Here is a 112,725-nt window from a genome sequence, read left to right as displayed (position 1 = left end):
GCTGGTGATCTGCCAGAGCCGCGGCTCACCGCGTCGGTCCCGGATGCGGATGTCGTAGACGAAGGAATAGTGCACGTCGCCGGAGAGCACCACGTAGTTGCCCGGGGTGCGGCGGTGGCGAAAGATGTTGAGCATGGTCTTGGCCGCCCCGGGGTGGGCCATCCAGTTTTCCGCATCCACCATCAGCGGCTGGCCGAACCAGGTGAAGATGCGCTGCACCGCCTCGATCAGCTTCACGCCGAACATGGGCGCGGCCGAGACGATCACCGCCGAGGGATGGTCCAGCAGGTCCTGCTGCAATTCGCAGAGGGCCTCCCAGTCCATCAGCCCCGAGGGGTGCTCCAGGCGCCGCTCGCTGCGCCAGCGACGGGTCCGGGTGTCCAGCACGATCAGCGGCGGGCTGGTCTTGAGCACGTAGTGCCAGCCCTGGAAGCGCAGCAGGTCGTCGATGCAGGCGTTCTGCGTCGCACATTCCAGCTTGCCGTCGTCCCCCGCCGTGTCCAGCAGCCGAGCCGTGGCCGTCAGGGGTTCGGCCACGGCTTCGGGGGCGTTGCCCCAGGCCTGGCAGAGCAGATAGGCCAGCAGCGCATTGCCAAGGATGCGCTGGGAAAAGGGATGGCCGTAGGCGGTCTCCTCCCAGCGTGCGGAGAGATTCCAGTCGTCGGTGACGTCGTGGTCGTCGAAGATCATCAGCGTCGGCACCCCGGCCAGGGCCCGCGCCGCCTGGGGCAGGGTCGCGACGAAGCCCTCGATGCAGCGCGACTCGGCGGCGTAGCGCTCACCGTCCTTGGCATCGAGCGCCGGTGGCACGACCTCGATCAGCGTCCAGGGCGTCGGCGACCAGCAGAGCAGATAGAGCGCCAGCACCTCGCCCAGGGTCACCAGGTGGTTGTGGGCATTGGTGGAGGTGAAGATGGGTTTCTCCACCCCGCCGAAGAATTTCTCGCGCAGCGCCCGGTTGGACTTGAAGGCCGGCAGCAGGTCCTCGCGGTGATAGAGGTTGGCGGCATGGGCCATCAGCGCCTCGCTGTCCGCCACCACCGCCCCTTCGAGGTCTTCGCCATAGAGTCCGAGGCGGCGGATCAGCGCCTGCACCGCCAGCAGCATCGGCCCGGCGACGTCATCGGCATAGACCTGATCGCCCGTGAGCAGCAAGGCCGCGGGCCGCTCCTGGGGCGTCGTGCAGCCCTGCAGCAGGCGATCCACCGCAATCAGGCCATCGGCCGAGGCATGGTGGGGCTTGCGGCAGGAGCCATGCAGCAGATGATCGAAACGCGCGCGCAAGACGAAGCGCGGCAGTTCGCCCGCGGCGGATAGCAGGTGCGGCGCCCAGTCGCGGATACCGCCTGCAGCCAGCTGGACGTCGTATTGGATGAAGGCGTCTACCGGCAACTCGGTCGCTGGCCGGACTTCGATCAGCTGCAGATAGGCGTGCTCGCCCAAACGCAGGCAGCGGATCTCGTTGGTGACCTCGAGCTCGGTGTCCTCTTGCCACAGCCGCGGGACAGGCGCTTCGGCGATAGTGGTCACCAGCCAGAGCAGCAACCGGGAGGCCTCGGTGCGCCGCAGCAGCGGGCCGGCCAACACCGGGGGCAAGGTAGGGGTAGCGCTCATGGGGTCTCCTGTAGCCACGGAACTGACCACTATGCCGCGCCGCGATTCCGCCTGCAGCCGCCGCCTGGCTACAAAGTTTGAGCACGCGTCACAGTCGGCCTAGAATTCGCTCCCTTTTCTTCGCCTTCCGGGCCCGTCATGACCTTTGCCGACCTCGGCCTCATAGATCCGCTGTTGCAGGCGCTCAGCGCCCTGGAGCACAGCTCCCCTACCCCCATCCAGCGCCAGGCCATCCCGGTGGTGCTGGCCGGTCGCGACCTGCTGGCCGCCGCCCAGACCGGCACCGGCAAGACCGGCGCCTTCGGGCTGCCGCTCTTGCAGCGACTGGTGCAGGAAGGCCCGGCCGTGGCGCCCAACCATATCCGCGCCCTGATCCTCACCCCCACCCGCGAGCTGGCCGAGCAAGTCCATGCCAGTCTGCGCGACTATGCCCAGCACCTGCCCCTGCGCACGGCCGTGGCCTACGGTGGCGTGAGCATCAATCCGCAGATGATGAAGCTGCGCAAGGGCGTGGACGTGCTGGTGGCGACGCCGGGCCGGCTGCTCGACCTGTTCAGTCAGAACGCCGTGCGCTTCGACCAGGTGCAACTGCTGGTGCTGGACGAAGCAGATCGCATGCTCGACCTGGGCTTTTCCCGGCAACTGGGCGAGCTGTTCGTCATGCTGCCGCGCAAGCGCCAGACCCTGCTGTTCTCGGCGACCTTCTCCGACGCCGTGCGCCAGCTGGCCGCCCCCGTGCTGCGCGATCCCCAGACCCTCGACGTGAGTCCGCGCAACACCGCCGCCGTCACCGTCAAGCAGTGGGTGGTGCCGGTCGACAAGAAGCGCAAGACCGAACTCTTCCTGCACCTCTATCGCAGCGGTCGCCACGGCCAGGTGCTGGTGTTCGCCAAGACCCGCAAGGGTGTGGAGCAACTGGTGGAGGCGCTGCAGGCCGAGGGGCTGGCAGCGGAATCCATCCATGGCGACAAGCCCCAGCCCGCGCGGCTGCGTGCCCTCGCCCGCTTCAAGGCCGGCGAGGCCGACATCCTGGTGGCTACCGACGTGGCCGCCCGTGGCCTGGACATCCAGGACCTGCCGCTGGTGGTCAACCTGGACCTGCCCATCGTCGCCGAGGACTATGTCCACCGCATCGGCCGGACCGGGCGCGCCGGCAACCAGGGCCAGGCGGTGTCCCTGGTGTGCGCCGATGAAGTGGAGCAACTGGCGGCCATCGAGACCCTGATCGGCCAGATCCTCACGCGCCGCGACGAGCCGGACTTCATCCCCGACCATCGCGTGCCCCAGACCAGCCCCGGCGGCCTGGTCATGAAGAAACCCAAGAAGCCGAAGAAACCCAAGGTGGGCGGTCCGGTATCCGACAAGCCCCTGGGCCGCTGGGTGGAAGACGGCAAGCCCAAGGTCAAGTCGGTGCGCAAGGCGCCCGGCTTCGGCAAGGCCCGCAAGAAGCCGTAAGGCAGCGAGCCCCGTAGCCTGGAAAACCGCGTAGCGTTTTCCAGGGAAGGCCTGACACCGGCGCCTTAGGTCTACGTGGACAAGGCTGCGCCGTCATCCACCCTACGACTGCGACGCACTCCGTAGCCTGGAAAACCGCGCAGCGCTTTCCAGGGAAGGCCTGACCCCGGCGGCGCCTTAGGTCTACGTGGACAAGGCTGCGCCGTTATCCACCCTACGACTGCGACGCACCCCGTAGCCTGGAAAACCGCGCAGCGTTTTCCAGGGAAGGCTTGACCCCGGCGCCTTAGGTCTACGTAAACAAGGCTGCGCCATTGTCCACCCTATGACTGCGACGCACCCCGTAGCCTGGAAAACCGCGCAGCGTTTTCCAGGGAAGGAGCTGCTCTGGGCGTCATGCGTGTGCGTGGACAAGGCTGCGCCGTTGTCCACCCTACGACTGCGACGCACCCCGTAGCCCGGAAAACCGCGCAGCGTTTTCCAGGGAAGGCCTGAACCCGGCGCCTTAGGTCTACGTGGACAAGGCTGCGCCGTTGTCCACCCTACGACTGCGACGCACCCCGTAGCATGGAAAACCGCGCAGCGTTTTCCGGGAAAGGAGCTGCTCTGGGCGCCATGCGTGTGCGTGGACAAGGCTGCGCCGTTGTCCACCCTACGACTGCGACGCACCCCGTAGCCTGGAAAACCGCACAGCGTCTTTCGGGGATCGGAGAGGGGAACAGGTGAGATCGGGTGGCTGACGCAGAACCGTCATCCACCCGATCGTAGACCTATTCCGCCAGGCGCCAGGTGGTGCCGCCCTTGCCGTCTTCCAGCACCACGCCCAGGGCGGTGAGCTGGTCGCGGATGCGGTCGGATTCCGCCCAGTTCTTCTCGGCACGAGCAGCAAGGCGCGCCTGGATCAGCGCCTCGACCTCGGCCGCATCCACCCGGCCCGCCGCATCGGCGCGCAGGAAGGCTTCCGGCTCCAACTGCAGCACGCCCAGCACCTCACCCAGTTCGCGCAGACGTCCGGCCAGGCCAGCCGCCGCGGCGGGATCGCTCTCGCGCAGGCGATTGATCTCGCGGGCCAGCTCGAACAGCACGCCACAGGCACCGGCGGTGTTGAAGTCGTCGTCCATGCACTGGGCGAAGCGCTCGGCGTAGCCCTCGCCGCCTTGCGCAGGAGCCTGCGGCAGCCCCTTGAGCGAGTGGTAAAAACGCTCCAGGGCGCCCTTGGCTTCGCGCAGGTTGTCTTCCGAATAGTTGATCGGACTGCGGTAGTGGCTGGCGATCAGCAGGTAACGCACCACCTCGGGGTGATACTTCTCCAGCACCTCGCGCAGGGTGAAGAAGTTGCCCAGGGACTTGGACATCTTCTCGCCGTTGATGGTGATCATCCCGCAGTGCAGCCAGGCATTGGCGTAGGTCTTGCCGGTGGCCGCCTCGCTCTGGGCGATCTCGTTCTCGTGGTGCGGGAATTCCAGGTCGTTGCCGCCGCCGTGGATGTCGAAGGTCTCCCCCAGGCAGCAGGTGGACATCACCGAGCACTCGATGTGCCAACCCGGACGCCCGGCGCCCCAGGGCGACGGCCAGCTCGGCTCGCCCGGCTTGGCAGCCTTCCACAGCACGAAGTCCAGCGGATCTTCCTTGGCCTCGCCCGGCTCGATGCGGGCGCCGATGCGCAGGTCCTCGACACGCCGCCGCGACAGCTTGCCGTAGCCGGCGAACCGATTGACCCGGTAGTAGACGTCGCCGTTGCCCGCGGCATAGGCGTAGCCCTTGTCGATCAGGGTCTGGATCATGGCGTGCATGCCATCGATATGATCGGTGGCGCGCGGCTCCTGGTCGGGCTTGCGGATGTTCAGCCGCGCCTCGTCCTCGTGCATCGCCTCGATCATCCGCGCCACCAGGTCGGTGAAGGGCTCACCGTTGGCGTTGGCGCGGTTGATGATCTTGTCGTCGATGTCGGTGATGTTGCGCACGTAGGTCAGGTCGTAGCCGCTATGGCGCAGCCAGCGGGTGATGACGTCGAAGGCCACCATGCTGCGGCCATGGCCCAGGTGGCAGTAGTCATAGACGGTCATGCCGCAGACGTACATGCGCACCTGCCCCGGCACCAGCGGCGTGAAGGCTTCCTTGGTCTTGGTCAGGGTGTTGTAGAGGTGCAGCGCCATCATTGCCCCCAGGAATCGCGCAGGGTCACGGTGCGGTTGAACACCGGCTTGCCGGGCGCCGAATCCTTGAGATCGACGCAGAAGTAGCCTTCGCGCTCGAACTGGAAACGGTCTTCCGGCTGGGCCTGGGCCAGCGACGGCTCGGCGCGGCAGCCCTTGAGCACCACCAGGGACTCGGGGTTGATGTTGTCGAGGAAGCTGCCGCCCTCCTCGCTCTTCTCCGGCTGGGCCGAACGGAACAGCCGATCGTAGAGGCGTACCTCGCATTCCACGCTGCCTTCGGCCGGCACCCAGTGGATCACGCCCTTGACCTTGCGGCCTTCGGGGTTCTTGCCCAGGGTGTCCGGATCGTAGCTGCAGCGCAGTTCGACGACGTTGCCGTCGGCGTCCTTGATGGCTTCGTCGGCGCGGATCACGTAGCTGCCGCGCAGGCGCACCTCGCCACCCGGCTCCAGGCGCTTGTAGCCCTTGGGCGGATTCTCTTCGTAGTCGCCCTGGTCGATGTACAACTCGCGGGTGAAGGGCAGCTGGCGCACGCCCAGGTCCTGCTTGGGATGCCGTGCCAGTTCCAGATTTTCCACCTGGCCCTCGGGGTAGTTGGTGATCACCACCTTGAGGGGCTTGAGCACGCACATGGCGCGCGGGGCATTCTGGTCCAGGTCCTCGCGGATGGCGAATTCCAGCATGGCCACGTCGACCACGCCGTTGGAGCGGGTCACGCCGATCATCTCGCAGAAATTGCGGATGGCGGCTGGGGTGTAGCCGCGACGGCGATAGCCCGACAGGGTCGACATGCGCGGATCGTCCCAGCCCTGCACGTGGCCCTCGTCCACCAGCTGCTTGAGCTTGCGCTTGCTGGTGACGGTGTAGTTCAGGTTGAGGCGGGCGAATTCGTACTGGCGCGGCTGCGCCGGCACCGGCAGCTTGGCCAGGAACCATTCGTACAGCGGACGATGGTCTTCGAATTCCAGGGTGCAGATGGAGTGGGTCACGCCCTCCAGGGCATCGGACTGGCCATGGGTGAAGTCATAGCTTGGATAGATGCACCAGGCATCGCCGGTCTGGTGGTGATGGGCATGGCGGATGCGATAGAGGATGGGATCGCGCAGGTTCATGTTGGGCGAGGCCATGTCGATCTTGGCGCGCAGCACCTTTTCGCCGTCCTTGAATTCGCCGGCCTTCATGCGGGCGAAGAGGTCCAGGTTCTCGGCCACCGAACGGTCGCGGAAGGGGCTGTTGCGACCCGGCTCGGTGAGGCTGCCGCGGTATTCGCGGGCCTGCTCGGGGGTGAGGTCGCAGACATAGGCCAGGCCCTGCTCGATCAGGTTCACGGCCCAGGCGTAGAGCTGGTCGAAATAGCTGGAGGCGTAGCGCACCTCGCCGGCCCAGTCGAAGCCCAGCCAGTGCACATCGCTCTTGATGGCGTCGATGTATTCCTGGTCTTCCTTGGCCGGGTTGGTGTCGTCGAAACGCAGATGGCAGTCGCCGCCGAATTCCTTGGCCAGGCCGAAGTTCACGCAGATCGACTTGGCGTGGCCGATGTGCAGGTAGCCGTTGGGCTCCGGGGGGAAACGGGTGACGATCTTGGCCTGCTTGCCGGCGTCCAGGTCAGCCTGGACGATCTGCCGCAGGAAATGCGCGGGGGCGGCTTTGGCGGCGGTGGACGAGTCGGAAGTCGGCTTGCTCATGGGATCCTTAACTGGGCAGACGCACGGCCAGGGTAGGCCGGGCAAAGGTAAACCCGTATCATAGCCCAACCCGTCAAGTCCCGGCGAAACCCTTGAGGCCCTCGCCGGGTCTGGATGCTGTCCCCCTTAGCTACGGATTCGCTGCCATGATCAAGCTGCACACCAACCACGGCGTCATCACCCTGGAACTCTTCGAGGACAAGGCGCCCGAAACCGCGGCCAATTTCAAGGAATACGTCAAGAGCGGTCACTACGACGGCACCATCTTCCACCGTGTGATCAGCAACTTCATGGTCCAGGGCGGTGGTTTCGAGCCGGGCATGAAGCAGAAGCCGACCCGCGCCCCGATCAAGAACGAAGCCAACAATGGCGTCTCCAACGCGATCGGTACCGTCGCCATGGCCCGCACCATGGACCCGCACTCCGCCTCGGCGCAGTTCTTCATCAACGTGTCCGACAACACCTTCCTCAACCACACCGCGCCCACCAGCCAGGGCTGGGGCTATGCGGTGTTCGGCAAGGTCGTCGAGGGCATGGACGTGGTCAACGCCATCAAGGGCGTCGCCACCACCAGCAAGGCCGGTCACCAGGACGTGCCGAGCGAAGACGTGATCATCGAGAAGGCCGAGATCGTCGAGTGATCCTACTGGTCTCCGACCTGCATCTCGAACCGCAACGCCCGGACCTGGTCCGGGCGTTTTTGCATCTCCTCGAAACCCGTGCCCGCGGTGCCGAGGCCCTGTACATCCTTGGCGATCTGTTCGAAGCCTGGATCGGTGACGACGCCATGGGCGCCTTCGAGCAGGAGATCGCCAGCGCCCTGCGCCAGCTGGCCGACAGCGGCACGGCCATCCACCTGATGCATGGCAATCGCGACTTTCTCATCGGCAAGACCTTTTGCCGCCAGGCCGGTTGCCGCCTGCTGCCGGATCGCCATATCGCCGACTTCCACGGCCGTCGCGTGCTGCTGATGCATGGCGACACCCTCTGCACCCGCGACGAGGGCTACCAGAAGCTGCGCCGCATCCTGCGCAATCCCCTCACCCTCTTCGTCCTGCGCCACCTGCCGCTGGCCAGCCGCCAAAAGCTGGCGCGCAAGCTGCGCAGCGAGAGTCGCCAGCAGACCCGCGCCAAGGCCATGGACATCACCGATGTCACCGAGGCCGAAGTCGAGCGGGAAATGCGCGCCGCCCGGGTGACGACACTGATCCATGGCCATACCCACAGACCCGCTCGCCATGAGCTGCTGCTCGATGGCCAGCCGGCCGAACGTATCGTGCTGGGCGATTGGGACCGTCGCGGCTGGGTGCTGGAGGCCAGCGCAGCGGGCCTGAGCCAGGTCGATTTCGCCCTCGACGAACGGTAATGACGCAGCCAGGGGGGCCTGGCTTGCCTGCCGCAAGTCCCTGACCGGCAAGGCAATCCTGCTCGGCTACCCGGTCTCGGCCGCTCGGGCTGCGACCGATCGTCACATGGCGACTACAGAAATCCGCGCAGGCGACCGATGACGAGGGTGTAAGGAGATGTAACCCTTTTCCGCGGAGACGCCCATGCAACTCGACACCCTCTTTGCCCAGCTGCACAACCTGCCCAACGTCCCCGAAGTGGCGCAGGTCCTGATCCGGCAATTCGACGATCCCAACACCAGCATCGAAACCCTGTCGCGCACCGTGTCGCGCGACCCGGTCATCGCCGCCAAGGTGCTGCGCCTGGCCAACTCGGCGCGCTTCCGCGGCGCCCGCGAATCTACCAGCATCGAAGACGCAGCCCTGCGCCTGGGCTTCAACACCCTGCGCACCCTGGTCCTGGCTTCGGCCTTCGCCGGCGGCTTCAAGGCCGCACCCGGCTTCGATCTGCAGGCCTTCTGGTACAACAGCTTCCTGGTCGCCAGCCTGTGCAAGCCGCTGGCCAAGCAGGCCGGCCTGGACCAGGAAACCGCCTTCACCTGCGGCATGCTGCATGACATCGGCGAGTTGCTGATCCAGAGCGGTGCGCCCGAACTGGCCCCCAGCCTGGCCGGTCGTGCCACCGCCAGCAGCCATCGCGCCGCCGACGAGACCCTGCAACTGGGCTTCGGCTATCCGGAGGTGGGCGCCGAGCTGGCACGTCGCTGGCAGCTGCCCCAGGTGCTGCGCGACGCCATCGGCTATCAGGCCCGCCCGCTGCAGGCGCCGGAAGGCAATGGCTATGCGCTGATCGTGGCCCAGGCGGTTGCCGTGGCCGAGGTGCTGCACGAGAATGCCGGCGACAGCAAGGTGCAGGACCTGAGCGGTCCGCTGTTCGCCAGCATCGACCTGGAACAGCTGACGGCCGTGCTGCCCAACGCCCGGGATACCGCCGCGACCTTCGCCCAGGCCGCCTGATCCCCGGAGGGCCTGGCCAAATCGCAGGCAAGAAAAAACCCCTGGAGCTGGGCTCTCAGGGGTTCTCTCAGATCTGGCGGTGAGGGAGGGATTCGAACCCTCGATAAGATTTCTCCTATACACACTTTCCAGGCGTGCTCCTTCAACCGCTCGGACACCTCACCAGATTTGCTCAGTGGCTGCATCTGCATCACCGAGGCGCGCAACTATAGGCAAAGGCGATTTCGATGGCAAGCTTTTTCTTCAATCGATTCATACATTTGCATTCAAGACCTGAAAGGGGCTCCACCCTGCCCCGTTCACGGGATGACCGGTTGGTCGCTCTCCCGTTGCCTTGAGCCCCTGTTACCTCCGACCAACGGTAGCGTCGCACGCATTTTCCTAATCGCCTGAAAGCAAAGGGAAAATCCCCTGGTACGACATTTCTGATAACCGCCTGGCCGGTTATCGCCACAAAACTGAAATTTATGTTCTATAGCTACTGGATAGTGCTCAAGCCTGCGGGTATCAGTAACTGCATGCCGCTGTTGCGCAAGCGCTTCCCGCTGAAGACGTAAAGGCTCTAAACAGCTAACAATAAAGGCCCCGAGTCATGTTCAAGAATCCCGTCCCCAAGTGGCGCCAGGCGAGTTTCGTGGTCATCGTCACCACCGTCGTGCTGGTCATCCCCAACCTCTCGCGGTTCTTTGGCTGATCCCTAGCGCCAATAGTCCGCGGGTGCTGCCGGCAAGGCTGCCAGCAGATCACGCAGCCCCTCCCCCCAGCCCTTGCGCAGGGCCTGGAAGTAGGGATCCTGTTCGTCGATTCGATGACTGCTGACCTGCGCCAGTCGATCGCGCGGATAGACCACCAGATCCAGCGGTAGCCCCACCGACAGGTTGCTGCGAATGGTGGCGTCGTAGGACAGCAGCGCGCAGCGCAGGGCTTCCTCCAGCGGCGTCGCGAAGGTCAGCGCCCGATCCAGGATGGGTTTGCCGTATTTGCTCTCGCCGATCTGGAAGTAAGGCGTGTCCTCGGTGGCGCTGATGAAGTTGCCATGGGGATAGAGATTGAACAGCTCCGGCTCCGCACCACGGATCTGCCCACCCAGCAGAAAGGAACAGCTCAGGTCCAGGCCGTGACCGCTGGGCGCATCCTCGGCATCGCGCTGCAGGACCTCGCGCAGGGTCTGCCCCAGCAGCCGGGCGGCGTCGTACAGGGTGGGTACGCCGTGCAGATTGTCCTGCTCGCTGTCCAGGCGCTGTCGCAGCAGACTCATGACCGCCTGGGAGGTGGCCAGATTGCCTGCCGACTGGATGACGATCAGGCGCTCGCCGGGGATGCGGAACAGGTGCAGCTTGCGAAAGGTGGCGATGTTGTCGACCCCGGCATTGGTGCGGGAATCGGCGACGAATACCAGGCCATCTTGCAGTTTCATGGCGACGCAATAGGTCATGCGAACCTCGGCTGATCGAACGGTCGACGCGACAGCGCCCGACAGCAAAAGAAAAGACGGCCCTTGGCCGCCTTTTCGTCTGCTGCGGGCAGCAGCGATTATTGCTGTTGCTGCGCCTGCTGCAAGGGCTCGACCAGCACCTTGGCCTCCATGTGCTCCACCCCGCCGCCGCGGCGCATGCCGCGTACCGGACAGGCATCCAGGTAGTCGAGGCCGATGGCCAGGCGCAGGTGCCGCTCCGGCCGGGCCAGGCGATTGGTGACGTCGTAGCTGTACCAGGCGCCGTCATGCCAGGCTTCCGCCCAGGCGTGGCTGGAGAGGTGCGCGCTGTCGTCGGTGCACAGATAGCCGGACACATAGCGCGCCGGGATGCCCAGGCTGCGGGCGCAGGCCAGGAAGGCATGGGCATGGTCCTGGCAGACCCCGGCGCCCTTGGCGAAGGCCTGGGCGGCATTGCCGTCCACTTCCGTGGAACCGGGCAGATAGGTCATGCGCTCATGTAGCCGCTCCATCAGCTGGATCAGGGTGGCGCGATCGCGGCGACCATCGCAGACCTCGCGGGCGAAGGCCGTCAGCGCCTCGTCGGCCTCGGTCAGCCGGGTCTGGCGCAGGAAGGGAAAGGCCGAGGCCTGGCAGGGCTCGGCCTCGAAGGCCTCGTCGATCTCCACCTGACCGCTGGCGGTGATGGTGATGGCGTCGTGCGGCGTATCCAGGGTCAGCACATGCAGGATGTTGCCGAAGGGATCGCGCTGCGCCCGCGCCGGCCGTGGCAGCGCCAGCCCCCAACCAAGGATCCGCTGACGGGCGTCGTCCTGGGGCGTGAGCCGCAGGTACTGGATGCTGGCGCGTACCTGGTCGGCGTAGCGATACAGGGTTTCGTGATGGATCGCGAGTCTCATACGGTCTCCAGGTAAGCGGTGTTGATGGCGCTGCCGAGCTGGCGGACATGGACGATGAAGTCGCCGATCCAGGCATGGAGTCCTTCTTCGAGCACCTCATCGATGCTGGTGTAGCGCAGCCTGGCTTCCAGACCGGCCGCCAGGCGCTTGGCCTCGCGGCCGTTCTCGCCGGGCAGACTGGCCAGCACCCGGTGCAGTTCGATCACGCAGGCCAGCAGCGAGCGCGGCAGGTCTTCCTGCAACAGCAGCAGCTCGGCGCCATTGCGCACGTTGAGGGCATCGCGATAGAGCTCGGTGTAGGCCTCGAAGGCACTCAGGGCGCGTAACAGGGCGCTCCACTGATAGAAGCCGCGGGCGGAGGCGTCGCTGATGGCTTCCGCCTCCTCTTCCCCCAGGACCTGGTAGCGGGCGTCGAGCATGCGCAGGGTGTTGTCGGCGCGCTCGACGAAGGTGCCCAGGCGGATGAAGCGATAGGCATCGTTTCTCATAATGGTGCCGACGGTGGCGCCGCGGAACAGGTGGGAACGCTCCTTGACCCATTCGCAGAATCGGCTGATGCCGAAGCGGATCAGGCCGGTGACGGCGATCTCGCGCATCTCCAGCCAGGTGGAGTTGACGTTCTCCCACATGTCCGCGGTGATGCGTCCACGCACCGCGTGGGCATTGCTGCGCGCGGCCTGCAGGCAGCAATAGATGCTGCCGGGGTTGCGCTCGTCCAAGGCAAAGAAGTGCAGCAGGCGCTCGGGGTGCAGGGCGCCGTGCTTTTCCCGGTAGTCATCCAGGGTGCCGGTGATGAGCAGCGGCATGGCCAGCTCGTCCAGGCCTCCGCCCTGCCCGCTCTGCGGCATCATCGACAGCGAATAGCTGACGTCCAGCATCCGCGCGAGATTCTCGGCGCGCTCCAGGTTGCGGGACATCCAGTACAGATCGGCAGCGGTACGACTCAACATGGTGGGGTCGCCTTTCAAAGGTCCTTGCGAGGCCGCCGGGGCGGCCACTGTTCTGTGGCGATCTAGTCCTGCACCACCCAGGTGTCCTTGGTGCCGCCGCCCTGGGAGGAATTCACCACCAGCGAGCCTTCGCGCAGGGCGACCCGGGTCAGGCCACCGGGCACCAGGCGCGTCTTGCGCCCGGACAGCACGAAGGGCCGCAGGTCGATGTGCCGCGGCGCGATGCCGTTCTCGACGAAGGTCGGGCAGGTGGACAGCGACAGGGTCGGCTGGGCGATGTAGGCGCTGGGATTGGCCTTGAGTCGGGCGCGGAAGGCTTCGATCTCCATGCTGCTGGCGGTGGGACCGACCAGCATGCCGTAGCCGCCGGAGCCATGGACCTCCTTGACCACCAGCTCGGGCAGGTTGGCCAGCACGTGGGACAGTTCGTCCGGCTTGCGGCACTGCCAGGTGGGCACGTTGTAGAGGATCGGCTCTTCGCTGAGATAGAAGCGGATCATCTCCGGGACATAGGGATAGATCGACTTGTCGTCGGCCACCCCGGTGCCGATGGCATTGGCCAGGATGACGTTGCCGGCGCGATAGGCCGCCAGCAGGCCGGGCACGCCAAGCAGGGAATCCGGATTGAAGGCCAGGGGATCGAGGAAGGCGTCGTCGAGGCGGCGATAGATGACGTCGACCTTCTGGAAGCCCGAGGTGGTGCGCATGAACACCTGTTCGTCGCGCACCAGCAGATCGGCGCCCTCCACCAGCTCCACGCCCATCTCGCGGGCCAGGAAGGCGTGCTCGAAGTAGGCGCTGTTGAAGCGACCCGGGGTGAGGACCGCCACCGTGGGGTTGTTGACCGGGGTGGAACTGCGCAGGGTGTCGAGCAGCAGATTCGGATAGTGGTCGATGGGCGCGATGCGCTCCAAGGTGAACAGCTCGGGAAACAGCCGCATCATCATCTTGCGGTTCTCGAGCATGTAGGACACCCCGCTGGGGGTGCGCAGGTTGTCTTCCAGCACGTAGTAGGCACCATCGCCATCACGCACCAGGTCGACCCCGGCGATATGGGCATAGATGCCATTGGGCAGGTCCAGCCCCTGCATCGCCAGCTGGTACTGATCGTTGGCCAGCACCTGCTCGGCGGGGATGACCCCGGCCTTGATGATGCGCTGGTCGTGATAGAGGTCGTGGAGAAAGAGATTCAGTGCCTGGACGCGCTGGATGCAGCCGCGCTCGATGATCTGCCATTCGCTGGCGGGTATGGCCCGCGGCAGGGCATCGAAGGGAATCAGGCGCTCGGTGCCCTGCTCGTCGCCATAGAGGGTGAAGGTGATACCGGCGCGATGGAACAGCAGATCGGCTTCGCGCCGCCGCTGGGCCAGGAGTTCCGGGGGTGTCTCGCTCAGCCATTGCGCATAGCGACCATAGTGCGGTCGGCATTGCGCCTGGACGTCATACATCTCGTTATACAGTTGGCGGCTCATGCCGATCTCCTTGTCACCCACGGTGCAGCTTCGCAAGCCGCGTGCCAGCGCAGGAGGCTTGTAGATCAAGCTCTTGCGCGGCATCGGGTCGCGCGGTGCACCAAAGCCAGGCACGTAAGCGTGCGCATGCACCGCAACGTTTCCGTCATGAGCCTAAGACGGTGCGGCCGGCGGAAAGTGCGATGATTGAGCGGCGGAGTGATTTCAGAGGGTGAGACGGGCATCCCTGGCGGGATGCCGCCTCGGCGCGGCTTGGATCAGGCAGAGCTGCGGCTGACTTCCTGGGTCACGCCCCAGCCGTCGAGCTGGCCGCCCAGAGGCACCACCACCGCTTCCAGATCGCTTTCGAAATCGTCGATGGTGGCGTGGGTGGCGAACATCACCTTGCTGACCTGCAGATGCCAACCACCCTCTTCGTGCGGCATCACCTGGGTATTGAGGGACTCGCCGTGAAACTGGTCCGCAGCGATGCGGGCCTTGCCTTCATCGGCGAAGATGGCGAAGAAGTCGATTGGATGGAAGCGGGCGAAATCGAAGCCGCCCTCCTTCATCCGCTGCAGCAGGTTCAAGCTCACATCATCGGCAAACGACAAGGACATAGGACAACCCTCCTCTGGTTCGGATGATCTTCTCGCCGAAGCGTCGCTACCGACGTCCGGCGAGTCGCGGCTGAGAACTCGAACGGTGCCGCGACCGCCAGGGCTTACGCCTTGCCGATGGCCTCCAGCACGTATCGAGGTAGAGCAAAGGCAGCAGCATGCAGCTCCGGGGTGTAGTAACGGGTCTGGATGCCTGTATCACTGTAGCGCTGCGCCAGGGTTTCGGCATCTTGCCGACGCAAGGTCACGTCCTTGCTGCCCCAGGCGAGGGTCATGACGCCCCCTATGTAGGTAGGCACCGCTGACAGATAAAAGTGCCAGTCGGCGAACAGCCCGGACATCCGGCCGGCGGTGGTCCTGACCTCGTCCAGTTGCAGGAAGGGGGTACCGTTCTGGGCCACCATCACGCCGCCCTCGTTCAGGCAGCGATGGCAGGCCTGGTAGAAGTTCTCCGAGAACAGTACCTCGGCCGGGCCGATGGGATCGGTCGAGTCGGAGATGATGACGTCGTAGCGCTCGGTGGTGTTGGCGACGAAATTCATGCCGTCGTCGATCACCAGGTTCAGCCGCGGATCCTCGAAGGCGCCCGCGGAATGGCCGGGGAAGTGCTCCTTGCACATCTCCACCACCGAGCCGTCGATCTCGACCATGGTGATGTGCTCGACGCCCTGGTGCTTGGCCACTTCGCGCAGGATGCCGCCGTCACCGCCGCCGATGATGAGCACCCGCTTGGGCGCCGGATGGGCCAGCAGGGGCACGTGGGTGAGCATCTCGTGATAGATGAATTCGTCGGCCTCGGTGGTCTGGATGACGCCATCCAGGGCCATGACCTTGCCCAGTACGGCGTTCTGGAAGATCACCAGGTGCTGATGCTCGGTGCGCACCTCGTGCAGCATGCGCTCGACGGTGAAGCGCTGGCCATAGCCGTCGTAGAGGGTTTCCAGGTAGTCGCTCATGTCGATCTCCGCAGGTGGCAGGCCGAGACGAACAATGCCCGGCCAAAAGCCGGGCATTGTAAGAGCTGGATGTGACAGGCTCCAGTGTTGTGCTGGCTAACCCTTGTGGGTGGGCGCGGTGGCCGAGCGATTGCCGCGCGGGCCGGCGGCCGCCCAGGCGATCAGGCCGATCACCGGCAGCACGATGATGAGCACGGTCCAGCCGATCTTGGCGTTGTTGGTGCTGTCGCTGCGGATGACGTTGACGATGGCCCAGATGTCGAGCAGGAAGACAATGAAGCCCAGTACACCGCCGATGGTGGAATTGATCATGTCGCGACTCCCGTTGCGAGGACACAGGTCTCGTCAATTGGGACTGGCAAGGGCGGCGTCGAGTTCGGCCGGCTCGCTTGGCAGCGACGCCGGCCGTGGGTTTCAGGCAAAGGCCGCGAGATCGATGTCGGCGAAGGACACCACGCACGGATGATCGCCGAGCCGGCCACCGGCACGCACCAGGCCGCAGGTCGGCAGACCCGCCTGGCGCGCAGCATCCAGCTCTTCCACCACGTCGGAGAGAAACAGCAGGTCCGCCGGCTCGTGGGTGGTGGCCGAGGCGATGCGCGCATAGGACGCGGCGTCGCGCTTGCCGCCGGTCAGGGTATCGAAATACCCGGAAAACAAAGGGGTGAGATCGCCGTGCTCCGAGCAGCCGAAGATCAGCTTCTGCGCCTGTATCGATCCCGAGGAATAGACGTACAGCGGCAGCCCGGCCGCGTGCCACTGGCGCAACGCCTGGACCGCGTCGGGATAGACGTGCCCCTTGAGGGTGCCGGCGCGATAGCCCTGCTCCCACACCTGCCCCTGCAGGGCCTTGAGCGGGGTGGCCTTGCGGTCGGTGGCGATCCATTCCAGGAGGATGGCGATCACCCGCTCCACGTCGGCATCCAGCTCGCCGGCTTCGGCGCGCACGGCGTCGAGTTGCTCGGCCACCGCCGGCTCTCCGGCATGGGTGCGCACATGAGCCGGCAGGTGCTCGCGGGCATAGGGAAAGAGTACGTCGAAGACGAAGCTGACGGCGCTGGTGGTGCCTTCGATATCGGTCAGGATGGCCTTGATCGTCACGCCTCGACCTCCAGGCGCGGGAAGCGCTGGGCGATGTCGACGCCGGTGAAGTGGGCCACCCAGCCGTCGGGATTGTCGAACAGGCGGATGGCGACAAAGGACGGCGACTCGCTCATGTCGAACCAGTGCGGCGTACCGGCCGGCACCGAGATGAGGTCGTCCTTCTCGCAGAGCACGGCGTAGACCTGGTCGTCGATGTGCAGGGTGAAGAGCCCCTGGCCGGCGACGAAGAAGCGCACCTCGTCCTCGTTGTGCCGGTGCTCTTCGAGGAACTTGGCGCGCAGCGCCTCCTTCTGCGGATGCTCGGGATGCATGCTGATGACGTCGACGGTCTGATAGCCGCGCTCCTGGATGAGGCGATCGATCTCCGGCCGGTAGGCGGCGATCACCTCTTCCTGGCTGGCGCCGGGTGCCACCGGGGCGGTGGCCTGCCAGCGCTCGAAACGCACCCCGACCTCGGCCAGGGTGGCGGCGATGTGCTCGCCATCGCTGATCACCTTCAGCGGCTGGCGCGGTTCGGCATCGTGGTAGACGGTCAGTCGGCTCATGGACGCAGGCTCCGGGTCTTGAGTTCGCATTCGAAGAGGAATTCGAAGGCTTCCACGTGGCGCAGGGCATCGGCCATGCGCGGGCCCCAAGTATAGAGGCCGTGTCCGCGGATCAGGTACCCCACGCAGTCGGGATGCACGTCCAGCCAGGTCTGCACCTTGTCGGCCAGGCGCGGGATGTCCTGGTCGTTGTCGAACACCGGGATCTCCACCCGCACCTCGTGGGTGGTGACGCCGTGCAGCGCCTTCTGCAGCTCGTAGCCGTCCAGCAGCAGGCGATCCCCTTCGAGCTGGCGCGAGAGCACCGTCGAGTTCACCGAATGGGTGTGCAGCACGGCGCCGATCTCCGGCTGCCAGCGATAGAGCTGGGTATGCAGCGCGGTTTCCGCGGACGGCTTTTTGGCCTCTAGCGGCGTGCCATCCAGATCGGTGGCGAGTATATCGTCCAGCTCCAGCTGGCCCTTGTGCTTGCCGGACACGGTCAGCAACAGGCGACTGTCGGACAGCCGCACCGAATAGTTGCTGCTGGTGGCCGGCGACCAGCCGCGGCCATAGAGGAAGCGACCGGCGTCGATGATTTCCCGGGCCAGTTGCTCACGCTGCTGGATCATGGAGGGTTCTCCTAACGGACAAGAGGATGAGGAAGGCCCCCGCCAGCGCCGCCAGGGAGGCGCCGGCAAAGGCGGCAAGGGCACCGGACACCTGCCAGGCATAGCCAGCATACAGCGCGCCGAGCGCCCCGCCAGCCCCAGACAGGGCGGCGTAGAGCGACTGGGCCTGGCCCTGGCGGCGGCGGTCGAAATGGGACTGGACGAACTGGATGGCGGCGGCATGGAAGCAGCCGAAGGTGGCCGCATGCAGCAACTGGGCGAACAGCAGCACCGCCAGGTGATCGGCCAGGGCGCCCAGCAGCAGCCAGCGCCCGGCGGCGATGAGAAAGGCGGCCACCAGCAGGGTGTTGAGCGCCAGCCGCGCCAGCAGCTGCGGCATCACCAGGAAGATCAGCACCTCGGCGACCACCCCCAGCGACCAGAGCTGGCCGATGACGCCGCGGCCATAGCCGAGGTCTTCCAGGTGCAGGGTGAAGACCGTGTAGTAGGGACCGTGGGACAGCTGCATCAGCGCCGCGGCGAGGAAGAAGGCCAGCACCCGCGGCTGGCGCAGGGTGGTCAGGAAGGGCTCGGCCGGCGCCTCGGGGCGCTGGCCCGGATCGACCTTGACCCCCGGCACCGCCAGCGAGGCGAGCAGGATGATCGCCATCACCAGCAGCAGGTAGGCCGGGTAGAGATCCAGACTGACGTATTCGAAGGCCCAGCCGAGTCCCGCCACCGCGGCGATGAAGCCGATGGAGCCCCAGAGGCGGATGCGCCCATAGCGCTGTGGCTGGTCGCGCAGATGGGCCAGGGTGATGGCTTCGAACTGGGGCAGCACCGCATGCCAGAAGAAGGCATGCCCGGCCATGATCAGCGCCAGCCAGGCGAAGCCCTGACCCAGGTAGATGCCGGAAAAGCACAGCAGGGTGCAGGCGGCGCCCAGGCGGACGATGCTCAGCCGGCGGCCGGTGCGATCGGCCAGCCAGCCCCAGAGATTGGGCGCCAGCACCCGCATCAGCATGGGGATGGCCACCAGCTGGCCGATGGCGGTGCCGGAAAAGCCCAGGTGGTGGAAGTACAGCCCCAGGTAGGGCGCCGTGGCCCCCAGCAGCGCGAAGTAGGCGAAATAGAAGCCCGACAGCCGCCAATAGGGAACCGGCATGGTCTGCCCGATCGTCAGAGCTGGGGCAGGACGGGCGTGGCGACCCGCACCTCGGCGTTCTGGGCGCGGTGACGCAAGAGGTGATCCATCAGCACCAGGGCCATCATCGCCTCGGCGATGGGCGTGGCGCGGATGCCCACGCAGGGATCGTGGCGACCCTTGGTGATGATATCCACCGGTTGGCCGTGGACATCGATGGAGCGCCCCGGGGTGGTGATGCTGGAGGTGGCCTTCAGCGCCAGGTGGGCGACGATGGGCTGGCCGGAGGAGATGCCGCCGAGCACGCCACCGGCGTTGTTGGACAGGAAGCCTTCCGGGGTCAGTTCGTCCCGGTGCTCGGTGCCGCGCTGGGCGACGCTGGCGAAGCCGGCGCCGATCTCGACGCCCTTCACCGCATTGACGCTCATCAGCGCATAGGCCAGTTCGGCGTCGAGGCGATCGAAGATCGGCTCGCCCAGCCCCGGCGGCACGCCGTCGGCGACCACGGTGATGCGCGCACCCACCGAGTCCTGGTCGCGACGCAGCTGGTCCATGTAGGCCTCCAGCTCCGGCACCCGGTCCGGATCGGGGCTGAAGAAGGCGTTCTCTTCCACGCTGTCCCAGGTCTTGAAGGGGATCTCGATGGGGCCCAGCTGGCTCATGTAGCCGCGCACCCGGATGCCCTGGGTGGCCAGGTACTTCTTGGCGATGGCGCCGGCCGCCACGCGCATGGCGGTCTCCCGCGCCGAGCTGCGACCGCCGCCGCGGTAGTCGCGCAGGCCGTACTTGTGGTGATAGGCGTAGTCGGCATGGGCCGGGCGGAACAGGTCCTTGATCGCCGAGTAGTCCTTGGACTTCTGGTCGGTGTTGCGGATCAGCAGGCCGATGGCGGTACCGGTGGTGACGCCCTCGAAGACCCCGGAAAGGATCTCCACCTCGTCCGCTTCCTGGCGCTGGGTGGTGTGGCGACTGGTACCGGGCTTGCGCCGATCCAGGTCGCGCTGCAGGTCGGCGAGGTCCAGGGGCAGTCCGGGTGGGCAACCGTCGACGATGGCGACCAGCGCCGGGCCATGGCTTTCGCCGGCGGTGGTGACGGTAAACAGCGTGCCGAGGGTATTGCCGGACATGCGAGGGCTCCGCGCTACGGGTGAAAGGTATAGATTCAAATTGGGAATGGGCGATTTTACACGCGCCGTGGTCTTTTACACGGATTGTGTGCGGGATAGGCCCCCACACCCCAGCTCTCCGGTGCCCTTCCCGCCATGCGTCTGCTGTTCTCCCTGCTGCTGTGCCTCGCCCTGCCCGCCCTCGCCACGGCAGCCGATCCCGTGCTCTATCGTCCCCTCCAGCTCGACAGCGGCAGCGGCGTGCTCAAGGGCAGTCTGATCCTGCCGCGCAGCGACAGGCCGCAACCGGTGGTGCTCTTCGTTTCCGGCTCGGGCCCCATCGATCGCAACGGCAACGGCCCCGGCGCGCGCAATGCCGCCCTGCAGCGGCTGGCCGAGGCCCTGGGCCGGCAGCGGATCGCCAGCGTGCGTTTCGACAAGCGCGGCGTGGCCGAGAGTCGCAGCGCCGAGCCGGACGAGAGTCGCCTCAGCGTGGAGCGCTATGTCGACGACCTGGTCGGCTGGATCCGGCTGCTGCGCGCCGATCCGCGCTTTTCCGCGGTGATCCTGCTCGGTCACAGCGAAGGCGCCCTGATCGCCAGTCTGGCCGCCGACCAGGTGCCGGTCGCCGGGGTGGTGACCCTGGCCGGCAGTGGTCGCCCCATCGACGTGGTGCTGCGCGAGCAGTTGGCGGGCAAGCTGTCGCCGGCCGGCCTGGCCAGCGCCCAGTGGATCATCGACCAGTTGCTGCGCGGCACCCCGGTGCCCGAGGTGCCGAAGGAGTTGCTGGTGCTGTTCCGCCCCAGCGTTCAGCCCTATCTGATCTCGCTGTTCCGCCAGGATCCGGCCAGGGCCTTTGCCGGCATCCACGCGCCGGCGCTGATCGTCCAGGGCACCCATGACATCCAGGTGGAGGTCGACGATGCCCGCGCCCTGCAGCGCGCCAAACCGGATGCGGAATTGGCCATCATTGCCGGCATGAATCACATGCTGCGCATCACCCCGGCGGACTTCCAGGCGCAACTGCCCAGCTACGACAATCCCAACCTGCCGCTGGCCCGCGCGCTGGTCGAGCGCGTGACCGCCTTCGTCGCGCGCTCAGGTTCCCCGCGCGCCGGCCGATAAGCCAGCAAAGGCGCCCAGGCGGCGCACCCGCTGGAGCCCGTCCGTGGAAACCCCCGATCACGCATCACCGGCCGTCGAAGCCGCACCCAACGAACCCCATCCCTGGGCCAGCCTGCCGCCGGAGCGCTTTCAGCTGCTGCGGCTGATGCCCCAGCCGGCGGATCGCCGGGTCGGCGCACGCCCGCTGCGCTTCGTGCAACTCGGCCTGGTCGAGCGCCATGGCGACGAGGAGAGCCTGCTGCGGCTGACGGTGCAGATTCCCGGTCAGCTGCTGCACCGCGAGGTGAACGTGCTGGAGGTCTGGGTCGACCATCGCCAGGGCGAAATCCGCCTCGGCCCCGAGCGGGGTCTGCAGATCGAGCCGGAAGAACGCGGCCTGGGACGCTTCCTGCTGGCGCGGGCGGCCGCCTGGGCACGCCTGCGCTGGAGCCACTACCGGGTGCAGGACCTGCCCCTGGCACGCCGCGACGCCCTCGACGAAGACAGCCGCAAGCGCCGCGACCACGTGCTCGGCGCCCAGGGCTTCACCGTCGAGACAGCGGCGGACGACGAGCGCCAGCAGCTCTGCCGGGCCGCCCGGGTCAGCCAGCTGCGCGAGGACTGGAATGCCGACAAGGTACAGTTGTTGTCGCTGCTGGACGGCGCCACCCTGCTGGAGCAGTGCGATCGGGTGATCGACGAGCGCGATGCCAGTCTGCGCCAGCTGGAGGACCGCATCGCCCTCTATCGCCGCGATGACATCTCGCTGCGCTTCGCCATCGGCTGCCTGGCGGTGTTCTGCCTGTTCCAGGCCGCGCTGCTGATCTGGATGGCGCTGCGCTGAGCGGTCGGGTGCCGCGCCAGGCGCCCTTGCCGACGACCTGTCGGCAGCGCCCAGGCGCCACCCCTCGCCCGAGGCTTGCTCCCCCGCCGGACCCTGCTAACGTAGCCACCCGTTCGCATCCATCCGCCCGGAGTGTCCGCTGTTCATGGTCTCGCCTCTCCTGTTTCGCCCGCGCGCGCCCCTGCGTCTCGCTACCCTCGGCCTGCTGACCGCCCTCGCCGGCTGCCAGTACCTCGGCGAAGAGCAGCCGACCCGCAGCCAGCCGCAACTCAAGGGCAGCCTGCCGCTGCGCGGCCTGGCGCAGACCGCCTCGGTGCGCCGCAATGCCGACGGCCAGCCGCTGATCGAGACCACCACCTTTCACGATGCCCTCTTCGCCCTCGGCTACGTCCATGCCAGCGAGCGCCTGGCGCAGATGGTCGAGCTGCGCCTGCTGGCCCAGGGTCGGCTGGCCGAGGCCTACGGCGAAAGCCGCCTGGACAGCGACAGGTTCATGCGCGCCGTGGACCTGCGCAAGGCCGCCCAGGTGGCCTACGGCAACGCCTCGCCACGGATGAAGACGTTCTTCGAGGTCTATGCCCGGGGGGTCAACGCCTACCTCTATCGCGCCGGCGAGCAGGTCCAGCTGGATGGCCACGACTACCGCGCCGAATACTGGAAAGCCGAAGACAGCGCCCTGCTCTTCGAACTGCTCAACTTCGCCCAGGCGGTGGACCTGCGCAAGGAAACCGCGGCGCTGGCCCTGGCCGCCCAGGTCGGTCCCGAGCGCCTGGCCTGGCTCCTGCCCACCTACCCGGACGAACCCCTGCCGGACGAGGAGATCGCCAAGCTGCGCGGCCTGAATCTGCACGGCCAGCTGCCAGGGCTCGAGGCCCTGCTGCAGGTCCAGCGGCAACTGGCGGAGCAGCCGCCCTTCGGCGGCCCCACCGGTACCGCCTGGGCGGCAACCCCGGGGCATACCCGCAGCGGCCGCAGCCTGCTCGCGGTGGACAAGGTCAGCGCCGTCGGCCAGTCGCCCTTTACCCTGGTGACCCTGAGGGCGCCGCGCTTCGAGGCCGTGGGTACCACCCTGCCCGGCCTGCCGCTGCTGCTCGACGGCTACAACGGCAAACTGGCCTGGGGCGCCGCGACCCTGATGGGCGACAGCCAGGACCTCTACCTCGAACGCCTGCAACGCCGGGGCGGTCGCCTGCAGGTGCAGAGCGGCGGTCAGTGGCAGCCGGCCGGCGAGCGGGTGGAGACCTTTTTCGTCCGCGGTGAAAAGCCGCGGCGCGAGACCCTCTATACCAGTCCGCGCGGTCCGCTGCTGAATCTGGCCCTGGCGCCGGATGCCAATGGCTACGGCCTGGCCCTGCGCAGTAGCCGCCTGGAAGCCGACAAGAGCCTGGACGCCCTCTTCGACCTCTCCCGCGCCAAGGACGTGGAGCGCGCCTTCGAACTGGCTCGCGACCTGCGCGCCAGCGACTGGAACCTGGTGTTCGCCGATGCCGAGCACATCGGCTGGCAGGTGACCGGGCGCTATCCCAATCGCCGCAGCGGCCTGGGTCTGCTGCCCTCGCCCGGCTGGGACGAGCGCTACGCCTGGGATGGCTACGCCGATCCCATGCTGCACCCCTATGACCAGGATCCGGCCCAGGGCTGGCTGGGCGCCGCCAACCAGCGCGTGGTACCGCGTGGCTACGGCATGCAGCTGTCCAGCAACTGGTCGGGCCCGGAGCGCCAGGAGCGCCTGGCGCAACTGGCCGGACGTTCGGCGCGCCTCGATAGCCGCGACGCCATGGCCCTGCAGCAGGACCAGACCACCACCCTGGCCGCCAAGCTCAAGACCCAGCTCAACGCTCCCGGCTTCGCCGCGCCGCTGCGTCAGGCCATCGCCGGCCTGTCGGCGGGCCAGCGCCAGCAGGCGGAAGAGGCCCTGCGCCGTCTGCAGGGCTTCGACGGCCGCCTGGCTGCCGGCTCCGGGGATGCGGCGCTCTACGAAGTCTTCCTCCAGACCCTCGCCGAACAGACCTTCGCCGACGAACTGGGCGGTACCAGGAGTCCGGCCTGGCAGGCCTTCACCACCCTCAGCGATACCGGCTACAACGCCATCGTCGATCACCTCCTGGCGCGCGACGACAGCCCCTACTGGGATGACGTCAGCACCGGTACCCATGAAGACAAGCCGGCGATCTTCGCCCGCGCCCTGGCCGGGGCCATCGCGACCTGCGAAGCCCGGCTGGGCAGCGATCGCGCCAGCTGGCAGTGGGGCCGCCTGCACCGCCAGGACGGTAACGCCAGCGGTGGCGACGGCTCGACCCTGGATCTGACCGCCAGCCACTGGGGCGGTAACGATCAGGTCTGGCTGGCGCCAGCGCTGCGTCTGGTGGTGGACTTCGGCCTGGCCGAACCCGTGCAGGCGAGCCAGGCCGGCACCCCGGGCAAGGGCTGGACCCGCGGGCAATACCAGAGCCTGCCGCTACAGCCGCAGAATCTGGAGCGCGTCTATGGGCGCGACCGCCTATTGCTGATCCCGCAGAAGTAGTCCTCCTCTGGCAACCCGCGACTTGGCGCGGGTTTTGCCCCGCTTCTGACAGACCTCAGCCGGCGTCGCCCCTTTCCGCCGCGCCGCGGACCGCTGCAGAGGCGCTATCCGGCGGGTGCGTGGGCAAGGAAAGCGCCCGGTGATGGTGCCGTGCCTGTCACCATAATGGTGCAGGCTCTAGTCGAGACGCCCATAGCGGTGCACAGAGAGGCACCCTGCGTCTGTCAGCCGCCGGAGACGCCATGCCTGCCCAGCCTTCCCCCCACGCCGCGCCTCTCTGGGTCGCGGGTTCGGACGCTCCGGAAAAGCCGGAGCTCAATCTGGGCTTCCTGCCCCTGAGCGATGCCGCCTCGCTGATCGTGGCAGCGACCCAGGGCTTTGGCGAACCCCATGGCCTGACGCTCAATCTGCACCGCCAACCCTCCTGGTCGGCGCTGCGCGACAACCTGCTCAACGGCCAGCTCGATGCCGCGCACTGCCTCTACGGCCTGGTCTATGGCGCCCATCTCGGCTTGGGCGGCGCTGCCGCCACGCCGATGGCGGTGCTCATGAGCCTGGCGCAAAACGGTCAGAGCCTCAATCTGGCACGCAGCCTGACCCGGGAAGGCGTCCGGGACACAGCGTCCCTGGTCGAGCGGATCCGCCATCCAGACGCCAGACCGCTGACCCTGGCGCACACCTTTCCCACCGGCACCCATATCTTCTGGCTCTACTACTGGCTGGCCGCCCAGGGCATCCATCCCCTGCAGGACGTGCGTACCGCCCTGGTGCCGCCACCGCAGATGCCCGAGCACCTGGCCGCCGGCCGGGTCGACGGCTTCTGCGTCGGCGAGCCCTGGGGCGCCGCCGCCGTGGCCCGTGGCCAGGGCTTCACCCTGACCACCACCCAGGCGATCTGGCCGGACCACCCGGAAAAGGTGCTGGCGTGCACCGGCCACTTCGCCGAACGCTATCCCAACACCGCCCGGGCGCTGATCCGCACCCTGCTCGACGCCAGTCGCTTCATCGAGGAGAGTCGCGAGAATCGCCTGGGCACCGCCCAGCTGATCAGCGGCGCCGACTATGTGGACACCGACCCGGCGCTGCTCGCCCAGCGCTTTCTCGGCCACTACGAGGACGGCCTCGATGGCCACTGGGAAGACCAGCACCCCCTGGCCTTCCATCGCCAGGGCGCGGTCAATCCACCCTATCTCTCCGATGGCCTCTGGTTTCTCACCCAGTTCCGCCGCTGGGGCCTGTTGCGCGAGGATCCGGACTACCTGGCCATCGCCGAGGCCGTGCAATGCACCGAGCTGTACCGGCAGGCCGCCACCGACCTGGGGCTGGTGGTGCCACCGACCCGGCGCAGCAGCACCCTGTTCGACGGTCGCACCTGGGACGGCAGCGACCCGGCCGGATACGCCCGCAGCTTCGCCATCCACGCGCTCAGCGATCACTAGGGAGAACGACCTTGCGCATCTTGCTCATCGACGACACCCCCAAGCAGGTCGGCCGTCTCAAGGCCGCGCTGATCGAAGCCGGTTTCGAGGTCATCGAGGAATCCGGTCTAACCATCGACCTGCCCGCGCGCATCGAGGCCCTGCGCCCGGACGTCATCCTGTTCGATACCCAGTCGCCCGGTCGCGACGTCATGGAGCAGGTCTGCCTGGTCACCCGCGACCGGCCACGCCCCATCGTCATGTTCACCGACGAGCACGATCCGGCGGTGATGCGCCGGGCCATCCAGTCCGGGGTCAGCGCCTACATCGTCGAGGGCATCCAGACCAGTCGCCTGCAGGCGATCATCGATGTGGCCCGCGCCCGTTTCGAGACCGACCAGGCCCTGCGCGCCGAACTCCAGGCCCGCGAGCAGCAGTTGCTGGAACGCAAGAAGGTCGATCAGGCCAAGGGTCTACTGATGAAGATGCGTGGCTGCAGTGAAGACGAGGCCTACACCCTGATGCGCCGCCAGGCCATGAGCAAGCAGCAGAAGCTGATCCAGGTGGCCGACCAGATCATCGCCATGAGCGAATTGCTTGGCTGAAATACCTTGTAACACTCTGGCAATCCGCGCTACCTAGACTTGCGCTCCCCTTTCCAAAGAGCTCTAGCATGCGCCTTGCCACCCATACCTTCGTCTTTGGTCTCCTGCTCGCCCCCCTGGCCCAGGCGGCTGCTGTCCCCTCCCAGGCCTTCCTGACCGAACTGGACCACGCCGGTCAGAGTGGTCCCTTCGCTCAGTTGCACGGACGCCAGCGCCAATTGCTGGTTCAACGTCTGCGTCAGGCTGCGCAGCCCTTCGATCAGGCAGGTATCGCGCACGTCCGCCAACGCGCGCCGCTGGCCGACGAGGCCTGGTTGAGCGCCCAAGGCTACGACTTCGCTAAGACGCCCTTGCAGCAGGCCGATATCCAGCTGCTGGAAGGCTTCAACCACCTGCCTGCCAGCCTGCTCACCGCCAGCACCGCTACCGTTGCCCGGATCAATCACGACGCCTCCCCAGCGCTGCAGGATCGGGCAGTGCTGGATGCCGACGGCATCGCCTATCTCTACTACCTGGCCGATGCGCTCGGGCCGCGCCTGGGCAATGCCTTTCTCGACGCCTACGAAGGCGGCAAGTTGGGTAAGGCCGCGGCGCTGATCAAGGCCTCGGAGGTCAGCACCGCGCCGGCCAAACAGCATTTCGACTATCCACGACCCTTCCTGCGTCTGGAAAAACCGGTGACCCTGGTCGCGGATCGTGTGGTACTTGCCAACGGCGCGCCCTATACCGCCTCGGCGGGAGCCTTCCCCAGTGGCCACAGCACCGTGGGTTATACCGACAGCCTGCTGCTGGCCGCCATGCTGCCCGAGCGCGCGGCAGCGCTGCTCGCCCGTGGTGCGGGCTACGGCTATTCGCGTCAGGTACTGGGGGTGCATTATCCGCTGGACGTGATCGGCGGGCGCATGATCGCCCAGTACAACGTCGCCCATTACCTGGCCGATTCGCGCTATCGCCAGCTCTTCGACGAGGCGCGTGACCAATTGCGCACCGCCCTGACCCAGGCCTGCGGAATGGCGCTGGCCAAGTGCGCCGCGGACGCAGGCGCTCAGGACCCCTGGGATGGCAGCAACGCCCGCACCTTCGCCCGCTACACCCTGGATTACGGTCTGCCCGCGGCGCACGCTGGGGGTTATCCTGTCGCCGTGCCCAAGCGCGCGGCTATGCTCGCCGAGCCGCTCCTGCCGCAGCTATCCTCGGCGCAACGCCTGGAGCGCCTGAGCAAGGTCGACAGCGCCGCCGAACTGGGGCTGGATAACGCGGGGCAGGGTCAGTGGCAGCGCCTCGATCTGCTCGGGGCTCTGCCGCGCCCCTAGACCCCAGGTAGCGACGGTAAAAGTCCTCGACAAGCGCAGCGACCTGCGGCTAATGTCCGCTGCAGGTCACCTCCTGTGACCCACGTCGCTCGGACGGTTCCGGGCGCTTACGTACTTCGAGGAACGCATGACTGATTCCAGTCCCGTGCGCCGCTTTGCGCGCATCGATCGCCTGCCCCCCTACGTCTTCAACATCACCGCCGAACTCAAGATGGCCGCGCGCCGTCGCGGTGAGGACATCATCGACCTGTCCATGGGCAACCCCGACGGGCCGACACCGCCGCACATCGTCGAGAAGCTCTGCCAGGTCGCCCAGCGCGAAGACACCCACGGCTACTCCAGCTCCAAGGGCATTCCCCGCCTGCGGCGCGCCATCTCCCACTGGTACCGCGACCGCTACCAGGTGGAGATCGATGCCGACAGCGAAGCCATCGTCACCATCGGCTCCAAGGAAGGCCTGGCGCACCTGATGCTGGCCACCCTGGATGCCGGCGACACCGTGCTGGTGCCCAATCCGAGCTACCCCATCCACATCTACGGCGCGGTGATCGCCGGGGCCCAGGTGCGTTCGGTGCCCCTGGTGCAGGGCATGGACTTCTTCGCCGAACTGGAGCGGGCCATCCGCGAAAGCATTCCCAAGCCGAAGATGATGATCCTCGGCTTCCCCTCCAATCCCACCGCCCAGTGCGTGGAGCTGGACTTCTTCGAGCGCGTGGTGGAACTGGCCAAGCGCTACAACGTACTGGTGGTGCACGACCTGGCCTATGCCGACATCGTCTTCGACGGCTGGCAGGCGCCCTCCATCATGCAGGTGCCCGGCGCCAAGGACATCGCGGTGGAATTCTTCACCCTGTCCAAGAGCTACAACATGGCCGGCTGGCGAATCGGCTTCATGGTCGGCAACCCCGAGCTGGTCGCCGCCCTGGCGCGAATCAAGAGCTATCACGACTACGGCACCTTCACCCCGTTGCAGGTAGCGGCCATCGCCGCCCTGGAAGGCGACCAGCAATGCGTGCGCGACATCGCCCAGCAGTACCAGCAGCGCCGCGATGTCCTGGTGCGCGGCCTGCACGAGGCCGGCTGGATGGTGGAGAATCCCAAGGCGTCGATGTATGTCTGGGCCAGGATCCCCGAGTCCTATGCCCACCTGGGATCGCTGGAATTCGCCAAGAAGCTGCTGGCCGAGGCCAAGGTCTGCGTTTCGCCGGGACTGGGCTTCGGTGACTATGGCGACGACCATGTGCGTTTCGCGCTGATCGAGAACCAGGACCGCATCCGCCAGGCGGTGCGCGGCATCAAGCAGATGTTCCGCGCCGACGGCCTGCTGCCCAAGGCGGCCACGCGCAAATCCGGCGTCGAGCCGGCCTGAGCCTTCGCCGCGCAGGCGACCGGCGGCGCGGCGAATTCTTGTCAGTCCGGGCGTTCCAAGCTATAAGCCGCTAGTGACCTCCCGGGATATCGCCATGCTGAAAGGCCTGTTCAATCTGCTCAAATCGCCCTCCGCGGACGATCTCAAGCTGGCCGCGAGCATCAACAACTCCTACAAGTCCATGCGTGTGGTCGGCCGCGGCACCCTGCGCATCGATCCGGCGGAAATCTTCGACTCCCCCGAATTCAAGGAAGACCTGGACCGCGCCCGGCGGCTCATCAACCGCTGATGTTCCTGCTGCTGCTCCTGCCGATCCTGGTCAGTGGTTTTCTCGTCTGCCACAAGCACCCGCTGTACTTCTATCGCCTGCATCGCTACGAGGGCCAGTACCTCTATCTGCAGAGCGCCCGTTTCGGACTGTTCTGCACCCTGCTCGCCGTGATTCTGCACCTGGGCATCGCGCAAGTCCTGCAGGGGCACAGCTGGTCCTGGGGTGACCGGACCTTCTCTCTCGACTACTTCGCCGGTCTCGCCGAGCTGCTGCGCCGCACCGGCACCCTGGAGGATCCGCTGCAGGCCGCCTGGATCCTGCTGGTGACGGTGACCGCCCTGCTGATTCCCACGGCCTGGGCCACGCTGGCGCGCTGGACCATCAAGCGCAAGTACGGCCTGAGCGAGGACAACTATCGCACCTTCATCCTCGCCGGCATCCTCAAGGACAGTCCGCTGGACGATCTGCTGATGACCGCCTCCATCAACAAGGAGACGCTAATGCTGACCCTGGAGGAGCGCAAGGTGTACGTCGGCCGCATCACCACCCTGGGCGAACCGAGCGAAACGGAAGGCGCCGACCAGGACGTCTGCATCAAGCCGATCATGAGCGGCTACCGCGACAAGGACAAACTCTGGGTGACCTTCACCACCCACTATGCGGACAAGGGCAAGGACATCTACCTGACCCTGAAACAGAGCCAGATCGTCTCGGCGACGCGCTTCGATTTCGATGCCTATGAAGCGTTTCGCTCAAGCGTAAGCCGCGACTGATCTGGCTTCGCGCACTTTCTTCAGGGAACGTATGACTTTTTAGGCAGGTCCCATTTTGCAGGCGCGTTCACTGCCCAGCGGTGATGCCCTTCCCTAACTGCCCAAGAAAATCAGGAGCACGTCCATGACGCCCATGCTGAAGAAAGCCTCCAGCCTGTCCCTCGCCATCCTGCTGGCTGCCGGTGCCGGTCTGGCCCAGGCAGCCGACAAGCTGTCTCCGGCCCAGTTCGTCGATGACGCCTCGGCCAAGGGCATCGCCGAGATCGAAGCGGCCAAGCTGGCCCTCGACAAGAGCCAGTCCCAGGACATCAAGACCTTCGCCCAGACCATGATCGACGACCACACCAAGGCCAACGAGCAGCTCAAGAGCCTGGCCCAGCAGAAGAAGCTGGAAGTCTCCAGCGACGCCGAGCTGATGGACAAGGCCAAGGCCATGATCCTGCAGGTGCGTGACGACTCTTTCGACCGCTCCTATGCCAACAACCAGGTCGTGGCCCACGAGCAGACCATCGAGATCTTCCGTAACGAAGCCAAGACCAGCGACGACGCCGAGCTGAAGGCCTTCGCCGAGAAGACCCTGCCGAAGCTGGAGCATCACCTCCAGGAAGCCAAGGCGCTGCAGACCAAGTACGCGAAGAAGTAGTACTGGCCGTAGGTTGGGTTGAGGCGGCTTCGCTATGCTCAACCCAACCTACAGGTACTGTCGCGGCCATGGTTTTGGCATGACTGCTCGTCAGGCCAAGCCGATTCACACGTCATAGTGCTCGGCGCCATGGGGCGCCAATAGAGGGCGAAGGTGTGGCGTAGCGCCCAATCCTTGGGCGGCAATCTCCTCCGATACCCGGCTCCGATCCTGCCAGGCCCCGTCTGGACAGGACTCGCGCGACTTGGCTTCGCTCTTGCAGAGACCCTGGTAGCGGTGGCCAACGGCGGTCACCCCAACCGACAAAGGCGTCAGTTCACCTCCCGGCAACGGGCAAGGGTGACTGGCGCCTTTTTCATGCCCGTGACGTGCCCGAGGTGCCTCCATGAGTCCCAGTTTCTGGAAAGCCGGCCATGCGCCGACCCTGTTCGCCGCCTTCCTCTACTTCGACCTGAGCTTCATGGTCTGGTACGTGCTCGGCCCCATGGCCGTGCAGATCGCCACCGACCTGCAGCTGACTACCCAGCAGCGCAGCATGATGGTGGCCACGCCCATTCTCGCTGGCGCCGTCCTGCGCCTGATCCTGGGCTTCGTCGCCGATCGGCTGTCGCCCAAAACCGCCGGCATCATTGGCCAGGTGGTCGTGATCCTGGCGCTGCTGGTGGCCTGGCAGCACGGCGTGCACAGCTATGAGCAGACTCTGGTGCTGGGCCTGTTCCTCGGTTTCGCCGGTGCCTCCTTCGCCGTGGCCCTGCCGCTGGCCTCCCAGTGGTATCCGCCGCAGCACCAGGGCAAGGCCCTGGGCATCGCCGGCGCCGGCAACTCCGGCACGGTGTTCGCCGCCCTCTTCGCCCCGGCGCTGGCGAAGGCCTTTGGCTGGACCAACGTGTTCGGCTTCGCGCTGATTCCGCTGATCCTGACCCTGGTGGTCTTCGTGCTCTGCGCCCGCAACGCCCCGGAACGCCCGGCACCGAAGAAGCTGGCGGACTACGGCCGCGCCCTGGGCGACCAGGACAGCTGGTGGTTCATGTTCTTCTACAGCGTGACCTTTGGCGGCTTCCTCGGCCTTGCCAGCACCCTGCCCGGCTACTTCCATGACCAGTACGCCCTGGAGCCCGTGATCGCCGGCTACTACACCGCGGCCTGCGTCTTCGGTGGCAGCCTGATGCGGCCCCTGGGCGGCGCCCTGGCCGACCGCATCGGCGGGATCCGCGCGCTGCTCGGCATGTACACCGTGGCGGCCATCTGCATCGCCGCCGTGGGCTTCCACCTACCCAGCGCCATGGCGGCCCTGGCGCTGTTCGTGGTGGCCATGCTCAGCCTGGGCGCCGGCAACGGCGCGGTGTTCCAGCTGGTGCCCCAGCGCTTCCGCAAGGAAATCGGCGTCATGACCGGGCTGATCGGCATGGCGGGCGGCATCGGCGGCTTCGCCCTCACCGCCGGCCTGGGCGCGGTCAAGCAGGCCACTGGCGACTATCAGCTGGGCCTCTGGCTGTTCGCCGCCCTCGGCGTGCTCGCCTGGTTCGGCCTGCTCAGCGTCAAGCGCCGCTGGCGCACCACCTGGGGCTCGGCTGCCGTTACCGCGGCGCGGGTCTGAGGGAAAACCGGCGGCCAGGGGCCGCCGGTTTCTATTCAGGGGGCGGGACGCACATAGCTGGTCAGCACGTGGTCCCGCCAGACGCCGTCGATCTCCAGATAGCGCCGCGCCAGGCCCTCGCGCTCGAAGCCGAGCGTGGTCAGCAGATGGGCGCTGCGGAGGTTCTCCGGCAGATGATTGGCCATGATCCGGTTCAGGCCCAGCTCGGCGATGACGAAGTCCCGTCCCAGGCGGACGGCGCTGCGCATCAGCCCCCGCCCCTGCCAGGCCGCATCCAGGCCGTAGCCCAGGTAGCAGGCCTGGAAACCGCCACGGACTATCTGGCTGAAATTCACCGTGCCTATGACCAGCGGGCCCGCTCGCAGCACCAGGCGCAACTCGCTAAGACCCGGTCCGCCGGCGCGATAGGCGGCCGCCTGTCCCTGCCATTGCGCCAGGGTATAGAAGGCGTCGGAGCGTCGCGGCATCGATAGCGCCAGGTGCTGGCGATTGCGCCGATAATAGTCGGCTACCACGGCGGGATCGGCCAGGGTCAGGTCGATCAGTTCCACCGCCTTGGTCACGGCGAAACGGGGCGGATACTGCAGTGGGACGCTCAGGGCAGTCATGGCTTCACCTGCGGCGGCAGCTCGTAGACCCAGGTGGCGCAGCGCTGCCCGTCCGGACCTTCCCGATCGTTTTCCAGTACCCGGACGCGCCGAAAACCCACCCGCTCGGCAAGGCGCTGGCTGGAGACGTTGGCGGCCGAGGTGGTGAGAAAGAGCCCCGCCGCCCCCCGCTGCTCGGCGAAATACCGCAATGCGGCGGTCATCAGGCCCTGACCGGTATGCAGGCTGTGCAGCCAATAGCCGATCTCGAAGCGCCGCCCGCCGTCCAGTGGCGTGAGCCCCAGGCAGCCGAGCAGTTCGTCACCGCGCACCAGGAAGTAGCGTTTCTCACCCTGGGCCAGGGTGAAGGCGCCGCGTGCCGCGAGCAGGCTGTCGCGGGCCTGGGCGACGGTGGTCCGTTCGCGCGCCCAGCCGAGGAAGCGCCGGTGCTCGGCATAGCTCCAGTTCAGGGCGTCGGCGAAGGCCGCGGCCAGACGCGGTTGCGGCCAGACCAGCTCGAAGTCGTGCAGGGCGATACGCGGTGGAAAATTCATGGCGCGGTCCCGAATTCCAGACGCGGCACGGCGGCCAGCAGGCGCTGGGTCATGGCGTGAGCGGGCGCGCGCAGTACCCGTTCGGCGCTGCCCTGTTCGACGATGCGACCGCCGTCCATGACCGCGATGCGATCGGCCAGGTACTCGACCACGCCGAAGTTGTGGGTGATGAACAGATAGGCCAGCCCGCGCTCCGCCTGGAGTTCACGCAAGAGATCGAGGATCTGCGCCTGCACCGAGACGTCCAGCGCCGAGGTGGGTTCGTCGCACACCAGTACCTGCGGCTCGACGATCAGCGCCCGGGCGATGGCGATGCGCTGCCGCTGGCCGCCGGAGAATTCATGGGGAAAGCGCTGCAGGGTGTCACTCGGCAGCCCGACCCGCTCCACCAGGGCGGCGGCCCGTCTCTGGCGCTCGGCGGCGTCCAGCTCCGGGCGCAGGGCCAGCAGTCCCTGCTCCAGGGTCGCAGCGATGCGCATGCGCGGATCCAGGGAGGCGAAGGGATCCTGGAAGACGATCTGGATCTGCCGCCGTAGCCGCTGCAGGGTGCGTCCATCGGCCGTGAGCAGCTCCGCGCCGCCCAGGCGGGCACTGCCGCCGATGCGCGGCCCATCGAGCAGGCGCAGCAGGGCCTTGCCGGTGGTGGTCTTGCCGCACCCGGATTCGCCCAGCAGGGCCAGGGTCTCGCCGGCGCGCAGGTCGAAGCTCACCCCGTCCACCGCCCTGACCCAGTTCCGCGTCCGGCCCCAGGCCCCGCGGCGGAGCGGATAGTGCACCGCCAGGTCGCGTACCTCCAGCAAGCACTCGCCCGGGGTTCGCGCGGGCAATGTGCGGGGTACTCCTGCCAGGGTCTGGCCGCGCTTGGCGAAGGTGGGAATGGCGGCGAACAGCTCGCGGGCATAGGGATGCCGGGGCGCCTGGAAGAAGTCCGCCGCCGGCGCGCTCTCGACGATCTCGCCGTGGCGCATCAGGGCCACGTGATGCGCCACCCGGCGCACCACCGCCAGGTCGTGGGTGATCAGCAGGATGGCCATGCCCAGTTCGCGCTGGATGTCGGCCAGCAGCGCGAGGATCTGCGCCTGGACGGTGACGTCCAGCGCCGTGGTGGGCTCGTCGGCGATCAGCAGATCCGGCTCGGCGGCCAGCGCCAGGGCGATCATGATGCGCTGCTTCTGGCCACCGGAGAACTGGAAGGGGTAGTCGTCGATCCGTCGCTCCGGCTCGGGAATGCCCACCCGCCTTAGCCACTCCACCACCCGGGCGCGGGCGGCGGCGCCGCGCAACTCGGTATGGGCGCGCAGGGTTTCCTCGATCTGCTCGCCGATGCGCATGACCGGATTCAGGCTGGTGGCGGGTTCCTGGAAGATGGTGCCGACGCGCCCGCCGCGCAGCTCGCGCAGGCGTCCTTCCGGCAGGCGATGCAGGTCGGTGCCGGCCAGCAGCGCAGCGCCCCGGGCGATGCCCAGCGACGGTGGCAGCAAGCGCAACAGCGAAAGCGCCGTGACGCTCTTGCCACTGCCCGATTCTCCGACCAGGGCGAAGGTCTCGCCGCGGGCGATGGCCAGGCTCAGGCCGCGGACCGCCTGGCGCATGCCCTCCTCGCCCTCGACCAGGATCTCCAGGTCGCGAATTTCCAGCACCGGGGTCATGGCTGCACCTCACCCTGGCCGGGGCGGCGCCTGAGCCAGGCGGACCTCAGCCGGCGACTGCGCGGATCGAAGGCGTCGCGCACGGCATCGGCGAACAGATTGGCCGCCAGCACCAGGGCCAGCATGAAGGCGAAGGCGCTGAGCAGGTTCCACCAGATCATCGGGCTGCGGGACATCTCGGTACGGGCGTCGTTGATCATGGAGCCGAAGGAATTCATGGTCGGATCGACGCCGATGCCCAGGTAGGACAGCACCGCCTCGTAGAGCACCAGGCTGGAAAACTCCAGGGTCAGGGTGATGAGCACCAGGTAGAAGACGTTGGGCAGCAGGTGCCGGCGCAGGATGGTGAAGTGGGAGACGCCGAAGGCCCGCGCCGCCTGTACGTATTCCAGCTCGCGCAGCTTGAGCGCCTCGGCGCGCAGCAGGCGGCAGAGGCCGGCCCAGCCGGTGAGGCCGAGGATCAGACAGAGCATGAAGAGGCGCAGGTCGGCGCGCGCCGCGCCGGTGTCGAACAGCTCCGGGTGGCGGTCGATGAACACCTGCATCATCAGCACGCAGGCCGCCACCAGCAGTACCCCGGGGATGGAGGTCAGGGTGGTGTAGAGGTAGGTGATGACGTCATCCACCCGGCCCTTGAAGTAACCGGCGGCCAGGCCGAAGACGATCGCCGGCGGCAGCATGGCCAGAGTGGTCAGGCTGCCGATGACGAAGGCGGTGCGGATGCTCTTGAGCGACTGGTAGAGGACATCATTGCCGGTGCCGTCGGTGCCCAGCACATGGTAACCGCTGGCCAGGGCGATCACGCTGCCGGCCACCAGGCAGACGCCCAGCCAGGTCAGCAGGATGGCGCGCCAGGGCGTGGCGGTCTGGCCCCGGAGGATGAGTCCGCAGCGGCTGGCGAAGCTCGCCGGCTCGCGCAGCCGCGCCGCCGCCAGGGCCAGGGTCGCCAGGGCCAGCACCCCACCGCCCAGCAGTCCCAGCGCGAGTCGACGCAGCACGTCGCCGCGCCACTCACGGGCGGGATCGTTCAATGTGGTACCCGCATGTTTGAGGCGCGGAAAGTCCCGCAGCGGCAGGCCCTCGGCGCTGGTGCCCAGGGTTTCCTTGGTGAACTGGTGGGTGGCCAGCGGCGCGGAATAGGTCTTCTCGCGCTGGGTCAGACTGGTCTCGGCCAGCAGGCCGTCGAGGGCCGAGAGCACCGTGGGCGAATAGATGGGCGCCGAGGCACCGGGCGTGGCGGGCAATTGGGGCCGGTAGTGCACCGAATCCAGCAGGGCGATGGCGACGAAGCTGGCCAGGACCACGGCCGCGCTCATCGCCGGGGCATCCTGCAGCACCCGCCGCCAACTGGCGCGCAGGGCCGGCTGGCGACGGGCACGCCAGGCGTACAACAGGCTGCCGGCCACCAGCAGGTAGAGGGCGAGGTCGGTCCAGAGCAAGACGAATTTCGGCATGGCGGCTACCTGAAGCGAACGCGCGGATCGGCGAAGGTGTAGGACAGGTCCGCCAGGATCAGGCCGACGATGTAGAGCACCGACCCCAGGAACACCATGGTGCGGACCACGGCGAAGTCCTGGCCGTTGATGGCGTCGATGGTGTAGCTGCCCAGGCCTGGAATGCCAAAGAAGGATTCGGCGATCAGGCTGCCCATGATCAGCAGCGGAATGGCCGAGACTACCCCGGTGAGAATCGGCAGCGCCGCGTTGCGCAGCACGTGGCGCAAGAGTACCTGGCGCTCGGCCAGGCCCTTGGCGCGGGCGGTGCGCACATAATCCTTGCCGATCTCTTCGAGAAACAGCGCGCGATAGAAGCGCGCCTGGCTGCCGAGGCCGGATATCACCGCCACCAGCACCGGCAGTGCCAGGAAGCGCAACAGATTCCAGCCTTCTTCATAGCCCGAGAAGGGCACCAGGCGCAGGGTCTTCGCGAACAGCCACTGGCCGGCGATGATGTAGAACAGCGATGAGATCGACAGCAGCACCACGCAGAGCACCACGCCCCAGAAATCCAGCCGAGTGGCGCGAAAGAACACCAGCAGCAGGGCGAAACCGACGCTGGCCACCAGGCCGAGTACGAAGGTCGGCAGCGCCAGCGCCAGGCTCGGTCCGGCGCGCTCGGCGATCTCCCGGCCGATGCCGCGGCCGCTGTCGGAGGTGCCGAAGTCGAATACCAGCAGACTGGCCGACCGTTCGAAGAAGAGCGTATCGGTTAACTGCTCCGTTCCTTCACGGGTGGTATTAATGAGCAGCGGCTTGTCGTAGCCGTGCTCCGCCTTCCAGTCCTCGATGGCTTCGGCGGTGACGTACTTGCCGCCGATGGCCAGGCGCGCCATGTCGTCCGGGGTGTTGACGGTAAAGAACAGCAGGAAGGTCAGCAGATTCACGCCGATGAGGATGAGCACGCCATAGGCCAGGCGCCGCAGCAGATAGCCGATCATGGCCGCCCCTCCCCGTTGCCGTCGCCAAAGGCGGTCTGGCGCTCACGGCGCCGGAGGCTGCGCCAGGCCGGCCAGATCAGCAGCAGCCCCAGGCCCAGCAGCAGCCACAGCGGCCAGAGCACCGGCCGGTTCCACTCCAGCACCTTGCGCTCGCGCAGCGCCGGGTCCAGGCGCAGATAGCGCAGCTGATCGCGCACCATCTGGGTCGGCTTGGCGTTGTAGACCCATTGCTGATAGGCCCCGGCCGACAGGGGATTCCAGCCGAACAGCCAGGGCGCGTCCTGCTGTACGAGGGCGACCATGCGCCGGATCAGGGCGACCTTTTCCGGTCCGTCATCGAGACTTTTCATCTGCTCGAACAGCCGGTCGTAGTCGGCATTGCTGTAGTTGCCGGCATTCTCGCCACCGTGCTTGGCCTTGCCCTGGGGACCATAGAAGAGAAAGAGGAAGTTCTCGGCATCGGGATAGTCGGCGTTCCAGCCCCAGAAAAAGATCTGCGCCGCGCCTTTGCGCATCTTGTCCTGGAATCTGTTGTAGTCCGAGCCGCGCAGTTCCAGCTGGATGCCCAACTTGGCGGTCTGCTGGCGCATCCAGTCGAACATGGCGCTGTCGCCGCTGGTCTGGGCGTCGTATTGCAGGATCAGCGGCCGCCCGCTCCTGGCGTCGCGGCCATCCGGATAGCCGGCCTCGGCCAGCAGTTGCCGGGCCTCTTCGATGGGCCGCCGCTCGGGCTTGCCAGCCACCATTCGATAGACCACGGGGTTGCTGCCGGCCGGCGGCGCTTCATAGCCCAGCACGCCCGGCGGCAGCGGGCCATTGGCGACCAGGCCGTTGCCGTTGAGAAAGACGGTGATGTAGCTCTCCCAGTCGAAGGCGATCGACAGCGCCTGGCGCAGCTTGCGATTGCGTTCCTGTTGATCGGGCGTGGCGCCCTGCCCCACTACCGGATCCAGCCAGTTGAAACCCAGGTACCAGTTGGACGCCTCCACCGCGGTGGGCAACTTGAGGCCGCGCTCGCGATAGAGCTCGGCGGAATCGGCCGAATCGCCGGCCTTGGTGCGCAGCGCCACGCCATACTCGCCGCGCTCGACCTGGGGGGTGTCGTAGTAGCCCTGGATGAACTTGCCCATCAGCGGCACCCCTTCCTTTTCCAGGCTGAACACCGCGCGATCGATCAGCGGCATGGGCTTGCCGCAGTCGTCCAGTCGGCCCGCCTCGCGATCCTCGGGTTCCCCTTCGCAAGGATAGGGATCGGGGTGATAGTTGGGATTGCGCTCCAGCACATGGCGGCGATTGGGAATGGATTCGGCCAGCCGATAGGGCCCGGTGCCCACCGGCCAGCTGTTGAAGCCGAGGTTGTGCTCGGCCATGCCCGGCTGACTGTAGAAGCGATCCGCCTCCCAGGGCACCGGCGCGGCGAAGGTCATGGCCAGCCAGTAGTTGAACTGGGGGTACTTGCCGATCACCCGCAACCGCAGGGTGTGGTCGTCCAGTACTTCCACGCCAGGCAGGTCGCCCTGGCGCAAGTCCAGCCAGGGCAGCGACGCCCCCCTGGGCAGGCCGGCGCGCAGGGCCTTGTCGGCGGCGCGCAGGCCATCGCCAAAGGCCTGCATGCCCACCAGGTGCTCGGCGAAGATGGCATAGCTGGGCGAGACCAGCCGCGGACTGGCCAGGCGTCGCAGGCCGTAGGCGTAGTCGGCAGCGGTCAGGGCGCGGCTGCCGGTCTCGGGAAAGTCGGGGATCTGGTAGCGATCGGCCAGGTCTGCGGGCTGGATCGGGAAATAGCGGTAATGGCCCTGGGCATCGCGGGCGAAGGCCGGATGGGGCGCGTAGCGGGCGTCGTGGCGGATAGGGATGTCGTAGACGCTCTGGGCGATCTGCGCGGCCGGTGCGTCATCCGGCAGGCGCCGGCCCTGGGCATCCAGGTAGTAAGGCGTGACCACCCGCTCGGCCCCCCGGGAGATCAGCTCGTAGGGCCGCTTGAAATAATGATAGCCGTAGAGGGGTTCATAGATGTTGTAGGTGAAGTTGGTCTCGTCGCCGGAATAGGAACTGGCCGGATCCAGGTACTTCGGCGAACGGGTGGTGAAGGCGGTGTAGAGGGTATTCTGGCCTTCGGCTCCGGCGCGGTAGGGGCTGTTGATCGGCGTATCGGGTGAACAGCCACCGAGCAGCGCCAGGGTCAGCAGTGCGAGGAGTTGTCTGGACAGTCTGGGCATCGCGTTCCTGCACCGAAAGGGACCTGAGGCGGCAGCGTCCGCCTAAACGACTAAGCTTGAGCTATTTTCCCGCGAGGCGCAGCACCCCATGCAATCCCGGAAAGATTTCGACAAGATCGTCCACTGGTCCCAGCTCCAGGCCCCCGACGGCCCCGGCTATCCCGACAGTGACGAGCGCTTTTCCCTGGGCGCCGCCTTCGGCCGCCACTTCGGCTTCGCCCGCCTGGGCATCCACCACGAATGGCTGCCTCCCGGTCGCCGCACCTCGCGGCCCCATGCCGAGGCGACCGAAGACGAATTCATCTATGTGATCGCCGGTCATCCCACCGCCTGGATCGACGGCCATGCCCAGCGCCTCAAGCCGGGCGATGGCGTGGGTTTCAAGGCCGGGGATGGCGTCGCCCATACCTTCATCAACGAGACCGACGAGCCGGTGGAGTTGCTGGTGGTAGGCGATACGAGCCGGGCGGACAACCGGCTGCACTATCCGCTGCATCCGGAATACACCGCAGGTTTGGGGGATAAACAATGGCAGGACTGTCCCAAGCGCGAGTTGGGGCCGCATCCGGGTGAGGCAATGTCGCCACAAGAGGCGGACAAATGCCCGTGAATCCGTTGCGACTCCCCGCCTCCATCCGCGCCAACGCAGGACTCGTCACCCAGCTGCAATTGGCACCCGATACCTGCCTCGTCTATGGCGAGCATCAGGTCACGATCCGCACGGCGGAATGTCCCGACTACCATTTCGGTAACTACCTGCTGCTGGACCGGCGTCCTACCGCCGAGCAGGTGTTGGCCTGGTCCGCGGATTTCGAGCAACTGCTCGGCAGCCCAAAGCCCTTGGCGCATCGTGCGTTCGTCTGGCCAGAGCCGCTGGCCAAGGATCCACCAGCGGACCTGCCTTGCGGCTACGATTATCAGCGCCTGGTCTCGATGCGTCTGCCAGCCGATGACGTGCAGCCTGCCCCGGTCCTGCCTGCAGGACTCCACATCAGAACCTTCCAACAACCCGCTGATTGGCAACAGTGGAGTGAGCGCCAGGCAGAGGTGACTCCGGGCGCGGAACATCCGGAAGCGCACCGGCGCCATCTGGATTACCAGGCGCGACGCTACCGGTCACTGAGCGACAGCGGCCTGGGCGACTGGTGGGGTGTATTCGATGGCAAGGAGCGCCTGCTGGCCTATCTTGGCCTCTATCGCCTGGACCGTCTGGGCCGTTTTCAGGCGGTTACCACGCGGGCGGACTGGCGTCGGCGCGGACTCTGCCAGGCCTTGCTCGGCACGGTACTCTGGCAACAGCGTCATCGCGTGGACGCCTTCGTCATCGTGGCCGACAGCGAACATCACGCCCAACGGCTCTATGCCAAGGCGGGGTTCGTCGTGGAGGGCGGCATAGGAACCCTGCTGTGGCACGCGCGCTATCACCAGGAGGCCGGCAATCGCTGATTGCGCGGGGTGCTGCTGGAGCTCTTCGGCCATCATCGCTAGCGCCGGGGCCGCAAACGAAAAAGCCCCAGCGCAGGGCTGGGGCTCTTGGGCGGGACGCCTGGACGATCAGTTGTCCAGGGCCGGGCGCTGGCCGGCGATGGCGATGCGCTTGGGCTTGGCTTCTTCCGGGATCACGCGCACCAGTTCGATGCTCAGCAGGCCATGCTTGAGATCGGCACCCTTCACCTCGATATGGTCGGCGAGGCGGAAGGACAGCTTGAAGGCGCGCTGGGCGATGCCCTGATGCAAGAAGGTCACGCTCTCGGCGCTGTTTTCGCGCCGGCCACCCTTGACGGTAAGCACGCCACGCTCGACCTCGATCTCCAGGTCATCTTCCTGGAGGCCGGCGGCGGCGATCACGATGCGATACTGGTCGTCACCGTGCTTCTCGACGTTGTAGGGCGGATAGGAGCTGCCAGCGTCGTTGCGCAGGGCGGATTCGAACAGGTCGTTGAACCGGTCGAAGCCGACGGAATGACGGAACAGCGGGGCCAGGGACAGTACGTTGCTCATGGTGAATCTCCTGATAGGTTCAGCAAGTTTCGGTGTTGCCTGCGGGACCCGACTTCGGCATCCCGCATGAACCTAGATAGGAACCCCCCACGAAATTTCAAGGGCGAATCCCGACGAACGGTCGTTCGCCTATTTCTTCTTCGGCTTGCGCTTTTTCTTCTTGGCGGCGGCCAGCGGCAGCGCCTGCTCGAAGGCCGAGCGTACCTCCTGCAGGCGGCGCTCCTTGAGGTCGTGGATGCGCTTGCCGCGCTCGGTGGTGAAGTCGATGAGATTGCTGTCGTCGCTCATGTCGCTATCCGGCGAAAGGTGAGATTCAGCCGCAACCCGCTGGCTTTGCGGGTCTTGGCGATCTGGTGCTGCCAATGATGCTGGGTCGCGCCGGCCATGACCAGCAGGCTGCCGTGACCCAGTTCCAGGGAATGGCCGATGCGGCTGGTGCCCTTGCGACGGAAGTCGAAGCGCCGCGCGGCCCCGAGATTGAGCGAGGCGATCAGCGGATTGGCGCCAAGACTGCTCTCGTCGTCGCTGTGCCAACCCATGGAGTCCTGGCCGCCGCGATAGCGATTGAGCAGCACGCCATTGAAGGCATGGCCACAGGCCGCCTCGACGTCTTCACGTATACGCTGCAGCAGCGGCGTCCAGGGCAAGGCGGCGTGATCCAGGCCGGCGTAGCCGTAGACCACGCCGGGATCGGCGTACCAGGCCACCTGCCGCGGCACCGGATGCCAGCGGCCGAACACCCGCACCTGCGGCTGGCTCCAGGGGGTTTCGGCGTCCAGCCGCTGCAGCCAGGCATCGGCTCGTTGCGCGGGTAGCCACTGCGGGTGGAAGGCCAGCTCGGCGTCGTCCAGCTCCAGGCGCTCGAGCATGGCTAGACCCGCAGATCCACCTGGGCGCCCACCTGCTCCGGCTCCTCCAGGGCCTGGGCACGTTCGGCGCCGAGGCCCTGGCGCAGGGCTTCGCGCTGCCGGCGGCGGCGGCGCGCCTCTCGATCCAGGGTCGCTTCGTCCTGCAGCGGGGCGTGCGCCGTTTCGGCAGCGGCCGCCACGGGCGCGACCACGGGGCGCACGGGCGCCGGATCCAGCTGGTTGGGTGGGGTCACGCCCAGGGGCGGAACGATGGGGATCATGACGGGGACCTCGAATTCGCGGACTGCGGCAAAGAGCGCGTTAGGCTTCTGACTCCGCTTTCGCTAAAATAGCCGGCTTTTTGATAGCTGGGGAGAAGCTTCCACATGGCGTCGCATCAACCGGGACAACGCTGGATCAGTGACAGTGAGGCCGAACTGGGCCTGGGAACCATCCTGGCCCTGGACGGCCGCCTGCTCACGGTGCTCTATCCAGCCACCGGTGAGACGCGCCAGTATGCCCAGCGCAACGCCCCGCTGACCCGGGTGCGCTTCGCCCCGGGCGACGAGGTGACTCATTTCGAGGGCTGGAAGCTCACCGTGCGCGAGGTCTCCGAAGAGGATGGCCTGCTGACCTACCACGGCTTCACCGCCGAGCGCGAGGCGCGCAGCGTGCCCGAGGCCCAGCTGTCGAACTTCATCCAGTTCCGCCTGGCCAGCGACCGCCTGTTCGCCGGGCAGATCGATCCCCTGCCCTGGTTCGGCCTGCGCTACCACACCCACGAGCACCGCAACCGCCTCCTGCAGTCCAGCCTCTGGGGCCTCGGCGGTACCCGTGCCCAGCCGATCCCGCACCAGCTGCACATCGCCCGCAGCGTGGCCGACCGGGTCGCGCCGCGCGTCCTGCTGGCCGACGAAGTGGGCCTGGGCAAGACCATCGAAGCCGGCCTGGTGATCCATCGCCAGCTGCTCAGCGGTCGCGCCAGCCGTGTGCTGATCCTGGTTCCGGAAAATCTCCAGCACCAGTGGCTGGTGGAGATGCGCCGCCGCTTCAACCTGGAAGTCGCGCTGTTCGACGCCGAGCGCTTCATGGCCAGTGAAGAGGGCAATCCCTTCGAGGACGCCCAGCTCGCCCTGGTCTCCCTGGACTGGCTGGTGCGCGACGAAAAGGCCCAGGATGCCGCCTTCGCCGCCGCTTGGGACCTGCTGGTGGTCGACGAAGCCCACCACCTGGTCTGGCACCCCGAGGGCGCCAGCCGCGAATACAGCCTGGTCGAGCAACTCGGCGAGGTCATCCCCGGCGTGCTGCTGCTCACCGCGACCCCCGAGCAACTGGGCCAGGACAGCCACTTCGCCCGCCTGCGCCTGCTCGACCCCAGCCGCTTCCATGACTTCGCCGCCTTCCAGCAGGAGTCCCAGCACTATCGCCCGGTGGCCGAAGCCGTACAGGAACTGCTCGACGCCGGCGCCCTGAGCCCGGCCGCCCAGGACGCCATCGGCGGCTTCCTCGGCCAGGAAGGCGAGACCCTGCTGGCCGCCGCCGCAGCCGGCGATGCCGAGGCCCGCGCCCGCCTGGTGCGCGAGCTGCTGGATCGCCACGGCACCGGCCGGGTGCTGTTCCGCAACACCCGCGCCGCGGTCAAGGGCTTTCCCGAACGCGAGCTGCACGCCCACGCCCTGCCCTTCCCGGATGCCTATCTGGACGAGGGCGTCATGCCCGGCCAGTCGCTGCAGCCGGAAACCGAATTCGCCCCGGAAGACGACAACGACCGCTGGTGGCGTCACGACGGCCGTGTCGAGTGGCTGATCGACACCCTCAAGGCGCTCAAGCCGCACAAGGTGCTGGTCATCTGCGCGCGCATGGAAACCGCCCTGGATCTGGAAGACGCCCTGCGGCTGAAGTCCGGCATCCCGGCCACGGTGTTCCACGAGGGCATGAGCATCCTCGAACGCGACCGCGCCGCCGCCTACTTCGCCGACGAGGAATTCGGCGCCCAGGTGCTGATCTGCTCCGAGATCGGCAGTGAAGGCCGCAACTTCCAGTTCGCCCACCACCTGGTGCTGTTCGATCTGCCGGCCCACCCGGACCTGCTGGAGCAACGCATCGGCCGCCTGGACCGGATCGGCCAGCGCCACACCATCCAGCTGCACGTGCCCTACCTCGAAGGCAGCCGCCAGGAGCGTCAGTTCCAGTGGTACCACCAGGCGCTGAACGCCTTCCTGGCCACCTCGCCGACCGGCAGCGCCCTGCAGGCGCGCTTCGCCAGCGAACTGGACGAGCAGCTGGCCGGTGGCGACGACGCCACCTGGCAGGCGTTGCTGGAACAGGGCGCCCAGGCCCGCGCGGCGCTGGAAACCGAGCTGCACAACGGTCGGGATCGCCTGCTGGAACTCAATTCCTCGGGCGCTGGTGCCGGCGAGCAGCTGGTGGAAGATATCCTCGAGCAGGACGACCAGTTCGCCCTGCCCATGTACATGGAAGAGCTGTTCAACGCCTTCGGCATCGATAGCGAGGACCACTCCGACAACGCCCTGATCCTCAAGCCCAGCGAGAAGATGCTCGACGCCGGCTTCCCCCTGGGCGACGACGAAGGCGTGACCATCACCTACGACCGCAACGTGGCCCTGGTTCGCGAAGACATGCAATTCCTGACCTGGGAGCACCCCATGGCCCAGGGCGGCATGGACCTGGTGCTGTCCGGCTCCATGGGCAACACCGCCGTGGCGCTGATCAAGAACAAGGCACTCAAGCCGGGCACCGTGCTGCTGGAGCTGATCTACATCAGCGAGGCGGTGGCGCCGCGCGCCCTGCAACTGGGTCGCTACCTGCCGCCGCTGGCGATCCGCTGCCTGCTGGACGCCAACGGCAACGACCTGGCCGCCCGGGTGGCCTTCGAGACCCTCAACGATCAGCTGGAAAGCGTGCCGCGCACCAGCGCCAACAAGTTCGTCCAGGCCCAGCGCGACTCCCTGGCCAAGCTGATCGGTGGCGGCGAAGGCAAGGCCCTGCCCCGCCACGAGGAGCGCGTGGCCAAGGCCCGCCAGGCCTATCTGTCGGGGATGGACGAAGAGATCGCCCGCCTGGAAGCGCTGCGCGCGGTCAATTCCAGCGTCCGCCAGGACGAGATCGATCGCCTGCGCCAGCAGCGCGAAGAAGGCCTGACCTACCTGGACAAGGCCTCGCTGCGTCTGGAAGCGATTCGGGTGCTGGTGGCGGGTTGAGTGGAAGGGCTTCGTTAGCGAAGTCTCTCAGCGATACCAATCGCGGCCATGGGCCGCTCCTACAGGACGCGATGCTCTTGTAGGAGCGGCCCATGGCCGCGATTGCTTTAACTGGTAATCAATGTTGGGCTTCGCTATCGCTCAACCCAACTTACGCGGCTATCACGCCGCCAGGGTCGCGCCGCCGTCCACCACGATGTCCTGCATGGTGATATGGCTGGCCAGATCCGAGGCGAGGAACAGCACGGTATTGGCGATCTCGTCGGGCTGGGCGATCTTGCGCAGCGGGATGCCCAGCTTGAAGTCCTCCGGCAGACCGTCCACCAGGCGCTGATAACCCTCCGGCGAGCCGAGCATGCCGGCCAGCATGGGGGTCGCCGTGGATCCCGGCGAGACCACGTTGCAGCGTACGCCCGACCCGGCCAGTTCCAGGGCCACGCAGTGACTCAGGGACACCAGCGCCGCCTTGGAGGTGCAGTAGCCGGCCATCTGCAGGCGCGGCACATGGGCGGCGTTGGAGGCGATGTTGACGATGGCGCCCCGGCCCTGGTCCTTGAACAGCGGCACCAGTTGGCGGAACAGGTAGAAGGGACCGGAGACGTTGACGTCCAGCAGCGCCTGCCAGTCGTCCAGGCTCAGGCTGTCGCTGGTGCCCAGGCGCAGCACGCCGGCGCCATTGACCAGCACGTCCAGGCGGCGTTCTTCCGCCAGCAGAGACTGGCAGACTTCCTCCACCTGAGCCGCGTCGGCGACGTCCAGCAACTGGGTGCGGAACGGATAGCTGTCCTCGGCGAATTGCCGGTCGAGACCGATCACCTCGGCGCCCGCTTCCTGAAAGCGCCGCGCCACCTGCAGCCCGATGCCCTGCCCCGCGCCGGTCACCCAGACGCGCTTGCCGGTGAAATCCAGTTGCGTCATCAGCAGATTCCTCAGGCGCGCGCGCGCAGCAGGTCCAGCCAGCCCTGCAGGGTCGGCTGGGCGGCGAGATCGGCAAAGGTCACGGGCAGGCCGCGCTTCTGCCACTCGCCCACCAGGGTCATGACCTGCACCGAATCCAGACCGAAGTCGGTGAGGTTGTCGTCCAGCGCCGGTTCTTCGTCATCGGCGTCCAGCAGTGGCTGGACCTGGGCGCGCAGCCAGGCTTCGTCGAGCACGGCCGCACCCGCGCCGGTGACCTGGGCGGTGCTCAGGGTGCTGCCGCAGCGGGTGGCCACGTAGCGCAGCGCCATGCGGTGCTCTTCTTCGCTGAAGTCGGCCACGGCGTCGCCGATCAGGAAGGCCTGGATGTCTCTCATGAAGGCATCGGTGCAGGTGGTCAGGCAACCGATGTGGGCATAGACGCCGCAGACGATCAGCTGATCGCGCCGCCATTCGGTCATCAGGTCCTGCAGGTTGGAACGGTGGAAGGCGCTGTAGCGCCACTTGGTCAGCACCACGTCACCGTCCTTGGGCGCCAGTGCGTCCACCACCTGCTGCAGAGCGGGATCGGCCTGGGTCAGGCCCGGCCCCCACATGTCGTTGAGCAGGGCGCGATCGGCCGGCGGCTGGTCGGTGGGCTGGGCGGTGTAGACCACCGGCACGCCCTGGGCGTCGGCCCAGGCGCGCAAGGCGGCGATGTTGGCCACCACCTGGTCGATCAGCGGGCTGTCGTCGCCATAGAACTCGACGAAATAGCGCTGCATGTCGTGGATCAGCAGGACGGCGCGATCGGCCACGGGCGTCCAGTCGACCTTGTTGGCGGGAAAGCCGTCGGGCTGGGGCAAGGGATAGGAGGCAAGACGGGGAATAGCCATGGGAAACCTTAGGGACGCTCGGTGGATGGGGTCTGCAGCTGCTCGCGCAGGCGGCGCTTGTCGATCTTGCCGACGGCGGTGAGCGGCAGCTGGTCAAGGAACTGGAAACGGTCGGGCAACTTGTACTCGGCCACGCCCTGCTCGCGCAGGTAACGGCGCAGCGCCACCGGCTTGAGCGCCGAATCGCTCACCACCAGGCAGGCGCAGCTCTTTTCGCCCATCAAGTCGTCGGCGATGGCGACCAGGGCCGCGTGGGTGATGCCGGGATGGCGCAGCAGCAGGCCCTCGATCTCGGCCGCGGCGATCTTCTCCCCGCCACGGTTGATCTGGTCCTTTACCCGCCCGACCACCTTGAGGTAGCCGGCGGCATCACGCTGAACCACGTCACCGGAGAAATAGAAGCCCTCGGCGTCGAACACCTGGGCGTTGTGCTCGGGACTGCGGTAGTAGCCGCGGAAGGTGTAGGGGCCGCGGGTGGACAGCAGGCCGGGTTCGCCGTCGGGTACGGGATTGCCGTCCTCGTCGGTGATGCGCACCTCGTCGTCCGGACTCATGGGCCGGCCCTGGGTGGTGAAGATGCGCTCGGGCTCGTCGTCCAGGCGGGTGTAGTTGACCAGGCCTTCGGCCATGCCGAACACCTGCTGCAACTGGCAGCCCAGTTCCGCGGGCACGCGGCGGGCCTGGGCCTCGGCGAAGCTGGCACCACCCACCTGCACCACGCGCAGGCTGGCGAGTCGCGCACGCTGCTCGGGTGCGGCCGCGGCCTGCAGCCAGAGCGCCACTGCCGGTGGCACCAGGGCCACCCAGTCCACCTGATGGCGCTCGATCAGCGCGAAGCAGCGCAGCGGCTCGGGATCGCGGGCCATGACCACGCAGCCACCGGCGATAAAGACGCCCAGGGCGCCGGGCGAGCTGAGGGTGTAGTTGTGGCCCGCCGGCAGCGCGCAGAGAAAGCGCGTCGCCGGGCTCAGGCGGCAGATCTCGACGCTGCGTCTGAGGCTGTAGTAGTAGTCGTTGTGGGTGCGCGGGATCAGCTTGGGCGTGCCGGTGCTGCCCCCGGAGAGCTGGAAGAAGGCCACCTCGCCACCGGCGGTGGGGGTCAGGCGAAAACCGTCCAGCGGGGTATCCAGGCGCTGCTGCAGGCTGCGCGCATCGTCGGCGCCATCCAGCAGCACCTCGCCGAGGCCCGGCGCCACGTCGCGCAACTCGGCGAGAAAGTTGTCGTCGCGAAACAGGTTGTGCTCGCGGGAGGCGATCAGCAGCCGGGGCTGGATCTGCTGGGCATAGGCGAGGAGCTCCAGCTTCTGGTGGCTGAACAGCGCATTGACCGGGGCGATGCCGGCCTTGAGCAGGGCAAAGAACACCACATAGAACTCGGCCACGTTGGGCAGCTGCACCAGAGCCGTGTCGTGGCGACGCAGCCCGGCGGCCTGCAGGTGGGCGGCCAGGCGACTGGAGCGCTCGTCCAGCTCGGCATAGCTCAGCTGGCGCTCGCCGCAGAGGATCGCCGGCGCATCCGGCAGGGCTGCGCGGCTGCGCGCCAGGATCTCGGTCATCGGCAGGTCGAGCCAGTACCCCAGGGCGCGATAACGCGCCGCCAGGTCTTCCGGCCAGGGGGTGAATTCCAGACTCACGTGGGGTTCTCCTCGTCGAACAATCCACAGGCGGCACGCATGGTGCCCAGTTTGGCGGTGACCTCGGCCCACTCCGCCGCGGGGTCAGAGGCTTCGACGATGCCGGCGCCGGCGAACAGCCGCAGCCAGTCGCCCTGCACCGTGCCGCAGCGGATGGTGACCACCCACTCGCCGTTACCCTGGGCATCGCACCAGCCGACCATGCCAGTGAAAAGGCCACGATCGAAGGGTTCGATGCGCTGGATCAGCTGGCGCGCCGCGGCCGTCGGAAAGCCACAGACCGCCGGGGTCGGATGTAGGCGGCAGGCCAGTTGCAGCGCCGAGGTACGACTGTCCGCCAGCTCGCCGTCGATGGCGGTGGACAGGTGCCACATGGCGTTGGTGCTGAGCAGCGAGGGGCCTTCGGGGACGTTCAGTCGGCTGCACAGCGGCGCCAGCTGCTGGCGGATGTCCTCGACCACCAGGCGGTGCTCGTAGTGGTCCTTGCTGGACTCCAGCAATTCGCGGGCGATGCGCTGGTCGTCCTGCGGATCGGCGCGGCGCCTGGCCGAACCCGCCAGGGGATTGGTATGGACCTGGGCGCCCTGCTTGCGCACCAGCAACTCGGGACTGACCCCGACCAGCTCGCCACCCTCGGCGGTGGGGATGCGGAATTGATAGCCGGTGGGATTCTGCCGCGCCAGGTTGGCGAGGATGGCCTCCACGTCGGCGGGTTCGGCCAGGTGGATCTCCTGGATACGCGACAGCACCGCTTTGCTCAGCTCGCCGCGGCGGAAGGCCTCGATGGCCTCCTCCACCGCCAGGCAGAAGCCATCCGCACTGGGCAGGTTGCGTACCTCGCGCACCTGCGCCGGGGCCACCGGTGCGCTGCTGACCGGCGCCGGGCGCGCCGTCCAGGCATGTTCCCGGGGCACATAGAGGCAGGAGGGCCTGCTGGTATCGAAGGGAATGGCACCCATGATCACCGGCTCGGCGATGCCGGCCTGGCGGGCTCGGGCGAAGGCCTCGTCCACGGCGTGCAGGAACAGGCTGTCCCGGTGCGCGCCGCCGCTGGCCGGTGTCTCGACCCGGGCACAGATACCCCGCCCCTGCAGGACGCGATCACCCGACTGGAACAGGAACGCGGTCTGTTCCCGACGATCGGCAGCGACGTCGCCGACCACCTCAGCCCTCTTGCTCGTCATTTCGATGGACCTCTACACGAATGATAATGCTTATCAATAAGCAGAAGCTAAAGGTTGCCTGCCGGAAAGTCAATTCGTTAGGTACCGAACGATCTCTCCGAAAGGCCAGCAACCCCTTGAAATTTCTAATGAATCTCCACTGGGCAGAGCGCCGGCTGGTACCGGATCCGAGCCTCTTCCCATAGCCCTGTCGGCTACAGGAACGGAACGACTTGCTGCCCAGGAGTGGTTCTTTGAAAATGAGAGTGATTATCTTACAACTGGAAGGCGTCCATGTTCAGCTTGTCGTCAGTGTTTCGCATTCTCACCACTCTGGCTGTCGCCACCCTGGCCTTGGGCGGCACCGCTCAGGCGGCGGACTGGCCCCGGCAGATCAGCGCCGACGGCAGCCAGGTGACCCTGCCCGCCAAGCCGCAGCGCATCGTCTCCACCAGCGTCACCCTCACCGGCTCCCTGCTCGCCATCGGCGCGCCAGTGGTGGCCAGTGGCGCCACCTCGCCCAACAACAGATTCGCTGACGACCAGGGCTTCCTGCGCCAGTGGGGTGTGGTCGCCAGGCAGCGCGACATGAAGCGGCTGTACATCGGCGAGGCCAATGCCGAAGCCGTGGCCGCCGAGGCGCCGGACCTGATCCTGGTCAGCGCCGCCGGCAACGACTCGGCGCTGCGCCTGGTCGAGCAACTCCAGGCCATCGCCCCGGTGCTGGTGGTGGGTTACGACAATCGTAGCTGGCAGCAGGTGGTGGAGCTGCTCGGTCAGGCCACCGGCCGCGAGGACGCGGCCAGCAAGGTGGTGGCCGACTTCGACCGGCGCGTCGCCGATCTCAAGGGGCGCCTGCAGCTGCCGCCGCAACCGGTGTCCGCCTTCGTCTACAACCCGGCCACGCGCCAGGCCAATCTCTGGACCGCCGCCTCTTCCCAGGGCCAGTTGCTGGAAAGTCTGGGCTTCAAACTGGCGACGCTGCCGGCGGGCCTGGAGACCGGCCATAGCCAGGGGCAGCGCCACGACATCCTCCAGCTCGCCGGCGAGAACGTCGCCACCGGCCTCACGGGCCAGACCTTCCTGCTGTTCGCCGCGGATGCCAAGGAAGCCGCGGCGGTACGCGGCAATCCGCTGCTGGCCCACCTGCCGGCGGTCAAGGACAACCGCGTGGAAGCCCTGGGCGCCGAGACCTTCCGCCTGGACCCCTACAGCGCCAACCTGCTGCTGGATCGCCTGGAACAGCGCTACACCAAGCCCTGAACCGGGCAATCGTGGAGAACGCTACGCCAGACCTTGAGCACCGTAGCGTGGACAACGGCGCAGCCTTGTCCACCTATCCATGCCATGAGCCCCAGTGGAAAACGCTGCGCAATTTTCCACGCTACGCAGGGGAGTCAAAGCGCATCAGGCGCCGAGGCTTTCCGCCCGGCGCAGACCGCGGGCCAGCGCCCAGCAGAGGGCAGCCACCGCGGTGGCGACCAAGCCGAAGACGCAGGCCGCCTGCGCCGGCAGCATCAGGCTAGCCAGACCGCCGAACAGCGCCGCGCCGATGGCCTCACCGCCGATATTCTGCGCCGTCCACAGCGCATTGATGCGACCCAGCAGGCGATCAGGGGTCAGGCGCTGGATCAGCGCGTACTGCACCAGGGAATTGAGCGCGCCCAGGTAGCCGAACAGCACCAGGCACAGCGCTGACAGCCAGAAGCCGGGCAGCAGCGCGAAGACCGCCACCGCCAGAAAGGTGGCCACCGCGGTCATCAGCAGGGTACGTCCCGGGCGCGGCGCCTGGTTCAGTCGACCGCTGGTGAGGGCCCCGATAGCCGCGCCCAGGGGCGCGGCGGCATAGAGCCAGCCCAGGTGTCCAGTATCCAGCCCCCAGTGCTCGCCCAGCGACGGATAGAGCACCCGCACCGCATTGGCCATGGTGACCAGGGCGCCGACCAGGGCGACCGCCCCCAGCAGGCGATTCTCGAACAGGAAGGCGATGCCGCCGCCCAGGGCCTGCCAGGGCGTTTCGCGTGGCTGTTCCGGCGGGGGCAGCGGCGGCAGGCGCAAGAGCACCAGCAGGGTGATGAGGGTACCGCCGGCGGTCAGGCCATAGTTCCAGGCCACGCCGCTCTGGGCGATCAGCAGGGTGCCCAGTGGCGGCGCGACGATGGCGGCCACGCGCACGCTGAGCATGTTCAGGGCGCCGGCCTGCACCATGGATTCGCGGCCGACCAGGATCGGCGTGACCGCCAGCAGCGCGGTGACGCCCAGGGCGCCGAAGAAGCCGTCCCACAGCGCCAGCAGATAGATGACGGTCAGCGACGGCTCGGGCAGGCTGGCATTGACCGCCAGCCCGATGAAGCCCAGCCCGCAGATGGAGCGCGCGGCCAGGATCAGCCGGCGGCGCTCCAGGCGGTCGGCCAGTACCCCGCCGGTGAGCAGGCCGACGAACATGCCGATGCCGGCCATGCTCAGCGCCAGGCCCACCTTGAGCGGCGAGTCGGTCAGCGCCTGGACCTGGATGGGGATCGCCACGGCCAGGAGGCCGAGGGACAGCACTGAGACCAGGCGGGCGATGAACAGGGTGCGAAAGGCGGCGTGGGACCTGAGCAGGCCGAAGTCGAGCAGGAAGGACGTCTTGGACATGAATCACCGGAAAAACACAGGGAACGCTATCGAGCCGCCGGGGCAAGGCTGTTAGCATGTAATACAGACTATCATGTGTTAATACGCCTTGTTCTCATCCACTTCCCTCCCCGTCGGTCGTCGCGGATGACCAGGCGCCGCCTCTTCATCCTCGGCTGCGCCGCTGTCCTGCTGCTCCTGGTGATGGCTGCCAGCCTGGCGCTTGGCGCTACCGCCATCCCGCTGACCGATGTCTGGCAGGCACTGGGGCACGGCTGCAGCGAGCCGGCCTGCCTGATCGTGCGCGAGGCGCGACTACCGCGCACCCTCGCCGGGCTGCTCGCCGGTGCGGCGCTGGGCGTGGCCGGCACCCTGATGCAGGCGCTGACGCGTAATCCCCTGGCCGACCCGGGCATCCTCGGCGTCAATGCCGGCGCCAGTTTCGCCGTGGTGCTGGGCATCGCCCTGTTCGGTGCCAGCGGTCCCGAGCAGTACCTGGGCTTCGCCTTCGGCGGCGCCCTGCTGGCCAGCCTGGTGGTACTGCTGGCCGGCATCGCCGGTGGTGGCGGCTTCAACCCCATGCGTCTGGTGCTGGTGGGGGTGGCCCTGGGCGCCATGCTCGAAGGCGTCAGCTCGGGCATCGCCCTGCTCGATCCCCAGGTCTACGATCAGCTGAGATTCTGGCAATTCGGCTCCCTGGATGTGCGCCAGCTCGACCTCTTGCGCAGCGCCAGCCTACCGGTGCTGGGTGGCGTGGCGATCGCCCTGCTGCTGGCCCCGGCGCTCAATGCCCTGAGCCTGGGCACCGATCTGGCCGTGGCCCTCGGCACCCGGGTCCGCCAGACCCAGTTGCTCGGTCTGCTGACCATCACCCTGCTCTGCGGGGCCGCCGCGGCCGCGGTCGGCCCCATCGCCTTCGTCGGCCTGATGGTGCCGCACCTGGGTCGCTGGGCCATCGGCGAGGACCATCGCTGGCTGCTGCCCTTCGTCCTGCTGTTCACCCCCAGCCTGCTGCTGACCGCCGACATCGTCGGCCGCCTGCTGGTCACCAACGAGTTGCGCGTCTCGGTGGTGACCGCCTTCCTCGGCGCACCCCTGCTGATTTGGCTGGCCCGCCGTCAGCGCCAGGGAGGCCGAGCATGAACCGCCCCGGTCGCCTGCGCCTGCCTGGCGTGCTGCTCGCCCTGCTTGGCGGCGGCCTGCTGCTGGCCCTGTTCGCCCTGGGCAGCGGCAGCCTCGCCCTGAGTCCCGCCCAGGTGCTGGCTGCCCTGCTCGGCGAGGCCCCGCGCGGCATCGAACTGGTGGTCACTCAATGGCGCCTGCCACGGGTGGCCCTGGCGCTGCTGATCGGCGCCGCCCTGGGCCTGAGCGGGGCGCTGTTCCAGTCGCTGCTGCGCAATCCCCTCGGCAGCCCGGACATCATGGGTTTCAACACCGGCGCCTACAGCGGCGTACTGGTCGCCCTGGTGCTGTTCCAGGCCAGCATCCTCTGGAGCACCACCGCCGCCCTGATCGGCGGCCTGCTCAGCGCGGCCCTGGTCTATGCCCTGACCTGGCGCGGCAGCGGCGTGGATACCCTGAGACTCATCATCGTCGGCATCGGCGTGCGCGCCCTGCTGATGGCGCTCAACACCTGGCTGATCGTCCACGCCTCCCTGGAAGCCGCCTTCAGCGCCGGCCTGTGGAGCGCCGGCTCGCTCAACGGTATCACCTGGGCCAAGGCCTGGCCGGCGGTGGTCTTCATCCTGCTGGCGGGTGCTGCCAGCCTGGCGCTGAGCCGCCGGCTGTTCCTGCTGGAGATGGGCGACGACACCGCCTGCGCCCTGGGCGTGCCGGTGGAGCGCACCCGGTTGTCGCTGCTGGGCCTGGGCGTGGTGCTCACCGCCGCCGGCACCGCGGTGGCCGGACCGATCTCCTTCATCGCCCTGGCCGCGCCGCAGATCGCCCGCCGCCTGACCGGCACCCAGCGCCTGGCGCTGCCCGCCGCCGCCCTTACCGGGGCGGTGCTGCTGCTGGGTGCGGATCTGCTCGCCCAGCGCCTGTTCCTGCCCTATGTCCTGCCGGTCGGCCTGGTCACGGTGAGCCTGGGTGGGCTCTACCTGATCGGCCTGCTCATCTGGGAGTCCCGCCGCTCATGAACGACGCCCCCGCTTCGCGCCTGCACGCCGAGCGCCTGACCCTGGGCTACGGCCGCAAGCTGATCGCCGAGAATTTGTCGCTGACCATCCCCGATGGCGAGCTGACGGTCATCATCGGCCCCAACGGCTGCGGCAAGTCGACCCTGCTGCGCACCCTGAGCCGGCTGCTGGCGCCCAGCCAGGGCCAGGTCTGGCTGGACGGCCAGGCGATCCAGAGCTATCGCACCAAGGAGGTGGCCCGCCGCCTGGGCCTGCTGCCGCAGAGCTCCCAGGCGCCGGGCGACATCTCGGTGCGCGATCTGGTGGCCCGCGGGCGCTATCCGCACCAGACGCTGTTCGGCGGCGTGCGCGCCGACGACGAGCGCGCCGTGACGCACGCCATGCAGGCCACCGGCGTCTTCGAGCTGGCCGACCGGGCAGTGGATACCCTCTCTGGCGGCCAGCGCCAGCGGGTGTGGATCGCCATGGCCCTGGCCCAGGAAACCCCGCTGCTGCTGCTCGACGAGCCCACCACCTGGCTCGACATCACCCACCAGATCGACCTGCTGGAATTGCTGGAAGACCTCAATCGCCAGCAGGGCCACACCCTGGTGATGGTGCTGCACGACCTCAACCACGCCTGCCGCTACGCCACCCACCTGGTGGCCATGCGCGACGGCAAGGTGCTGGCCTCCGGCCGCCCGCGCGACGTGATCACCCCCGCGCTGATCAAGGCGGTCTACGACCTGGACTGCCTGATCATCGACGACCCGGTAGCCGGGACACCCATGGTGGTGCCCCTGGCGCGGCGTTCGGCGCGCTAGAGCGCCTTCAACGCCCGATTGAGCACCGGGCCGATCTGCGCCAGCTGGGCCGGGGCGATGATGTCGACATGGGCGCAGTCCACCTCGTGAGCCTGCAGGCGGGTGATCCAGGGCGCCCAGGTGGCCTTGACGTCCATTCCCGCCGGCAAGGTGCGCCGGGCGACGAACATCAGGGCCTCACCATCGAAACGCGCGCTGCGCGCCGTGGCCAGCAGGCGCACCGAATCGGCGTAGTTGCCCTCGATGGTGGCGAACAGCTCCGCCCCCTCCCCCAGTGCCGGATCGGCCAGGCCTTGCTGGGCCGCCAGGAAGGCCTCGCGCTCACGATCGACCTCGGCCAGCACCGCCGGGTCCAGCTCGCGCACGCCCTCGCGCTCCTGCCAATTCTGGGTTTCCGGTGGATAGGTGTCGAGCAGACCGAGGAAGGCGACCTGCTCCCCCGCCGCCTGCAACCGTGCCGCCAGGCCCTGGGCCAGGGTGCCGCCCAGGGAATAGCCGAGCAGATGATAGGGACCCTGCGGCTGCACCTCGCGCAGGGTACGCAGATGGCGCTGGATGACGGCTTCCAGGTCGACGCCCTGGGCTAGAGGACCGTCCGGACGTGGCGACTGGATGCCGAGCAACGACCAGCGCGGATCCAGGTGCCGCGCCAGCACGCTGAATTGCCAGGCGAAGCCCGAGGCCGGATGGAAGCAGAAGAGCGTCGGGCCGTCGCCCGGGCGCAGCGGCAGCAGAGTCTCGAAGCCGGCGCGGGTCGCGCTGGCCGCATCCTGTTCCAGCTGCCGCGCCAGGCGGGCGACGCTGGAGGCCACCATGATCTGACCAATGGACACCGGCCGCCCCAGGCGCCGGCGCAGCGTGGCGGCCAGGGTCATGGCCAGCAGCGAATGGCCGCCCAGGGCGAAGAAGTCATCGTCCGCGCCAACGATGGCGCAGCCGAGCACCTCGGAAAAGGCTGCCGCGAGATCGCTTTCCAGCCCCGGCGCCAGGGGTCGGCTGGTGGCCCTGGCCACGCCCTGGGGCGCCGGCAGGGCCTTGCGATCCAGCTTGCCGGTGGCGCCCAGGGGCAAGGCCTCAAGCTCGACGAGCGCCACCGGCACCAGGTGCGGCGGCAGACTTTCGCCCAGGCGCGCGCGCAAGCGCTCCAGGTCCAGTGCGGCGCCCGGCTGGGCGACCAGATAGCCGACCAGCTGGCGGGCATCGCCGCCGGCGGTTGTGGCCGCCTCGCTCAGCACCCGGGCATGGGTGACCGCCTGGGCCACGCCGGGCAGCGCCAGCAGGGCGTGGTCGATTTCCGCCAGTTCGATACGCTGCCCGCGCAGCTTGACCTGGTCGTCGCTGCGGCCCAGGTATTCGACGACGCCCTCGGGCAGCCAGCGCGCCACGTCGCCGGTGCGATAGAGGCGCTCGCCCTGCCCGTCCGGCGCGGCGATGAAACGCGCGGCGGTCAACTCGGGACGGCCGAGGTAGCCATCGGCGAGTTGCACCCCGCTCAGATAGAGCTCGCCCGCCACACCGGGCGGTACCGGGCGCAGACGCTCGTCGAGGATGTGCAGCCCGGTGTTCCACACCGGCTTGCCGATGGGCACGCTGCTGCCAGTGACGGCCGCCAGGGCGGCGCCATGAGCCGGATGATAGGAGACATCCACCGCGGCCTCGGTGGGGCCGTAGAGATTGTGCAGGGGCGCGCCGACCCGGCGCTCCCAGGTGCGGGCCAGTTCCGTGGGCAGCGCCTCGCCGCTGCAGAACACCTGGCGCAGGCCGGCGCAGCGGGCGACCGCGGCCGGCTCGTCCAGGCTGGCGACGAAGGCCGCCAGCATCGAAGGCACGAAGTGCACCGTGGTCACCCGTTCGCGGGCGAACAGTTCCTGCAGCGCCAGGGGATCGCGATGGGCCTCGGGCGGCGCCAGGTACAGCCGGGCGCCCACCAGCAGCGGCCAGAAGAATTCCCAGACCGAGACGTCGAAGCTGCTCGGCGTCTTCTGCAAGACGGTATCGCTGGCGCCGATGGGGTAGCTGTCCTGCATCCACAGCAGGCGATTGACGATGGCCGCATGCCCGACCACCACGCCCTTGGGCCGGCCGGTCGAGCCGGAGGTATAGAGCAGATAGGCCGGATCACCGGGGCGCGGCCCTTCGAACACCGGCTCTTCGTCCAGCCCCTTCAGCGGCGCATCGAGAATCAGCACTTGATCCTCGCGCAGCCCCGGGAAACGTCCACGTTGACTGGGATCGGTCACCAGCACCCGGGGCCGGGCGTCGTCCAGCATCAGCTGCAGACGCTCGTCGGGATAGCCGCTGTCCAGCGGCAGGTAGGCCGCGCCCAGTTCGATCGTCGCCAACAGCGCCAGGGACAGGAACACCGAGCGTGGCAGGGCGACGGCGACGATGTCGCCCCGCCCTACCCCAGCCGCGCTCAGGCACTGGGCCAAAGCCAGCACCTGCTGGCGGGTTTCCCGATAGCTGAAAGCATGCTGCAGGTCGGCCAGCGCCGGTGCTTCGGGTGTCCGAGCGGCCTGTTCGGCCAGCAGGGTCGCCAAGGTGGCTGCCGGTAGCGGCCGTTCGATCGCATTGATCGCGTCCAGCCAGCGCCGATCAGCCGGCGCCAGCAGCTCGGCCGCGCCAAGGGTGAGGCCGAGCTGCTGGGCGAATTGCCCGGCCAGCAGGCCGAAGCGCTCGGCGTGCCCCTGCAGCAGGTCGGGGGCGTAGCGTTCGGCATTGCCCAGCAGCTTGATGTCGAGGGCGCCGCCTGCTTCCAGGTAGAGGGCGATCTCCAGATCGCGCACCGGCCCCGAGGCCAGTTCGTGGGTGATGCCCGGCACCCCGGCGAAATCCAGCGCGAAATCGAACAGCTTGAGGTTGATGACCGGTCCGGTCAGCGGCTCGGCATCGCCCGGTCGGCCGAGATCGCGGGCGATCTGTTCGGCGTCGTAGCGCTGGTGGCGCCGCACCTTCTTGAGTTCGGCGGCCAGCGCGGCAGCGAGTTGCGGCAGTGTCTGGGTCGAGTCGGTACGCACCCCCAGGGGCAGGACGTTGAGCGTCGCGCCACCGGATTTGAGCGCCACCGATCCCATGCGCCTCATGAAGATGAAGCCGGCGCTGAAGGCCGGCTGGCCGCTGAGGCGGGCGAACCAGGTGGCGGCCAGGGCCACGGCCAGATCGGCCGGCGTCACGCCCTGGGCCCTGCCCTGCTCGGCCAGCCTGGCAAAGACCGCCGCGGGCACCCGGGCGCGGGCTTCCACCACCCGCGGCGTGGGCACCTGTCCCGCCAGGCCACCGGGTGCCAGCGAGACCGCCGGCGGCAAGGCCGCGCCACGCTCACGCCAGAAGGCTTCGTCACGCTCGCGCACGGCCGACTGCCGATAATCCTGGTATTCGCGCACCACCTCGGCAAAGGAGACGAAGGGCGAAGCCTCGGGCGTCTCGTCGCGCACCGCGGCGCTGTACAGGGCCGCTACCCGCTTGGCCAGGGCGGCGAAGCCATAGCCATCGATCAGCAGGTGGTGATAGCGCTGGTACCAGAACAGGTGGTCGTCACCCAGCTGATAGATCCGGTTGAGCCACAGTGGCCCGCCGCTGGTGGCCCGCAGGTCGCCGTCGAGGTCGGCGCGGATGGCCGCCCGCGCCGCGCCTTCCGGATCGGCTGTCCCGCGCAGGTCCAGCCACTCGGGCGCAGGGATGACCATGTCGCTGTCGATCCACTGCACCAGCTCGCCCTCGCGCTCGGCGAACCTCAGCCGCAGGCTGTCCAGCTCGCCCAGGCCCTGGACGATGGCCGCCTGCAGCGCCTGGGCATCGATCGGCCCGCGCAACTCGACCAGATGGGCCACGGCGAAGGCATTGGCGTGGGGCGACAGCTGATCGGCCATCCAGATACCGGGCTGGGCGGCGACCAGGGGCAGTTCGCGCGAAAGAGAAAGCGGCGTAGAGGACACAGGAACTCCAGTCAAGAAAGCAGGGAGGCGACCGGGCGGATATCGCGCCAGTGGCTGGCGAGCCAGTCGTCGCAGGCCGCGCGCGGCGCCGGTCCGAACACCGGTTCCCAGCCGGCGGGAACGGCCATGGCTTCGGGCCAGAGGCTGCACTGGCCCTGGGCATTGCACAGGATCAGCAGCACCTGGGCGGGATCGTCGAAGGGATTGAGAGCGTCCATCGGACCTCCTGGCGGAAAAATTAACGGTCGGGCGCGACCAGGGGTCGCCAGAGGCGGACCAGGCCGTCGAGCAGGCCGCCGCGCCACCAGAGCGCGTCGTGGCCCCCATCGATCTCGCGATAGTCGACTTCATGGCCCTGCTCGCGCAGGCGCGGGACCAAGTCCCGGGAGGCTTCGAGGATGGCCGGTTCACGCAACCCGGCCTCGATGAACAGCCGCAGGGGGTGCGTGCTCCCCTGCCCGCTCGCCAGCGCCTCGAGCAGCCGTCCCGGCGCGCCACGCTGCGGCCACCAGAAGGACCCGGACTGGCTCAGGGCGCAGCCGAAGCGCTCCGGCCAGTGCAGCGCGGCATAGAGCGCCGCCAGCCCGCCAAAGCTCTGCCCGGCGACCACGGTCGAGGACGGCGCTTGCGCATGGGGCGCCCAGACGCGCACCTGGGGCAGCAACTCTTCCTGCAGCGCCAGCCAGAACGCCGGATTGCAGGGCAACTCGCTGCTGCGCAGGGCGCGGTCGCTGTTGTCGATCAGCAGATAGACCGCCTCCGGCAGTTGACCAGCAGCGGTAAGCTGCTGCAGTGGCGCGCCCACCGGCATCGTCTGCGCCCAGAACTGGCCATCCAGCAGGATGGCCAGCGGTCGCTCTGAAGGGGTGGTATTGCCGGTGGCGAAGACCCATACCGGGCGGCTGTTGCCCAGCCGTGCACTCTTCCACTCGTACTGTTGCAGACTCGGCCAGGCCGTTGGCGCCAGGCTGCGGTCGGCATCGAAGGCCGCCCAGGCCGGCTGGGCAGGCGCCTCCGGCAGGTGCACGCCCGACACCGCCAGCCCGCGCCCACCCTGCCAGGCACGCCGGGGATTGAGCCGATCGGCCTGGGCCAGGGGAAAGACGCTGCGCCACCAGAGGCGGATACCCTGGAGGTCGGGTCGAGCCTCGCCCTCGAAAGGCGCCGGCTCCCCGCTGGGGATCAGGCAGTAGCTGCCCCGCCAGCCGCCCTCCAGCTCGGTCTCCCAGGCCCAGACATCGGTGCCTGGCAGGCGCCGCAGGCTCTGCGGCAGGCCCGGCTGATGATGGTCGGTGACCCCGGTGATATTGAGCCAGACCCGCTGGGTGGCGGAGCGCCCGGCCAGCCCTTCGGGATCGCGCCAGACAAAGGTCAGGCGATAGCGCCCACCCGCGGTGGCTTCGATCAGTGGCGTACCGCGACAGGCCACGGCCTGCCACCAGGGCTCGCTGCCCACATCGTCTCGCTGGAAAAGTGGATCTTTCATCGCATCAAGGTACATCGTCGCAAGGATCGTCATGGCCTGCATCGCGCCGGCCGACCTGGGCCTTGCCCGGGTCGGCCTGGGACTCAGAAGTCGTAGCGCGCCCCGACCATCACGCTGCGCGAGGGGCCCTGGAAGTTGAAGGTGGAAACCGAACCTACGCGCGACCAGTATTCCTTGTCGAGGAGGTTGTTCACGTCCAGGGTCGCGGTCAGTTGCTTGGTGACCGGATAGGAGAACTTGGCATCCACCGTGGCATAGCCCGGGGCGGAGACGGTGACGCCGGAGGTCTGGTTGGTCTGGGAGAAATCGCTCATGGCGGTCACCCCGCCACCGATGCTCAGACCGGTCAGCGGACCACCCGCCAGGGTGTACTTGGTCCACAGCGAGGCCATGTGCTTGGGCATGGCTTCGAACAGCGTGTTGCCATCGCCGCTGAGGTTTTGCGTATCCATGTAGGTGTAGCCGGCGAGCATTTCCCACTGCTCGGTGAGCTTGCCGCTGACCTCGATCTCGGCACCCTTCACCCGCGTCTTGCCTGAGCTGTCGGAATAGTCCGTGATGGCCACGCCGTTGGCATCGAAGGGCCGGGCCGCACGATTCTCGTCGGTCAGCTGGAAGATCGACAGCCGTGCGTTCATATCGCCATTGAAATAGCTGCCCTTGATGCCGACCTCGTACTGGTCACCCTCGCGCGGATCCAGAGCCTTGCCCTGAGCGTCCAGCTCGCTCTGCGGCTTGTAGACCTTGGAGTAGCTGGCATAGAGGGAGTGGTAGTCATCCAGGTCGTAGACGGTGCCCAGATAGGGCGTGACGAAGCCGCTATGCTTCTGGCTCTCCCCCGCCTCGGCGCCACTGGCCAGGGTGGTGGTATAGGCCTCGCCCCGGTACCAGGAGACGCGGGCGCCGCCGATCAGTGCCAGGCGCTCGATGGGGCGGAAGGTGACCTTGGAATAGAGGCCGAATTCGCGATCCTCGCCGCTGTAGTCGGTCTGATAGGCACGCGCCGGCTTGGCGAAGCGGGTCGGCGAATAGCTGTTCACATTGACCGTACCCAGGACGCTGTTGCCGTTCTGGTAATCGGTGTCGTAGTGCTTGTAGTCGGTACCCACGACGAATTCGCTGACCTGCCCCAGGGTCTCGAACGGCTGGCTGTAGCTGGCGTCGAGGGAATAGGCGTCCTGCTCGAAGTCCCGGGTACTGGCACGGATGCTGGTATTGCCATTGGCCTGCACCGCCCCGCCGGTGAAGGCATAGAGGTAGTCCGCCTCCCGGTGCGAGGCCCGGGCGGCGATGCGCCCATAGCCGCCATTGTCGAATCTGTGGGTCAGCTCGAAGATGCCGTCGGTGGTCTTGCCGTCGAAATAGTTCCAGTCCGCCCCCAGGAAACGCGACTGGCTGAAGTCCAGCAGATTGCCCTGGGCGTCGGTGGGATAGCCATTGTGCGGGGTGAGGTTCTTGACCTGATGGATCAGGCCGAAGGAGATCTGGGTGGCGTCGGACAGATCGATGTCCAGGTCGCCGTAATAGCTCTGGTCGGTGTTGGCGTTGTAGTCCACCTCACCATTGGTATCGGCGCGAGAGGCGACGAAGCGGCCGCGCACGTTCTTGCTCTCGGTGAGCGGACCGGCCAGGTCGATCTCCTGGTAGTTGGTGTCCCAGGAGCCGTAACGCCCGGTGATGTGCCCCTGGAAGTCCTCGGTGCCGCGCTTGCGCACCATGTTGACGATGCCGCCCAGCTCGCTGGTGCTGTTGAACAGCCCCGAGGGCCCGCGCATGATCTCGACCCGGTCGAAGGGCGAGAGGATGGGCACGGTGCCGAAGATGCTGGTCATGGGCGCCGGCAGGCCGTCGATGTTGTATTCGTCGTATTCGTAGCCACGCGAATAGATGGAGGAACGCCCGCTGTCGTTGGTCAGCACCCGCAGGCCGGCGGTGGACTTGGCCAGCTCGTCCAGGGTGTTGAAGTTACGATCCTTGATGTAGTCGCTGGTATAGGAGGTGATCGACTGGGGGATGTCGCGCAGGGCCGCCGGCGTCTTGGTGCCCACGGTCGCCGAATCCACGGTATAGCCGCCGGTCTGTTCCGAGGGCGCCATGTCGTAGAGGCGATTGCCTTCGATGGTCAGGGTGTCCAGTTCCGTGGCGTTCTGCTCGGCCACCGTGGCGGCCAGCGCCGTCAGCGGAAAGGGGATCAGCGCGCCGATCAGCAGCAACTGACGAAAGGCCCCGCGGCGAAGGCGGACGGGCTGGCAGAGGGTTCCTTGGGTGTTCATGGTGATCCTTGTGACCGTGGCGTTGCAGCCGACGCCGTGCACTGGAAGGCTGCTGTTCGCGTCATCGCGCGAGGGCAGCACTTTAAATGATAAAAACTCTCATTATCAAATGTTACGTTAAGCAATAGCCGTTCGCATTGCGAACGCCAGGCAGCCGTGATCCACGCCCAGAGGTCCGGACGGCATCAGGAAAGGATGCGGAAAAAGAGGGATCGACCGGACCGGGAGGGTCCAATCACGGGAACAGGCCAGCCGTGAGCGGGCCGGAGGGAAAAGCCTGGCGGTCGTTAAAGACCGGAAACCGCCGGCGTCTTGGCCGCTACCTGGCCGATCACCGGGCTGGGCAGCCGGCAGACGATTTCGCCGATGGCGTTCATCCGCGCCAGACCGCCATCACCCTTGCAGGCGTGATAATCGGCGAGATGCTCGGAGGGCGAGTTGCGCAGGCCCTGATCGAGCGCCACCACCAGGGCGATGACGCCCAGGCCCAGGGCGACGATTTCGAGCGTGCTGCGGGCACGATACCAGTGGATCGGTCGCGAAGGGCTCATGGCGGCTCCGGAGGATGGACGAATGATGGCGAAGTGGCTCCCTACTCTAATCGTCCTGGCCCGGATGTAAACAGCCGTTGCTCGCCTGGACGACAGCTGTCGTCGGCTCGTTGACGGCCACCGTTTTGAAGCCCGGCAGTGCGCCACCGTGACCATCAGCCCCAGGATCCTAGGTCAAGGTAGCCAGCGGGCTTCGTCATCCGCCCGAGCCACTGGCAACAGTGGCCGCCCTACCTCGTGCCCAGCGGCCGTCAGCAGAGCGCCAATCCGCCCCTTGTCGGCCGACAAGGGACGTAGACCTTGCTCAGGGATTTTCCTTGTTGGGCGTCTTGATATAGCCGGGCACGGCGGAATCGGGGGGCGTACTGCGTCCCTCGGTGGCCGCGGCTTCATTGGCCTGGACCCGGTCTTCCTGCGCCTTGGCCTGCTCCTGGGAGGCCCGCTCGACCTTGCCCTCGGCCGCCTTCTCCTGGGCCTTCTGGCTATGCGCCTGGGCGTCCTGGGCATGGTCTTCGGAGGTCTTGTCGCAGGCGGTCAGGGTTGCGGCAGTAGCCAATACGAGGGAGCACAGCAGAGCTTTGGACATCGGGTATTCCTGAGAAAAGAGACCTTTCAGGGACCTGGAGAAGCACAGGTTGGTTTCTGGCCCACCGCGCTGGCTTTGCGACCTGAGGTGTCCGTCGCACAGCGGTCACCTCGGAACGCGCGCCGCATGCCTGGACGTAACGGGCCGAGGGTCGCCAGGGTGCACCCTCTGCGCCTTGCCGAAAGAGCGAGCCGGCACGGCAGGCTCTGGCGCTAAGCCGGACACCACGTACGACAGCTGATCGCCTGGCCAAGGCCGCACGTCCGCGGACGATGCGGGCAACTCCGGTGATGCGACTAGGCTGACGGCACGTTGGCCATGGACAGGTAGCGGGACGCTCGATCAGGTCCCGGCGCTGATGGCCTCCTGCCTCGACACCTATAACAAAAGCAGGGAACCAGCATGACGATTCTTCAACGCGTGGTCGGCGGCATTGCACTGCTGGTGCTCTTGCTGCTGGGCATCGTCGCCGTGAGTTTCAACAGTACCCAGTCCATCCATGAGCGGCTGACGGTCATCACCGAACAGTCCGCGCCGCTCGGCCAGGCCGTCGGCGAGATCAACGTGCAGTTGCTGGGGGCCAATCAGACCCTGCTCGGCCTGCTGGCCGAGACCGACGCCGCGGCGATCGCCACGCGCGAAAGGCAATTCCAGCAGCAGTTCGCCGATTATCTGCAGCTGCACCAGCGCTTGCCGGCGCTGTTGCGCGACCATGACCAGCTGACCCGGGCGCTCGATCAGGAGCAGAAGCTGGGCAATGCCTATGGCGACCAGGCGAAAACCCTCATCGACAGCTACCGCCAGCTGGTCGCCATCCGCCGCGAAACCCGCACCCTGCAGGGCTATGCCACGCCGGAGGCCAATCGGCTGTCCAGCTACCTGCAGGCCTACAGCGCGCAACAGAAGGCGGAAGGCGCCACCGCGGCGGTCCGCGCCGCCCAGCTGCTGCTGATCGAGACGGACAAGACCTATGCCGCCTTCGCCGCCCAGGCGGCGCGCCTCGATCTGCCAGGGCTGGATGTGGTGCTCAACCAGCAGCAGGATGTCATCACCGATCGCCTGCGCGCCCTGGCCGCCATCGACGAGCGCAGCGCGCGCATCGTGGGGGTGATGGTCACGCGCCTGCTGCACGAGATGACCGCGCCCGATGGCCTGCGCCAGGCCTATCAGCGGCAGGCCACGGCCGAGGCCCAGTTCGACGCCCAGCGCCAGCGGACCGGCACCGCCCTACAGGCGACCCTGGACGCCCTGCGCTCCCTCAGCGCCGGCGCCGTGGCCGTGGCGCAGCAGGCCAAGAGCGATACCGATGCTACCGTGGCCACCAGCCGCCAGGTGCTCTCCATCGTCGCCCTGCTGGCGATTGGCGCGGCCCTGATCATCGGCGTCTGGGTCGCGCGTGGCCTGCGGCGCCCGCTGCTGGCCTTCCGCGAGTCGCTGCGCCAGGTCACGGCCGGCGATCTGCGGGTTCAGTTCGATGTGCGCCGCAAGGACGAATTCAGCGAGCTGGGCGGTTATCTCAACGAACTGATCCGCTCGCTGCAGACCACGGTGCAGACCCTCACCCAGTCGGCCGACGACCTCCGGCGTACCGCCCAGGCCAATGCCGATATCAGTGCCAGCACCACCCGCGCCGTGGAGGAGCAGACCGAGCGCCTCGGCTCCGCTGCCTCGGCGATGACCCAGATGGAAAGCACCGTGGCCGAGGTGGCCCAGCGCGCCCTCGATACCAAGGATGCCGTCGACCATACCTTCGAGCTGAGCACCACGACCGGCACCACCGTCGCCGAGACCATCGACAGCATCCAGCGTCAGGCCCGGCAGATCCAGGTCGCCGCCCAGGCCACCGATGAGCTGCAGGGCTATGGCCAGAGCATCGACGGCATCGTCGATGCCATCCGCAACATCGCAGAGCAGACCAACCTGCTCGCCCTCAACGCCGCCATCGAGGCGGCTCGCGCCGGTGAACAGGGACGCGGCTTCGCCGTGGTCGCCGACGAGGTGCGCTCCCTGGCCGGGCGTACCCAGACCTCCACCACCGAGATCCAGCAGCAGATCGAACAGATGCAGCAGAAGATCCACTCGGTCGTGGAAATCATGGGGGTGAGTCGGGCCCAGTCCGGCGAGTGCGTGCAACTGGCCTCCTCCGCCCGGCAAGCCCTGCAGAGCATGAGTCAGGCGGTCGTTACCATCCGCGAGATGAATACCCAGATCGCCGCCGCCACCGAAGAACAGAGCGCCACCGTCCAGGAGACCAGTCGCATGATGGTGCAGATCAACGACGCCGCGCTCCGTGCCGCGGAAGGCGCCGACAGCGCCGCCCGCAGCAGCGAGGACCTTTCGCTCATGGCCAGCCGGCAGCGCGAGCTGCTGCAACGCTTCAGTGTCTGATCGGGGACCGACTCATGTTCAAGCCCAAGCTTCGCCTTCTCGCCGGTCTCGTCCTGGCCGCCACCTGGGTCAACCTGGCCCAGGCCAACGCGCCGCTCATCGGCGTCCTGACCTCCAAGCGCGACAACTTCCGCACCCTGCTGATCAACAACGTCGAGGAGCGCGCCCATACCCTGGACGCGGACCTCTTCCTGGAAAACGCCAACAGTGACAGCGCCCTGCAGCTGCGCCAGTACCGCAACCTGATCGCCGCCCACGTCGATGCGGTCATCGTCAATCTCATCGACGACAGCAACACCCAGGAGATGCTGTCGCTGGCGATGAGCAGCAAGGTGCCGCTGGTGTTCATCAACTACCGCCCCAGCGTCTCTCCCCTGCCCGCCTATGCCGGCTTCGTCGGCTCCGACGAGGTGGAAGCCGCGACGATGCAGATGGAGGAGCTGGCCCGCCGCGCCGGTTACAAGGGCAAGGTGGCGATCCTCATGGGCGAACCGGGTCACCCGGCGACCAAGCTGCGCACCGAGAGCGTCGAGAGGGTAGTCGCCAAGTACCCCGACATGCAGGTGGTGGTGAAGGCCTCGGCCAACTGGCAGCGCAGCGAGGCGAGCGAACGCGTCCTGCAGTGGGTCGACAAGGGCGTGGCCTTCGACATCGTCGCCGCCAACAACGATGAGATGGCCATCGGTGCCATCCGTGGGCTGGAAAAGGCGGGCAAGCCGCTGGCGAAGTATCTGGTGGGCGGCATCGACGGCACGCCCGACGGATTGCAGGAGATGCGCGAGGGCAAGTTGGCCGTCAGCGTGCTGCAGGATGCCAAGGGCCAGGGTCAGGGCGCGGTGGACATGGCCTTGCGCCTGGCCAATGGCTCCACCAGCAACAATCTCACCCGGGTCCCCTTCCAGCTGATCACGCCGGACAACCTGGCGTCCTTCTAGCCCGAAAAGCAGGCGAGGCCATCCGTCTCCGGTGGCCTCGCCCGTCTTCAGTACCCAGTACCAGATGCCCAACTCGCTCGGGCACTCGGGACGCCTATATTCAGAAACGCCAGCTGAGTCGCGCGTCGAGGTCCTGGTCCCTGGTCCGACCGCTCAGTTGTCCGTCATAACCCAGGCCCAGCGAGACCGTCTCGCTCAGCGCCAGGTCCAGCGCCCCGCGCACCACGGCCGCGTCACGCGCGATGGGCGCCCCCACCACCTTGAACGCCGGCCCACCGGCGAAGGCCGCTTCATGCTCGGGGATGGTATCGCCGAAGGCATGGCGCCAGCCCAGGGTGGCAGTCGGGACCAGCTTCCAGTCACCCAGCGGCTTGCTCGCCAGGCGCAGGCCGAGGGTGCTGAAGGTCACGTCGGTGTTCTGCCGCGGATTGTCCAGGTCCAGCGCCCCGCTACGCTCGTGGAAGCCGTCGGTCTGCAGGTGCACCTGGGCCAGGTTGGCGAAGGGCGAAAGATCCAGGCGTCCCGCGTCGATCCGATAGGCCAGCTCGCCGAAGGCCTGGGTGGTGCCGGCGTCGTAGTCTGGCGCCAGGCGCTGGTCGGTGCCGAGGATCGCCAGATTGCGCCGTGCCTCAACCTGGTGCCAGCTATGGGCCAGGCCCAGCCTGAGGCTGAGGGCATCCCACTGCTGGCCGGCATAGAGGCCCAGGTGGTAGTCGGTGCTGTCCGCCGAGCCGGATTCGCCACGCAGGTCGAGATCGGTGTGGCCGAAGCCCACCAGCCCGCCGACGCGCCAGCCGCCGTCCAGGGGTACGTCGCTGCCGATCAGCAGGCCACGGCTGTGGCTGTCCAGGCTGCTGGCGCCGTGGCTGCCATCGTTGTGGCCCCAGGCGCCGAGAGCCTGGGTCCAGACCAGCCCGCGCTCGCGACTGCCGGCCAGCCCCTGGATGCCGGAGCTGGACGGGAGGTCGTCCTGAGCATCGCTCAGGCGATCGCTCATGGCATTGCGGACCAGCCGGCTGTTTTCCACCAGCACGGTCTTGGTCGAGGCGTGCAGTTCGTTGCCCAGGCTCTGAAAGGTGCTCCGAGCGCCCGCGGCATTGGTCGCGGCGACCTGATTCCAGAGTGCATTGCCGGCGCCGGCGCTTTCCAGACCTGCAGCGGCGGCCCGGGCGTTACGGCCCTCGGCCAGGTCGGCGAAGGCCACGCCATTGCGCGTCAGGCTCAGGGTCGCCTGGTTGGCGCCATAGCTCAGGGTCGGGGTGAGGAAGGCGAAGTCGGACTGGATCTGGCCGAAGCGGCCGCTCAGGCCAGTGCCCGCGCTCAGCAGCTGATAGTTGCCCAGCGGCTGCCAGTAGGGACTGGAAACCAGCGCCAGCGTGGCGCCATTGACGGTGATGCTGCCCGTGGCCACGAGACGATCGGCGCGGCCGCTGGCATCGGTATCGACCTGATAGATCGAGCCCTGGTCGAGGATGGCGTTGCCGTTGACGTTGAGCTGGCCCACCGAGTTGCCGGGTGCGAGGATACCGCCCTGGGCCACGCGCAGGCTGGCGAGGCTGCCGTTTCCGCCGAGGGTGGCGCCCGAGTTGACGGTGACCGCCGAATTGCCGAGGTTGCCGTTGATGGCCAGGCGGCCCTGGTCGACGCGGGTGGTGCCGGAGAAGTCACTGTTGCCGGTCAGGCTCAGGGAGCCGGCCCCGGTCTTCACCAGACTGCCGTTGCCGTGCAGGTTGTTGGCCAGGCTGTCGTTGACCGACTGATCCAGCACCAGGGTGGCGTTGTCGGCGATGTCGCCGCTGCCGAAGGCCCGGGCATGACCGCGCAAGGTACCGCCATTGATCACCGTGCCACCGCTGTAGGTATTAAAGCCGCTGAGGGTGAGTTCGCCGCTGCCGTTCTTGGTCAGGCTGCCGCTGCCGCCGATGTCGTTGCGCCAGGCATCGCGGGCGCTGAAGCCACCCTGGCTCGCGTCCATGTTCACGCTGACATTGCCATTGAAGGCGGCGTAGCCGTCGGCTGCGCCCATCAGGTTGAGTCGGCCGTAGCCGTTGGATTCGTCGATGACCGCATAGCCCGAAGACAGCTCGGTGCTGGCCAGGATGTCGCGACGCTGACTGGCGGTGAGATAGGGGAAGCGCGTTTCCAGCAAGACCTCGGCATTGACCGGTACCACCGGCGCCAGGTTGGTCGGGCCGACGGGGGCGAAGCCGTAGGTCAGGCGGGCGGTATATAGCGCCCTGTCCTGGGCATGCTGGGATTGCTGGTCGGTGGCCGGATCAATCCTGCCCACGCAGTTGTTGATGTCGCCGCCACATTGCTGGGCGAAGTAGGCCTGCGCCTGGGTGAAGGCATCGCCGCGCAGCTGGGCGTTGTTGACCAGGTTGTCGATGGCGAAATAGGTGGCGGTGATGCGCCCGCCGATCACGTCCAGCGGCGAGTGCATGCCCGCGACGATGCGGTTGTTGCCCAGCTCCGAGGCGCGAAAGAGTTCCTCGCCCAGGCGCTGGGGTACGGCGTAGCCGAAGCCGATACCGGCGAGATAGGCGGCGTTGGTGTGGCCACTGGGAAAGCCGCCGTCGCTCTGCGGCGTGGTGCTGAGGGCCGGGCGCAACGACAGCGGCACGGTGTCCACGCCCGCCTGGCGCCAGGGCCGCGGATACTGGTAGGCGTTCTTGGCCGGGGTGGTGGAGGCATCGTTGCGGATCGCCTGGACCAGCTGCACCACCTTGCCCAGTTGCGAGTTGGCGTCGCCGGCACCATTGCCGTTGTCGCTGTACTTGGTGGTCTGGGTGGAAGCGTCGAACACCGGGATGGTGGTGAAGGCGCCGGAGCCGGCCAGGTAGCCATTGGCCAGGGAACCCAGGCCGCTGATCAGGCTGTAGCTCTGGTCGCGGCGGTCATCGTAGTAGGCCGCTATCTCCTTGGCCTGAGTACGGGTCTTCGCGAGGTCGACCACGTACTGGATATTGCGCTGCAGGATGGGCGCCCCGAAGGCGGTGGGCGTGCCGGTGTTCCAGCTGGCGCCAGGCGTCCAGAGCTTGTTGTAGCCGGATAGCAGATCGACGCCATTGGTGGCGTTGTTGCCCGAGCGACTGGCCGCCTGCACTGAAAGCGCCAACAGCGACACCGCGAACGCGATCGTCAACACCACGGGTTTGTTACCTGAACGTTTCACCAGCGCTTCCCCTTGGGCTTGTGGATACAACTTGTTACAAGCGGTCTTGGGGCGGCGAGCCTAGGGCGGCGATGTGACGATGTGGCGGCGGTTCGAAGGCAGTTTTACGACATCTCACAAAGCCTAGCGCCGCGACCCGGAGGCCGTAGCAGGAGAGATGCCTTCTGTGTGGCGAGCGGCGAGTGTGTTCTATCCGTCGCGCAACCTGTCCAGATCGCACCAGAGGTGCAGCTTGGTGAAAAAGGTATCCCCCACGGCGACCGCCAGCGGCTCCCTGCCGAAGAGGCTGAAGCCTGCACGCTCGTACAGCGCCAGGGCGGCATGATTGCCCTCGGTGACCGTGAGTTGGACGACCCTGAGTTCGGGCCAGGTCGTCGCCTGGGCCAGCAACTCGCCAAGCAGAGCGTTCGCCAGACCCAGACGCCGGTGCCGATCGGGCACGTACAGGCCGAAGAGGGTCGCCTTGTGCCGCGCCTTTTGCCGCGTCTCGCGGCTCAGACCTACCACACCCAGCAGATCCGCGCCCTGGGTCGCGCCCCAGACCCATTCCCCTGCTCCGTCACCCTCCTGCAGACGACGCTCCCACCAGCTGAGCGGCAGCCCTGCCCGCTCTGCGGGACTGGAGGTAAAGGCTTCCGGATGCCTGGCATAGGCCTCCAGCATCAGTTGCCGGTAGGCGGGAGCCCAGGCCGGGCCCAGACGCTGGATGTTCGTTGCCAACCTCATTTTCAATCAACGGTCCGCTTAACGAAGCCGAGATGGAAGCGCTGGACGAACCTGTCGCCTCCGCTCAGAAATCGTCGTAGCAGACCTTCCAGAACAGGTCGATGCTGCCGTCGTCGCGATGGGCCACGATCAGGCCCTCGGTTTCCTCGAAGGCTTCGAGCAACAGCTCCCAGTCCTCGCTACTCGCCTCCAGGCGCTCCACATGGACGTGCCTGTCGATGACCCCGCGGGCGTTGTTGACCAGCCGCGAGACCCTCATCGTCAGACGGTCGTAGGAAGTCAGCTGGGATGGATGGCTCTGGGCCATGGGCACAGGCTCCATAGCTGTTTTTTTATACAGTATTCAGGACCAAAGTAATTGGCAAGTCGCCACAAGCCTACAGGACCGGTGGTACGAACGACGATGCCAGTAGCGGCACGCCAAGCCAGTTCCTTGCGCGCTGATCGACCCCGATAGGCACTAGCGTGGTTTCGCTGCTCAGCAGCCGAAAGGACCGAACCGCCAGGCGGTCCAGGTCAACCGCTGGTCTTCTCCAGGGAATCTCCAATCAAGGGGTCGGTCACAAAGTGCCATCATATTGGCATTACACGTCAGCCATCTGGCGTTGCTGTCTAACCGTCTTCCCGAGCCTCCTATGAAAACCTCACCAGAGCTGGGTCGGCTCGTCGATCAAACGCTCGCTCGTCCTGTCGGGCCCCTGTCCTTCGCACCGGTGCTGGAGCGACTGTTCAATCTGGAAATCCATGCGCAGCGCAGTCGCCACCTTACCCGCTGCCTGCTGATCGGGACCCTGAGCTATGACAGCTTTCTAATCTGGTGGTGGCTTCTCCTGGAAGACGCCATGCCCTGGGCTGCCGCGCAAATGCTAGGGATCGCGACCCCCTTCGCGCTGTTGGTCGTAGTGCTGCTGCGGGTAATCCCGGTTCGCTGGCGCGAAGCCCTGGCCTTGCTGCCTTTCTATGTAGGTCTGCTGGTGGTCTACAACCTGGTGATCAACGGCCCCTCGGGCAGTGAGATGAATCAGACGCTGTTCATCTTCACCTGGCCGCTGATGCTGGCCTTCGTCAACACCTGCATGAAGAGCCCGCTGCTCCCGGCCCTGCTGTTCAACGGCTTCGCCCTGGCGGTTATCGCCCTTGCCGTCCATGAAGCGCCGGTGTCACCGATCGTGGGCGGACTGATGTTGACCAACGCCATCGTGATGGCATTCTTCTCGTTGCTGGCCAGTTACTGGCTCAACGTCGAAGGGCGCCGATCCTATCTCTACAAGCTGCGTGAAGAAGTCCGCCTGGCGTCTCTCAATTCGGCCAACCAGGATCTGCAGATCCTCTCGGAAACGGATTCCCTCACCGGCCTTGCCAATCGACGTCAGCTCCATCTTCTGCTGGACGCCTTCTGGCAGCGGCGCCTGGCCGGCGAACAGGGGGCCGTGCTGCTGATCGACGTGGATCACTTCAAGCGCTACAACGACTACTATGGCCACCTTGCCGGGGATGATTGCCTGCGCACCGTGGCCAAGGCCCTGGCGATCGGGTTGGGCCCGAGTGACAGGGTCGGTCGCTATGGCGGCGAGGAATTCGTCGTGCTCCTGGACCGGATCGGTCCGGCCGCCGCGCTGGACGTGGCCGAGGCCATCCTGCAACGCGTTCGCGACCTGCAGATCCCGCACCAGGGACGCCAGGATGACAAGACCCAGGTCACCGTCAGCATCGGCATCGCCCGCAGCGGTCTTGCCGGTCTGAGCACCGCGGAGGACCTGCTGGATTGTGCGGATCGCGCCCTCTATCGCGCCAAGCGTGATGGCCGTGACCGGGTGTTCGAAGGCGGCATCGATGCCATCCTCGGCGCACCCCTGGACCATGCCGAACTGCTCACGCCGGAGGATGTCCGCAAGGGGCTGGTGAACAACGAATTCCTGCTGCACTACCAACCCATCTATCGCGTCGAGCCCAGGCAGGTGACGGGTTACGAGGCGCTGCTGCGCTGGCAGCACCCGACCTTGGGCCTGGTCTCGCCCGAGGTCTTCATCCCGCTGGCCGAACAGGGCAACTTCATCATCGCCCTGGGCGAATGGGTAGTGAAGGAGGCCTGTCTCGCGGCCAGTCAATGGCCCTCGCAGCTGAGTGTTTCCATCAATCTTTCGCCGCTGCAATTCGCCGATCCCATGCTGCACGAGCGGGTGTCCGCGGCGCTCAGACTCTCGCGCCTGGCGCCCAACCGCCTGGTGCTGGAAGTCACCGAAGGGGTGGAACTGGTCATAGATACCCGGACCCGCCAATCCTTCGCCCTCCTCCAGCTGCTGGGCATCCGCATGGCCCTGGATGACTTCGGTAGCGGCTTTGCCGGTCTGGGCCCCATCCTCGAACTGCCCTTCCAGCTGATCAAGATCGATCGCCGGATCCTGGCGATCCAGGATGAGGAACAGCGTGGCGAGGTGCTGACCTCCCTGCTGCTGCTGGGCAAGGCCATGAAGCTGGAGGTGCTCTGCGAAGGCGTGGAAACCCCGGAGCAACTGGCGCTGCTGCAACAGCTGGGTGTCCGGCTTGCCCAGGGCTATCTGCTGGGCAAGCCCGCGGCTGCTCCGAGCGGTCAGGAACTCCAGCTGATGGCGTCCTTGGAAGCCTGAGACACGGCCGCTGCCCGCCTGCTCGCCCCATGACGGCAGCCCGCAGAGCGGCCACCGGCCCGTTTAGAGGATCGCCAGGCTATCCAGTACCGCCGTGTAGAGCGCGGTCCCGTAGGTGACCACGCCGAGCGGTACCCCCACCGCAGCGCCCAGGATCAGGGCACAGACCAGTAACGCCACCAGAGGTATTCCGAACACCGGCTGTACGAGGAAATGGCCACGGCTGCCCTCTCCGACCACCTTCCTTTCAGGCGTGCCGGTAGGGCTGCCGGCTTCCGAACGGGATCGCGTGGGCTGGGCAGGCTGCTGACGCTCGAGCCTGGTCTTGCCCTCCATCTCGATTAGGTCGGCGATGTCGGCCAGTGTGCCGTTGTTACGGGTGATCTGCTCATGGGCAGCGCGGAGTGAATCAGGCTTGGCGGTACGGCCTGCACCGCGGGTTGGTCTTCGAGAGGCGGTCATACGTGCGAGAAGCTACTGAGGAGGCACCAGGATGGCGGAGGCAGACGTTAAGGTCATTAACCTTACCTGTCCCAATAGCCAATTGCCACCATCTTCCTTGGCTTCAACATTTGCGATTCCAAATCCGGACTACGTTCTCCGCACAAGCCGGTGGCACTCATCGCCTTATGGCGCCAGCAGGACGCAACATCAGCCCGCAGAGAAGCCACTCCAGGTGTAACTACGCGGATTTAATGGTCGTTTACCGCTGAAAACGCCCATGGCTCCTGGATCTAGGACATCCCGAACCGGTTGGCGGAATTTTCGATGAAGACTCGGTAAACCTCCGGGCGGAAACGCCGATGAGGTGGGACAGGCTTCAAGCAGGTACCGAGATACTAGCTTTTAGCCATCACCAAGTTGTAATCATACTCGTCTAACGTAGCGGCGCACTTCGCTCTCGACGCTGCCTGAAGACGGTTGATGAAAGTAGAACCAAGTAACGCACCCAAGGCATTTCTTATCCGTTCTGAAAATCTGGAAGCGGATGAATTTGGTACTCTATTCCGCCGGATGTTCGGTAACCCTCCTCCCCCTCTACGGCATCCTATTGTCATTACCGGGGTCTATGGTCGTTACGAAGGATTCAGCTTCCGTCGCCTTAGCTTTTGCAGCGATCTGATCACCGAGCTACCTGATATGGGTGATGAGATCACCTTCATCTTTCCCAGCACCGGTCGTGTCATCTTGGAGCAGCACGGCGAAACGATTGGAACAGCACATTTCGGTTTGGCCCTTGAGAAGATGGCGCTACGTTCATTGGGTTTCATCGACAACCACTCACACCATGGCTTCTCGGTACACCGCTCATTGCTTACACGGCGTTTGTCGAGGCTTCTAGAACGGCCGATTATCCAGCCGGTACGATTCCAACGCAGCATTGACCTCAAGATCGAAGCCTTCCACGGTATCAAGGCAATAGTCAGCATGGCCACTGACAGCGATTTCTACCGTCTTATCGGCAATAGCGCTCTACTGCCGATACGCCTGCAGGAAATGTTGGTGGATGCCGTCCTGGATGTCTGGCCACATAACTATACCGAGGAGCTAAAACGCCCATTTCCGCTGATAGCTCCGCGCCATGTAAAGAGGGCCATGGACTATCTTCAGGCATATCCTGAAATATTAATCAGCGGCAGCGAATTGGCCGAACTCTGCAATGTTAGCCAACGAGCACTTCAGGAGGGATTCCGACGGTTCCTTGGTACCTCGATCAGCGCTTACCAACGACAGGTACGACTGCAGCGCGCCTACGAGATGATCCAGCAGGGTAATACCTCTTCTGTAGCTGACGTCTCTCTTGCCCTTGGCTTCACTAATGCCGGACGCTTCTGCCAGTACTTTCAGAATGCCTTCGGGCTTAGTCCTGCCCAACTGCGTGATGGTCTCAATAGACGCAGATGAACAGGCCGCCCTACTCCGGCCCGTCACGTTGAATCGCTGTTGGCCGGATGAGCAGAGGCGCTGGATCAGAACAGAAAGCTGGCCTTCAGACTGCCACTGGAACCATGACTACCACCGCCACCCAATGCGTTGACTTCAGCACCCAGGCTGAAGGGACCCTGGCTGGCAGTGAGATTGAAGGCGCCGTTGAATTGGTCACGCTGGTCGAAAACGGCACGCTGGGAAACAGCCAATTCCAACAATTCGCCGCTACTGTCGACATGATAGCCGCCCAAGGCGTGGTCATAGCCGACGTCCAGACCCGGTACCAGCTGCCAGCCGCTCCCCAGCGGCAGGGGAGCAAAGGAGACCTTGAGATTGGCGTATGCGCTTCGGCGACTTTTACTGATATCGTCGATGCTCAATGCCACCTCGCTGCCCCTTTCCCGGAAACCGTCCAGATGCAGATGGCTGTAGCGAAAGCCAATGCTCGGCTCCAGGGTCAGCTTGGAGACCGCCGTACGATAACCCAGCGCGACGCTTGCGCTACCAAGCCTGCCTTTAGTGTCACCCACGGCCCTGCCAAGACCACCGCCGATCTCGCGCCTACTGTCGTAATCCAACCAACCGTAGCTGAGGTCGGCATCGGCGAAAGGGCCCTGTTCGAGACTATTGAGCGCGAATCGCGTGCCGCCACGAATAAAGGTCCTATAGGTATCCACTTCACCGCTCGCAGCCCCAATGCTACCCCGGCTGTAGCCGAAACCGAGGTTACTGCTGAGCTGATCGGAGAATCGCTGCGTCAAACCGATCAGCATGCTTTGGGTGTGTTCGTTGCTGCTTTGCGCGCCGGAGGTAGAAGAATTACCTTGATAGCCCGCCAGCGCGGTACTCCACAGACGGGTCTGCCCTGGCTTCAGGTCGAAGCCTCTGGCGTAGGGCGCAACGGCGCGATCAATCAAGGCGTCTTGTCTGAGCAGATAACTGGTTGCATCAGCATGCGCCTGACCACCGACGGTAGACTCGACGCCACCAAGAGTGCCAGCATCCATGGCTGACTGCAGATAATAGTTGTAGGCGGTATAGGCCCCAGACAGACTGCTGTTCTGCAGTTGGCCAAGCAATTGGGCACCAGCAGCCGCGTTACCCGACAGACCAAAGGTACTTGGAAGGCTGCTGTAGTAGACCATCTTGCCACGCAATACGTAGATGGTTTCCTGAGATAGGCCCAGGCCTTCCTTAAGATAATTATCCATACTGCCATACTTGTTGGCTACCTCGTCGAAACTCGCTAGCAGATAACTGGACTGGACGCCGATAAGCGGTTCGTAGATGGCCGCTATGGCAGCAGGCATCTTCGCGATAGTCGCTTTGATTCGGGTTGCAGAGTAATCATTGGTAGCCAAGTAGTCGTCCATGATTGTCTGGCTGTTCACCCCGGCAATGCTCTGCAACACGGCCGTGGCCCAGCCAGTGCGATCCTTTCCTGCAGTGCAATGGAATAGCACGGGGCTGTTGGCAGCGGCCAACTCGTTGAACAACTTTGCAAATTGGTCGCGCACGCCAGCATCACTGACAAAGGCGCGATTGGTTTCCTTCATCCAGGCTACGGCTTCAGCCGAATTGTTGAAAGAGATTCGAGTGAGATTAGTCCCAGACGTGATCCCGCCGATAATATCGATATTGTGATATGCAGAACCGGCCGGCAGGGTGTCCGGTGTAGCAGCAATCTCGCTACCGGTGCGCAGGTCGAACACCTTGCCGATACCCAAGCCATTCAGAAGTGCCAGATCAGAGCCCTTAGGTGTCAAGGCATTAGACCGATAGAATACGCCTGAACGCATTACGCCGTTGTTGACCAAGCCCGTCGTGCTGGTGAGATACGCATTAGTCGTACCAGCAATATCGCGGAAGTTGTCGATGCCAGTCAGCCGTGGCGTGTTCAGGGTATAGGCCTCAGCCGCATGGGCGCAGGCTATGGAGAGGCTGAGCAGCGACAAACCTACAGCGGACGCAGAAAGCAAAGGACGATGGAACACGATATAGCCTCTTTGAGCGGAATGGCAGGGCTACTATCGGCGCCAATCAGGATCCGAATGTTACAGTTCCGCGCCTCACTGAAAGAGGGGCGCAATCTGTCCATAGGCTGCGCTCTGTGTCCATGGAATTCGCCGACGCTAGGCCGTGATCTTCATCGAAAGAATGCCCAGCAAATTTTAACCGTCAAAGCTCACACCGTTGGGTAGAAAGCGCATCCGAACATCCAGTCCCGAAAGGCTTTCACCTTCGCGCGATCGCTGCCGTCAGGGCGATAAACGATGTAGTAGGCCAGCGGCGATGCGAAATTTACGTCCGGAAGTAGTCGTATCGGCCGACCGGCAGCCAAATCGTCCTGCGCCATGACACCACGGGCGAGCGCGATCCCTTGTCCATCAATGACGACCTGCAGTACCGCCGCCGAATTATTGATCCTTCAGCCCGCGCTCCACGGTCAGCTTCTTTCCGGTGACGCTTTCAAACCAAGTCCCCCAGGTCGTGAAACCGCTTTGACTATCCATGGACAAATCGTGAATCAACGTGTGCTTTGCCTGGTCGATTGGCCGCTGCAGATCGGTCTGCGCTGCCACCAGCGCCGGTGTGCAATTTGGATACACGTCTTCATCCAGCCACTTTTCGGCAATCACCCCAGGCCAACTGGCGCCGCCATACCGCACGCCGATATCGATATGCGGAAGTAGCCATTTGACGGCAAAACAGGACTGACCGCACAGCCAGAACCCCCCCATAGGTGTTTTCCTTCAATCGTTCGAGCCCCAGTTAGAGCCGCTCCAAGCCTGCCTGAATATCAGGCAATGCCGCCTCCGATGCCTCTGTAGCTATCAATCTCACCTTCCCCGAGATGCTGCGATGAAACAGCGCGGTACCCAGCCATCGTTCAAGCGTCCTGATCATCTGGCCGACCGCGGCCGGCGTGACACTGAACTCGCTGGCGGCAGCAGAAAAGCTTTGATGGCGGGCGCTCAGTTCGCTACTACGAATGAACCGGAGAGCTGACGTGCCACTGCATCAATCTCTCCCATGCTTCGAGGTGTCTTATGAGCAAGCAAATCCAAGGTGAGAAGCGGCTGGTTATCGGTGATACAAGGGATATGGGTCTGCAGACAGCCCGCCTGGTGCTAGAGCAAGGCGGTAGCGTTGTCATCGTGGGGAGCCGCTCGGAAAAAACCGAGCAGACGCGTCAGGAACTGGAAACTTTGGACACCATCAGTGCTCTCGTGGCCAATCTAACGACCGCTCAGGGCCTGACCGACCTGTTGCGTGAGATCGATCAGCACGGATGTGGATATGCTGGTCAACGCTGCCAGGGTGTTTTTCCCCCAAACCCTTCCTAGAGCACTAGGACGCGGACTATAACCAGTACACGCAACTGAACAAAGCGACCTTCTTCATCACCCAGAAAGTCGTTGCCATTCCGGTCACCAAAGGTCGGTCCGGCGCCGTCGGCAACATCGATTCGATGTGGGCCGAGCAGGCGATCGCCACCACGCCCTATTCTGCCTATCCCATGGCCAGGGCCAGTTTGCATTCGCTGACCCAGCATCTGGCCGTGGAACTCGATGCCAAGCACATCCGGGTTAATGCCGATTTGCCTGCCATGGTTCAGACGCCGATCTGCGAAGGCTTCATTCCCAAGGCTGAAATCCCTTCCGCGCTTCAGGGCTTCAGGGCTTCAGGGCTTCAACAGCTTCCACCCGATTGGCCGAGTAGGTACGCCGGAAGACGTCTCCGAAGCGGTGGTCTTCCTACTGTCCGAGAACGCGAGCTGGGTCAATGGCGCCGTTTGGGATGTCGAATGGTGGCGTCATGGCAGGCCGCAACTAAGCCTGAATGGCACCCGCCCAGGCAGGCGCCCCTTTCTAGATCGTAAGATAAATATCATTATGCAAAACTGGAACGCCTAACGTGACGCGCTTTTAGCCCGCGTCGGCGACTAACCTCGTCTCATCTGGCCGATGACGAATGGGACGATCTGCAGGACCTGTTGCAGCATACTGACACCCAGCAACTAATGTTCGAGAGCTTCACAATACCAGACAGCGATGCCGTCGGCTCCAAGCTGCACGGTACGCCTTGGACGGATGAACACCTGAACCAGCTTGAAGTGTTCGGACTTCAGTCCTGCAAGCCGAGCAACGCGAAGAAGGCTTCATGTCTGAGACCATACGGGTGCTCGGTCTGGCAGGGCAGCCGACGTCAGGATCCTGATCTTTGATCCCAACGGCTGCATGCTCGACAGCCTGCGTCAGCTCTAGCGCCTAAAGCGCCTCTTTTCTTAGTTGGTATCAGCCAGCCCCTATACAACTCACCAATTCATCACTAGTACTCCTTTTTAAAACTAGATTGCGAAGTCTCATCAACTGTAATCCGACTCACACACACATCAAACAACCCCAGCAGCGAATAAATAAAGGACATCCCGCATAGCATTTTTTTGGAAGATATTTATGTGGGAGAAAAATTAAACACATAAATCGTAGAAATACTTATTGCAAGAATCATAGATTCTATACAGGTTGTCATACGACAGCTTATGCCTTAAGCATTTCTTAAGGCTCCCATCTCACCATCGAGTAACACAAGCAGCGCTTGTGTCTACCGAAACCACTCCCTTTACATGATCAATATCATGCTCATATGCGCACTCAGAGTTGGTCCACGGTCATATTGCATCTTTTCTATTTTAGTTGCGATCGTTTTCGCCCTTGGAGTTATGTCTATCATACAGATGCGATATCTGCGGCAAACCGAAACCGACATTGAAAGAACAATGATGCCAAGTGTGCGCCAGGCAGGAAAAATTACTATCGCTACCACGATGGAATACATCGAGACGGATCCACACCAGATGCGTTATGTCCTCGAAGAACGTGCCGATAAGGTACCGAGGAGCCTGATCGCTCGAGTGGATTACAGCGCGCGGCAACACCAGGAACAGCGACTGGATCCACCTAAGCCACCCCTTTCCCTACCCTTTCAGCAACCGAGGAGCATCTCCGGACCCTCCACGCTAGAAGCGTTCGATCAGCTCACAGAATGGATCAGCAACGGGGCACGACCGCCTACAGCGGTAGTAAGACGTGGATAGCTGAGCAACGGAATACAAAGCGAAATGGCACCTAGACCAGGTTGTGCCAGGCTCCGGGTGCCAGTTGATTCAGTTTGACATCATCAGCCCGCGAGGCTAGATTCCGCCCCAGACGGCTGCTTGTCTGAGCTGGGGAAAACGCAAAAACCCTCCATTGCGGAGGGTTTCTGGTGAAGATGGTGGGTCGTGTGGGATTCGAACCTACGACCAATTGGTTAAAAGCCAACTGCTCTACCGACTGAGCTAACGACCCGTTAGTGGCCGCCATTCTAGCGATTTTCTCAGGATAATCAACACCCTAGATAAATTTTTTTACCGGTAGCGCGTAGGGTCGGAAATTCCCGCCGCCTTGAACCCTTCGGCGCGCAGGCGGCAGCTGTCACAGCGACCGCAGGCCTGGCCTTCATCATCGGCCTGATAGCAGGAGACGGTCAGGGCGTAGTCCACGCCAAGCTGGCTGCCAGCCTGGACGATCTGTGCCTTGGAAAGGAACTGCAGCGGGGCTTCGATCTTGAAGGTATCCCCTTCCACACCGGCCTTGGTGGCAAGATTGGCCAGGCGCTCGAAGGCTTCGACGAACTCCGGCCGGCAATCCGGATAGCCGGAATAGTCCACCGCGTTCACCCCGATGAAGAGATGACGAGCGCCGAGCACCTCGGCCCAGCCCAGGGCCAGCGACAGGAACACGGTATTGCGTGCCGGCACGTAGGTGACAGGGATGCCCTCGCCCGGGGTCTCCGGGACGGCGATGTCCGGGTCGGTGAGCGCCGAGCCGCCGATGCCATTGAGATCCAGGCCGATCACCTTGTGCTCGACGACGCCCAGCTGGCTCGCCACGCGTTCAGCGGCTTGCAGCTCGGCTCGGTGGCGTTGGCCGTAGTCGAAGCTCATGGTGTAGCAGGCGAAGCCCTGGGCCCTGGCCATGGCGACGATGGTGGCGGAATCAAGGCCGCCGGAAAGAAGGATGACCGCTTTAGGCTGACTCATGCTCAGTGTCCCGGTTCGTCGTTCCAGAGAATCTTGTGCAGCTGCAGCTGGAAGCGCACTGGCAGGTTGTCCGCCACGATCCACTCTGCCAGCTCACGCGGCACCACCTGGCCATGGCTGGGCGAGAACAGCACCTCGCCCGCACGCTGCTCCAGGCGATACTCGATCAGCTTGGAGACGGCCCAGTCGTAGTCCTCGCGGGAGCAGATGACGAACTTGACCTGATCGTTGGGCGTCAGGTGGTCGAGGTTGGCGTACAGGTTGCGCCCCACCTCCCCCGAGCCCGGCGTCTTGAGGTCGACGACCTTGCTGACACGCCCGTCCACGCCACTGACATCCAGGGCGCCACTGGTTTCCAGGGACACCTCGTAGCCGGCATCACACAGCTGTTCGAGCAGCTTGAGGCAGTTGGGCTGGGCCAGCGGTTCGCCGCCGGTCACGCAGATGTGTCGCGGGCGGTAGCTGGCGACCTGCTCCAGGATGGCATCGAGGTGGTGGATCTCGCCGCCGGTGAAGGCATAGGCGGTGTCGCAATAGTGGCAGCGCAAGGGGCAGCCGGTGAGCCGGACGAAGACGGTAGGAAGACCGGCGGTACGGGCTTCACCCTGGAGCGAATAGAAAATCTCGGTAAGACGTAGCGTATCTTTTTGCATGGAAGCCACGGGCGTGACGGCTACACAGGCCATCCGCCTCCGTTGCGGTAGATAGAAGAAAAAAGCCTGCGCTAGGGCAGGCTTTTCAGATCCCGCTGCGCCAGTTGCGCAGCGGAGGTTCCGGGATACTGGCTGATGACCTGCTGGTACATGCCCTTGGCCCGATCGGTGCGGCCGAGCTTCTGCTCGACGCCACCCAGTTTGTACAGCGAATCCGGCACCTTGTTGCTGGTGGGATAGGCCTGACTGACCTTGGCGAAGGCCTGGCCAGCAGCCTGCAGATCGCCCTTGGCCAGATTCACTTCACCCAGCCAGTACTGGGCGTTGCCCGCATACTGGCTGTTGGGATACTTGCGCAGGAAGGCATTGAATGCCTGGCTGGCCTTGTCGAAGTCCTTGGCCTTGATCAGATCGAAGGCAGCGTCGTAGTACAGCTTTTCCTTCGCCGGATCGCCCGGCTCACTGCTGGCAGCCGGTGCCCCTGCGGAAGCAGGCGGCGTCGGCGCGTTGTTGGCCGCGATGGCGCCACCCTGGGCGGCACCGGCAGCGGCCCCGCCACCTGCATTGGCAGGCGCGGAAGAAAGCTGGGAGATACGGCCGTCCAGATCCTGGTAACGATCCAATCCTTCCTGCTTGAGCTGGCGGATCTCGTTTTCCTGAACCTCGACCTGGCCACGCAGGCGAGCGATATCGTCCTGCATCTGTTGCAACTGCATGAACAGTTGACCCATGCCGGAAACGGGAGCCCCGTTTCCGGCACTGGCCGCGCCTGCGTTGCCATAGCCTTGCCCAGCGGACTGGGCAACGCCATAGCTACCATCCTGTACGGGAACCTGAGCAACGGCGACAACCGGTACACCGAGGGTCAGGGCGATCAAGAACTGCAGGCGCTTGGACATCGTTTATTACTTCTTCAGCTCGACGCGACGGTTCTGAGCCCAGGAAGCTTCGTCGTGACCGACGGCAACCGGACGCTCTTTACCGTAGGAAACCAGCTCCAGCTGAGCCGGGGACACGCCCTGCAGCACCAGGTAGCGCTGAACGGCCTTGGCACGACGCTCGCCCAGCGCCAGGTTGTACTCGCGGGTACCGCGTTCGTCGGTGTTGCCTTCCAGAACGACGCGCTGGCCGCTGGCCTTCAGGTCGCGAGCGTGAACGTCCAGAGCGCGCATGGCTTCCGGCTTCAGGTCGGAGCTGTCGTACTCGAAGTAGAAGGTGGTGATGGCGCGCAGAGCGGCTTCGTCGCCCATGCTGCCGTCGACGGCACCCGAGTTGGCGCCATAGCCAGCGTTCGGGTCGACAGCACCGGCGCCAGCGCCAGCACCAGCGCCTTCACCGGAGGCGTCGCCGCCCTTGGAGGAACAGCCCACGGCCACGGCCATGGCCAGAGCCAGTGCAGCGAACTTGCCGAATTTCAGCATTTCCATCATGTAACTCCTAAAAGAACCGCAATGTTGGTGTAACTAGGGACTTTTCTAATTAGCCGTCAGTTCAGGTAAGGAGACCAGGAAGGCTCGCGCACGTCACCCTGGGCGGTGGGAATGGGAATCCGGACGCGACCATTGATGGAGACAAGCATCAGGACGCCTCGGTCCTGCTGGCGGGTGGCGTAGATTAGCATGGTGCCATTGGGCGCAACAGTGGGCGAATCGTTGAGGCTGGTGTTGGAAAGTACCCGCACAGAGCCGCGCTGGAGGTCTTGCGCAGCGATCTGGAAGTTGGTGAAACCTTCCTGGCGATGCACCATGACCAGGGTCTTTTCATCCGCCGAAAGTTTCGGGTTGGCGTTGTAGTTACCGACGAAAGTCACGCGCTCAGCACCCCCGCCATTGGCGTTGGTCTTGTAGATCTGCGGTTTGCCGGAACGGTCGGAGGTGAAATAGATGGTCTGGCCATCCTTGCCCCAGAAGGGCTCGGTATCGATGGCCGAGTCATTCGTCACACGACGAATGGCACGGGAGCCCAGATCCATCACGTATATCTCGGGGTTGCCGTCCTTGGACAGCACGAAGGCCAGGCGATTGCCATCGGGCGAAAACGCCGGCGCGCCATTCAGGCCTTCGAAGTTGGTCAGCTGCTCGCGGCGGCCGGTATCGATGTACTGCATGAAGATGCGCGGGCGCTGCTGCTCGAAGGAGACGTAGGCGATCCGCTTGCCATCCGGCGCGAAACGCGGCGACAGGATCGGCTCGCGCGACTGCAGCAGGGTAACGGCACGGGCACCATCATAGTCGGCGCGCTGCAGGGTGTAACGGGTGTTGGTGGCGGAGAAGCGCTCGGCGGTCACATAGAGGATGCGCGTCGAGAAGGCACCCTTCACGCCGGTCAGCTTTTCATAGGCCTGGTCGGAGATGAAGTGGGCCATGTCGCGCAGCTGATCGGTGCCGCCGCCGACGTTGCCGGTCAGGACCTGCTGTTCGGTGGAAACGTTGAACAGGGCGTAGTTGATCTGCAGACGACCGCCGTTGGGCACGATGTTGCCCACCAGCACGTAGTTGGCACCCAGGGCCTTCCAGTCACGGAAGATGACTTCGCTGGCCTGGCTCGGTTGGCTCAGCATGTTCTGGCGCGGAATTGGCGAGAACACCCCGGAATTGCGCAGGTCGTCGCTGACGATGTTGGCCAGGTCTTCCGGCAGTGGCTGACCACCCTGCCACCCGAAGGGCACGACGGCGATCGGGATGGCGCGATCACTACCGCTGGAAATCACCAGCGGATCGGCCGCCTGGGCGGAGCCCACCACCAGGACCAGGCCCAGCAGGATGTAACGGATCAGGGTGTTCACAGACTCAGGTCCTCCGGTTTGAAGATCATGCGGCGCTGACGGTACAGCTGATCGAAGGTCTTGCGATCCAGCTGCTGCAGCTCACGGATACGACCGACGTTACGCACGGCCGATACCGCTGAATTATCGAATTCCTTGTTGCCACTGGAGCGGGTCACCGTCGCGCTGGTGATGGTGCCGTCCGGCAGCATGTTGATCTGCACCTCGACACTCATGCCGTTGCGCGCCGACTGCGGACGCGTCCACTGCTCGCTGACCAGCCGCACGATCAGGTCATCGAAGCTGGATGCCACCTCGTCGCCCTGCTCTTCGGCCAGTGCCTGCTGCCGCTGGGTATCATCGGACAGCAATTCGGCCAGGGCCTGCGCCTTCTTGTCTTCCGCCGCCTTGCGCGCAGCCGCCTGGGCAGCCTTCTTCTTGGCGTCGTCCGCCGCTTTCTTCTTGGCGGCCTCCGCAGCAGCTTCTTTCTTGGCCGCTTCGGCAGCAGCCTTCTGCTTGGCTTCTTCGGCCGACTTCTGCTTGGCTGCCTCTGCTGCAGCCTTCTTCGCCGCTTCCTCGGCCGCTTTCTGCTTGGCCGCTTCGTCGGCTTTCTTCTTGGCGATGTCCGCCTGCCTCTTCTGCTCGGCCGCCTGCTTGGCTTCCGCAGCCGCCTTGGCGGCCTCGGACTGTTTCTCGGCCTCAGCCTTGGCTTCGGCGGCTTTGGCCGCCGCTTCCGCTTGCTGCGCCTTTCGAGCATCGTCGGCTTTCTTTTGTTCCGCGGCCTGTTGCTGGGCTTCCTTCTGTTGCTGAGCCGCCTTGGCCGCCGCCGCTTCACGCTGGGCTTCCTGTTGCTGACGACGCTGCTCCAGTTGTTCCTGCTCGTACTGTTTGGCCGCGGTCTTCTTCGCCTCCCCTGCCAGCTTCTGCTCGGTCTGCACCTGCGCCGAACTCTTGGATTTGAGCTGGACCAGGGTCGCCTGGACGACCGGACGCGACTGGGGCAATTCAGGGGTGAAGGCGAAGCTGACAAACAGCAGGCCGAAGATCAGCACATGCAGGGCGACTGCCCAGATGACCGGCCAGAAATAACTTTCGGACGACGAACGCTCGCGGTGTCGCATCAAGGCGCCTCGGTAATCAACCCGACGTTGGGGACGCCGGCCTGTTGCAAGGCACCCATGGCGCCGGCGACGACACCATAGTTGGCGGCCTTGTCACCGCGGATGAACACCTGGGTGTCCGCACGCTGACGCATGATGGCACCGACCTGCTGACTCAGCTGCGGCAGGGAAACCGCGGTGGAGGACTTGGCCTTCTGATCGGTATCCACTTCGGAACCGACGTTCCAGTAGTAGGTACCGTCGGCTTTCACCGAGACGGTGAGGATCTGCTTGTCGTTGTCCTGCGGCAGGGCCTGACTGTCGACCTTGGGCAGGTCGACCTTCACGCCCTGGTTGAGCATGGGCGCCGTCACCATGAAGATGACGAGGAGCACCAACATCACGTCGATGTAGGGCACCACGTTCATCTCGGCGACGGGCTTGCGTTTCTGGCGGCGAGGGACCATGGGATACCTCTTTATTCGTCGCTGGTGTGGACTTTGCGGTGCAGGATGGCCTGGAATTCATCCGCAAAGGTGTAGTAGCGGTTGATCAGCATTTCCGAGCGGGCGGCGAAACGGTTGTAGGCCACGACGGCGGGAATGGCGGCGAACAGACCGATGGCGGTGGCGATCAGGGCTTCGGCGATGCCGGGGGCCACGGTGGCCAGGGTCGCCTGCTGGGCAGTGGACAGGCCGCGGAAGGAGTTCATGATGCCCCAGACGGTACCGAACAGACCCACGTAGGGACTTGTGGAACCGACGGTGGCCAGGAACGGCAGGGCCTGCTCGAGCTTTTCTTCCTCGCGGGAGATGGCCACGCGCATGGCGCGGGCGACACCTTCCATCACGGCATCGGGATCTACGCCGGGCTGCTGACGCAGACGGGAGAATTCCTTGAAACCGGCGCGGAAGATCTGCTCGACGCCGGAATCCGGATCGGGGTTGCTGCCAGCCTGGCGGTACAGCTTGGACAGATCGATGCCTGACCAGAATTTCTCTTCGAAGGCATCCAGGGAACGCTTGGCGGCGCGCATGGCATTGCCACGCTGGATGATCATGATCCAGGACGTGACGGAGGCTGCGACCAGGATGAGCATCACCAGTTGCACCACCAGACTGGCGTTGGCGATGAGGCTCCACATGGACGTATGGTCGACGTTGGGTTGCACGCTTAATCTCCTGATTGAATTGACGCCGGACTTCCGGCAAGAACCGTTCGCATGGCCTCGGGCATGGCCCTCGGCCTAAAGCTGTCAGCACGCACGCAGGCGACCGTCACCCACCCTTCACAGAGCAGGACATCGTCCTTGGCACGCCGGACCTCCTGATGAAACCTGAGGCTGGCGCGCTTCGCTTCGACCACCTCGGCACCGATCAGCAACTCGTCATCCAGCCGCGCGGGCGCATGGTAGCGCGCTTCGCTGCTGTGGACGACGAAGAGCAGACCGTCCCGGGCGAGTTCGGACTGGGCATAGCCCAGCGCGCGCAGTCGCTCGGTGCGGGCGCGTTCCATGAACTTGAGGTAGTTGACGTAATAGACGATGCCGCCGGCATCGGTATCTTCGTAGTAGACACGACACCTGAGGACGGACGGCGACGGGCTCCGCGATTGCGCGTGCATACTCTAGAACCTAGCCTCGCCGTTGCCAATCAGAAATGTTCGCAACTGCATTTAGTTACCATTGACCTCGAACAGATCGGGCGTACCGCCCTGGGCCAGACGCGTCGGCAGGTTGAGTCCGAAGTGCAGATAGGCATGTCGGGTCACCACCCGCCCGCGCGGCGTGCGCATGATATAGCCTTGCTGGATCAAATAGGGTTCCAGCACGTCTTCGATGGTGTGACGTTCTTCGCTGATGGCCGCAGCCAGGCTGTCCACGCCCACCGGACCACCGTCGAACTTGTCGATCATGGTCAGCAGCAGCCGGCGATCCTGGTGATCGAAGCCCTGGGCATCGACGTCCAGCAGGTCGAGGGCGCGACTGGCGATGTCGTGGCTGATATGGCCCTGCCCTCGCACCTCGGCGAAGTCCCGCACCCGCCGCAGCAGGCGATTGGCGATCCGCGGCGTGCCTCGCGCGCGGCGGGCGATTTCCATCGCGCCCTCGGCTTCGATGGCGAGGCCGAGGATGCCGGCGGAGCGGGTGACGATGGTGGCCAGGTCGGCGGTGCCGTAGAACTCCAGGCGCTGGACGATCCCGAAGCGATCGCGCAGCGGATTGGTCAGCATGCCGGCACGGGTGGTCGCGCCGACCAGGGTGAAGGGCGGCAGATCAAGCTTGATGGAGCGCGCCGCCGGGCCTTCGCCGATCATGATGTCGAGCTGGTAGTCCTCCATCGCCGGATAGAGGACCTCCTCGACGATGGGCGAGAGGCGATGGATCTCGTCGATGAAGAGCACATCGCCCGCTTCCAGGTTGGTCAGCAGCGCGGCGAGATCGCCCGGGCGCTCCAGTACCGGACCGGAGGTGCTCTTCAGGGACACCCGCATTTCCTGGGCGATGATGTTGGCCAGCGTGGTCTTGCCCAGACCGGGCGGACCGAAGATCAGGGTGTGGTCGAGGGCTTCGCCCCTGCCCTTGGCCGCCTGGATGAACAGGCCCATCTGGTCGCGCACCACCGGCTGACCGATGTAATCCGCCAGCCGCACCGGGCGGATGGCGCGATCCTGGACTTCCTCGCGGTCGCGGCCACCGGCCGAGATGAGACGATCGGTTTCTATCATGGGATCAGACCATGCCCTTCAGGGCGCGACGGATGAGTTCCTCGCTGGAAAGGTCTTCCCCTTCCACGGCGGCGACGGCGCGACTGGCTTCCTGGGGCTTGAAGCCCAGGGCGACCAGGGCGCTGACCGCATCGGCCTCGGCGCTGGCCGCCACGGCGGCCTGGTGCGGCAGGACCAGGGGGGCGATGGCGGGCAGATTTTCCCAGGCCTTGAAACGGTCCTTGAGCTCGACCAGCAGACGCTCGGCGGTCTTCTTGCCCACCCCCGGCACCTTGACCAGAGCGGCCGTGTCCTGGGCTTGCACACAGCGAACCAATTCATCCACCTCGAGACTGGACATCAACGCCAGGGCCAGCTTGGGGCCGACACCATTGAGTCGGATCAGCTCGCGAAACAGCTCACGCTCGCGCTTTTCCCCGAACCCATACAGCAGGTGCGCATCTTCCCGTACCACGAGGTGGGTATGCAATGTGACGACTTCGCCCTGGGCCGGTAGCCGATAAAGGGTCGTCATGGGCACTTCGACCTCGTAGCCGACTCCGCCCACGTCGAGCAGGAGATGGGGCGGCTGCTTTTCCGCCAGGGTGCCACGTAGACGACCGATCACTGGGATACCTTCCTAACGTTGAAGCGAGATGATGGAGCGGATGGCGCTAGAGACGCAGGCGACCGCCGCGGCGGCGGGTCGCCAGCAGGCCATGGGGAACCAGGCTCTGCCGGGTGTGGGCATGGCACAGGGCGATGGCCAGGGCGTCGGAGGCGTCGATCTGGGGTTTTTCGGTCAGGCGCAGCAGGTGCATCACCATCAGCATCACCTGCTGCTTATCCGCTCCACCGTTACCGACCACGGCCTGCTTGACCTGGCTCGCGGTGTATTCGGAAATCTCCAGACCACCCTCGGCGCCGGCGACGATGGCCGCCCCCCGGGCCTGGCCCAGCTTGAGCGCCGAGTCGGCGTTGCGCGCCATGAACACCTGCTCGATGCCCATGGTGACCGGCCCGTACTGGGCGATGACGTCGCGCACACCGCGGTAGACGATCTGCAGCCGCTCCGGCAACGGACCGTTGCCGGTCCGGATGCAGCCGGAGGCGACGTACTCGCAGCCTTGCCCGGTATCGCGCACCACGCCGAAGCCGGTCAGCCGCGAGCCCGGGTCGATGCCCAGCACCAGGGTACCGGCAGCCGCGGGCGGCAGGCGCTCGTAGAGGGACATCAGCCGAGCTGCGCCATGACATCCTCGGGGATGTCGGCGTTGGAGTAGACGTTCTGCACGTCGTCCAGGTCTTCGAGCATGTCGATCAGCTTGAGCACCTTTTGCGCGGTTTCCAGGTCCAGGGTCGCGGAGGTCGAGGGGATCATGGTCACCTCGGCTTCGTCGGCCTTGTAGCCGGCCGCGGTGAGGGCTTCGTTGACGGCGATGAAGTCGGCGAAGCTGGTGAAGACGTCGATGGAGCCATCGTCGTTGGCGACCACGTCGTCGGCACCCGCTTCCAGGGCGGCTTCCATCAGGGCGTCCTCGTCCAGGCCGGGGGCGTAGCTGATCTGGCCCTTGCGCTCGAAGAGATAGGCCACCGAACCGTCGGTGCCCAGGTTGCCACCGCACTTGTTGAAGGCGTGGCGGACTTCGGCCGCGGTGCGGTTGCGGTTGTCGGTCATGGCCTCGACGATGATGGCGACGCCGCTCGGAGCATAGCCTTCGTAGGTCAGTTCCTCGACGTTCTCGCCTTCGCCGGCGCCCACGCCCCGGGCGATGGCCCGGTCGATGGTGTCGCGGGTCATGTTGGCGGTCAGCGCCTTGTCCACCGCCAGGCGCAAGCGGGGGTTGTCGGCCGGAACGCCGCCGCCCTGGCGCGCGGCCACGGTCAGCTCACGGATGATCTTGGTGAAGATCTTGCCCTTCTTGGCATCCTGACGCTCTTTGCGATGCTTGATGTTGGCCCACTTGGAATGACCGGCCATAAGCTACTCCAATGTCTCGAGGAAGACGGCGCCGCGGCGATGGTCGCGGCGCAGTGAAAAGGGAAACGGCGGGCACCGGTCCAGGCGCCCTCCTCCGATAAGGCTTATTCCGCCTTGGGCTGCTCGCGCAGGCGGATGTGCAGCTCGCGCAGCGCCTTGGCATCGACGGCGCCGGGCGCCTGGGTCATGACGTCGGCGGCGCTCTGGGTCTTCGGGAAGGCGATGACTTCGCGAATGGACGAGGCGCCAGTCATCAGCATCACCAGGCGATCCAGGCCGAAGGCCAGGCCGCCGTGGGGCGGCGCGCCGAACTTCAGGGCGTCCAGCAGGAAGCCGAACTTCTCTTCCTGTTCCGCTTCGCTGATCCCCAGCACCTCGAAGACCGCCTGCTGCATCTTCTTGTCGTGGATACGAATGGAACCGCCGCCCAGCTCAGTGCCGTTTAGCACCATGTCGTAAGCGCGCGACAGCGCCGCACCCGGGTTGGCCTTGAGCTCTTGCGGGCTGCACTTGGGCGAGGTGAAGGGGTGGTGCATGGCGGTCAGGCTGCCATCGTCGTTTTCCTCGAACATTGGGAAGTCGACCACCCACAGCGGCGCCCACTCGCAGGTCAGCAGCTTCAGATCGTGGCCGAGCTTGATGCGCAGCGCACCGAGGGCCTCGGAAACGATCTTGGTCTTGTCCGCGCCAAAGAACACGATGTCGCCATCCACCGCGCCGACGCGGTCGAGGATGACGTTGATGTTGTCCAGGGGGATGTTCTTGACGATCGGCGACTGCAGGCCCTCGACGCCGGCGGCGCGCTCGTTGACCTTGATGTAGGCCAGGCCCTTGGCGCCGTAGATGCCGACGAACTTGGTGTAGTCGTCGATCTGCTTGCGCGGCATGCTCGCGCCGCCCGGCACGCGCAAGGCGGCGACGCGGCACTTGGGATCGTTGGCCGGACCAGCGAAGACCTTGAAGTCGACGTCCTTGAGCTGGTCTTCCACGTCCGTAAGTTCCAGCGGGATGCGCAGGTCCGGCTTGTCGGAACCGAAGCGACGCATGGCCTCGGCCAGGGTCATGTGCGGCAGCTCGCCGAATTCGACGCCCAGGACTTCCTTGAACAGGTTGCGCACCATGGTCTCGGTGATGTCCATGATGTCTTTTTCATCGAGGAAGCTGGTCTCGATGTCGATCTGGGTGAATTCCGGCTGGCGGTCGGCCCGCAGGTCTTCGTCGCGGAAGCACTTGGCGATCTGGTAGTAGCGATCAAAGCCGGCGACCATCAGCAGCTGCTTGAACAGCTGGGGCGACTGCGGCAGGGCGAAGAAGCTGCCGGGATGGGTGCGGCTGGGCACCAGGTAGTCGCGGGCACCCTCGGGGGTGGCCCGGGTCAGGATCGGGGTTTCCACGTCGAGGAAACCGTTTTCGTCCAGGTAGCGGCGGATGCTGGAGGTGATGCGCGAACGCAGCTTGAGCTTCTCGGCCATCTCCGGACGGCGCAGGTCGATGAAGCGATAGCGCAGGCGGGTCTCTTCGCCGACATCGGTGTATTCGTTGAGCGGGAACGGCGGGGTTTCCGCTTCGTTGAGCACTTCCAGCTCGTAGCCCAGCACTTCGATGGCGCCGGAGGCCATGTTGGCGTTGCGCGCACCTTCGGGACGCAGGCGCACCTTGCCGGTGAGCTTGACGACATACTCGCTGCGCACGCGGTCGGCCTTGGCGAAGGTTTCGGCGCGATCCGGATCGAACACCACCTGGGCCAGGCCTTCGCGATCGCGGATGTCGAGGAAGATGACCCCGCCGTGGTCACGGCGGCGGTGGACCCAACCGCAGAGGGTGATTTCCTGGCCGTCCAGGCTCTCGTTCAACTGGCCGCAATAGTGGCTGCGCATCATGGTCGTGGTTTCGCTTCTCTAGAACAGGCTGAATGCGTGGAGGCGCCGGGCCGGCAGGACCGGGCGCTCGACTGAACGGGAGATTCTATATCATCCGTCACGATTTTACCGTAGCCGGGCACGCAGCTCGACGTGCGAACACTGGCTAAACGGCCAGCGGTTCTGTGATAGCCTCGGAGCCCTTCGCAACCGACGCACAGGAGCCGTCAGCATGGAAATCAACATCGGAATCGCCGAACAGGATCGTGCCCAGATCGCCGAGGGCCTGTCGCGCCTCCTGGCCGACACCTACACCCTGTATCTGAAGACCCACAACTTCCACTGGAACGTGACCGGGCCGATGTTCAACACCCTGCACCTGATGTTCGAGACCCAGTACACCGAGCTGGCCGTGGCGGTGGACGACATCGCCGAGCGCATCCGTGCCCTGGGTTTCCCGGCGCCGGGTACCTATGCCGCCTATGCCCGCCTGTCGAGCATCAAGGAAGAGGAAGGGGTGCCGGACGCCCAGGAGATGATCCGTCTGCTGGTGCAGGGTCAGGAAGCCGTGGTGCGCACCGCGCGGGGCATCTTCCCGCTGCTGGACAAGGTCAGCGACGAACCCACCGCCGATCTGCTGACCCAGCGCATGCAGACCCACGAGAAGACCGCCTGGATGCTGCGCAGCCTGCTCGCCGCCTAGCTCCGGCTGCCGTCGCGGGTCGCGGCCCGCGACGGTGCCACGATTGAGCGGCCCTCACCTTTTGGGTTAAATAAGGACGCGCTTTTCGCGCCGGGTCACGCCGCTGTCGGGCACTGTATCGGCAGTTTCGGCAGACCCGTGTTCTCTATCCCAAGGTGATTTCACATTGAACACGTTATCTACTGTCCATGTCGTGGTGGGCGCTGCCGCGCTCCTGTTATCGGCGATTCCCGGACTGCAGTCCGACACCTCGTCCTTCGACCAACCCGAGTCCATCCATCTGGCCCTGCTGGGTCTTGCCACCCTCCTCTTCACGCCGTTCTCCCGTGCCCGCAGCAGCGGTGCCCAGAAGCTCGCCAGTGCCCTGCTGGTGATCGCCGTCGTGGCCCAGACCTTCATCCTGCTGGCGCCCCTCGAGCAGATCGGCGGCCTACCGGCCGAATTGCTGCCGCTAGGTCTGACCCTGGTCGCCGCCCTGGCCAGCCTGCCGGAAAAGTTTCGCGCCCCGGCGGGCAACGCCGCGGTGGCCGACAGCGAGGTTCGTCCGCGTCAGGCCGCGCGTCCGGCCCCCGCTGCCGCTGCCCAGGCCCGTCCGCTGGCCGATGACCGCGAGCGCGGCACGGTGAAGTGGTTCAACACCTCCAAGGGCTTCGGCTTCATCTCCCGCGACACCGGCGACGACATCTTCGTGCACTTCCGCGCGATCCGTGGCGAAGGTCATCGGGTGCTGATGGAAGGCCAGCGCGTGGAATTCTCGGTGATCCAGCGCGACAAGGGCCTGCAGGCCGAGGACGTGGTGATCGCGGCCTGATCGCTGCCGGCAAAAAGAAAGGCCGCCCTCGGGCGGCCTTTTTCATGGGCAATGAGGCTACTGCCGCTGGGCGGCCGCCGCCTTGCTGTCGTTCATGCCGGTGGTGTTGCCGAGCAGGCTGGCCGTGGCGGTCTGGATGAAGGCCTCCAGGCGCTTCTGTAGCTCGGGCGCGCTGGCGTCGCCCTTGAGCACCTCGCCACCGGCCTGGGTGCCCAGGTGATAGCGATAGAGCACGGCGTCGCGGTCGCGCGGCTTGACCAGGATGCGATCGCCCGTGACCAGGGCCACGGTCTGGTCGCTGCCCGACGGCTTGATCACCGCCACGCCCGGGTCGCCCTGGGGCAGACCCAGCAGATCACGACCCCAGCACTGGTGCTGGGTCGGCTTGCCGAAGCGGGCCAGCACCGTGGGTACCACGTCGATCTGGCTGCCGACGGTGTCGCGACGGGCACCGAAGGTTTCCTGCACGCCCGGACCGATCAGCAGGAGCGGTACGTTGAAGCGCGACAGGTCCATCTCGGTGATCTGCTCGTTGTTGCCGAAGCCGTGGTCACCGACGATGACGAACAGGGTGTCCTGGTACCAGGGCTCGTTCTTGACCTTGGCAAAGAACTGACCCAGCGACCAGTCGGCGTAGCGCATCGCGGTGAGGTGTTCGTCGAGCGAGCCGTGACCGGTGACCGGGGTGACCGGCAGGTCCTTGGGCAGCGCATAGGGGGTGTGGTTGGACAGGGTCTGCAGCAGCGCATAGAAGGGTTTGCCGTCCGGCGCCTTGGCCAGCTTGTCCAGCTCCTGCACGGAGCGGTCGAACATGTCCTGGTCGGAGACGCCCCAGGTCGGATCCATGAACACCGGATTCACGAAGTCCTCGCGACCGACGAAGGTGGTCATGCCCTGGTTGCTGAAGAAACCGGACTGGTTGTCCCACTGGAAGTTGCCGTTGTAGACGTAGACGTCGTCGAAGCCACGGGTGCTGAGCAGTTGCGGCAGACCGGAGAACTGGTGCGCGCCCTCGGGCATGCGCATCAGGTACTCGAAGGCCGGCAGGTTGGGGAAGCAGGCCATGGTGGCGAACATGCCCTGGTGGGTATGGGTGCCGTTGGAGAAGAAGCGGGTGAACAGGGTGCCCTGCTTGGCCAGGGCGTCGAAGTTCGGGGTGATGCCGTCTTCGTTGCCGAGGGCGCCGATGTAGCGACCGGCCATGCTTTCCATGAGGATCACCACGACGTTGCGCACCTTGGGCAACTGGCCGTCGGTGGGCGGGGTGTAGATCCGGCGGACGGCGGCCTTGTCGGCATCGATCAGCTCGTCGCGCGGGGTCAGCAGCAGTTGCCGAGTCACGGTCAGGGCGTCGGCGGCCGGCATGGTGGCCTTCCAGCTGTTGTCACGATGATCGGAGAAGCTGTTCTCGGCGGCATTGATCAGGGTCAGGGTGCCGTTCAGACCGAGGTGGTTGGCGAACATGGAGTCGGTGGTGTAGGCGTCGCCCCAGCGCAGTGGCGGCCCGGATCTCAAGGTGCCGCGGGCGGCAATGACGGCCACCACCAGGCAGAGCAGGAATACCGCGCCCCGGCGATACCAGGCGGCCGGTCGCGCCGCGACATGACGCCGGGTGGCCCGCTCGACGCCAAAGAACACCAGACCCAGCAGCAGGGTCGCCACGGCCCAGGCCAGGAGCAGGCGCAGCACCGGGAAGCCGTTCCAGATCATGCTGGTGACGGTGTGCAGGTCTTCCTGCATGTACTGGAACACCAGGCTGTTCAGGCGCTGGTGGAATTCGCGGTAGAAATTCAGCTCGCCGACGCCCAGCAGCAGGCAGAGGCTGGCGGCCAGGGTGAACCAGCCGGCCTGCAGCCGGCGGGCGGCCATGGCCCTGGCACTCAACAGGCAGAGCAGCGAGGGCACGCAGATATAGACCACCAGACGCAGGTCGAAGCGGGCACCGTTGAAGAAGGCCTCGGCAAAGGTGGCGAAGGGCGAGTCGCCGATCAGGTCGGTGTTGTAGCCCAGCAGCGCCAGGCGCAACAGGGTGAACATGACCATCAGCGCCAGGGCGCACCCCAGCACGAAGCTGAGATGGCTGCCCAGCGTCGGCAGCGGGCGGATGCCAGCGGCGCGCGGGGTGTGGGGGACTTCCGTTTGCGACATGAAAACACCTTGTCAAAAGCAGCAGGGATTCGCGGCGCGTGGCCAGCGGCTCGGGATCGGCCACGCAGAGGCCTCGGGCGCGATCGGCAGGCGTGGGAGTTTAACCATCCGGCGCGATCGCGCCAGTCCTGGCCTACTCGACGTAGGCGAAGCGAGACCTCCGCCGCGCCGACCAGCGCCCAGCCTGAGCAGTGGCTCGTCAAAATTTCGTCAAGGACTGCTCTGGATGCGACGTCAGCGCAGGCATGGGCGGCAGCGGCCGCTTGCAGTAAAATCCAGCACCCTCGACCGCTCCAGTGCCGTATTCAGGATGTCCCATGGCTCACCGTGACGCTCTGCAGGTGCTTCGCACCTACCTGACCAGCCAGATCCTTGGCCAGGAAACCCTGGTGGAGCGCCTGCTCATCGCGGTGCTGGCGGACGGTCATCTGCTGGTGGAAGGCGCTCCCGGGCTGGCCAAGACCAAGGCCATCAAGGACCTGGCGGAAGGCCTGGAAGCGGATTTCCACCGCATCCAGTTCACCCCCGACCTGCTGCCGGCCGACATCACCGGCACCGAGATCTATCGTCCCGACACGGCGACCTTTTCCTTCCAGCAGGGGCCGATCTTCCACAACCTGGTGCTGGCCGACGAGATCAACCGGGCGCCGGCCAAGGTGCAATCCGCGCTGCTGGAAGCCATGGCCGAACGCCAGGTGAGCATCGGTCGCACCTCCTATGCCCTGCCCGATCTCTTCCTGGTGATGGCCACCCAGAATCCCATCGAGCAGGAAGGCACCTATCCCCTGCCCGAGGCCCAGCTCGATCGCTTCCTGATGCACGTCAAGATCGGCTACCCCGACGCCTCGGTGGAGCGTCGCATCCTCGCCCAGGCCCGTGGCGAAGCCCTGGACGGCGAGACCCTGCCGACCGAGCGCGTCACCCAGGCGGCCATCAACGCGGCCCGCCGCGAGGTGCTCGGGCTGTACATGGCCGATGCCGTGGAGGAATACCTGGTCCAGCTGATCATGGCGACCCGCACCCCGGGGCGCTTCGACCAGGACCTGGCGCACTGGATCACCTACGGCGCCAGTCCGCGCGGTTCCATCGCCCTGGATCGCTGCGCCCGTGCCCACGCCTGGCTGGCCGGGCGGGATTTCGTCAGCCCGGAGGATATCCAGGCGGTGGTCTTCGACGTCCTGCGCCACCGCATCATCCTGTCCTTCGAGGCGGAAGCCGCCGGTATCGATCACGACCGGGTGGTGCAGCGCATCCTCGATCTGGTGGCCGTGGCCTGAGATGGCCGAGCGCAACGGCGTGACCTTGGGCCTGGCCGAGCTCATCGAGATGCGCCATCGGATGGTCGAGGTGCAGCTGTTTTCCGCCGCCGGACGGCGCAGCCCGCTGATCGGCCTGCACCACTCCCGCCTGCGCGGGCGCGGCGTGGACTTCGACCAGGTGCGCGCCTATCAGCCCGGCGATGACGTGCGCGCCATCGATTGGCGCGTCACCGCCCGCACCCGCGAGCCCCATACCAAGCTGTTCCACGAAGAACGCGAGCGGCCGGTCTATCTCCTGCTGGAACAGAGTCCGCGCACCTTCTTCGGCACACGCCAGCAATTCAAGTCGGTGCTGGCCGGGCGCCTGGCCGCGTTGATCGGCTGGGCGGTGCTGGAGCACAACGACCGCATCGGCGGCATGATCTTTGGCGGCGAGCGCCTCCATGAGGTGCGCCCGCGGCGCAGCAAGCAGAATCTGCTGCGCTTCTTCGACCACCTGATCAACGCCAACCGGGCGCTGCAGGATCCGGCCCTGGCCCAGGTGCCACGCATCACCTTCAACCAGGTCCTGCGCCGTGCCCGCGAGGTGCTGCGCCCCGGCAGCCTGGCGCTGGTGATCTGCGACGAGCGCAGCCTGGACGTGGCCACCGAGCAGCACCTCACCCTGCTCTCGCGGCACAGTGATCTGGTCCTGCTGCCGCTTTCCGATCCGCTGGATCACGAATTGCCCCAGGCCGGCCTGCTGCGCTTCACCAGCGGTCCGGCGGAAGTGGAGCTGGACACCGACCGCGCCGACGTGCGCCACGGCTATGCTGAGCAGGCCGCGCAGCGCCGCGCACGCTGGACCGAACTCAGCCTGCGCCTGGGCATTCCCCTGCTACCGCTCTCCACGGCGGACGATCTGGTCGAGCAGTTGCGGCATCTCCTGCGCCAGCACCGTCCGGGGTACACCTCGTGACCCCCGGCCTGCCGAATCTGGAGCCGCTGCGGTTGCCGCCGGAGCCGGCGTTCTGGCCACCGGCGCCGGGCTGGTGGCTGCTGCTGCTGATCGTGGTAGCCCTGGGCTTCTTTCTGCGCCACCGCCATGGCCGGCGGCCGCTGGTCAGCGCGCCCCTCGCCGAAGCGACCACCGAAGAGGATCTGCGTACCACCGCCCTGGCCGAACTGGCCCGTCTGCCGCGCCCCTATGGCGCGCCGGCAGGACCCTGGTTGCAGGCGCTGAATGCCCTGCTCAAGCGCCTCTGCCGCGCCAGCTATCCGGATCAGCTCAGCCAGACCCTGAGCGGCCGCGACTGGCTGGCCTTTCTCGATTCACGCTGTCCGGCCGCCGGCCTGACGCGCTACATGATCCTGGTCGACGGCGGCTATCGCCCCGACTGCCGGCTGGATGACCGCGCCATCGACGGCCTGCAGGACGCCGTCGCCACCTGGATCCGCAAGCATGTTTGAATTCGCCTGGCCCTGGTTGTGGCTGCTGCTGCCGCTACCCTGGGCGCTGCGCGTGCTCCTGCCGGCGGCCGACAGCGGCCAGGCGGCCCTGCGGGTGGAATTCCTCGGTGAACTCGAACACCTGGGCGGCCGCACCCGCCACACCGGCGGCCTGAGCGGCGCCCGCCGACTGCTGCCCTTTCTGCTGGGCTGGCTGCTGATCCTGGCCGCCGCGGCGCGACCACAATGGGTGGGACCACCCCAGCCGCTGGACGTGAGCGGTCGCGATCTGCTGCTGGCGGTGGATGTCTCAGGCTCGATGGACACCCCGGACATGCAACTGGGCGACGAGAACGTCAGCCGCCTGAGTCTGGTCAAGCAACTGCTCGGTCGCTTCATCGACAGCCGCCAGGGCGATCGCGTCGGCCTGATCCTGTTCGGCTCCCAGGCCTATCTGCAGGCACCCCTGACCGCCGACCGACGTACCGTGCATGCGCTCCTGGAAGAAGCCCAGATCGGCCTGGCCGGGCGCAACACCGCGGTGGGCGACGCCGTGGGCCTGGCGGTCAAGCACCTGCGCAAGCGCCCGGACAACAGTCGCACCCTGATCCTGGTCACCGATGGCGCCAGCAACGGTGGCGTGGTGACGCCCGAGGTGGCGGCCAGCCTGGCGGCCAGCGAGCGGGTACGCGTCTATACCCTGGGCATCGGCGCCGACCCGGACACCCTGGGCGCCGGCGCAACACCCAGCGATCTCGACGAACCCATGTTGCGCCACCTCGCCGAAGTCACCAACGGCGCCTATTTCCGGGTGAGATCCAGCACCGAGCTGGCCGCCGTGTCGCGCCAGCTCGATCGTCTCGAACCCATCCGCCAGCAGCCGGACCAGGCTCGCCCCACCCGCGAACTCTATGCCTGGCCGCTGGCCGGGGCGCTGCTGCTCGGCCTGGCCCTGGCGCTTGGCCGCCTGCCATGGCCGCCGCGCTGGCCGCGTGGAGGCAGGGTCCGATGAGCGACTGGCTGCCGCTGTTCCTGCGCCCCTGGTGGCTGCTGGCCCTGTTGCCGGTCGCCCTGGTGATCGGCTCGCTGCGTCGGCGCCGTCATCGCCACGGGCGCTGGCAGGCGCTGCTGCCTCCGGCGCTGCAACCCTGGCTGCTCAGCGACGGCGATCGCCAGCGCTCGCCCCTCGGGCTGGTGCTGCTGGGGCTGGCCGGGGTGCTGGCCTGTCTGGCCCTGGCCGGTCCCAGCTGGCAGCAGGGCGAAGCGCAGAACTTTCGGCGCAACGATCCACTGGTGGTGGTCTTGGCACTGACGCCCGATCTGCTCGCCACCGACGTCACCCCCAATCGCCTGCTGGCCGTGCAGCGCAAGCTGCAGGACCTGCTCAAGGCGCGCCAGGACGGCGAGACCGCCATCGTCGTCTATGCCGGCAGCGCCCACACCCTGGTGCCCCTGACCGACGACCTGCCGACCATGGACAACCTGCTCAAGGCGCTGCGGCCGTCGATCATGCCAGTGCCCGGTCAGCGCGCCGACCTGGGTATCGGCCAGGCCCTGGAGCTGCTCGGCCCGGCGCCCAGCACCAGCGCCCGGCTGCTGCTCATCGCCAGCGACCTGGATGACCGCGAGCGGCTGGGCCTTGCGCGCCAGCTGCAGGGTCGGCTGCGCCAGCTGGCGATCCTCGGCCCGGGTACGCCCCAGGGGGCCCCGGTGGCCGCCGAGACCGGCAACTACCTGAGCGATGCCGCCGGCGGCATCCGCATCGCCCGCCTGGCCGAAGGCCGCCTGCAGGACGTCGCTCGCGAGCTGGGCGGGCGCTATCAGCGCCTGCAGCGTGACGACAGCGACCTGCGCCGCCTCGGCCTGCTGGAGCGACCCGACGATGTGCGGGCCAGCGAGGGTCAGGGGCCTTCCGACTGGCGCGACCAGGGTTACCTGCTGCTCCTGCCCCTGCTCGTCCTGGTCGCCTGCGGCGCGCGCCGCGGCTGGCTGCTGTGCCTGCCCTTCTGCCTGTTGCTGACGCCGCCCCCGGCCCAGGCCGGCAGCTGGGACGACCTCTGGCTGCGTCGCGACCAGCAGGCCCTGCAGCTGCTGGCCGACGAACAGGCTGGCGCGGCCGCCGACCTCTTCAGCGACGAGCGCTGGCGCGGCGTGGCGCTCTATCGCGCCGGCGACTTCAGCGGCGCCGCCGCGGCCTTCGCCCGGGATCCCTCGGCGGACGGCCACTACAATCGCGGCAATGCCCTGGCCATGGCCGGACGCCTGGACGAGGCCCTGCGCGCCTACCGGGCGGCGCTGGTGCTGCGCCCCGATCTGACCCCCGCCCTGCGCAATCGCAACCGTCTCGAACGCCTGCTCGCCCAGCGCGCCGCGGCCCAGGCCGAGGCCGCCGCCCGTAGTCGCCAGGCCCAGAGCGCCAGTCAGAGCAGCGCCCAGGCGGACGAGCCAGCCAGCAGCAGCACCCCGCCGTCCACCGCGGCCGCCGCGGCCAGCCCGCAGCAGCAGGCCCAGGCCGGCGCGGACTGGCTGGTCAGTCCGTCCTATGCCGAGGACCCCCTGGCGGAAGAACAGCGGCAGGCGGCCGAACAGTGGCTACGGGAGATTCCCGACAACCCGGCCGAGCTGCTGCGCCGCAAGTTCTGGTACCAGCAACAACAACGCGAGGAGAACGCGCTGCAATGAAGGCCTATCCCTTGCTGCTGCCCCTCGCGCTGCTCGCGCCCCTGGTGCAGGCGGCGGACCTCAGCGCCCGCCTGGAGCGCACTCAGCTCAGCCAGAACGAGACGCTCGAACTCATTCTCGAGACCACCGATCCGGCGCAGTTCGGCAAGCCCGATCTCGGCCCGCTGGAGCAGGACTTCCGGGTGCTCGGGGTCCGCCAGAACAGCCTGCCGCCCGGCGAGCGGGTGACCACCCGCTGGAACGTCACCCTGCAACCCAAGGCCAGCGGCGCCCTGACCATTCCCGCCCTGACCCTCGACGGCGCCCGCAGCCAGCCGCTGACTGTCACCGTCGAAGCCAGCGCCGCCAAACGCCAGGCCCGCGAACCTGTCTATCTGGAAGCCTCAGTGGAGCGCACCCGGCTCTATGTGCAGGCGGAAACCATCCTGACCATTCGCCTCTACCACGCCGTGGCGCTCTATGACGACCATGTGCTCACCCCGCCCAATCCCAGCGAGGCGCGGGTGGATCTGCTCGGCACGCCGCAGGTCTACGAGCGTGACGTCGAGGGTGTACGCCATGGCGTGATCGAGTGGCGCTACGCCATCCATCCGCTGCAGAGCGGCACCCTGGTACTGCCGCCCCAGACCTTCAGCGCCACCCTGGCCGGCGGTCTCGACGACAGCTCCAGGGCCGGCCAGCCGATCCAGCTGCGCACGCCGGCCCTGACCCTGGAAGTCCTGCCACAGCCCGCCAGCTATCCGCCACAGACGCCCTGGGTGCCGGCGCGCAATCTGACCCTGACGCAACAATGGAATCCCGCACCGGAGGAAGCTCGCGAAGGCAGCGCCCTGACCCGCACCCTGCAGGTGCGTGCCGAAGGCCTGGCCCCCGGTCAGTTGCCCCCGCTGGTACTGCCGGAGACCGAGGGGGTGAAGCGCTATGCCGAGCAGCCGCGGCTGTCCATGCAGACCCAGGCGCGCGGGCTGGTCGGGCAACGCGAAGAGCGTGTCGCCCTGATTCCCACCTCCACGGGTGACAAGGTGCTGCCACCGGTGGAGGTGGTCTGGTGGAACACCGAGACCGAGACCCTCGAGCGCGCCACCCTGCCCGCCCAGACCCTGGTGGTCGCCGAGGATCCGACGCTGCAGCCGGTGGCGGCAGCCGCGGCCAAGGTCACCGTCAATGACCGCGGCCTCTGGCGCTGGCAGCTGGCGACGGCCTTCTTCGCCCTGACCACCCTGCTCGGCTTCGGCCTCTGGTGGCGTGCCCGCCGGCAGCCGGCGGTCCTGCCGGCGGTGCCCGATCTGGACAGCCGCCTGCAGCGCGAAGAGCTGCGCCGCGCCTGCCAGAGCAACGACCCCCACGCGACCCGTCATGCCCTGGACGCCTGGGCGCGGCAGCAGCCGGAGACCCTGGCGGCCATGGGCGCCCGCTTCGAACCCCTGGCCGCAGCCCTGGATGATCTCAACGGCGCGCTCTACAGCGAAGCCGGTCAGCGCTGGCAGGGCGAGACGCTATGGCAGGCGATCAATGCCCTGCCGCCGCTGACGCCCGAGGCCGTGCACGACACCCTGCCGCCGCTCTATCCGCGCTGAGCGGCTTCTTCGACACGCGCCAGGCGTTCTTCGAGGGCGGCGATCCGGGCTTCCAGAGCCTCCAGTCGGCCTTCGCGGCCGCCCGTGGACGAGCTGTTGTCGGAAGCGCTGCCCAGCTGGGCGACCTGGGCGTCGCGTTCCGCGGCGTTGCCGAACAGATGCAGATAGCGCTCTTCGCGCTGGCCGGGCTGCCGACCCAGGCCGGTAGCCAGGCCACGGGCGATCAGCCGCTCCAGGTGGTGGCGTACCTGCTCGGTGTCGTCGAAGGCATGCATCCGGCCGCTGCGGGCCAGCAATTCGCCCAGGGTCTGGGGCCCGCGCAGGAACAGCAGCGCGCAGAGTACCCACTGGGGCGGCGGAAGCTCCAGGGCCTTGTCCAGGCGCTGTTCCCAGCGATCCGCCCGGCTGCCCATGACCAGGCGCGCCAGGCCGCGTTCTTCCAGGCGCCGCAGCCCCTGTCCCACCTCGCCCGGGGTCAGGTTGAGCACCGGCTCGCGGCTGGTCTTCTGGTTGCAGGCCAGCACCAGTGCATTGAGGGTCAGGGGATAGCTTTCCGGCGTGGTCAGCTGCTTTTCGATGAGGCTGCCGAGAACGCGGATCTCGTTGGCCTCCAGCGGCTCTTCGGCAAAGGCGGGGGTGACTGCTTGGCTCATGGCGGACTCCGCTTGGATGACGCGCCAGCCTAGCCTGCCCTCAGCGCCGTCGCCACTGCGGCAGCCCGATCAACACCACGGCGCCGACGATGACCAGCATGGCCAGCATCTCCGCCGGCCCGATCCGCTCACCGACGAACAGGGTGCCCAGCAGCACCGCCACCACCGGATTAACGTAGGCATAGCTGGTAGCGGCCGCCGGTCGTACCCGTCCCAGCAGATAGAGATAGGCGCTGAAGGCGATCAGGGAGCCGAACACCACCAGATAGCCCAAGGCCAGCCAGCCGCCCAGGGCCGGCCAGTGCTGCAGGCGCTCACCGCTGAGGTAGCTGGCGCCGAGCAGCGCCGCACCGGCCACCAGCATCTCGACAGCGCTGGCCATGGCTCCCCGCGGCAACGGCAGGTAGCGACTCCAGATCGAGCCGAAGGCCCAGGCCGCCGCGGCGAGCAGGATCACCGCCGCACCCAGGGGCGTGGCGCTCATGGTATCGCCCAGGTTGAGCAGGGCGATCCCCACCAGCCCCAGGGCGATGCCGGCCCATTCCAACAGAGTATTGCGCTGTCCCCAGAGCAGGCCGAACAGCAGGGTGAACAGCGGCACCGTGGCGATCGACAAGGCCGCGATGCCGGAGGTCACGCCCCAGTGCTCGGCCAGGGTCACGCCGCCGTTGCCGACGCCCAGCAGCAGGATGCCGATCACCGCCGCCGCGCAGGTCTCCCGCGCCGTCGGCCAGGGGGTCCCGCGCAGCCGCAGCCAGCCCAGCAGCAGGCTTCCGGCGATCAGAAATCTCAGCCCCGCCATCAGCAGCGGCGGCCAGTGGGCCACGCCGATGCGGATCACCAGATAGGTGGAACCCCAGACCACATAGAGCGCGAAAAAGGCCGCCAGCAGGGGCAGCCAGCTGGGTAGGCGCGGCGCGAGGCAGGGCGAGGCGGGGGTGTCCATGCGCGAGGGATTCCTGAGGGGTCAGGCAGCCATTGTAGGAGCGCACGACGGGACGGCTAAGATACAGTCAGGGGATAAAGGGCCCGACCAGGCTTTGATTCAGCAGACTTTAGGAGCAAAGACCTTCGATTCGAAGGCAGGGGAACGGACATGGACCATATCGATCGCCGCCTCATCGACCTGCTGCTGGTGGAGGGCCGCGCCAGCTACGCGGATCTGGGTCGCCGGCTGGGACTCTCCGCGCCGGCCATCGCCGAGCGCATCGCCAAGCTGGAAGACGCCGGGATCATCACCGGCTATGGGGCCCGTATCGATCGCCGCGCCCTGGGCTACGGCACCGAATGCCTGATTTCCCTGCGCCTGCACAGCACCAGTCAGGGCCCGGTACTGAAGAAGCTGGAGGCCCTGCCCCAGCTGCTCGCCTGCCACCGGGTCACGGGTGAAGACTGTCTGATGCTGCGCGTCGCCGTACGCGACATGGGCGAACTGGAGAGCCTCATCGATCAGCTGACCCAGTTCGGCATGAGCCGGACCGTGGTGGTGCTGTCGACGCCCTTCGAGCGACCTCTGCCGCTCATGCCGGGCTGACGGCGCGCAGAAAAAAGCCCCAGCGCCTCGCGGCACCAGGGCTGGCGGAGCGCGACGCCCCGTCAGATGAAGGAGTCGTCGTCGCCACTGTCGTCGAAGAAGCCGCCACCGCCGCCGGTATCGCCATAGTCGGCGGCGTCCTGGAAGCCCCCGTTATCCTGATAGCCGCCGGCGTCCTGGAATCCGCCGCCATTGTCGTAGCTGGCGTTGTCCGCCCAGCCTCCCTGGGAGCCGGCATCGGCCAGGCCCTGGTCGGCAGCCGGGGTCTCGTTGATGACGTTGACGATCTCCTCGGGCTGCGAATGGTGGAACAGACCCGAAATCGCCTGCGCCGCCAGCACGCCGCCGGCTACCCCGGCCGCGGTCTGCAGCGCACCACCCATGAAACCGCCCATGCGCGAGGGCGCTGCCTGAGGTGCGCCATAGCCGGGGGCGGGCTGGGCATAGCCGGGGTTGGGTTGGGCATACCCCGGATTGGCAGGCCGTGACGCGGCCGGACCCGGGTCATTCCAGCCACGCGACGGCGCCGCGTTGGCCGGTGCCTGACCACCCGCTGGCTGGCTGCTACCGCCACCGAAGAGGCTGGACAGGAAGCCGCCGCTGCTCGGGCGATTCTGCTGGACCTGGGCCATCTGGCTTTCCAGCTCCCGGACGCGCTGGTCCAGCCGCTTGATGGCGGCTTCCTGGATCAGCATCGCCTGGGCCATGTAATAGGGCGCCGCGGGCTGCTCGCGCAGGCGCTGCTGGATCAGCGCCTCGGCTTCCCGGTCACGGGGCGCGGTCTGGGCTTCCGTGGTCTTGAGACGGTCGAACAGACCTTCGATCAGCTGGCTTTCTTCGCGTTGCATGATGACCCTCCCGCAGACGGTCTACTGGCGGCCTTCCCTGGGGAACGGCCTGGATGTCGAAAGGCGCAAGGCTGCGCGCTGTTATGCCAGATAAAGGCGCAGCGGTTGCTTTTCAAGTTGCGTTCGCACGGCATTCAGCACAGGTTCAGCCAGAGGTCCACTGGCGCCCTTCCCATCTGAAGAGCCGCCCTGCCAGGGAGTTCCGGCTGGGCGTCCAGGACTGGACAACCGGCCGGCGCTGCGGGAGTCTGAGTCTTTGCCCGCGAGGCCTGCGCATGCCGCCCCTGCTCATCCTGATCGACCAGCAACAGGGCATCCGCGCCCCGCACCTGGGCCCACGCAACCACCCCGAAGCCGAGCAGCGCCTGGCCGAGCTGCTGGCGGCCTGGCGCCAGGCCCGGGCGCCCCTGCTGCATGTCCGGCACCTGTCGCGCGATCCGCATTCGGTGTTCTGGCCAGGGCAGCCCGGCGTGGAGTTCCAGCCGGCCCTGGCGCCGCTGCCCGGCGAGCCGGTGTTCGACAAGCAGGTCCCCGACGCCTTCGCCAACAGCGGGCTGGAGCGCTGGCTGCATCAGCGCGGCATCGCCTCGCTGCTGATCTGCGGCGTGGCCAGCGAGAATTCGGTGGAGGCCACGGCGCGCAGCGCCGGCAATCTGGACTTCACCACCTGGGTCGCCGAAGACGCCTGCTACACCTTCGCCAAGACCGACTTCGCCGGGCGGCCCCGCAGCGCCGAGGAGGTCCATGCGATGGCCATGGCCAACCTGCACGGCGAGTACGCCACCGTCACTTCCACCGCGGCCATGCTCGAACGCCTGCGAGCGAGCGGGTCGCCCTGCTAGACTGCCCCCCTGCCCGTCTGGAAGCGTTGCATGAACCCTGTCGATATCCTGCGCGACTCGCTGTCCTTCTTTGCCCGCAATCTGCGCCCCCTGGCCGTCCTCGCCCTGCCCTGGCTGCTGCTCGAAGCCCTGCTGCGCTATCAGGTGCTGGAGCGCTTCGGCGCCAACGGCGGCCTGTGGGACATGCTGGTCAGTCTGCTCTGCTATCCGCTCTACACCGCCGCGCTGCTGATCTTTCTGGAGGCGCGTACCCAGGGCAACACCCCGCGCCTGAGCGGCGTGTGGGGCGCCGCGCTGCTGCTCTGGCCGCGCTTCGCCGTCCTTGCCGCCGTGACCTCGGGGCTGGTGATGCTGGGCTTTTCGCTGTTGATCGTGCCGGGCTTTCTGATCATGGCCAAGCTGGCCTTTGCCGAGAACCTGCTGGTCCTGGAGGGACGGGCGCCGCTGGACGCCCTGCGCGGCAGCTTCCGGCTGAGCCGCGGGCATTTTTTCACCCTGCTGGCGTGCATCCTGGCCACGGTCCTGCCGGCCTGGCTGCTCGACGCCTGGATCACCCGGCATTTCGCCGAGGCCGCGGTGCCGGAGATCGTGCTGCAGACGCTGTCGGGCTTCCTGCAGCTGATCCCCAGCATCGCCGTCTACCGCATCTACATGCTGGTCAGGCAGAACGCCTGACCAGGTCACTCACCACATCAGGTCGTCCGGCACCTGGTAGGCCGCGTAGGGATCATCCGGATCCGGCTCGCCGCTCTGCACGTTGAGCAGCACCACCCGCTTGGGATCGCGCTCCTGGATGCGTTCGGCGGTAGCCCGGGGCACCACCTCGTAGCGACCTTCGTAGCGCACGATGGCCAGACTGCCCTTGCTGAGCTTGTCTCTCATCATGACGTTGACCGACAGGCGCTTGACCTTCTTGTCGTCGACGAAGTTGTAGTAGTCCTCGGTGGTCAGCTTGGGCAGGCGGCTGGTTTCGATCAGCTGCTTGATCTGCGCCTGCTCGGCCTTGCGCTTCTTCTTGTCTTCCTGAGCGCGATTGAGCTCCTGGTCCTTGGCCAGTTTTTCCGCCTGGGCCTGCTGGACGGCCAGCTCCTGGGAGCGATCCTTTTCCGCCTGCCCGCGATGCTCCATGCGGTTCTGCTTCTGCTTCTGCTTGACGGCCTGCTTGGCCTGCTTTTCATTGACCAATCCGGCTTTCAGCAGCTGGTCGCGTAGGGACATGCTCATCGATACGACTCGTCTAGATCATCCAAGGGGGCGCAGCTCGGAAGCGGCCGCGCGCCAGGGTGTCCATCCTGCGCAGCCGACGAACCGAGTGCAAGCCTTTCTCTGGGGTGAAATAATGCGGTCATGACCTATCCGCCCCTGGTTCGGGCGCTGCCGATCACAATTCGCCCATGATTACCTTAGCGATCGTCCTGCTCTTCGTCGCCAGCGTGCTCTTCGTTCACCTTCGCGGACGCGCTCGCCTGCCCTTCCTGCGCCAGCTGGTCAACCACTCGGCGGTGTTCGCGCCGTACAACGCCCTGATGTACCTGTTCTCCAGCGTGCCGTCCAAACCCTATCTGGATCGCAGCCGCTTTCCCGAGCTGGATGTGCTCAAGGACAACTGGCAGGAGATTCGCGTCGAGGCCCTGCGGCTGTTCGACGAGGGCTACATCCGCGCGGCGGAAAAGGACAATGACGCCGGCTTCGGTTCCTTCTTCAAGAAGGGCTGGAAGCGCTTCTACCTGACCTGGTACGGCGAGCCGCTGCCCTCCGCCCAGACCCTCTGCCCGCGTACCGTCGAGCTGGTGCGGCAGATCCCCAACGTCAAGGGCGCCATGTTCGCGCTGCTGCCGGGCGGCAGCCACCTGAATCCCCATCGCGATCCCTTCGGCGGCTCGCTGCGCTACCACCTGGGTCTGGCCACGCCCAACTCGGATGCCTGCCGCATCTATGTCGACGGCCAGCCCTATGCCTGGCGCGACGGCGAGGACGTGATGTTCGACGAGACCTATGTGCACTGGGTGAAGAACGAGACCGACCAGACCCGGGTCATCCTCTTCTGCGACGTCGAGCGGCCTCTGCGCAACCGCTTGCTGACCCGCGTCAACCAGGCGGTCAGCCGCTTCCTGGGCAGCGCCACGGCGCCGCAGAACGTCGAAGGCGAACGCGTCGGCGGCATCAACCAGGCCTATGCCTTCAGCAAGAGATTCGGCGATCGTATCGGTGGCGGCGTGAAGAAATTCAAGCGGCGCCATCCCAAGGCCTATCGCATCGCCAAGCCGGTGCTGGCGGTGCTGGTGGTGATCGCGCTCTACCACTGGATCGTCAGCTGAGCCGGCGATCCCGCGCCGGTGGCGTCAGCGGCTTTTAGCCGGAACGCTGCTGGCGCTGTCGATGCAGCCGGGCCACCAGCTCGGCTTCGGCCTGGGAAAGCCCACAGGCCTGGGTGAGATCGTCGGCGCTGGCGCCCAGTCCCACCAGGCGCGCCGCCTGGGAAAACGACAGACTGGTAGGGTCGCTCTGCTCGATCTGGGTCAACCGATCGGGCAAAGGCGCCACCACCTTGGCCAGTCCCTGCACCTGTTCACCCATGCGTACCTGCCCGGCCTGGTAGGTTTCCAGGCGCTTGAGCAGGATCTGCATGCGCTTGTCGACCAGGGCCTCCCGCTCGGCCAGCTTGGCCGCCTGCTGCTGCTGGCGTTGCCAGAGCAGCCAGCAGCAACCGCCGAGGCCGGCACAGGCCAGCCCCAGGGCAACGCTGAGCAGGATCAGCCCGACGAGCATCAGATGCTTTCCAGCTCCGACCACTCTTCTTCGGTCATCAGTTTGTCGAGCTCGACCAGGATCAGCAGCTCGCCGTTCTTGTTGCAGACACCCTGGATGAACTTGGCGGATTCGTCATTGCCGACGTTCGGTGCGGTCTCGATCTCCGACTGCCGCAGGTAGACCACCTCGGCCACGCTGTCGACCAGGATGCCAACGACCTGCTTGTCGGCCTCGATGATGACGATACGGGTGTTGTCGGTGACCTCGGTGGGCAGCAGACCGAAGCGCTGACGGGTGTCGATCACCGTCACCACGTTGCCTCGCAGGTTGATGATGCCCAGCACATAGCTCGGCGCACCCGGGACCGGAGCGATTTCGGTGTAGCGCAGGACTTCCTGGACCTGCATCACGTTGATGCCGTAGGTCTCGTTATCCAGGCGGAAGGTGACCCATTGCAGGACCGGATCTTCGGAACCCTGTGCGGACGTTTTTTTCATGTTCCCTAGCCTCGTCAAATACCGCACGTGCGGCGAAGCGGGCGAACCCGCCGGTTAGTTGCAGCGAGCAGCCCTAGCGACGGCCACCCACCACCTGTTCAGCGAGCGCCGCCACATCCAGCAGCGCACACATCTGATCGATCACCGTACCGGCCAGCCAGGGCCGGGTGGCACGCTGATTCCGCCATTTGACCTCGGCGGGATCCAGACGTACCGAATGGCTGACGCCGTGCACGGCCAGGCCCCAGTCCAGGCCTTGCAGCGATATCACGAATTTCAGCCCCTCGCGATAGTCGTCACGGTAACGCTCGGGCATCACCCAGCGCGCCGCGTCGAGCACACGCAGATTGCCTGCCTGGCAGGGTAGCAGGCCCAGGAACCAGTCTGGCTGACCGAACAGCGGCGTCAACTCTTCGTCGGCCAGCGGATAGATGGAACCCAGGCACACCAAGGGGGCGGCCAGGGTCAGGCCGGCGACGTCGAACAGCAGGCATTCGAAGGGCTCTTCACCCCACTCCGGGCGACCGTCCAGCTGCACGGCGCTGGGCGGTACGCCAGCCGCTGCCACGGGCTGGGTCGCCGGGGTACCCACGGCGATGCCTTCCACCGCCGGACGCGCCGGTTCGGCGACCGGTGCCAGTTCGGGGACGCGCCAGTCCAGTTCGATATCGGTTTCGGGCGCCGGCAGCGGCTGGGGTGCAGGCAGCAGCACCTCGGGCAGGACGCGCTCGGCCAGGGCGACCGCGGGACGCCGGGCGGCCAGCGGCACGACCCGCGGTTGCCGTGCGGCATCCCGCTCGAGTTCTTCGCGTACCGCGGCGGCGAATTCGTCTTCGCTCACGCTGGCGATCGGCGCGGCCGGCACCACCACGGGCGCCACGACAGGCGCGGCTTCGGCAGTCGGCAGTTCCAGGAACGCGTCCAGCAGCAGGGCATCGAGATAGCCCTGGAGGACACGCTGAGGACGATTGTCGAGGGACGTCGGTTGGCTCATGGCGATCTACGTAGGTGAGTTGTCCAGCCTATCGGC

General features: G+C 66.2%; 103 protein-coding genes, 2 tRNA genes and 3 pseudogenes (1 of these 108 only partly in view). 41 read left to right on the top strand and 67 right to left on the bottom strand.

All coding sequences use genetic code 11. The features are described 5' to 3' along the window. Positions 1-1,614 carry the 5' portion of an alkaline phosphatase family protein gene (locus EC839_RS03040; RefSeq protein ID WP_132832146.1) on the bottom strand. Its footprint begins 279 nt before the window's first position, so 1,614 of the gene's 1,893 nt are visible here — the first part of the coding sequence; the start codon lies at positions 1,612-1,614; its stop codon lies off the left edge, out of view. A 138-nt stretch (positions 1,615-1,752) separates the two neighbouring features. On the opposite strand from EC839_RS03040, the gene EC839_RS03035 reads away from it, so the two are divergent. Further along, a complete protein-coding gene (locus EC839_RS03035; protein ID WP_132832145.1) occupies positions 1,753-3,069 on the top strand; it encodes a DEAD/DEAH box helicase in 1,317 nt (438 codons plus the stop codon). Between the two features lie 770 nt (positions 3,070-3,839). On the opposite strand, the gene cysS is transcribed toward EC839_RS03035, so the two are convergent. Together cysS and EC839_RS03025 are read right to left on the bottom strand one after the other, a co-directional pair. After that, positions 3,840-5,225, bottom strand: coding sequence for a cysteine--tRNA ligase (cysS, locus tag EC839_RS03030; protein ID WP_027601871.1), 1,386 nt, complete (start codon positions 5,223-5,225; stop codon positions 3,840-3,842). Beyond that, positions 5,225-6,913, bottom strand: coding sequence for a glutamine--tRNA ligase/YqeY domain fusion protein (locus EC839_RS03025; protein ID WP_132832144.1), 1,689 nt, complete (start codon positions 6,911-6,913; stop codon positions 5,225-5,227). Before EC839_RS03025 ends, cysS begins: the two co-directional genes overlap by 1 nt. Positions 6,914-7,059: 146 nt before the next feature. Between EC839_RS03025 and EC839_RS03020 the strand changes: the two genes are divergently transcribed. From EC839_RS03020 to EC839_RS03010, 3 genes are all read left to right on the top strand, one after another. Next, entirely contained in the window at positions 7,060-7,554 is a 495-nt protein-coding gene (locus EC839_RS03020; protein ID WP_007158996.1) for a peptidylprolyl isomerase, read from the top strand. After that, positions 7,551-8,279, top strand: a complete 729-nt coding sequence (lpxH, locus tag EC839_RS03015) for a UDP-2,3-diacylglucosamine diphosphatase (RefSeq protein ID WP_132832143.1) — start codon at positions 7,551-7,553, stop codon at positions 8,277-8,279. Before EC839_RS03020 ends, lpxH begins: the two co-directional genes overlap by 4 nt. A gap of 184 nt (positions 8,280-8,463) precedes the next feature. Then, positions 8,464-9,276 (top strand): HDOD domain-containing protein, encoded by an 813-nt coding sequence (locus EC839_RS03010; RefSeq protein WP_132832142.1) that lies wholly within the window; start codon positions 8,464-8,466, stop codon positions 9,274-9,276. 74 nt (positions 9,277-9,350) lie between these two features. Here the strand turns inward: EC839_RS03010 and EC839_RS03005 are convergent. From EC839_RS03005 to aroC, 13 genes are all read right to left on the bottom strand, one after another. Next, positions 9,351-9,440, bottom strand: a tRNA-Ser gene (locus EC839_RS03005). Between the two features lie 533 nt (positions 9,441-9,973). Further along, a complete protein-coding gene (locus EC839_RS03000) occupies positions 9,974-10,711 on the bottom strand; it encodes a proteasome-type protease (RefSeq protein ID WP_132832141.1) in 738 nt (245 codons plus the stop codon). 98 nt (positions 10,712-10,809) lie between these two features. Then, positions 10,810-11,610 (bottom strand): transglutaminase family protein, encoded by an 801-nt coding sequence (locus EC839_RS02995; RefSeq protein WP_132832140.1) that lies wholly within the window; start codon positions 11,608-11,610, stop codon positions 10,810-10,812. After that, a complete protein-coding gene (locus EC839_RS02990) occupies positions 11,607-12,560 on the bottom strand; it encodes an alpha-E domain-containing protein (RefSeq protein ID WP_007159008.1) in 954 nt (317 codons plus the stop codon). Before EC839_RS02990 ends, EC839_RS02995 begins: the two co-directional genes overlap by 4 nt. 62 nt (positions 12,561-12,622) lie before the next feature. Further along, entirely contained in the window at positions 12,623-14,032 is a 1,410-nt protein-coding gene (locus EC839_RS02985; protein WP_007159009.1) for a circularly permuted type 2 ATP-grasp protein, read from the bottom strand. Positions 14,033-14,289: 257 nt separating this feature from the next. Then, positions 14,290-14,631 (bottom strand): ribonuclease E inhibitor RraB, encoded by a 342-nt coding sequence (locus EC839_RS02980; protein ID WP_017642187.1) that lies wholly within the window; start codon positions 14,629-14,631, stop codon positions 14,290-14,292. Between the two features lie 104 nt (positions 14,632-14,735). After that, complete coding sequence (gene speE, locus EC839_RS02975) at positions 14,736-15,587, bottom strand: polyamine aminopropyltransferase (RefSeq protein WP_027599880.1); 852 nt, start codon at positions 15,585-15,587, stop codon at positions 14,736-14,738. 96 nt (positions 15,588-15,683) lie between these two features. Continuing rightward, complete coding sequence (locus EC839_RS02970) at positions 15,684-15,896, bottom strand: PLD nuclease N-terminal domain-containing protein (protein WP_372237634.1); 213 nt, start codon at positions 15,894-15,896, stop codon at positions 15,684-15,686. Positions 15,897-16,001: 105 nt separating this feature from the next. Further along, positions 16,002-16,688 carry an acireductone synthase gene (gene mtnC, locus EC839_RS02965; RefSeq protein ID WP_132832138.1) on the bottom strand — a complete coding sequence of 229 codons (687 nt, stop codon included), beginning with the start codon at positions 16,686-16,688 and terminating at the stop codon, positions 16,002-16,004. Further along, a complete protein-coding gene (locus EC839_RS02960) occupies positions 16,685-17,236 on the bottom strand; it encodes an acireductone dioxygenase (RefSeq protein WP_017642184.1) in 552 nt (183 codons plus the stop codon). The genes mtnC and EC839_RS02960 overlap by 4 nt, the downstream gene beginning before the upstream one ends. Continuing rightward, positions 17,233-17,847, bottom strand: a complete 615-nt coding sequence (locus EC839_RS02955) for a methylthioribulose 1-phosphate dehydratase (RefSeq protein ID WP_027601863.1) — start codon at positions 17,845-17,847, stop codon at positions 17,233-17,235. The genes EC839_RS02960 and EC839_RS02955 overlap by 4 nt, the downstream gene beginning before the upstream one ends. After that, entirely contained in the window at positions 17,831-18,991 is a 1,161-nt protein-coding gene (locus tag EC839_RS02950; RefSeq protein ID WP_132832137.1) for an MFS transporter, read from the bottom strand. Before EC839_RS02950 ends, EC839_RS02955 begins: the two co-directional genes overlap by 17 nt. Positions 18,992-19,005: 14 nt before the next feature. Then, positions 19,006-20,097 (bottom strand): chorismate synthase, encoded by a 1,092-nt coding sequence (gene aroC, locus EC839_RS02945; protein ID WP_132832136.1) that lies wholly within the window; start codon positions 20,095-20,097, stop codon positions 19,006-19,008. A 135-nt stretch (positions 20,098-20,232) separates the two neighbouring features. Here aroC and EC839_RS02940 point away from each other — a divergent pair, with 135 nt between their 5' ends. The 11 genes from EC839_RS02940 to EC839_RS02890 all read left to right on the top strand — a co-directional run bounded on the left by EC839_RS02940 (position 20,233) and on the right by EC839_RS02890 (position 32,537). Next, positions 20,233-21,201, top strand: a complete 969-nt coding sequence (locus EC839_RS02940) for an alpha/beta hydrolase (protein WP_132832135.1) — start codon at positions 20,233-20,235, stop codon at positions 21,199-21,201. A 43-nt stretch (positions 21,202-21,244) separates the two neighbouring features. Beyond that, the gene (locus tag EC839_RS02935; RefSeq protein WP_027599887.1) at positions 21,245-22,024 is read left to right on the top strand and encodes a hypothetical protein; all 780 of its coding nucleotides are present in this window, start codon (positions 21,245-21,247) and stop codon (positions 22,022-22,024) included. Between the two features lie 145 nt (positions 22,025-22,169). Next, a complete protein-coding gene (locus EC839_RS02930) occupies positions 22,170-24,548 on the top strand; it encodes a penicillin acylase family protein (protein WP_132832134.1) in 2,379 nt (792 codons plus the stop codon). A gap of 242 nt (positions 24,549-24,790) precedes the next feature. Continuing rightward, positions 24,791-25,987: a CmpA/NrtA family ABC transporter substrate-binding protein gene (locus EC839_RS02925; protein ID WP_132832133.1), complete on the top strand. Its 1,197-nt coding sequence runs from the start codon at positions 24,791-24,793 to the stop codon at positions 25,985-25,987. 11 nt (positions 25,988-25,998) lie between these two features. Further along, a complete protein-coding gene (locus tag EC839_RS02920; RefSeq protein ID WP_027599890.1) occupies positions 25,999-26,571 on the top strand; it encodes an ANTAR domain-containing response regulator in 573 nt (190 codons plus the stop codon). 68 nt (positions 26,572-26,639) lie between these two features. Beyond that, positions 26,640-27,884 (top strand): phosphatase PAP2 family protein, encoded by a 1,245-nt coding sequence (locus EC839_RS02915; RefSeq protein ID WP_132832132.1) that lies wholly within the window; start codon positions 26,640-26,642, stop codon positions 27,882-27,884. A gap of 127 nt (positions 27,885-28,011) precedes the next feature. Further along, entirely contained in the window at positions 28,012-29,253 is a 1,242-nt protein-coding gene (gene alaC / locus EC839_RS02910; protein ID WP_132832131.1) for an alanine transaminase, read from the top strand. A gap of 94 nt (positions 29,254-29,347) precedes the next feature. Beyond that, positions 29,348-29,542 (top strand): hypothetical protein, encoded by a 195-nt coding sequence (locus EC839_RS02905; protein WP_007159025.1) that lies wholly within the window; start codon positions 29,348-29,350, stop codon positions 29,540-29,542. Then, complete coding sequence (locus EC839_RS02900) at positions 29,542-30,297, top strand: hypothetical protein (RefSeq protein WP_132832130.1); 756 nt, start codon at positions 29,542-29,544, stop codon at positions 30,295-30,297. Before EC839_RS02905 ends, EC839_RS02900 begins: the two co-directional genes overlap by 1 nt. A gap of 124 nt (positions 30,298-30,421) precedes the next feature. Next, entirely contained in the window at positions 30,422-30,940 is a 519-nt protein-coding gene (locus EC839_RS02895) for a DUF4142 domain-containing protein (protein WP_132832129.1), read from the top strand. Between the two features lie 385 nt (positions 30,941-31,325). After that, a complete protein-coding gene (locus tag EC839_RS02890; RefSeq protein WP_132832128.1) occupies positions 31,326-32,537 on the top strand; it encodes a NarK/NasA family nitrate transporter in 1,212 nt (403 codons plus the stop codon). Between the two features lie 35 nt (positions 32,538-32,572). Here EC839_RS02890 and EC839_RS02885 read toward each other — a convergent pair whose 3' ends face one another. Genes EC839_RS02885 through EC839_RS02860 form a run of 6 tightly spaced genes read right to left on the bottom strand, consistent with a single transcriptional unit; the run spans position 32,573 to position 39,983 of the window. Beyond that, the gene (locus EC839_RS02885) at positions 32,573-33,145 is read right to left on the bottom strand and encodes a GNAT family N-acetyltransferase (protein ID WP_132832127.1); all 573 of its coding nucleotides are present in this window, start codon (positions 33,143-33,145) and stop codon (positions 32,573-32,575) included. Further along, complete coding sequence (locus EC839_RS02880; protein WP_132832126.1) at positions 33,142-33,678, bottom strand: GNAT family N-acetyltransferase; 537 nt, start codon at positions 33,676-33,678, stop codon at positions 33,142-33,144. Before EC839_RS02880 ends, EC839_RS02885 begins: the two co-directional genes overlap by 4 nt. Further along, the gene (locus EC839_RS02875) at positions 33,675-35,327 is read right to left on the bottom strand and encodes an ABC transporter ATP-binding protein (protein WP_132832125.1); all 1,653 of its coding nucleotides are present in this window, start codon (positions 35,325-35,327) and stop codon (positions 33,675-33,677) included. Before EC839_RS02875 ends, EC839_RS02880 begins: the two co-directional genes overlap by 4 nt. Further along, on the bottom strand, positions 35,324-36,781 hold the full coding sequence (locus tag EC839_RS02870) for an ABC transporter permease (RefSeq protein ID WP_132832124.1): 1,458 nt from the start codon (positions 36,779-36,781) through the stop codon (positions 35,324-35,326). Before EC839_RS02870 ends, EC839_RS02875 begins: the two co-directional genes overlap by 4 nt. 5 nt (positions 36,782-36,786) lie before the next feature. Continuing rightward, positions 36,787-37,764 (bottom strand): ABC transporter permease, encoded by a 978-nt coding sequence (locus EC839_RS02865; RefSeq protein ID WP_132832123.1) that lies wholly within the window; start codon positions 37,762-37,764, stop codon positions 36,787-36,789. After that, entirely contained in the window at positions 37,761-39,983 is a 2,223-nt protein-coding gene (locus EC839_RS02860; protein ID WP_132832122.1) for an ABC transporter substrate-binding protein, read from the bottom strand. The genes EC839_RS02865 and EC839_RS02860 overlap by 4 nt, the downstream gene beginning before the upstream one ends. An 88-nt stretch (positions 39,984-40,071) precedes the next feature. On the opposite strand from EC839_RS02860, the gene EC839_RS02855 reads away from it, so the two are divergent. Then, the gene (locus tag EC839_RS02855; protein WP_132832121.1) at positions 40,072-40,593 is read left to right on the top strand and encodes a cupin domain-containing protein; all 522 of its coding nucleotides are present in this window, start codon (positions 40,072-40,074) and stop codon (positions 40,591-40,593) included. Next, the gene (locus EC839_RS02850; protein WP_132832120.1) at positions 40,584-41,429 is read left to right on the top strand and encodes a GNAT family N-acetyltransferase; all 846 of its coding nucleotides are present in this window, start codon (positions 40,584-40,586) and stop codon (positions 41,427-41,429) included. Before EC839_RS02855 ends, EC839_RS02850 begins: the two co-directional genes overlap by 10 nt. Before the next feature lie 108 nt (positions 41,430-41,537). Here EC839_RS02850 and EC839_RS02845 read toward each other — a convergent pair whose 3' ends face one another. The 4 genes from EC839_RS02845 to EC839_RS02835 all read right to left on the bottom strand — a co-directional run bounded on the left by EC839_RS02845 (position 41,538) and on the right by EC839_RS02835 (position 43,113). Then, on the bottom strand, positions 41,538-41,984 hold the full coding sequence (locus EC839_RS02845) for an Hsp20 family protein (RefSeq protein ID WP_007160292.1): 447 nt from the start codon (positions 41,982-41,984) through the stop codon (positions 41,538-41,540). A 129-nt stretch (positions 41,985-42,113) separates the two neighbouring features. Beyond that, entirely contained in the window at positions 42,114-42,272 is a 159-nt protein-coding gene (locus EC839_RS24100; protein ID WP_017642154.1) for a hypothetical protein, read from the bottom strand. After that, positions 42,269-42,853 (bottom strand): alpha-ketoglutarate-dependent dioxygenase AlkB, encoded by a 585-nt coding sequence (locus EC839_RS02840; protein WP_132832119.1) that lies wholly within the window; start codon positions 42,851-42,853, stop codon positions 42,269-42,271. Before EC839_RS02840 ends, EC839_RS24100 begins: the two co-directional genes overlap by 4 nt. Positions 42,854-42,855: 2 nt before the next feature. Beyond that, positions 42,856-43,113, bottom strand: coding sequence for a hypothetical protein (locus EC839_RS02835; RefSeq protein WP_132832118.1), 258 nt, complete (start codon positions 43,111-43,113; stop codon positions 42,856-42,858). A 105-nt stretch (positions 43,114-43,218) separates the two neighbouring features. Here EC839_RS02835 and rapA point away from each other — a divergent pair, with 105 nt between their 5' ends. Further along, positions 43,219-46,053: an RNA polymerase-associated protein RapA gene (rapA, locus tag EC839_RS02830; protein ID WP_132832117.1), complete on the top strand. Its 2,835-nt coding sequence runs from the start codon at positions 43,219-43,221 to the stop codon at positions 46,051-46,053. A 162-nt stretch (positions 46,054-46,215) separates the two neighbouring features. Here the strand turns inward: rapA and dhbA are convergent, their stop codons facing one another. Genes dhbA through EC839_RS02810 form a run of 4 tightly spaced genes read right to left on the bottom strand, consistent with a single transcriptional unit; the run spans position 46,216 to position 50,664 of the window. Further along, positions 46,216-46,971 carry a 2,3-dihydro-2,3-dihydroxybenzoate dehydrogenase gene (gene dhbA, locus EC839_RS02825; protein ID WP_132832116.1) on the bottom strand — a complete coding sequence of 252 codons (756 nt, stop codon included), beginning with the start codon at positions 46,969-46,971 and terminating at the stop codon, positions 46,216-46,218. A gap of 11 nt (positions 46,972-46,982) precedes the next feature. Then, a complete protein-coding gene (locus EC839_RS02820; RefSeq protein WP_132832115.1) occupies positions 46,983-47,846 on the bottom strand; it encodes an isochorismatase family protein in 864 nt (287 codons plus the stop codon). 8 nt (positions 47,847-47,854) lie between these two features. Further along, a complete protein-coding gene (locus EC839_RS02815; protein ID WP_132832114.1) occupies positions 47,855-49,480 on the bottom strand; it encodes a (2,3-dihydroxybenzoyl)adenylate synthase in 1,626 nt (541 codons plus the stop codon). Further along, on the bottom strand, positions 49,477-50,664 hold the full coding sequence (locus EC839_RS02810) for an isochorismate synthase MenF (RefSeq protein WP_256680908.1): 1,188 nt from the start codon (positions 50,662-50,664) through the stop codon (positions 49,477-49,479). Before EC839_RS02810 ends, EC839_RS02815 begins: the two co-directional genes overlap by 4 nt. Positions 50,665-50,937: 273 nt before the next feature. Between EC839_RS02810 and fepB the strand changes: the two genes are divergently transcribed. After that, complete coding sequence (fepB, locus tag EC839_RS02805; RefSeq protein WP_132832113.1) at positions 50,938-51,906, top strand: Fe2+-enterobactin ABC transporter substrate-binding protein; 969 nt, start codon at positions 50,938-50,940, stop codon at positions 51,904-51,906. 144 nt (positions 51,907-52,050) lie between these two features. On the opposite strand, the gene entS is transcribed toward fepB, so the two are convergent. Beyond that, on the bottom strand, positions 52,051-53,280 hold the full coding sequence (gene entS / locus EC839_RS02800; protein WP_132832112.1) for an enterobactin transporter EntS: 1,230 nt from the start codon (positions 53,278-53,280) through the stop codon (positions 52,051-52,053). A gap of 126 nt (positions 53,281-53,406) precedes the next feature. On the opposite strand from entS, the gene fepD reads away from it, so the two are divergent. From fepD to EC839_RS02785, 3 genes are read left to right on the top strand one after another with little or no spacing between them, the layout of a single operon-like run. After that, positions 53,407-54,402 carry a Fe(3+)-siderophore ABC transporter permease gene (gene fepD, locus EC839_RS02795; RefSeq protein ID WP_132832111.1) on the top strand — a complete coding sequence of 332 codons (996 nt, stop codon included), beginning with the start codon at positions 53,407-53,409 and terminating at the stop codon, positions 54,400-54,402. Then, positions 54,399-55,397: an iron-enterobactin ABC transporter permease gene (fepG, locus tag EC839_RS02790; protein WP_132832110.1), complete on the top strand. Its 999-nt coding sequence runs from the start codon at positions 54,399-54,401 to the stop codon at positions 55,395-55,397. The genes fepD and fepG overlap by 4 nt, the downstream gene beginning before the upstream one ends. After that, positions 55,394-56,200, top strand: a complete 807-nt coding sequence (locus tag EC839_RS02785) for an ATP-binding cassette domain-containing protein (protein WP_132832109.1) — start codon at positions 55,394-55,396, stop codon at positions 56,198-56,200. The genes fepG and EC839_RS02785 overlap by 4 nt, the downstream gene beginning before the upstream one ends. Here EC839_RS02785 and EC839_RS02780 read toward each other — a convergent pair. The 6 genes from EC839_RS02780 to EC839_RS02755 all read right to left on the bottom strand — a co-directional run bounded on the left by EC839_RS02780 (position 56,197) and on the right by EC839_RS02755 (position 65,031). Next, a complete protein-coding gene (locus EC839_RS02780; RefSeq protein WP_132832108.1) occupies positions 56,197-60,135 on the bottom strand; it encodes an enterobactin synthase subunit F in 3,939 nt (1,312 codons plus the stop codon). The genes EC839_RS02785 and EC839_RS02780 overlap by 4 nt on opposite strands. A gap of 11 nt (positions 60,136-60,146) precedes the next feature. Next, positions 60,147-60,353, bottom strand: coding sequence for an MbtH family NRPS accessory protein (locus tag EC839_RS02775; protein WP_132832107.1), 207 nt, complete (start codon positions 60,351-60,353; stop codon positions 60,147-60,149). Positions 60,354-60,373: 20 nt separating this feature from the next. Then, the gene (fes, locus tag EC839_RS02770; RefSeq protein ID WP_132832106.1) at positions 60,374-61,621 is read right to left on the bottom strand and encodes an enterochelin esterase; all 1,248 of its coding nucleotides are present in this window, start codon (positions 61,619-61,621) and stop codon (positions 60,374-60,376) included. Between the two features lie 83 nt (positions 61,622-61,704). Beyond that, positions 61,705-63,894 (bottom strand): TonB-dependent siderophore receptor, encoded by a 2,190-nt coding sequence (locus tag EC839_RS02765; protein ID WP_256680907.1) that lies wholly within the window; start codon positions 63,892-63,894, stop codon positions 61,705-61,707. Between the two features lie 287 nt (positions 63,895-64,181). Next, positions 64,182-64,445, bottom strand: a complete 264-nt coding sequence (locus EC839_RS02760) for a hypothetical protein (protein WP_132832105.1) — start codon at positions 64,443-64,445, stop codon at positions 64,182-64,184. A gap of 304 nt (positions 64,446-64,749) precedes the next feature. Beyond that, positions 64,750-65,031: a hypothetical protein gene (locus EC839_RS02755; protein ID WP_132832104.1), complete on the bottom strand. Its 282-nt coding sequence runs from the start codon at positions 65,029-65,031 to the stop codon at positions 64,750-64,752. Between the two features lie 402 nt (positions 65,032-65,433). Between EC839_RS02755 and EC839_RS24835 the strand changes: the two are divergent. The 3 genes and pseudogenes from EC839_RS24835 to EC839_RS02745 form a co-directional block, all read left to right on the top strand. Next, a pseudogene (locus EC839_RS24835) lies at positions 65,434-66,561 on the top strand (HAMP domain-containing protein); the annotation flags it as partial. Between the two features lie 144 nt (positions 66,562-66,705). Beyond that, entirely contained in the window at positions 66,706-67,419 is a 714-nt protein-coding gene (locus EC839_RS24830; protein ID WP_372237633.1) for a methyl-accepting chemotaxis protein, read from the top strand. A gap of 14 nt (positions 67,420-67,433) precedes the next feature. Continuing rightward, on the top strand, positions 67,434-68,354 hold the full coding sequence (locus EC839_RS02745; protein WP_132832102.1) for a substrate-binding domain-containing protein: 921 nt from the start codon (positions 67,434-67,436) through the stop codon (positions 68,352-68,354). Between the two features lie 100 nt (positions 68,355-68,454). Here EC839_RS02745 and EC839_RS02740 read toward each other — a convergent pair whose 3' ends face one another. From EC839_RS02740 to EC839_RS02730, 3 genes are all read right to left on the bottom strand, one after another. Beyond that, positions 68,455-71,499: an autotransporter domain-containing protein gene (locus EC839_RS02740; RefSeq protein ID WP_372237632.1), complete on the bottom strand. Its 3,045-nt coding sequence runs from the start codon at positions 71,497-71,499 to the stop codon at positions 68,455-68,457. A 219-nt stretch (positions 71,500-71,718) separates the two neighbouring features. Continuing rightward, positions 71,719-72,249: a GNAT family N-acetyltransferase gene (locus EC839_RS02735; RefSeq protein ID WP_177416669.1), complete on the bottom strand. Its 531-nt coding sequence runs from the start codon at positions 72,247-72,249 to the stop codon at positions 71,719-71,721. Between the two features lie 70 nt (positions 72,250-72,319). Beyond that, complete coding sequence (locus EC839_RS02730) at positions 72,320-72,562, bottom strand: DUF1654 domain-containing protein (RefSeq protein WP_256680905.1); 243 nt, start codon at positions 72,560-72,562, stop codon at positions 72,320-72,322. A gap of 328 nt (positions 72,563-72,890) precedes the next feature. Here EC839_RS02730 and EC839_RS02725 point away from each other — a divergent pair, with 328 nt between their 5' ends. Continuing rightward, entirely contained in the window at positions 72,891-74,882 is a 1,992-nt protein-coding gene (locus EC839_RS02725; RefSeq protein ID WP_132832099.1) for a bifunctional diguanylate cyclase/phosphodiesterase, read from the top strand. 924 nt (positions 74,883-75,806) lie between these two features. Continuing rightward, complete coding sequence (locus tag EC839_RS02715; RefSeq protein WP_132832097.1) at positions 75,807-76,787, top strand: helix-turn-helix transcriptional regulator; 981 nt, start codon at positions 75,807-75,809, stop codon at positions 76,785-76,787. Between the two features lie 65 nt (positions 76,788-76,852). Here EC839_RS02715 and EC839_RS02710 read toward each other — a convergent pair whose 3' ends face one another. The 4 genes from EC839_RS02710 to EC839_RS24760 all read right to left on the bottom strand — a co-directional run bounded on the left by EC839_RS02710 (position 76,853) and on the right by EC839_RS24760 (position 79,790). Next, on the bottom strand, positions 76,853-78,805 hold the full coding sequence (locus EC839_RS02710; protein WP_132832096.1) for a tyrosine-protein phosphatase: 1,953 nt from the start codon (positions 78,803-78,805) through the stop codon (positions 76,853-76,855). A 191-nt stretch (positions 78,806-78,996) separates the two neighbouring features. Continuing rightward, entirely contained in the window at positions 78,997-79,188 is a 192-nt protein-coding gene (locus EC839_RS24770) for a hypothetical protein (protein ID WP_305955926.1), read from the bottom strand. Between the two features lie 40 nt (positions 79,189-79,228). After that, positions 79,229-79,552, bottom strand: a complete 324-nt coding sequence (locus EC839_RS24765; protein WP_132832095.1) for a hypothetical protein — start codon at positions 79,550-79,552, stop codon at positions 79,229-79,231. Positions 79,553-79,583: 31 nt separating this feature from the next. Further along, positions 79,584-79,790, bottom strand: a complete 207-nt coding sequence (locus tag EC839_RS24760) for a LysR family transcriptional regulator (protein ID WP_305955925.1) — start codon at positions 79,788-79,790, stop codon at positions 79,584-79,586. Positions 79,791-79,861: 71 nt separating this feature from the next. On the opposite strand from EC839_RS24760, the pseudogene EC839_RS02690 reads away from it, so the two are divergent. Further along, positions 79,862-80,648 (top strand): annotated as a pseudogene (locus EC839_RS02690) (SDR family NAD(P)-dependent oxidoreductase). A 1,441-nt stretch (positions 80,649-82,089) separates the two neighbouring features. On the opposite strand, the gene EC839_RS02685 reads toward EC839_RS02690, so the two are convergent. The 15 genes from EC839_RS02685 to aspS all read right to left on the bottom strand — a co-directional run bounded on the left by EC839_RS02685 (position 82,090) and on the right by aspS (position 93,983). After that, positions 82,090-82,165, bottom strand: a tRNA-Lys gene (locus tag EC839_RS02685). Positions 82,166-82,224: 59 nt separating this feature from the next. Continuing rightward, entirely contained in the window at positions 82,225-82,899 is a 675-nt protein-coding gene (queC, locus tag EC839_RS02680) for a 7-cyano-7-deazaguanine synthase QueC (RefSeq protein ID WP_132832094.1), read from the bottom strand. Positions 82,900-82,901: 2 nt separating this feature from the next. Then, positions 82,902-83,552, bottom strand: coding sequence for a 7-carboxy-7-deazaguanine synthase QueE (gene queE, locus EC839_RS02675; protein WP_039975761.1), 651 nt, complete (start codon positions 83,550-83,552; stop codon positions 82,902-82,904). A gap of 71 nt (positions 83,553-83,623) precedes the next feature. Then, the gene (gene ybgF / locus EC839_RS02670; RefSeq protein WP_132832093.1) at positions 83,624-84,451 is read right to left on the bottom strand and encodes a tol-pal system protein YbgF; all 828 of its coding nucleotides are present in this window, start codon (positions 84,449-84,451) and stop codon (positions 83,624-83,626) included. Between the two features lie 6 nt (positions 84,452-84,457). Beyond that, entirely contained in the window at positions 84,458-84,979 is a 522-nt protein-coding gene (gene pal, locus EC839_RS02665; RefSeq protein ID WP_007160328.1) for a peptidoglycan-associated lipoprotein Pal, read from the bottom strand. Positions 84,980-85,038: 59 nt separating this feature from the next. Further along, on the bottom strand, positions 85,039-86,337 hold the full coding sequence (gene tolB / locus EC839_RS02660; protein ID WP_027597944.1) for a Tol-Pal system beta propeller repeat protein TolB: 1,299 nt from the start codon (positions 86,335-86,337) through the stop codon (positions 85,039-85,041). Continuing rightward, entirely contained in the window at positions 86,334-87,437 is a 1,104-nt protein-coding gene (gene tolA, locus EC839_RS02655) for a cell envelope integrity protein TolA (protein ID WP_132832185.1), read from the bottom strand. Before tolA ends, tolB begins: the two co-directional genes overlap by 4 nt. Then, positions 87,437-87,883 (bottom strand): protein TolR, encoded by a 447-nt coding sequence (gene tolR, locus EC839_RS02650; protein WP_007160331.1) that lies wholly within the window; start codon positions 87,881-87,883, stop codon positions 87,437-87,439. The genes tolA and tolR overlap by 1 nt, the downstream gene beginning before the upstream one ends. An 11-nt stretch (positions 87,884-87,894) precedes the next feature. Continuing rightward, positions 87,895-88,587: a protein TolQ gene (gene tolQ, locus EC839_RS02645; RefSeq protein ID WP_132832092.1), complete on the bottom strand. Its 693-nt coding sequence runs from the start codon at positions 88,585-88,587 to the stop codon at positions 87,895-87,897. A gap of 2 nt (positions 88,588-88,589) precedes the next feature. Beyond that, positions 88,590-89,039: a tol-pal system-associated acyl-CoA thioesterase gene (ybgC, locus tag EC839_RS02640; protein ID WP_027601708.1), complete on the bottom strand. Its 450-nt coding sequence runs from the start codon at positions 89,037-89,039 to the stop codon at positions 88,590-88,592. Between the two features lie 51 nt (positions 89,040-89,090). Beyond that, positions 89,091-90,143, bottom strand: a complete 1,053-nt coding sequence (gene ruvB / locus EC839_RS02635; protein ID WP_007160334.1) for a Holliday junction branch migration DNA helicase RuvB — start codon at positions 90,141-90,143, stop codon at positions 89,091-89,093. A 4-nt stretch (positions 90,144-90,147) separates the two neighbouring features. Then, on the bottom strand, positions 90,148-90,750 hold the full coding sequence (gene ruvA / locus EC839_RS02630; protein WP_132832091.1) for a Holliday junction branch migration protein RuvA: 603 nt from the start codon (positions 90,748-90,750) through the stop codon (positions 90,148-90,150). A 46-nt stretch (positions 90,751-90,796) separates the two neighbouring features. Beyond that, the gene (gene ruvC / locus EC839_RS02625; protein ID WP_132832090.1) at positions 90,797-91,357 is read right to left on the bottom strand and encodes a crossover junction endodeoxyribonuclease RuvC; all 561 of its coding nucleotides are present in this window, start codon (positions 91,355-91,357) and stop codon (positions 90,797-90,799) included. Next, positions 91,357-92,103 carry a YebC/PmpR family DNA-binding transcriptional regulator gene (locus EC839_RS02620; RefSeq protein ID WP_007160337.1) on the bottom strand — a complete coding sequence of 249 codons (747 nt, stop codon included), beginning with the start codon at positions 92,101-92,103 and terminating at the stop codon, positions 91,357-91,359. The genes ruvC and EC839_RS02620 overlap by 1 nt, the downstream gene beginning before the upstream one ends. A gap of 104 nt (positions 92,104-92,207) precedes the next feature. After that, positions 92,208-93,983 (bottom strand): aspartate--tRNA ligase, encoded by a 1,776-nt coding sequence (gene aspS / locus EC839_RS02615; protein WP_132832089.1) that lies wholly within the window; start codon positions 93,981-93,983, stop codon positions 92,208-92,210. A 211-nt stretch (positions 93,984-94,194) separates the two neighbouring features. Here aspS and EC839_RS02610 point away from each other — a divergent pair, with 211 nt between their 5' ends. The 3 genes and pseudogenes from EC839_RS02610 to EC839_RS24460 all read left to right on the top strand — a co-directional run bounded on the left by EC839_RS02610 (position 94,195) and on the right by EC839_RS24460 (position 95,476). After that, a complete protein-coding gene (locus tag EC839_RS02610) occupies positions 94,195-94,665 on the top strand; it encodes a Dps family protein (RefSeq protein WP_132832088.1) in 471 nt (156 codons plus the stop codon). 166 nt (positions 94,666-94,831) lie between these two features. After that, positions 94,832-95,140, top strand: a pseudogene (locus EC839_RS24755) (cold shock domain-containing protein membrane protein); the annotation flags it as partial. Between the two features lie 120 nt (positions 95,141-95,260). After that, entirely contained in the window at positions 95,261-95,476 is a 216-nt protein-coding gene (locus EC839_RS24460) for a cold shock domain-containing protein (RefSeq protein WP_160923550.1), read from the top strand. Between the two features lie 57 nt (positions 95,477-95,533). On the opposite strand, the gene EC839_RS02600 is transcribed toward EC839_RS24460, so the two are convergent. Continuing rightward, complete coding sequence (locus tag EC839_RS02600) at positions 95,534-97,624, bottom strand: LTA synthase family protein (protein WP_132832087.1); 2,091 nt, start codon at positions 97,622-97,624, stop codon at positions 95,534-95,536. Between the two features lie 317 nt (positions 97,625-97,941). Between EC839_RS02600 and EC839_RS02595 the strand changes: the two genes are divergently transcribed. Genes EC839_RS02595 through EC839_RS02570 form a run of 6 tightly spaced genes read left to right on the top strand, consistent with a single transcriptional unit; the run spans position 97,942 to position 104,570 of the window. Next, positions 97,942-98,901 carry a MoxR family ATPase gene (locus tag EC839_RS02595; RefSeq protein WP_007160342.1) on the top strand — a complete coding sequence of 320 codons (960 nt, stop codon included), beginning with the start codon at positions 97,942-97,944 and terminating at the stop codon, positions 98,899-98,901. A gap of 1 nt (position 98,902) precedes the next feature. Continuing rightward, positions 98,903-99,841: a DUF58 domain-containing protein gene (locus EC839_RS02590; RefSeq protein WP_132832086.1), complete on the top strand. Its 939-nt coding sequence runs from the start codon at positions 98,903-98,905 to the stop codon at positions 99,839-99,841. After that, positions 99,838-100,332, top strand: coding sequence for a DUF4381 domain-containing protein (locus EC839_RS02585; RefSeq protein WP_132832085.1), 495 nt, complete (start codon positions 99,838-99,840; stop codon positions 100,330-100,332). The genes EC839_RS02590 and EC839_RS02585 overlap by 4 nt, the downstream gene beginning before the upstream one ends. Beyond that, positions 100,325-101,323 carry a VWA domain-containing protein gene (locus tag EC839_RS02580; protein WP_132832084.1) on the top strand — a complete coding sequence of 333 codons (999 nt, stop codon included), beginning with the start codon at positions 100,325-100,327 and terminating at the stop codon, positions 101,321-101,323. Before EC839_RS02585 ends, EC839_RS02580 begins: the two co-directional genes overlap by 8 nt. Then, on the top strand, positions 101,320-102,993 hold the full coding sequence (locus EC839_RS02575; protein WP_132832083.1) for a tetratricopeptide repeat protein: 1,674 nt from the start codon (positions 101,320-101,322) through the stop codon (positions 102,991-102,993). Before EC839_RS02580 ends, EC839_RS02575 begins: the two co-directional genes overlap by 4 nt. Continuing rightward, on the top strand, positions 102,990-104,570 hold the full coding sequence (locus EC839_RS02570; RefSeq protein WP_132832082.1) for a BatD family protein: 1,581 nt from the start codon (positions 102,990-102,992) through the stop codon (positions 104,568-104,570). The genes EC839_RS02575 and EC839_RS02570 overlap by 4 nt, the downstream gene beginning before the upstream one ends. Here EC839_RS02570 and EC839_RS02565 read toward each other — a convergent pair. Continuing rightward, positions 104,558-105,223 (bottom strand): YceH family protein, encoded by a 666-nt coding sequence (locus EC839_RS02565; RefSeq protein WP_132832081.1) that lies wholly within the window; start codon positions 105,221-105,223, stop codon positions 104,558-104,560. The genes EC839_RS02570 and EC839_RS02565 overlap by 13 nt on opposite strands. Positions 105,224-105,263: 40 nt before the next feature. Continuing rightward, entirely contained in the window at positions 105,264-106,169 is a 906-nt protein-coding gene (gene yedA / locus EC839_RS02560) for a drug/metabolite exporter YedA (protein ID WP_132832080.1), read from the bottom strand. A 150-nt stretch (positions 106,170-106,319) separates the two neighbouring features. On the opposite strand from yedA, the gene EC839_RS02555 reads away from it, so the two are divergent. Beyond that, the gene (locus EC839_RS02555; RefSeq protein ID WP_132832079.1) at positions 106,320-106,757 is read left to right on the top strand and encodes an Lrp/AsnC family transcriptional regulator; all 438 of its coding nucleotides are present in this window, start codon (positions 106,320-106,322) and stop codon (positions 106,755-106,757) included. A gap of 62 nt (positions 106,758-106,819) precedes the next feature. Here the strand turns inward: EC839_RS02555 and EC839_RS02550 are convergent, their stop codons facing one another. Then, positions 106,820-107,605, bottom strand: coding sequence for a DUF2076 domain-containing protein (locus EC839_RS02550; protein ID WP_132832078.1), 786 nt, complete (start codon positions 107,603-107,605; stop codon positions 106,820-106,822). 275 nt (positions 107,606-107,880) lie between these two features. Here EC839_RS02550 and EC839_RS02545 point away from each other — a divergent pair, with 275 nt between their 5' ends. Together EC839_RS02545 and EC839_RS02540 are read left to right on the top strand one after the other, a co-directional pair. Next, entirely contained in the window at positions 107,881-108,447 is a 567-nt protein-coding gene (locus EC839_RS02545) for a cysteine hydrolase family protein (RefSeq protein ID WP_132832077.1), read from the top strand. A 30-nt stretch (positions 108,448-108,477) separates the two neighbouring features. Next, positions 108,478-109,122: a YciC family protein gene (locus tag EC839_RS02540; protein WP_132832076.1), complete on the top strand. Its 645-nt coding sequence runs from the start codon at positions 108,478-108,480 to the stop codon at positions 109,120-109,122. Between the two features lie 9 nt (positions 109,123-109,131). Here EC839_RS02540 and EC839_RS02535 read toward each other — a convergent pair whose 3' ends face one another. Beyond that, positions 109,132-109,671 carry a DUF2058 domain-containing protein gene (locus tag EC839_RS02535; protein WP_027597961.1) on the bottom strand — a complete coding sequence of 180 codons (540 nt, stop codon included), beginning with the start codon at positions 109,669-109,671 and terminating at the stop codon, positions 109,132-109,134. Between the two features lie 170 nt (positions 109,672-109,841). On the opposite strand from EC839_RS02535, the gene EC839_RS02530 reads away from it, so the two are divergent. After that, positions 109,842-110,765: an aspartyl/asparaginyl beta-hydroxylase domain-containing protein gene (locus EC839_RS02530; protein WP_115946553.1), complete on the top strand. Its 924-nt coding sequence runs from the start codon at positions 109,842-109,844 to the stop codon at positions 110,763-110,765. A 34-nt stretch (positions 110,766-110,799) separates the two neighbouring features. Here the strand turns inward: EC839_RS02530 and EC839_RS02525 are convergent, their stop codons facing one another. The 3 genes from EC839_RS02525 to EC839_RS02515 all read right to left on the bottom strand — a co-directional run bounded on the left by EC839_RS02525 (position 110,800) and on the right by EC839_RS02515 (position 112,689). Continuing rightward, the gene (locus EC839_RS02525; protein WP_007160356.1) at positions 110,800-111,216 is read right to left on the bottom strand and encodes a DUF2802 domain-containing protein; all 417 of its coding nucleotides are present in this window, start codon (positions 111,214-111,216) and stop codon (positions 110,800-110,802) included. Beyond that, entirely contained in the window at positions 111,216-111,695 is a 480-nt protein-coding gene (locus EC839_RS02520) for a chemotaxis protein CheW (RefSeq protein WP_007160357.1), read from the bottom strand. The genes EC839_RS02525 and EC839_RS02520 overlap by 1 nt, the downstream gene beginning before the upstream one ends. A 73-nt stretch (positions 111,696-111,768) precedes the next feature. Continuing rightward, positions 111,769-112,689: a chemotaxis protein CheW gene (locus EC839_RS02515; protein ID WP_132832075.1), complete on the bottom strand. Its 921-nt coding sequence runs from the start codon at positions 112,687-112,689 to the stop codon at positions 111,769-111,771. Between the last annotated feature and the right edge of the window lie 36 nt (positions 112,690-112,725).

The sequence above is a fragment of the Pseudomonas sp. JUb52 genome, assembly GCF_004341115.1.
Lineage (GTDB): Bacteria > Pseudomonadota > Gammaproteobacteria > Pseudomonadales > Pseudomonadaceae > Chryseomonas > Chryseomonas oryzihabitans.
This window is presented reverse-complemented; position numbering and strand designations above follow the sequence as displayed.

Excerpts from the sequence above, each read along its gene's own strand:
- EC839_RS02725 (WP_132832099.1), top strand. The coding sequence starts at position 72,891 with ATGAAAACCTCACCAGAGCTGGGTCGGCTCGTCGATCAAACGCTCGCT.
- EC839_RS03010 (WP_132832142.1), top strand. The coding sequence starts at position 8,464 with ATGCAACTCGACACCCTCTTTGCCCAGCTGCACAACCTGCCCAACGTC.
- dhbA (WP_132832116.1), bottom strand. The coding sequence starts at position 46,971 with ATGACGCAACTGGATTTCACCGGCAAGCGCGTCTGGGTGACCGGCGCG.
- EC839_RS02545 (WP_132832077.1), top strand. The coding sequence starts at position 107,881 with ATGCCGCCCCTGCTCATCCTGATCGACCAGCAACAGGGCATCCGCGCC.
- fes (WP_132832106.1), bottom strand. The coding sequence starts at position 61,621 with ATGAAAGATCCACTTTTCCAGCGAGACGATGTGGGCAGCGAGCCCTGG.
- EC839_RS02960 (WP_017642184.1), bottom strand. The coding sequence starts at position 17,236 with ATGAGCCGACTGACCGTCTACCACGATGCCGAACCGCGCCAGCCGCTG.
- ybgC (WP_027601708.1), bottom strand. The coding sequence starts at position 89,039 with ATGCACGCGCAATCGCGGAGCCCGTCGCCGTCCGTCCTCAGGTGTCGT.
- ybgF (WP_132832093.1), bottom strand. The coding sequence starts at position 84,451 with ATGTCCAAGCGCCTGCAGTTCTTGATCGCCCTGACCCTCGGTGTACCG.
- EC839_RS02980 (WP_017642187.1), bottom strand. The coding sequence starts at position 14,631 with ATGTCCTTGTCGTTTGCCGATGATGTGAGCTTGAACCTGCTGCAGCGG.
- EC839_RS02955 (WP_027601863.1), bottom strand. The coding sequence starts at position 17,847 with ATGATCCAGCAGCGTGAGCAACTGGCCCGGGAAATCATCGACGCCGGT.
- EC839_RS24830 (WP_372237633.1), top strand. The coding sequence starts at position 66,706 with ATGACCCAGATGGAAAGCACCGTGGCCGAGGTGGCCCAGCGCGCCCTC.
- ruvB (WP_007160334.1), bottom strand. The coding sequence starts at position 90,143 with ATGATAGAAACCGATCGTCTCATCTCGGCCGGTGGCCGCGACCGCGAG.
- EC839_RS02745 (WP_132832102.1), top strand. The coding sequence starts at position 67,434 with ATGTTCAAGCCCAAGCTTCGCCTTCTCGCCGGTCTCGTCCTGGCCGCC.
- rapA (WP_132832117.1), top strand. The coding sequence starts at position 43,219 with ATGGCGTCGCATCAACCGGGACAACGCTGGATCAGTGACAGTGAGGCC.
- tolA (WP_132832185.1), bottom strand. The coding sequence starts at position 87,437 with ATGCGACACCGCGAGCGTTCGTCGTCCGAAAGTTATTTCTGGCCGGTC.
- EC839_RS02925 (WP_132832133.1), top strand. The coding sequence starts at position 24,791 with ATGCCTGCCCAGCCTTCCCCCCACGCCGCGCCTCTCTGGGTCGCGGGT.
- fepG (WP_132832110.1), top strand. The coding sequence starts at position 54,399 with ATGAACCGCCCCGGTCGCCTGCGCCTGCCTGGCGTGCTGCTCGCCCTG.
- EC839_RS02930 (WP_132832134.1), top strand. The coding sequence starts at position 22,170 with ATGGTCTCGCCTCTCCTGTTTCGCCCGCGCGCGCCCCTGCGTCTCGCT.
- EC839_RS02845 (WP_007160292.1), bottom strand. The coding sequence starts at position 41,984 with ATGAGCAACGTACTGTCCCTGGCCCCGCTGTTCCGTCATTCCGTCGGC.
- EC839_RS02540 (WP_132832076.1), top strand. The coding sequence starts at position 108,478 with ATGAACCCTGTCGATATCCTGCGCGACTCGCTGTCCTTCTTTGCCCGC.
- EC839_RS02835 (WP_132832118.1), bottom strand. The coding sequence starts at position 43,113 with ATGATCCCCATCGTTCCGCCCCTGGGCGTGACCCCACCCAACCAGCTG.
- EC839_RS02530 (WP_115946553.1), top strand. The coding sequence starts at position 109,842 with ATGATTACCTTAGCGATCGTCCTGCTCTTCGTCGCCAGCGTGCTCTTC.
- EC839_RS24100 (WP_017642154.1), bottom strand. The coding sequence starts at position 42,272 with ATGAGCGACGACAGCAATCTCATCGACTTCACCACCGAGCGCGGCAAG.
- EC839_RS02855 (WP_132832121.1), top strand. The coding sequence starts at position 40,072 with ATGCAATCCCGGAAAGATTTCGACAAGATCGTCCACTGGTCCCAGCTC.
- aroC (WP_132832136.1), bottom strand. The coding sequence starts at position 20,097 with ATGTCCGGCAATACCCTCGGCACGCTGTTTACCGTCACCACCGCCGGC.
- EC839_RS02875 (WP_132832125.1), bottom strand. The coding sequence starts at position 35,327 with ATGACCCCGGTGCTGGAAATTCGCGACCTGGAGATCCTGGTCGAGGGC.
- queE (WP_039975761.1), bottom strand. The coding sequence starts at position 83,552 with ATGCAAAAAGATACGCTACGTCTTACCGAGATTTTCTATTCGCTCCAG.
- EC839_RS02900 (WP_132832130.1), top strand. The coding sequence starts at position 29,542 with ATGTTCCTGCTGCTGCTCCTGCCGATCCTGGTCAGTGGTTTTCTCGTC.
- EC839_RS02535 (WP_027597961.1), bottom strand. The coding sequence starts at position 109,671 with ATGAGCATGTCCCTACGCGACCAGCTGCTGAAAGCCGGATTGGTCAAT.
- EC839_RS02885 (WP_132832127.1), bottom strand. The coding sequence starts at position 33,145 with ATGACTGCCCTGAGCGTCCCACTGCAGTATCCGCCCCGTTTCGCCGTG.
- EC839_RS02580 (WP_132832084.1), top strand. The coding sequence starts at position 100,325 with ATGTTTGAATTCGCCTGGCCCTGGTTGTGGCTGCTGCTGCCGCTACCC.
- EC839_RS02760 (WP_132832105.1), bottom strand. The coding sequence starts at position 64,445 with ATGAGCCCTTCGCGACCGATCCACTGGTATCGTGCCCGCAGCACGCTC.
- yedA (WP_132832080.1), bottom strand. The coding sequence starts at position 106,169 with ATGGACACCCCCGCCTCGCCCTGCCTCGCGCCGCGCCTACCCAGCTGG.
- EC839_RS02775 (WP_132832107.1), bottom strand. The coding sequence starts at position 60,353 with ATGGACGCTCTCAATCCCTTCGACGATCCCGCCCAGGTGCTGCTGATC.
- EC839_RS02865 (WP_132832123.1), bottom strand. The coding sequence starts at position 37,764 with ATGATCGGCTATCTGCTGCGGCGCCTGGCCTATGGCGTGCTCATCCTC.
- alaC (WP_132832131.1), top strand. The coding sequence starts at position 28,012 with ATGACTGATTCCAGTCCCGTGCGCCGCTTTGCGCGCATCGATCGCCTG.
- EC839_RS02715 (WP_132832097.1), top strand. The coding sequence starts at position 75,807 with ATGAAAGTAGAACCAAGTAACGCACCCAAGGCATTTCTTATCCGTTCT.
- EC839_RS02595 (WP_007160342.1), top strand. The coding sequence starts at position 97,942 with ATGGCTCACCGTGACGCTCTGCAGGTGCTTCGCACCTACCTGACCAGC.
- EC839_RS02550 (WP_132832078.1), bottom strand. The coding sequence starts at position 107,605 with ATGCAACGCGAAGAAAGCCAGCTGATCGAAGGTCTGTTCGACCGTCTC.
- EC839_RS02785 (WP_132832109.1), top strand. The coding sequence starts at position 55,394 with ATGAACGACGCCCCCGCTTCGCGCCTGCACGCCGAGCGCCTGACCCTG.
- EC839_RS02515 (WP_132832075.1), bottom strand. The coding sequence starts at position 112,689 with ATGAGCCAACCGACGTCCCTCGACAATCGTCCTCAGCGTGTCCTCCAG.
- EC839_RS03020 (WP_007158996.1), top strand. The coding sequence starts at position 7,060 with ATGATCAAGCTGCACACCAACCACGGCGTCATCACCCTGGAACTCTTC.
- tolR (WP_007160331.1), bottom strand. The coding sequence starts at position 87,883 with ATGGTCCCTCGCCGCCAGAAACGCAAGCCCGTCGCCGAGATGAACGTG.
- aspS (WP_132832089.1), bottom strand. The coding sequence starts at position 93,983 with ATGATGCGCAGCCACTATTGCGGCCAGTTGAACGAGAGCCTGGACGGC.
- EC839_RS02520 (WP_007160357.1), bottom strand. The coding sequence starts at position 111,695 with ATGAAAAAAACGTCCGCACAGGGTTCCGAAGATCCGGTCCTGCAATGG.
- EC839_RS02940 (WP_132832135.1), top strand. The coding sequence starts at position 20,233 with ATGCGTCTGCTGTTCTCCCTGCTGCTGTGCCTCGCCCTGCCCGCCCTC.
- EC839_RS24765 (WP_132832095.1), bottom strand. The coding sequence starts at position 79,552 with ATGGGGGGGTTCTGGCTGTGCGGTCAGTCCTGTTTTGCCGTCAAATGG.
- EC839_RS02810 (WP_256680908.1), bottom strand. The coding sequence starts at position 50,664 with ATGACGAGCAAGAGGGCTGAGGTGGTCGGCGACGTCGCTGCCGATCGT.
- fepD (WP_132832111.1), top strand. The coding sequence starts at position 53,407 with ATGACCAGGCGCCGCCTCTTCATCCTCGGCTGCGCCGCTGTCCTGCTG.
- queC (WP_132832094.1), bottom strand. The coding sequence starts at position 82,899 with ATGAGTCAGCCTAAAGCGGTCATCCTTCTTTCCGGCGGCCTTGATTCC.
- entS (WP_132832112.1), bottom strand. The coding sequence starts at position 53,280 with ATGTCCAAGACGTCCTTCCTGCTCGACTTCGGCCTGCTCAGGTCCCAC.
- EC839_RS02555 (WP_132832079.1), top strand. The coding sequence starts at position 106,320 with ATGGACCATATCGATCGCCGCCTCATCGACCTGCTGCTGGTGGAGGGC.
- EC839_RS02985 (WP_007159009.1), bottom strand. The coding sequence starts at position 14,032 with ATGAGCCGCCAACTGTATAACGAGATGTATGACGTCCAGGCGCAATGC.
- EC839_RS02840 (WP_132832119.1), bottom strand. The coding sequence starts at position 42,853 with ATGCTCGAGCGCCTGGAGCTGGACGACGCCGAGCTGGCCTTCCACCCG.
- EC839_RS02575 (WP_132832083.1), top strand. The coding sequence starts at position 101,320 with ATGAGCGACTGGCTGCCGCTGTTCCTGCGCCCCTGGTGGCTGCTGGCC.
- EC839_RS02820 (WP_132832115.1), bottom strand. The coding sequence starts at position 47,846 with ATGGCTATTCCCCGTCTTGCCTCCTATCCCTTGCCCCAGCCCGACGGC.
- EC839_RS03035 (WP_132832145.1), top strand. The coding sequence starts at position 1,753 with ATGACCTTTGCCGACCTCGGCCTCATAGATCCGCTGTTGCAGGCGCTC.
- EC839_RS02890 (WP_132832128.1), top strand. The coding sequence starts at position 31,326 with ATGAGTCCCAGTTTCTGGAAAGCCGGCCATGCGCCGACCCTGTTCGCC.
- EC839_RS02915 (WP_132832132.1), top strand. The coding sequence starts at position 26,640 with ATGCGCCTTGCCACCCATACCTTCGTCTTTGGTCTCCTGCTCGCCCCC.
- EC839_RS02995 (WP_132832140.1), bottom strand. The coding sequence starts at position 11,610 with ATGAGACTCGCGATCCATCACGAAACCCTGTATCGCTACGCCGACCAG.
- EC839_RS02610 (WP_132832088.1), top strand. The coding sequence starts at position 94,195 with ATGGAAATCAACATCGGAATCGCCGAACAGGATCGTGCCCAGATCGCC.
- EC839_RS02590 (WP_132832086.1), top strand. The coding sequence starts at position 98,903 with ATGGCCGAGCGCAACGGCGTGACCTTGGGCCTGGCCGAGCTCATCGAG.
- EC839_RS02860 (WP_132832122.1), bottom strand. The coding sequence starts at position 39,983 with ATGCCCAGACTGTCCAGACAACTCCTCGCACTGCTGACCCTGGCGCTG.
- EC839_RS02950 (WP_132832137.1), bottom strand. The coding sequence starts at position 18,991 with ATGCCGGTTCCCTATTGGCGGCTGTCGGGCTTCTATTTCGCCTACTTC.
- EC839_RS02570 (WP_132832082.1), top strand. The coding sequence starts at position 102,990 with ATGAAGGCCTATCCCTTGCTGCTGCCCCTCGCGCTGCTCGCGCCCCTG.
- EC839_RS02870 (WP_132832124.1), bottom strand. The coding sequence starts at position 36,781 with ATGCCGAAATTCGTCTTGCTCTGGACCGACCTCGCCCTCTACCTGCTG.
- EC839_RS02850 (WP_132832120.1), top strand. The coding sequence starts at position 40,584 with ATGCCCGTGAATCCGTTGCGACTCCCCGCCTCCATCCGCGCCAACGCA.
- pal (WP_007160328.1), bottom strand. The coding sequence starts at position 84,979 with ATGGAAATGCTGAAATTCGGCAAGTTCGCTGCACTGGCTCTGGCCATG.
- EC839_RS02880 (WP_132832126.1), bottom strand. The coding sequence starts at position 33,678 with ATGAATTTTCCACCGCGTATCGCCCTGCACGACTTCGAGCTGGTCTGG.
- EC839_RS02565 (WP_132832081.1), bottom strand. The coding sequence starts at position 105,223 with ATGAGCCAAGCAGTCACCCCCGCCTTTGCCGAAGAGCCGCTGGAGGCC.
- ruvC (WP_132832090.1), bottom strand. The coding sequence starts at position 91,357 with ATGTCCCTCTACGAGCGCCTGCCGCCCGCGGCTGCCGGTACCCTGGTG.
- fepB (WP_132832113.1), top strand. The coding sequence starts at position 50,938 with ATGTTCAGCTTGTCGTCAGTGTTTCGCATTCTCACCACTCTGGCTGTC.
- EC839_RS03025 (WP_132832144.1), bottom strand. The coding sequence starts at position 6,913 with ATGAGCAAGCCGACTTCCGACTCGTCCACCGCCGCCAAAGCCGCCCCC.
- EC839_RS02620 (WP_007160337.1), bottom strand. The coding sequence starts at position 92,103 with ATGGCCGGTCATTCCAAGTGGGCCAACATCAAGCATCGCAAAGAGCGT.
- EC839_RS02730 (WP_256680905.1), bottom strand. The coding sequence starts at position 72,562 with ATGGCCCAGAGCCATCCATCCCAGCTGACTTCCTACGACCGTCTGACG.
- EC839_RS03000 (WP_132832141.1), bottom strand. The coding sequence starts at position 10,711 with ATGACCTATTGCGTCGCCATGAAACTGCAAGATGGCCTGGTATTCGTC.
- EC839_RS02905 (WP_007159025.1), top strand. The coding sequence starts at position 29,348 with ATGCTGAAAGGCCTGTTCAATCTGCTCAAATCGCCCTCCGCGGACGAT.
- EC839_RS02895 (WP_132832129.1), top strand. The coding sequence starts at position 30,422 with ATGACGCCCATGCTGAAGAAAGCCTCCAGCCTGTCCCTCGCCATCCTG.
- EC839_RS02755 (WP_132832104.1), bottom strand. The coding sequence starts at position 65,031 with ATGTCCAAAGCTCTGCTGTGCTCCCTCGTATTGGCTACTGCCGCAACC.
- cysS (WP_027601871.1), bottom strand. The coding sequence starts at position 5,225 with ATGGCGCTGCACCTCTACAACACCCTGACCAAGACCAAGGAAGCCTTC.
- EC839_RS02600 (WP_132832087.1), bottom strand. The coding sequence starts at position 97,624 with ATGTCGCAAACGGAAGTCCCCCACACCCCGCGCGCCGCTGGCATCCGC.
- EC839_RS02990 (WP_007159008.1), bottom strand. The coding sequence starts at position 12,560 with ATGTTGAGTCGTACCGCTGCCGATCTGTACTGGATGTCCCGCAACCTG.
- speE (WP_027599880.1), bottom strand. The coding sequence starts at position 15,587 with ATGAGCGACTACCTGGAAACCCTCTACGACGGCTATGGCCAGCGCTTC.
- EC839_RS02765 (WP_256680907.1), bottom strand. The coding sequence starts at position 63,894 with ATGAACACCCAAGGAACCCTCTGCCAGCCCGTCCGCCTTCGCCGCGGG.
- EC839_RS02525 (WP_007160356.1), bottom strand. The coding sequence starts at position 111,216 with ATGCTCGTCGGGCTGATCCTGCTCAGCGTTGCCCTGGGGCTGGCCTGT.